This window comes from Chromobacterium sphagni, assembly GCF_001855575.1.
In the GTDB taxonomy this organism is placed as follows: domain Bacteria; phylum Pseudomonadota; class Gammaproteobacteria; order Burkholderiales; family Chromobacteriaceae; genus Chromobacterium; species Chromobacterium sphagni.
The window spans coordinates 386,571-498,175 of record NZ_MKCS01000001.1; the positions used below are offsets into that span (position 1 = coordinate 386,571).

The following is a 111,605-nucleotide window of genomic DNA, read 5'->3' on the forward strand; positions in this document are numbered from 1 at the left end:
CGGCATTGGCTGGCCTTGCCGTCGCCCTCCGCCTCTGGCGAAGCGTCCGGCTGGCTGGAGGTCGAGCCGGACCTGCCGCGGATGGCCGAGCAGGCGCGGCTCAATGCCTGGCATGCGGGACTGTTGCTGGCGGGGCAGGCGCTGATCGTCGCGCTCACGGTCTACCTGGCGGCCAGTGGCCTGGTAAGCCGTCCATTGGCGGGCTTGTCCTCCCGATTGCATCGCATCCTGCCCGGTTCATCGGAGCGGCTGTCCTTGCGCGCGCGCTTGCGCGGCAGCGAACTGGAGCGGCTGACCGACGACATCAACGGCCTGCTCAACACCGTGCAGATGGTGGTGAATATCGAGAGAGGCCTGCGAGAGCATCTGCGCTTGCTGGAAAAGCGCTTTCGCGGCGTGTTCGAGCATGCCGGCGTCGCCATCCTGCTGATGGACGGCAATGGCAAGCTGCTGTTGTCCAATCCGGCGTTCCGGCTATTGCTGGGGCGGGAGGTGGCGCCGGATGAGCAGGGAGAGTGGATTCCCGAGTTGCTGCTGCAGCCGCAGCGGCTGTGGCTGCGCGCCGACGAGAGCCGCCGCAGCGGCGCGCCGATGGCGGAGGATCTGCAAACCGGCCGCGGCTGGCTGCATGCGATCGTGAGCGCCTGCCTGGATGACGATGGCCGCCAGCTGTACCAGTGCCTGTTCTACGATATCAGCGAACGCAAGGCCTCGGAGGAGGTGATGCGGCGGATGGCGGACTACGATCACCTGACCGGGGTCTACAGCCGCCTGGCCGGCGAGCAGTTGCTGACGCGGCGCGTGGCGCAGGCGGCCGCCTCCCATCACTCGCTGGCGGTGATGATGCTGGATCTCGACCATTTCAAGCTGATCAACGACAGCTACGGCCATGAGGCGGGCGATGCGGTGCTGAAAGAGGTGGCGCGCCGCCTGCGCGCCCTGCTGGTCCAGGACGAATTGCTGGTGCGGCTGGGCGGCGACGAGTTCATGGTGGTGTTGAGCGGCGGCGAGGCGGTTCCGCGCGCGGTGGCGCTGGCCGGGCAGATGCTGGAGGCCGCCGCCGCGCCGATTGCGCTGGGGCGGGAGCGGCAGGCGCGGGTGGGCGCCAGCATCGGCATCGCCTTCTACCCCGAGCACGGCGACACCGCCAGCGATCTGCGCTGCAACGCCGACCGCGGGATGTACGAGGTGAAGCGGCGCGGCCGCAACGATTACGCGATCTTCAGCGGCAAGCGCCAGGATGTGCCGCCCAAGGTCGACGCCGACGACTGAGCGCCGCCTCAGGCCAGATGCGGCGCGGCGCGGCACAATAGCAAGCCCAGCAGCGCGATCTCGCACACCTCCACGCCCGCGCCCAGGCAGTCGCCGGTCATGCCGCCCAGTTTGCGCTGCAGATACGCGCGCCAAGCCAGGCCCGCCAGCGGCGCCAGCAGCAGCGCCGGCGCCAGCCAGGCCGACAGCGCCATGAGGGCGGCGCCATTGAGGGCCATGCCGGCCCAATCCTTGCGCCAAGCGAAACGTTCGCCGCTGCCCGGCGCCAGCGCCGGCAGCGTGGCCGACCAGAACACCGCGAAGGCGCGCGCCCAGGCTGGAACCAAGAGCAGGCCCCAGGCGGGAGAGCCGCCGCGGGCGATCAGCATCAGCAGCACCAGCTTGGCTATCACCGCCAGCAACAGCGACAGCACGCCGAAGCTGCCCAGATGCGGGTCTTTCAGCACCTCGAAAAAGCGCTCGCGCGAGCGGTGCGCCGCGCCTAGCGCGTCGGAGAGGTCGGCCAGGCCGTCCAGGTGCAGGCCGCCGGTGACGGCGACCCAGGCGAGCAAGGCCAGCAGCGCCGCCAGCCAGGGGTCGACCTGGGCGCCAAGCCGCATTGCTGCCAGCAGCAGCGCGCCTATGATCAGGCCCACTGCCGGAAACCAGCGCGCGCTGGCGGCCAGCCATTCCGGGCGGAAATCCGCCAGCTGCGGGGTGGGCAGCCGGGTGAGGAACTGCACCGCCAGGATCAGTCCACGCATGAGGACTCCAGCCGCAGCAGATAGGCTGGATGGTCTTCCAGCATCGACAGCTGAACGAAGCCGCCGCGCTGCACCGTCATCAGCTTGGCGACGGAGAAGTTGGTGCCCAGCAGCTCCGCCATCAGCACCGTGATCACGCCGCCGTGGGTCACCAGCAGGCGGTGGCTGCCGCGCGCGGTGGTCATCCATTCGGACAGGCCGGCCAGCACCCGGGTGCGGAACTGCTCGTAGCTTTCGCCACCGGGCGGGGTGAAGCCGCCGTCGGCCAGTTGCTGCCTCCAGTCGGGATGCTGGTGTTCCAGCTCTGCCAGCGGCTGGCCGTCCCAGTCGCCAAAGTCGATTTCGGCGAAGCGCGGGTCCACTTTAAGGGCCAGCGAGCCGGAGAGCGCCTGGCGCACCGCGAATTCGCGGCAGCGCTGCAACGGCGAGCTGGCGATGGCGGTCACCGGCGCCAGGCTGCTGATGCGCTGCCAGCTGCGCGCCAGCTGCTGTTGGCCGTGTTCGGTCAGCGGCAGGTCGGTCAGGCCGATCAGGCGGCCGTCGTGGTCGATCTCGCCATGGCGCAGCAGGGTGAGGGTGTACGGATTCATGCCGATTGGCCGCTGATGCCCGCCTCGGCGAAGGTGGCCATCTCGTTGTGCAGTCTCACCGCCATTTGCAGCAGCGGCACGCACAGCGCGGCGCCGGAGCCCTCGCCCAGCCGCAGCCCCAGATCCAGCAGCGGATGCAGCTGCAGCGCCGCCAGCGCCAGATCGTGGCCGGACTCCGCCGAGCGGTGGCTGGCCAGCAGCCAGTCGTGCAGCGACGGCTCCATCGACTTGGCGCACAGCGCGGCGGCGCTGGCGATGAAGCCGTCCACCAGCGAGGGCACGCCCAGGCGGGCGCCTTCCAGATAGAAGCCGGCCATCGCGGCGATTTCCAGTCCGCCCAGCTCAGCCAGCGTGTCCTGGCCGCTGAGGTTTTCCCAGGCGACCCGCGCCAGCGCGGTCTTCACCACCCGGCGCTTGTTGGCCAGGCCGGCATCGTCCACGCCGGTGCCGCGGCCCACCACCAGTTCCGGCGCGGCGCCGGTGAGGCGGCAGATCAGCGCGGCGGAGGCGGTGGTGTTGCCTATGCCCATGTCGCCGGCGATCAGCAGGTTGGCGCCGGCCTCCACCGCGCGGCGGGCGGCGGCGCGGCCGGCCTCCAGCGCGGCCAGGGTGTCCTCGGCGCTAAGCGCCGACTGCTTGGCCAGATTGTGGCTGCCGGCGCGCACCTTGGCGTGGACGATGGGCAAGGCGGCCACGTCGCCGGCCACGCCCACGTCGACGACTTCCAGCCTGGCGTCCAGCGCGCGGGCCAGCACGCAAATGGCCGCGCCGCCATTGGCGAAGTTGCGCACCATCGCGGCGGTGACTTCGGCCGGAAAGGCGGATACGCCTTCGACGGTGACGCCGTGGTCGCCGGCGAACACGGTGATGGCGGGTCGCAGCGGCTCGGGGCAGGCGCGGCCTTGCCAGGCGGCGAAGCGGCAGGCCAGCTCCTCCAGTTGGCCCAGGCTGCCGGGCGGTTTGGTGAGTATGGCCTGGCGGCTACGGGCGGCGTTGCGGGCGGAGAAGTCCAGGGGTTTGCTGCTGTTCATGGTCGAGCCTGCTGGAAGACGGGGCCGAGAGGCCCGGTGATCGATGAAATATGCCTGCCGCCGGCACCGGCGGTTTGGACTCTAAGCATATTACCGCTTGAGCGATGCCGCCATAAGCCCGGCAAGGTATAATCCGCCGCTTGCAGGTGCCCGCAGCCGCCAAATCAGGCGCGCGGGTGAAACGGGAAGCCGGTGGACAATCCGGCGCTGCCCCCGCAACGGTAAGGTCTGGCGCCACGCGCCCAGGCGGCATTCACACGCCACTGTCGGTTTCGACGGGAAGGCATGCCGCTGGCAGGACCAAGCCCGGAGACCGGCCTGCAGCAACGTCCGGATGGAAGCCGGACGGCTACTGGAGTATCGCGGGGAGGCGATCCGACAGACGGTCCGGCATCGCCGCGGCGCGCTCTCAAGTCATATCCTCTTCGCACTCGCGATTTCCCGCCAGGCGGGACACTGTTCAAACCGTGGAGTGTGTTTCATGTTCAAGCCTCAAACCTGCGCCGCCCTGGTGGCGATGGCCTGCGCCGGCCTTGCCCAGGCCGCCGATCTGCCCGAATTCGCCGGCGATCCGGTGATCGTCACCGCCAGCCGCGCTCCCCAGCCCTTATCCAAGACCCTAGCCGACGCCACCGTGATCACCCGCGAGGAAATCGAGGAGAGCGGCGCGCAGACTCTGCAGCAGGTGTTGTCGCGCCAGGCTGCGATAACAATCACTGGCAATGGCGGCCCAGGAACCCTCAGCAATATCTTCATGCGCGGGACCAACAGCAGCCATACGGTGGTGTTGGTGGATGGGGTGCGTATTTCTTCGGCTACTTCTGGTACGACGGCAATCCAGAGCATTCCGTTGGAGCAGATCGAACGCATTGAGATCCTGCGCGGCCCGGCTTCCAGCCTGTATGGCGCCGATGCGATAGGCGGCGTGATCCAGATCATTAGCCGCAGGGGCGAGGGCGAGCCGCATTTCAACGCGGGTCTTGAGGTAGGCAATCGCGGCACTGGCAAACTGACCGCCGGTGTTGCGGGGGTGCAAGGCAATACGGCTTATAGCCTGCAGTTGAGCCATGCGCAGTCGGATGGTTTCTCGGCTACCAATCCGAGCAATGCTTATTCTTATAATCCGGACAATGATGGCTACAACACGGATAGCTACAGCGCCAATCTGACCCAAACGCTTGCGCCGGGCCACGATCTGACGGTGCGGCTATTCCAGAGCTTTGCCAAGGCCGACTTTGATCAGAACCCCATTGGCCAGGATTGGACTAAGACCCGGCTGACTGGCCAGAGTCTAGAGTCGAAAAATCAGTTCACCGATATCTGGACCAGTACGCTGCGTTTCAGCCACAGCCAGGATAAGCAGGAAACCTTCAGCGACGTTACTGGTGGCCAGCGCAACAGCCTGTACCAGACCACACAGAACGAGTGGTTGTGGCAAAATGACCTGTCGACTGATTTCGGCAAGTTCATACTGGGAGCCACGCATGGCGATCAGAAAGTCGAAAGCGATAGCGTGTTTACCAAGAATACGCGCAGCACCAACGCCGGTTTCCTGACTTATCAGTTGGACCTGGATAAATACCTGCTGCAAGCCAGCGTGCGGCGCGATCATGATGACCAGTTTGGCGGCAAGACCACCGGCAAGGTCGATTATGGCTATCGTTTCGCCGAAGGCTGGCAGATTCGGGCCGGGTATGGTACGGCTTACAAGGCGCCGACCTTCAATGACCTCTACTACCCGCTGGCCTACGGTTATCAGGGCAACCCTAATCTGAAGCCGGAGAGTTCGATCAATACCGAGCTGGGGCTGGAATATCGGCATCAGGGTAGCTCCTTCCGTCTGACAGGTTTCCATAACCAGATCAGCAATCTGATCTCCTCTGGCTCGCTGGGCAATGGCATCAGCACTTCGTTGAATATCAAACACGCAACCATCCGTGGTTTGAGCTTGGAGGGGCAGACCAAGTTGGCGGATGTTGATCTGAGCGGCAACGTCACCCTGCTGGACGCCCGCGACGACTCGACTGGTCAATGGCTGGCTTTCCGGCCGCGCCAAAGCGCCAACTTCACCGCCAGCCGTGATTGGGGACGCTGGACGACCGGTGTGGAGCAGCAGATCGCCTCGGTTCGCTACGACAATTATTCCAATGTGACGTTGCATGGCTATGGCGTGACCAACGCCTATGTCGATTACCATTTCGCCAAGAGCTGGACCGCCACTGCTAGGGTGGAAAACCTGTTTGATCGCGAGTATCAAACTGTCTATGGCTACAACACCGGCGGCTTGGGGGCCTTCCTCGGTGTGCGTTACAGCCAGTAAAGGTATAAACCATGCCCCATCTGATCAGCGGCGGCGCCCGCAGCGGCAAGAGCGCTTATGCGGAAAGCCTGGCGCGCCGGCATCGCGGCCCGGTGCGCTATCTGGCCACCGCCGAGGTGCGCGACGCCGAATTCGCAGCCAGGGTGGAACGGCACCGCGCGCAACGGCCGGCGCACTGGCAGCTGGCCGAGGCCGGCCGCGGCCTGGCGGCCGTCATCGCCGCCCATGACCGCATCGACGGCTTGCTGCTGGTCGATTGCCTGGGCATGTGGCTGATGCGTTTCTTCGGCGCCGAAGGCTTCGATCAACCCGGCTATGATGCCGAGCGCGATGCGCTGCTGGCGGCGCTGGAGCAAGGGCGCGGCGAAATCCTGCTGGTCAGCAACGAGGTGGGCTGGGGCGTGGTGGCCGGGGATGCAGAAACCCGCCGCTTCGTCGACGAGCTGGGGCGGCTCAACCAGCAGGCGGCGGCGCGTTGCGACCGGGTGACGCTGATGGCCTGCGGCCTGCCGCTGGCCTTGAAGGGAAACGTGGAATGAAACATTGGCTGGGCCTGCTGGGCCTGTTGCTGGCGGGCATCGCGCAGGCCGCCATCAGCGTGACGGATGGCGCTGGAAACGTGGTGACGTTGCCGCAGCCGGCGCGGCGCATCGTCAGCCTGGCGCCGCATGCGACGGAGCTGCTGTTCGCGGCCGGCGCCGGAGATAGGGTCGTGGCCACCGTCGAATACAGCGACCACCCGGATGCAGCGAAAAAGCTGCCGCGGGTAGGCGGCTTCACCGGCTTCAGCCTGGAGGCGGTGTTGCGCCAGCGCCCGGACCTGGTGGTGGCCTGGCGGGACGGCGGCACGCCACGCGAACTGGAGCGCCTGCGGCGCATGGGCGTGCCGGTGTTCATCAGCCACCCGTTGCAGCCGGGCGATGTGGCGCTGGAAATCGGCGAGCTGGGCCGGCTGTCCGGCACCGAGGCGACCGCGGTGCGGGCCGCCGCCCAATACCGGCAGCGGCTGGCGGCGCTGCAGCAGCGCTACGGCGGCCGCGCGCCGGTGCGGGTGTTTTACCAGTTGAGCCAGACGCCGATTTTCACCATCAGCGGCAAGAGCTATATCGATGCGCTGATCCGCATCTGCGGCGGGGTCAATGTGTTTGCCGACCTGCCGCTGCCGGCGCCGCAAGTGTCCACCGCCTCGGTCGTGGCGGCGCAGCCACAGGCCATCCTGGCGGCCGACGAGGCGACGCTGGCGATGTGGCGGCGTTGGGGCGGCGTGCCGGCAGTGGCCCACGCGGCGCTGTTCGCGCTGCCGGGCGACGCCATCAGCATTCCCGGGCCGCGGTTGGTGGAGGGCGCAGCCGCCTTGTGCGAGCGGCTTGACGCCGCGCGCCAGCGGCTGGGTTTGACGCCCAACTAGCCGCCCGTTATCCTCGCCGGCATGGACAATGAACTGGAATATCTGGAATCCCGCGTCGCGGCGCTGATCGCCCGCATCCGGGAGTTGGAAACCCAGAACGGCCGCTTTGCCGAGGCGCTGTCCGAAGCGCTGAAGGAAAATGCCGAGCTGAATTTCCGCGTCAACGAAACCCGCAGCCGGGTGGCGGCCCTGGTGGCCCGCCTGCCGGGCGCGCCGGAGGATGAGCAATGAGCGACGTGGTTCAGGTCGAGATCGAACTGTTGGGCCGTCATTTCACCATCGGCACGCCGCAAGGCGAGCAGGAAACCCTGTTGGAGGCGGTGCGTCTGCTGGAGGGCAAGATCTCCACCATCCAGCAGCACGGCAAGGTGATGGACGCCGACAAGATCGCCATCATGGCCGCGCTCAACATCGCGCACGACCTGCTGAAAACAAAAGTGGGCGAGGGCTTGGAGATGGCGGCGTTTCAGCGTAAGATACGCGATATGGGCGAAGCGGCGGATGCCGCGCTTCGCCAGAGTCAGCAACCGCTGTTCTAGCGACAGCCGGTTTCAGGCTCGCACTACAGGTCAGTTTATCCCCTGCGGTGCTCGTGACGGCGCACAATTCCTTTGTACCAATGCGTTCGCTTCTGGTTGCCAGCGTGAGACATGGGCGTGCCGCGTTCCTTCGTGAACGCGCCCGAAATGTCTGGCAGGCGGCCCATCCTGGAAACAGGGTACAAGCGAATTTAGCCCGAACGGCACTCGCGGGGGTCTCCCCCCCATGACCGATATCTCCCAAAAAATCGATAAGCCGGCGCTGCGCCGTGAGCTCCGACGCGCCCGCATGGCCTTGACGCCGGCCTATCGCGCCGCCGCGACGCAGGCCATCGCCCGTCACGCCTCGCGCCTCTTGAGGCGCGGCAAGCGCATAGGCGGCTATCTGGCCGCCGGTTCCGAGCTGGATCTGGCCGCCTTGCTGAATGCCGCCTTGTGGCGCCGCGCGCGGGTCTATCTGCCGCAGATTCCGCGCCGCGGCCGCCGGCTGTGGTTCACCCGGCTGGGCGCGGCGGACCGCTGGTATCTGCATCCCCGCTACCGCATTCTGGAATACGCCGGCGCCCGCTTGCGCGCCGAACGGCTGGACGTGGTGTTCGTGCCCTTGCTGGGGATAGACGGCGATGGTTACCGGATAGGGCAGGGCGGCGGATTTTACGACAGCACGCTGGCCTTCCGCCGTCGCCACGCCCTGCACGGCAAGCCGCTGCTGGTGGGCGTGGCTTTCGATTGCCAGCGGGTGGCGGCGCTGCCGCGCGAACCCTGGGACATTCGTCTGGACTATCTTTTGACCGAGTCGGGCCTGCGGCGGCTGAGCGCGCGGGGAGAGGATTGATGCCGCTGCTATTGCTGCCGCTGCTGGCCGCCAGCCTGCTGGGCAAGCTCAGTTGGTGGTGGTGGCTGCCTTGCGCGCTGGCGGCGTTGCCGACATTCGCCGCCTACTGGTGGGACAAACGCGCCGCCTTGCGCGGCGCCTGGCGCATACCGGAGGCCAGGCTGCAGCTGTTGCATCTGGCCGGCGGCTGGCCGGCCGCTTTTCTGGCGCAGCGCTGTTTCCGCCACAAGACCCGCAAGCAGCCTTTCCTGCTGATCTACCGGCTGGCGGCGCTGGCCAATCTGGCGCTGCCCTATGCATGGTTATGGTTTTACCGGCCATCCTGACCCGGATGGGCGCGGCTCAGCGCCAGCCGTAGTGCGGGCCGTAATAATAGTAGGCCGGCGCCACCGGCACCACCACCGCGGGCCTCACCACGACGGGCGCGATGCCCACTCGCGGCGGCTCCACCACACAGCCGCTCAGGCTGCCGATCACGGCGACGGCCAGGATCCATTGTTTCATTTTCGTTCTCCCGATTCTGCTATGGGCCGGACCACGCGCGGATCCGGTTGAAATCAGCATACGCCGCAATCTTTCCAGTAAGATTGAGCAAGTCTTTCTCCTTTTGCTCAGCGATTAACAGATATTGCCCATGCGCTACTGGCTGATGAAGTCCGAACCGGACGAAACCTCGATCGACCACCTGGCCGCGGAACCGCTGCGGCTGTTCGAATGGACCGGCGTGCGCAATTACCAGGCGCGCAACTTCATGCGCGACGACATGCGGCCGGGCGACCTGCTGCTGTTCTGGCACTCGTCCTGCCCGGAGCCGGGCATCGCCGGCATCGCGGAGGTGGCGGCGGCCGCCCACCCCGATTCCAGCCAGTTCGACCCCGACAGCCCCTATCACGACCCCAAATCCGATCCGGCCAGCCCGCGCTGGCAGTGCGTGGACGTGCGCTTCGTGAAAAAGACGCGGCTGGTGCCGCCGGCTGAGCTGCGCGCGCATCCGGCGCTGGACGGCATGGCGGTGCTCAAGCGCGGCAACCGCTTGTCCATCACGCCGGTCAGCGCCGAGGAATGGGCCTATCTGACTGCGCAAGTGCTCGGATGTTGAGCCTGCCCTTGATCGCCGCGCTGCTGGCCTGCGGCGCCGTCGCCGGTTTCCTCGCCGGCTTGCTGGGCGTCGGCGGCGGGCTGGTCATCGTGCCGGTGCTGGCGGGCGTGTTGTCCGCCGCGGCGCTGGGCGGCGAGCATGCGCAGCACCTGGCGGTGGGGACTTCTCTGGCGGTGATGGTGTTCACCAGCGCGTCCAGCGTGCGCGCCCACCATCGCAAAGGCGCGGTGGATTGGCGCATCGTGCGCGGCATGGCCCCGGCTATGGTGCTGGGCACCTTTGCCGGCAGCCTGCTGGCGGGCTGGGTGCCCGGGCTGGCGCTGCGCTGGTTCTTCGTGGTCTATGCCTACGCGGTGGCGGCGCAGATGCTGATCGGCCGCCAGCCGGCCGCCGGGCGCGAGATGCCGGGCTGGGCCGGCCAAGGCGCGGCGGGAGGCGTCATCGGCATGGTTTCCAGCTGGGTGGGGATAGGCGGCGGCTCGATGAGCGTGCCTTTCATGAGCTGGTGCAATGTGCCGGTGCCCAGCGCCATCGGCACCAGCGCCGCGCTCGGCTACCTGATCAGCGGCTGGACGGCCACCGGCCTGCCCTGGGGCAGCGCGGGCTTCGTCTATCTGCCGGCCATGCCGGCGCTGATGGCGATGACGGTGCTGCTGGCGCCGTTCGGCGCCCGGATGGCGCACCGGCTGCCGGTGGCGCGGCTGAAGAAGGCGTTCGCGCTGCTGATGGCGGCGATGGCCAGCGAGATGCTATACCGCCTGCTATGAACGCCTTGTTTTTGTAAAGAAATCGGACATCCTGTCCATTTCATCCCGTCCCCTTTTTACCGCTTTTGCCGATATAATCGAGTCATTCTTCCCGAATTTCTGAATAAAAAAGACACCGGACATGCAAGAACACTACTCCCCGCGCGAGCTGGAAAGCGCCGCGCAGCAGAAATGGCAGAAAACCGCAGCCTTCAAGGCGGTGGAAGACGTTTCCCGTCCCAAGTACTACGCGCTGTCGATGTTCCCGTATCCGTCCGGCAAGCTGCACATGGGCCATGTGCGCAACTACACCATCACCGACGTGCTGGCGCGCTTCAAGCGCTTCCAGGGCTTCAACGTGCTGCAGCCTATGGGCTGGGATGCTTTCGGCCTGCCGGCCGAGAACGCGGCGATGAAGAACGGCGGCGCGCCGGCCGCTTGGACCTACGCCAACATCGAATACATGAAGACCCAGCTGGACAGCCTGGGTTTCGCGCTGGACTGGGAGCGCGAGCTGGCCACCTGCAAGCCCAACTACTACCGCTGGGAGCAGTGGCTGTTCACCCGTCTGTTTGAAAAGGGTGTGATCTACAAGAAGAACGGCATGGTCAACTGGGACCCGGTGGACCAGACCGTGCTGGCCAACGAGCAGGTGGTCGACGGCCGCGGCTGGCGCTCCGGCGCGCTGGTGGAAAAGCGCGAAATCCCGATGTACTACTTCGGCATCACCCAGTACGCCGAAGAATTGCTGAACGACCTGGACAAGCTGGAAGACTGGCCGGAACAGGTCAAGACCATGCAGCGCAACTGGATAGGCAAGAGCCATGGCTCCGACGTGTCCTTCGCCTACGACGTGGCGAGCGTCGGTCACGAAGGCGTGATGAAGGTCTACACCACCCGTCCGGACACGCTGATGGGCGCCACCTACGTCGCCGTCGCCGCCGAGCACGCGCTGGCGGCCCAGGCCGCAGCCGGCAAGCCGGAGCTGCAAGCCTTCATCGCCGAATGCAAGGCTGGCTCGGTGGCCGAGGCCGATGTGGCCAAGATGGAAAAGAAGGGCATGGACACCGGCCTGTTCGTCATCCATCCGCTGACTGGCGAAAAGCTGCCGGTATGGATTGCCAACTACGTCTTGTCCGGCTACGGCGAGGGCGCGGTGATGGCGGTGCCGGCGCACGACGAGCGCGACTTCGAGTTCGCCAACAAATACTCGCTGCCGATCAAGCAGGTGATCGCCAAGATCGCAGGCGACGGCGGCTACGACGCGACGCAATGGCAGGAGTGGTATGGCGCCAAGGACGACACCGTCCATACCGTCAATTCCGGCAAATACGACGGACTGGGCTACCAGGCGGCTTTCGACGCCATCATCGGCGACCTGCAGGCCAAGAACGCCGGCCAGAAAAAAACCCAATACCGCCTGCGCGACTGGGGCATCAGCCGGCAGCGCTACTGGGGCTGCCCGATTCCCATCATTCATTGCGCGGTTTGCGGCGACGTGCCGGTGCCGGCCGATCAGCTGCCGGTGGTGCTGCCGGAAAACGTCATCCCGGACGGCAGCGGCTCGCCGCTGGCCAAGATGCCGGAATTCTACGAGACCAGCTGCCCGAAATGCGGCGGCGCGGCCAAGCGCGAGACTGACACCATGGACACCTTCGTGGAGTCCAGCTGGTATTACGCGCGCTACGCCAGCCCCAATTGCGACACCGCGATGGTGGACAAGCAGGCCGCCGACTACTGGCTGCCGGTAGACCAGTACGTGGGCGGCATCGAACACGCCATCCTGCACCTGTTGTACGCGCGCTTCTTCAACAAGCTGATGCGCGATGAAGGCCTGGTCTCCACCGACGAGCCGTTCAAGAAGCTGTTGTGCCAGGGCATGGTGATCTGCGAAACCTTCTATCGCGACCTGCCCAACGGCAGCAAGGACTGGATCGCCCCGCAGGACGTGGTGCTGGAACGCGACGCCAAGGGCAAGATCGTCGGCGCCACGCACCGCGTCGACGGCCTGCCGGTGGTGGTGGGCGGGGTGGAGAAGATGTCCAAGTCCAAGAATAACGGCGTCGACCCGCAGGAATTCATCGAGAACTACGGCGCCGACACCGCGCGCCTGTTCATGATGTTCGCCGCGCCGCCGGAGCAAAGCCTGGAATGGTCCGACGCCGGGGTGGAGGGCTCGTTCCGCTTCCTCAAGCGGCTATGGAAAGTGGCGCGCGAGCATGTCGAGGCCGGCGTGGTCGCGCCGTACGCCGGCGGCGACTTGAACGCCAGCCAGAAAGAGCTGCGCTTCAAGCTGCACGCCACCATCCAGAAAGTGGCCGACGACTACGGCCGCCGCCAGCAATTCAACACCGCCATCGCCGCGGTGATGGAGCTGCTCAATACCTACGACAAGGCCGATACCCGCGGCGCGGCCGGCCGCGCGGTGGCGCAGGAAGTGCTGGAAGCCGTCGCCATCATGCTGTCGCCCATCGTGCCGCACATCACCGATGCCATCTGGAGCCAGCTCAAGCCTGGCACCGACATTCTGGCGCAGGCCTGGCCGGCGGTGGACGAGGCGGCATTGGTGAAGAGCGAGATCGAGCTGATGGTGCAGGTGTGCGGCAAGCTGCGCGGCAGCGTCACCGTGGCCGCCGACGCCGGCAAGGATGTCATCGAGGCCGCGGCGCTGGCGCACGACAACGTGCAGAAGTTCATGGAAGGCAAGCCGGCCAAGAAGATCATCGTGGTGCCGGGCCGCCTGGTGAACATCGTAGTCTGAAAACCGGCCGCGGCGCGGGGCAGCCTGCTCTGCCTTCGCCGCTTTGCCTGGCGGGCCTTCCGCCATCTGGGGAGTGATATGAAACAAAGCCTGAACTGCCTGTTGCTGGCCGGCCTGGTCGTGCTGCTGAGCGCCTGTGGCTTCCATCTGCGCGGCCTGGGCGGCACCATCAAGGAGTTGCCGTTCTCCACCCTGTATCTGGAGGCGGCCAATGTCAGCATCGGGAGCGATTTGCGCACCGTGCTGGCGCGCAACCCGAAGCTGACGCTGACTGCGGGTCCGAAGGAGGCGCAGGCGGTGGTCAGCGTGCTGAACGAGAACCAGTCCAAGGACATTCTCACCATCAACGCCGGCGGCAAGATCAACGAGTACCAGCTGACCTATACCGCCACGGTGCGGGTGGTGCTGGGCGGAGTGCCGATCGAGCCGGACATGGATGTGAGCGTGCGCCGCAGCATGAACTATTCGGATAACGCGGTGCTGGGCAAGGAGCAGGAGGAGAACCTGCTATGGGCCGACGCGCGCCGCGACGCCGCCGAGCAGATCGTGCGCCGCCTGGCCTATCTGAAAGTTCCGTCCGCCGCGCCGGCCGGACCGCAAAGCCTGAAGCCGGCCAATGCCGTCCCTCAGCCCTGACGCGCTGAACGCGGCGCTGGGCAAGGGACTGGCGCCGTTGTACCTGGTGCACGGCGAGGAGGCGCTGCTGGCGCTGGAGGCTGCCGATGCGGTTCGTCTGGCGGCGCGGCAGGCGGGCTATCTGGAGCGCGAGGTGCTGACGGTGGAGGCGGGTTTCGATTGGTCGCAGCTGGTCGACGCGATGAGCAGCGTGTCGCTGTTCGCCTCGCTGAAGCTGCTGGAGATCCGCATTCCCGGCGGCAAGCCCGGAACTGAGGGCAGCGAGGCGCTGCAGCGTTTGGCGGCGAATCCTCCCGAGGACACCATCGTCCTGATCACCCTGCCCAAGCTGGACAAGACCCAGCAGCAGGGCAAGTGGTTCGTCGCGCTGGAAAAGGCCGGCCTGGCGGTGGAGGCGCGGCCGGTGGGGCGCTCCGAACTGCCGGGCTGGATTGCCCGCCGGCTGAAGGCCCAGGGCCAGCAGTTGGGCAGCGAGGCGCTGGAGTTCTTCGTCGAGCGGGTGGAGGGCAATCTCTTGGCCGCGCGCCAGGAGGTGGACAAGCTGGCGTTGCTGTACCCCAAGGGCGAACTGAGCCTGGCGGATTTGCAGGTGGCGGTGGCCAATGTCGCGCGTTTCGACGTGTTCCAGCTGTCCGAGTCCTGGCTGGCGGGCGATACGCCGCGGCTGATGCGGATGCTGGATGGCCTGATGGCCGAAGGCGAGGCGCCGGTGCTGGTGTTGTGGTCGTTATCCGAGGACGTGCGCATGCTGCTCAGGCTGCGCCAGGGGCTGAAGGACGGCCGCCAGCTGCGCGACATGGCGCGCGAGCTCAGGCTGTGGGGCGACAAGCAGAAGCTGGCCGAACCGGCCTTGCGCCGCATCGGCCCGCGCAAGCTGATGCAGGCGTTGTCCGAGTGCGCGCGCATCGACCGCCAGATCAAAGGCGTGGAGCCGGGCGAGCCCTGGCAGACCATGCGGGCATTGGCGACCTTGCTGGCCGCCTGAGCCGATGTCTACTATCACGACGGGTCGCAAATGCGGCCTGTTTTTTTTATGCATTGGCGAAGCGTGCGCGCTGGGCAGCACTGCCATGCAATACGCCAAGCGTAGCGAGCAAGGTCAGGCCGGCCAGGCCCGCGGCGAGTAGGCTGAGTCGCTCTAATGATCCGCCTTGATCCAGCAGCCCACCGGCCAGCCAGGCTCCCAGCGCGTTACCCAGATTGAAGGCAGCGACATTGAACGTGGAGGCGCGAGCTGCGGCTTGCCCCGCCAGACGGATCACCAGTGCCTGCAACAGCATGCACAAGGCGAACGCCATGCTTCCCCACATCGTCATCAGCGTTAGCGCCAGGCTCAGCCGCGCGGCGAGCAGATAAAAGCAAATCAGACTGGCGCATAGCAGAAGCAATGTCAGCACCAGACCACGGCTCAGGTTCCAGTCCGTCAAGCGGCCGCCCAGCCACCCGCCTATCACCAAACCCATCCCGCACAGCAGCAAGACCGGGCTGGCGTATTCCAGCGGCAGGCCACTGATCTGGTTCAATAGCGGCAGCAGATAGGTGAAGAAAGCAAACATGCTGCTGGCAGCCAGCACGCTGCAGAGCAGCGCGCACCAGACCATGCCAGGTAGACGCGGTGGCTGGATGCCGGTCTGTTTGTCGCCGGTCCGGTCCGGGACCTGCCAGCGTATCAACAGCAAGGCGACTATGCCCAGCGTCATCACGACGGCGAAACTGGTCCGCCAGCCGCTCAGTTGGCCGATCAGCGTGCCCGCCGGCACGCCCAGCACATTGGCTAGCGTCATGCCAGAAAACATCAAGGCCATTGCGCGTCCCTCCATGCCCGGCGGCGCCAGCCGCGACGCCATGACCGCTGCGGCACCGATGAAGCTGGCGTGGCAAAGCGCGGTCAGCACGCGCGCAAGCAATAAAGGCATCAGTTTGGGTGCCAGCAGGCAGGCGAGGTTGCCAGCGATGAAAATCAGCATCAGCGCCATCAAGGCGCGTTTTTCCTCTAGGCGGGCAATGAGGCCGGCCAGCAAGGGGCCGCCGGCCACGACGCCCAGCGCATAGGCGGAAACCAGATAGCCGGCGCGGGGCAGGTCGATTCGTAAATCTGCAGCGATGATGGGCAGCAGGCCCATGATGACGAATTCGGCGGTGCCGATGGCGAAAGCGGCTACCACCAGCGTCAACAAGGCGGGGCTCAACAGGCGTGGAGAAGACATGGCGATACCTGGGTGCAAGAAAAGCTCCAGCCTAACCGCCTGCTCCGGCCGGAAACAGCCAGCGGCCGCTCCGCACTCTGCGGAGCTATTTGGCATGAATGGCGTTACACTTTCCGCTCCGGAAAGGAGGGAATGTGCTGGCTTCAATCAGTGATCTGGCGGTGTTCATCGCGGTGGCCGAACAGGGCAGCTTTGTCGGCGCCGGACGGGTGTTGGGCGTGTCGGCGTCGGCAGTGGGCAAGCGCGTCGGCCGCCTGGAGACGGCGCTGGGCGCGCGGCTCTTGCAGCGCAGTACCCGCGCGCTGGCGTTGACGGCGGAAGGCGCGACAGTGTTGAGTCGCGGCCGGCGCATGCTGGAGGAGGCCGCAGCCATGCGCGCGGAACTGGAGCGGGCGGGCCGCTTGCCCGACGGCCTGTTGCGGCTGAGCCTGCCGCCGATAGGCGGGGTGATGATGGCGGAGCTGGCGGCTTTCCAGCAGCGCTACCCCGAGGTGTCGCTGGAGCTGGACTACAGCGAGCGCAATGTGGACCTCATCGAGGAGGGCTTTGACGCCGCCATCCGTGTGGGCACGGGCGATGGGGGCAAGCTGCGCAGCCTGGCCTTGCCGGGTTTCCGCCGCCTCATCGTCGCCGCGCCGGACTATCTGGCCCGCCATGGCCAGCCGGACATCCCGGCGCAGCTGGCGGGCCACAGGCTGATCCATTACCGCTCGCCCAATAGCGGCAAGCTGGAGGCGTGGCCCTTGGCCGATGCCGTTCTGCCGCGCGCGCTGGTGTGCAACAGCGTGCATGCGCGGCTGGAGTTTGTGTTGCAGGGACAAGGCATTGCCTGTCTGCCGGACATCTCCATCCGCCGCGAACTGGAAGATGGCAGCTTGCGGCCGCTATTGAACAGCGAAAACGGAGAGGAGATAAGGCTTTGGCTGCTGTGGCCGTCGTCGCGCGGCATGTCTGCCCGGTTGGAGGCGTTTGTCGGCTGCATGCGCGAGTGGGCGGCCGCATGCTGTGGATAAAATCGTCATCGCGGGATAGTTGTTGATAAGTTGAATGGCTCGCCGGCGCGCAGCAATCGGAGGTGCGGAGCCCCATCCGACTGGCTAAGTTTAAAACGTTGATCTATTGGCGGAGGCGAAGGCATGAGCGGATTGCGCGACTGGACGGGCGGACGCTTCCACTATGCCTGGATTGCGATTGCCGTGACCTTCCTGGTGATGCTGATCACCGCCGCCATCCGCTCCGCTCCCGGGGTGATGATGGTGCCGCTGGAGCATGAGTTCGGCTGGAGCCGTTCCGCCATCTCCACCGCGCTGGCGATCAACCTGGCGCTGTTCGGCCTGATGGGGCCGTTCGCGGCGGCGGCGATGCTGCGTTTCGGCTTGCGCCGCACGGTGTTGGCGGCGCTGGCCATGCTGGCGGCCAGCGTGGCTTTGTCCAGCCTGATGCGCAGCAACTGGCAACTGCAATTGTTGTGGGGGCTGATGGTTGGCTGCGCCACCGGGGCGACCGCCATGACGCTGGGCGCATCGGTGGTCAGCCGCTGGTTCGTCCGCCATCGCGGTCTGGCGATGGGCATCCTCACCGCCAGCTCCGCCACCGGCCAGCTGGTGTTTCTGCCGCTGATGGCCTTTCTGACCGAACAGCATGGTTGGCGCAGCACGGTGTGGCTGCTGGCCATCGCTGCCGCCTGCATCATGCCGCTGGTTGTCTTGCTGTTGCCGGAGCGGCCGTCCAGCGTGGGTTTGCGCGCATTGGGCGAGCCGGAAGACGCTCCGCTCCAGCCGGCTCTGCACCACAACCCGGTGCGGATAGCCTTCGACGCGCTGGGCCGCGCGTCGAAGTCGCGCGACTTCTGGCTGCTGTTCGCCAGTTTCTTCGTCTGCGGCGCCAGCACCAATGGCTATATCGGCACCCATTTCATCGCGATGTGCGGCGATTACGGCCTGACGCCGGTGCGCGGTGCCAGCATGCTGGCTGCGATGGGCATGTTCGATCTGCTGGGCACCACGTTGTCGGGCTGGCTATCCGACCGCTTTCCTCCGCAAACCCTGCTATTTTGCTATTACGGCCTGCGCGGGCTGGCGCTGATCTACCTGCCGTATGCCTTCGGGCTGGAATATTTCTTTGGCCTGCCGCTATTCGCCATGTTTTACGGGCTGGATTGGGTGGCGACGGTGCCGCCTACCGTGAAGCTGACCACCAACAGTTTCGGCAGCCAGCAGGCGCCGGTGGTGTTTGGCTGGATCGTCGCCGGGCATCAGCTGGGGGCGGCTTTTGCGGCGCTCGGGGCCGGGATGCTGCGCAACAGCCTGGGCAGCTACACGCTGGCGACGATGATTTCAGGCGGACTTTGCCTGTTGACGGCGGTCTGGGTGCTGTTGATCAACCGGCGTCTGCGCGGCTGGCGGATGGCTTGAACCGTGAGTTTGTGGATAAGGCCGGGTTTTGTGGTTTGCTGTGGATAACTGAGGCGCGTTTTACCGTTCCCGGCGTCATTGCTGGATAAGGTGCGGGCAGCTTGCTGCCCATGCATTAAAAATAGGCACTGGCGTGCCGGTGCAGTGCGTCGTTTTGCGTTCAATACCTTAAAGGGGGCTATATGGGCACTTGGTATGTGAGAGCGTGGGCGTTTGCGGCTATCGTCAGCGCCATCGGCCATCTGACGGCGCCGCAATTCATGGCGGCGGGCACAGTCTGGGCGGTGTCGGAGGGCTGGCAGTGCGAGATCGCGATTTTCGATCTGGTATTGGCGACTTATCTATTGTGCCGGCTGCACGCCGAGCCGGAGTCCGAGCGCCAGTTGGTGGGGCTGCTGTGCGGGCTGTCCTTGCTGCTGGGGCTCAATCACCTGTATGGCGGGTTGCTGGGCCACTGGGGCTATCTGCATATTGCGGGCGTGCTGGCCAATGGCCTGGCGGTGCTGTTGGGCATCGGCCTGCTGTGGCCGCTGAGGAGGAGCCGGGTGAGCGCCGCGCTGAGCAAGCGCCCGCAAGGCTAGGCGCGGCGATGCGCGACGGGGCCACGCGTTCGGCGTGGCTTTGTCATTCGCGGTGGTAGGGATGGTTGTTGAGGATGGAGTAAGCGCGGTAGATCTGTTCGGCCAGCATCACCCGCACCATGCCATGCGGCAGCGTCATCGCCGACAGCTGCAGCAGCACCTCGGCGCGCTGCTTCAACTCCAACGACAGGCCGTCGGCGCCGCCGATGATGAACACCACGTCGTCGCCGCCGGCCATCCATTCCTTCAATCCCTCGGCCAGCTTGAGCGAGGTCCAGCTCTTGCCGCGCTCGTCCATCACCACCAGCCGCGAACGCGGCGGGATGGCGACGATCAGGCGTTCGTGCTCGGCGGCGATGCCCTTTTCCGCAGTGACGCCGCCGCCGCGTTTTTCCGGTTTGATCTCTTTCAGTTCCAGCGTGATGTCGCGGCCGAAGCGTTTGGCGTAATCGGAATAGGCTTCGTCCACCCAGCGCGGCATCTTGGTGCCGACGGCGAGAATGGTGATTTTCATCGGGAATGGGGCTTGCGGGATGAAACGGGAAAGAGGATGACGGGGAAGGGCCTCCCCGTCAGCGCGTCAGCGGTTTATACCGCCGACCACGGCTTGGCGGCGCCGATGGCGAAGCTGGGCTTCTGGCCGCCCCACAGCGCCTCGATGTCGTAGTAGTCGCGCACGGCCGGCAGCATTACGTGGATCACCACGTCGCCGGCGTCAACCAGCACCCATTCGCCGCTTTCGTGGCCTTCGCTGCCGACGATGTCCACGCCGGCTTCCTTCAGGGTGACCTGCACGTTGTTGGCCAGCGCCTTGACTTGGCGGTTGGAGTCGCCGGTGGCGACGATCATGCGCTGGAACAGCGAGGTGAGGTTGCTGGTGTCCAGCTCGATGATGTCCTTGCCCTTGATGTCTTCCAGGGCTTCCACTGCCAGTTTGCTGATTGCTTGAATATCCATGATTCCTTTTCCTGTGCCGGTACGTAGCAGGCACAGGCGCCGGCAAGAGGTACCACAAAGAGCGAGGGCGGCTGCGCCGCCGCCCGTTTATTGGTATAGCCGCTGCTGGCGAATGTAGGCCAGCACGGCCGGGTCGATCAGGCCATCCACCGGCTGCCCGGCGGTCAGCAACGCCCTCAGGCGGGTGGCGGACAGATCGAGCGGCGGCAGGGCCAGGGGGCGGATTGTACCGGAAGCCGTTCGATTTGAAAAATCAGATACTTGGCGGGCTTGCCACTGCTGTTGCACTTCCGTCGGCAGCGTCTGCCAATCGAAGCCGGGACGCATGGCGACGGCGAGGTTGGCGAGCTGGAACAACTGCCGCCATTCCTTCCAGCTGTCGAGGGCGGCCAGCGAGTCGCCGCCGATCAGAAACCACAACTCGGCGCCATCTCCCAGCTCGCCGCGCAGCTCGCGCAGTGTGTCCACGGTATAGGCCGGGCGGCGGCGGCGGATTTCGCGGTCATCGACTTGAAACCGGGCGTCGCCGCTTATCGCCAGCCTCACCATTTCCAGCCGCTGCTCGCCGCTGGCGCGCGCGCCGCGGGCGCGGTGGTAGGGCAGGCCGGCGGGGATCAGCAGCACCCGGTCCAGCGCCAGCTCTTCGGCGAAGGCGCGCGCCATGCGCAGATGGGCCAGATGGATCGGGTCGAAGGTGCCGCCGAACACCCCGATGCGCGCGCTCATGCGGCGGTGTGGCTCTCTTCGCCGTAGCCGTTGATGATTACTTCCAGCCGACCGGTGGACGGGTGGATCACCAGGCCGTGCACCGGAATGTCCTTGGGCATCAGCGGGTGGTTGCGTATGGTCTGCACCGAGTGGCGCACGCTGTCGGAGACGTTGTCGAAACCTTTCAGCCAGTTGTCCAGGTCGATGCCGGCATTGCGCAGAGTGGCGATGGTCTCTTCCGGGATGCCGCGCTCCACCGCGTGGTCGAGGATGTGCTTGGGGTCGATTGCGCGCATGCCGCAATCGCGGTGCGCCACCACGCAGATCTCGTCGGCGCGCAGCTCGTACACGGCGACGATCAGGCTGCGCATCACTGAGCCCCAGGGGTGGGTGATCAGCGCACCGGCGTTCTTGATCAGCTTGGCGTCGCCGTTCTTCAGGCCCATCGCCTTGGGCAGCAATTCCACCAAGCGGGCGTCCATGCAGGCCAGCACCGCCAAGCCCTTGCCGGGAAACTTGTCGGTCTTGTATTGCTCGTATTCGCGGCTTTCGACAAAGGCGCGGTTGTGGTCGAGCAGGGTATTCAGTCGGTCCATGCTTGTGGTTTTCCTGTGCAGATGACGGAAATGGAACGTATTCAGCTGTATTTTCCCGCATCGCCGCCATGACGGGTAGGAAAACGCAGCTCAATGCGCTCTAGAGGTTTTGCTCCAGTCCGCGCGGCATGCTATCACCAGTTGCCCCCGCCGGGGTGGAATTTGCGGCATTGGCGACGGAAATAACTGGAGTGGCGGCCGGCTCTTTTCAAGAGCGCCGCCGCCGGGGCGGCGCGCTGCCGGGCGCAAGGTTTGATCCAGGTGCTTGCCGGGGAGGGCGGGCTTGCCTAGAATCGCGCCTCCCTAATATTAATGACCGCTTATCTGGAGCGCTTTCGTGAACGAAAAACTGGCCAACCCGGCGCCGCTGGGCCTGATGGGCTTCGGCATGACCACCATACTCTTGAATATCCACAACGCCGGCTTTTTCCCGCTCAGCGCCATGGTGCTAGCGATGGGCCTGTGCTACGGCGGCCTGGCGCAACTCGCCGCCGGCGTCATGGAATTCCGCCGCGGCAACACCTTCGGCGTCACCGCCTTCCTGTCCTACGGCCTGTTCTGGCTGAGCCTGGTGCTGCTGCTGGTGCTGCCCAAGCTGGGCCTGGCCGACGCTACCCCGCCAGGCTATATGGCCTGGTATCTGCTGCTGTGGGGCGTGTTCACCTTGTTCATGCTGGCGGGCACCGTCAACTATCCGCGCATGAAGCAATTTGTTTTCGCCTCGCTGACCGTGCTGTTCTTCCTGCTGGCGGCGCGCGACTTCACCGGCAGCGCCGCCATCGGCGTCATCGCCGGCTTTGAGGGCATCGTGTGCGGCGCCAGCGCTGTGTATCTGGCGATGGCCACCGTGATCAACGAGCAATACGGTCGAAGCGTGCTGCCGATCGGCGCGCGCTGAACGCATCCGTCGGCGCCAAGCGCTGCCGTCCGCCTGTCGCAGGCGGGCGGCATTTTTCATTCCGGAGCGCCGAACGCCAAGCATGGCTTCAGTCATGGCGCCGGCGGCCGGGGGGCTAATGGCGATGCCGGCTGCGCCACAGCACCGCCGCCTGCACCAGAGCCGCCAGCAGCAAGGCGAATAGAAAGGCCGGTGCCAGCGCCATCCCGGGCAGCGCCCAGGCCAGGCTTAGGCAGAAGGCGACAAAGGCGTAGAAACCCTGCACCATGCCGCGCAGCAGCCGCACCGTGGCGGCGCTGCCGGCGCTCTGCTGGCTGAATACCGCCAGCACGCTGCCCAATACCGGAAACACCGCCAGCAGGCCGCTCAAGGCTGGACCCAGGCTGGCGGACACGCTGGTGATCAACAGCACCAGCGCCGCGCCGGCCAGCATCCGCGGCGCCATGCCGGCCTCGCGCAGCACGGCGCCGGGATCGGGAGGCGGCGGCTTGGGAAACAGATAGCCGGCGGCGGGCAGGAAAGCCAGGCCCAGCAGCGCGCCCTGCCCGGGCGACAGCCCGGCCAGCTGGCTCAGGCCGACGGCGGCGGCGTAGCCGGCCAAGCCCAAGGCCAGGCACGCCGGCCAGCGCCAGCGCAGCGCCGCCCAGCTGTAGGCGATGCCGAAGGCGATATTGGTGCTGGTGCCCAGCGCCGCGGCCAACGCGGCGCGCTGGGCGAAGGCCGGGCCGTGCTCCAGCGCCAGGATCAGCAGGATCGAGCCGGTGATCACCGGAAAGCCGGCCAGGGCGCCCGCCACCGCCGGACCCCATTTTTTGGCGGCGGCGCTGATCAGCCAGATCAGCGTCGGCACCAGCAGTAGTTTCAATAACAGCATCGAGTCTTTCTACCAGCGCGACAGGTGGTCTTCGGTGACGCCGGCCAGTTGCCGCACCGGATGGCGCTCGCCGCTGGCGGGATCGGTCAGGGTGCCGTCGAAGCGGCCTATCGGCTGCACGTACCGGCTGGCGGCGATGAGCAGGTTCTTGTCCTCGCGCCGCGCGCCTTCGGGCGTGAAGGCGAGATCCACCAGCCCGTCCTGGCTGCGGACGCGCCACGGCGCCAGCGGGTCGTCGGTCAGGTAGTCGAACTCCACCGCGCCGACGCGGAACAGCCGGCCGTCCAGCCACACCGCGTTTTCCGCGTTGCCCATATAGCCTTGTTGCAGATTGAACCCCATATGCCGGCCATGGGCGCTGGCCCAGCGCCAACGGGTTTCGCGCGCCAGCAGGCCGTTGGAGTAGTCCAGCGAGGCCGCCGCGCCTGACAGGGCGTAGCGGCCAGCCGGGCCGCGCGCCTCGCCTTCCACCGTCAGGCCGCCGCTTTTGTGGGTGCTGTGCGCCAGGTAGTTGGCCGGCGCGACCACCGCCAGCACCGGAGGCATGGCTGCCAGCGAGATGGCGGCGTTCAGCTGCAGTTCGCGGCTGTCCAGGCTCAATCGCAGCGTGTCGCCGTCGCGGGCGAAGCGCAGATCGACCCCGCCGAAGCGGAAATGGGCGTCGCCGAATGCGCGGTCGGCGACGCGGATGCCGACGCCGGGCAAGCCGTTGGCGCTGGCGGCGGCCGCCACCCGGCGGCTGCGGCGGTCGAACAGATAGGCGAAAGCGGTGCCGTTCCAGCCCACGTCCACCACCGCCGCGGCGATGAGGAAGTCGTCATGGGCGATGGCGGCGTATTGCCAGCGCTTGTGATGCAGGCGGCGGCCCAGCCGTTGCAGCGGCGACATCGCCAGGCCATTCCAGCTCAGGTCGGGAATGATGCCCTGATAGACGCCGAAGTCGGCCTGACCGGTTTCGGTGGCGAGCCTGGGCGGGGCAGGGGGGAGAATGGACATGGCGGCGGCTGCGGGAGTTCTGACTGCAGTCGAGTCTAGCTGGAATCCCCGTGTCATGACAGTCCGGCGGCCGGGCAACAATTGTTTAGCTTTGATCAAGGCGACAGGCATGCAACTTACGCGGCTTCGCGGCTATCATAAGCCCCATGATGAAACGCCGCCTGCTGTGCGCGCTGCTGGCCTCCGTGCTGGCGCAGCCGCTGATCGTCCGCGCCGATCTGCCCGACCTGGGCGAGATTTCCGACGCTTCCCTGTCCCTGACCGACGAGGCCCGCATCGGCCGCGACGCGCTGCGCGCGATGCGCGAGGCCGGCGACGTGCTGGACGATGCCGAGGTCAGTTCCTACCTTAACGATATCGGCGGCAAGCTGTCGGCGTCGGTGACGCTGCCCGGCGTGCATTTCACCTATTTCTGCGTCGCCGACACCGGCATCAACGCCTTCGCCATGCCCGGCGGCTACGTCGGCGTCAATATCGGCTTGATCCTGGCCACCCAGAGCGAGGGCGAGCTGGCGGCGGTGATGGGCCATGAAACCGCCCACGTCGCCCAGCGCCACATCGCGCGGATGCAGGCGGCCAGCAGCGCCACCAATCCGCTGTTGCTGTTGGGCACCATCGTCGCCGCCGCGCTGGCGGCCAAGGCCGGCAGCGGCGAGGGCGCGATGGGCGCGGTGTCGGCCGGCATGGGCCTGTCCATTTCGCGCCAACTGGCGTTCTCGCGCGATTTCGAGCGCGAGGCCGACCGCGTCGGCATGCAGTTCATGGGCAATGCCGGCTACGATGTGCGCTATATGGCGACCTTCTTCCAGCGCCTGGAGCAGGCCGGCCGCTACAGCGACACCATGGCCTACGCCTTCCTGCGCACCCACCCGGTGACGGTGGAGCGGATCAGCGAGGCGCAGAACCGCGCACTGGACTATCCGGTGCGGATGCGCGCCGACAGCATCGACTATCTGCTGGTGCGGGAAAAGCTGCGCACGCTTACCATGACGCCGGACGAGGCGCTGTTCTACTACAACAGCACCCTGCAGCGCGGCCTGTACTTGAACGAGGGCGCCAGCTGGTACGGTCTGGCGCGCGCCAAGCTGTTGCAGCACGACCGCGCCGGCGCCAGCGAAGCGCTGGCCAAGGCCCGCGCCAAGTTGCCGGACAATCCGATGTTGTATGGGCTGGAGGTGGAGATCGCCCGCGACGGCCGCGACTGGAGCGCGGCGGCGGCGGCGGCGCGCAACGGCCTCGCAGCCTTCCCGCGCAATACCGCGCTGCAGCTGTCGCAGATCGACGTCGCGCTGGACGGCGGCGACCGCGCCGGCGCGCAGAAGCTGCTGCGCCAGCAACTTAACGACCGCAGCGCCGATCCGGCGCTGTACCGGCTGCAGGCCAAGCTGTACGCCGACAAGGACCCGCTGCGCTACCACGAGGCGCTGGGCAACGCTTTTTATTACGAGCAGCGCTATTCATCGGCGCTGGAGCAGTACCAGCTGGCCAGCCAGGCCAAGGGCGATGACTTCTACCTGCGTTCGATGCTGGAGGCGCGCTTGCGCGAAGTGGAGCGGCTGGCCAAGGACGAGCGGAAGGCTGCGCGAAATTGAAACAATTGTTTCAAGTTCGCGCTTCTTATCGCAAAAAAACAACATGATGCGGCGCAGCATCGGTTTGTTTCGCGACTTCCCGCCGTCTTAGCCGCTGTCGGCTATTCCTTTGCGAATCCTTCCGGACGTACACTGGCTGGGTCGTAGCGAACACATTCGCAAATGAACATTTTTATTTGCGAATGTGTTCGTTTATAATCTCAAATCAAATAATTGGCTCGCTTTCGAGCCGATAGCATAATTGCGGGGCCGGCCGGTACTGACGCGGTCCCCGATGTCACCCGCTGTGAGGACCAGAGATGGCTGCAACTTTCCCTGACGATATCGATCCGTTGGAAACCCAGGAATGGACTGAAGCGCTTGAGTCGGTGCTGGATAACGAAGGCCCGGAACGCGCGCATTACCTGTTGGAAAAGCTGGTGGAGCGCACCCGCCGCCGCGGTGCCCACCTGCCGTTTGACGCGACCACCGCGTACCTGAACACCATCCCGGTCGGCAAGGAAATCAAGTCGCCCGGCAACCACGAGCTGGAACACCGCATCCGCTCGATCAACCGCTGGAACGCCGCCGCCATGGTGCTGCGCGCCGGCAAGAAGGATCTGGAGCTGGGCGGCCACATCGCATCGTTCCAATCCTCCGCCACCCTGTACGACGTCGGCTTCAACCATTTCTGGCGCGCCCAGAACGACGAGCAGGACGGCGATCTGATCTACTTCCAGGGCCATATCGCGCCCGGCGTCTACGCCCGCGCCTTCATGGAAGGCCGCCTCTCCGCCGCCCAGCTGGACAACTTCCGCCAGGAAGTGGACGGCCAGGGCCTGCCGTCCTACCCGCATCCGTGGCTGAAGGACGATTTCTGGCAGTTCCCCACCGTATCGATGGGCCTGGGCCCGCTGATGGCCATCTACCAGGCCCGCTTCCTGAAGTACCTGGAAAGCCGGGGCCTGGCCAAGACCCACGGCCGCAAGGTGTGGTGCTTCTGCGGCGACGGCGAGATGGACGAGCCGGAATCGCTGGGCGCCATCGCCATGGCAGCGCGCGAAGGCCTGGACAACCTAGTGTTCGTCATCAACTGCAACCTGCAGCGCCTGGACGGACCGGTGCGCGGTAACGGCAAGATCATCCAGGAACTGGAAGGCGACTTCCGCGGCTCCGGCTGGAACGTGCTGAAAGTCATCTGGGGCTCGCGTTGGGACCCGCTGCTGGCGATGGACACCAAGGGCCTGCTCAAGAAGCGCATGGACGAGTGCGTCGACGGCGACTACCAGACCTTCAAGTCCAAGGACGGCGCCTACGTTCGCGAACACTTCTTCGGCAAATACCCGGAGCTGCGCGAAATGGTGGCCAATATGTCGGACGAGGAAATCTGGAACCTCAACCGCGGCGGCCACGACCCGCACAAGGTGTACGCGGCTTACCATGAGGCCACCCACAATGCCAACGGCCGCCCGACCGTGATTCTGGCCAAGACCATCAAGGGCTACGGCATGGGCGCCTCCGGCGAGGCGATGAACATCGCCCACCAGGCCAAGAAAATGGATCTGGAAAGCCTGCGCAAATTCCGCGACCGCTTCGGCATCCAGGTTTCCGATGAAGATCTGGCCAAGGTGCCGTACTACCTGCCGGCGGAAGACAGCCCGGAAATGAAGTACATGCGCGAACGCCGCGCGGCCCTGGGCGGCTACCTGCCGGCCCGCAAGCCGGTGAAGACCGTGCTGGAAGTGCCGCAGCTGTCGGCATTCGACGGCCAGCTGCAATCGTCCGGCGAGCGCGAGTATTCCACCACCATGGCCTTCGTGCGCATGCTGGGCACCCTGCTGAAGGACAAGAACATCGGCAAGCGCGTGGTGCCGATCGTGCCGGACGAGTCCCGCACCTTCGGCATGGAAGGCATGTTCCGCCAGTACGGCATCTGGTCCACCCAGGGCCAGAACTATGTGCCGCAGGACGCCGATCAACTGATGTTCTACAAGGAATCCAAGGACGGCCAGATCCTGCAGGAAGGCATCAACGAGCCGGGCGCGATGGCCGACTGGATCGCCGCGGCGACCAGCTACGCCAACAGCAGCCAGCCGATGATTCCGTTCTACATCTACTACTCGATGTTTGGCTTCCAGCGCATCGGCGATCTGGCCTGGGCTGCCGGCGACATGCGCGCCCGCGGCTTCCTCTTGGGCGGCACCGCCGGCCGCACCACGCTGAACGGCGAAGGCCTGCAGCACGAAGACGGCCACAGCCACATCCAGGCCGGCCTGATTCCGAACTGCATCAGCTACGATCCGACCTATGCCTATGAGCTGGCTGTGATCATCCAGGACGGCCTGCGCCGCATGTACGTGGAACAGCAGGACGTGTTCTACTACCTGACGCTGATGAACGAGAACTACGCCCACCCGGCGATGCCGGCGGGCGCGGAAGCCGGCATCCTGAAGGGCATGTACCTGCTGCAGGACGGCGGCGACGCCAAGGCCAAGGTGCAGCTGATGGGCTCCGGCACCATCCTGCGCGAAGTGCTGGCCGCGGCGGATCTGTTGAAGAACGACTTCGGCGTGGCCGCCGACGTCTGGAGCGTGACCTCGTTCAACGAACTGCGCCGCGACGGCATGGACGTGGCCCGCCACAACCTGCTGAACCCGGTGGGCGAACAGCGCGTGTCCTACGTCGAGCAGCAACTGGCCAGCCGTCAGGGTCCGGTGGTTGCCGCAACCGATTACATCCGCAACTACGCCGACCAGATCCGCGAATACGTGCCTGGCCGCTACGTGGTGCTGGGCACCGACGGCTTCGGCCGCTCCGACAGCCGCGCCAACCTGCGCTCGTTCTTCGAGGTGGACCGTCACTACGTGGCGGTGGCAGCGCTGTCCGCCCTGGCGCGCGACGGCAAGATCGAAGCGGCCAAGGTGGCCGAGGCGATCGCCAAGTACGGCATCAAGGCCGACAAGCTGGCGAGCTGGAAGGTTTAAGCCGCCGACCGGGTAGGTCGCAGGCTCCGGCAGCCGGGCGGGAACGCCGGGAAGCGCCGGAGCTTGCGCCGTAACGAAGCCGAATATCGACGGGCCGCCAGCCTGCGCAGACCAAACGCTGCGCAGACCAGGGGGACCGCTCCACGGATGGAAAGCTCATGAGCAATCTGATCGAACTGAAAGTGCCCGACATCGGCGGGCACAGCAATGTAGACATCATCGAAGTATTCATCTCCGCCGGCCAGACCGTGTCGGTGGATGACTCCCTGATCACCCTGGAAACCGACAAGGCGACCATGGAAGTGCCGGCCGAAGCCGCCGGCGTGGTCAAGGAAGTGAAGGCCGTCGTAGGCGGCAAGATTTCCGAAGGCGACGTGATCGCCATCATCGAAGTGGGCGCGTCCGCCGCCGCGCCGGCTCCGGCCGCTGCGGCCCCGGCGCCCGTCGCCGCTCCTGCCGCGGCCCCGGCAGCCGCGCCTGCGCCAGCGGCCGCGTCCGCCGCCCCGGCCGCCAGCGGCCGCAGCGAAATCCGCGTGCCCGACATCGGCGGCCACAGCGGCGTCGACGTGATCGAAGTGTCGGTGAAGGTGGGCGATCAAATCGCCGTCGACGACAGCCTGATCACGCTGGAAACCGACAAGGCCACCATGGAAGTGCCGGCCACCGCCGCCGGCAAGGTGGTGGAAGTCAAGGTCAAGGTCGGCGACAAGGTCGGCGAAGGCGATCTGATCGTGGTGGTTGAGGGCGCTGTCGCCGCTTCGGCACCTGCCGCAGCCCCAGCGCCGGCTGCTGCCCCGGCTGTTCCGGCTCCGGCGGCCGTTGCGCCCGCAGCCGCGCCGGCCGTGGCGCCGGTTGCAGCCGCGGTGTCCGCCGCCATCGACGAAATCGCCTTCTCCAAGGCCCATGCCGGTCCGTCGGTGCGCCGCCTGGCGCGCGAACTGGGCGTGGATCTGGGCAAGGTCAAGGGCAACGGCCGCAAGGGCCGCGTCACCGAAGACGACGTCAAGGCCTTCGTCAAGGGCATCATGCAGAACCCGGCCGCGCTGGCTCCCGCCGCGCCGGCAGGCTCCGGCTCGGGCCTTGACCTGTTGCCGTGGCCCAAGGTGGACTTCGCCAAGTTCGGCCCGATCGAAACCAAGCCGCTGTCCCGCATCCAGAAGATCTCCGGCGCCAATCTGTCGCGCAACTGGGTGATGATCCCGCACGTCACGTTCAACGACGAGTGCGACATCACCGAGCTGGAAGACTTCCGCAAGACCGTGGGCAAGGAATGGGAAAAGTCCGGCCTGAAGATCAGCCCGCTGGCCTTCATCATCAAGGCCGCCGCCGAAGCGCTGAAGGCCTTCCCCAATTTCAATTCCTCGCTGGACGGCGACAACCTGGTGCTGAAGCAGTACTACCACATCGGCTTCGCCGCCGACACGCCGAACGGCCTGGTGGTGCCGGTGATCAAGGACGCCGACAAGAAGGGTCTGCGCCAGATCGCGCAGGAGCTGACCGACCTGTCCAAGCTGGCCCGCGAAGGCAAGCTGAAGCCGACCGACATGCAGGGCGCCACCTTCACCATCTCCAGCTTGGGCGGCATCGGCGGCACCAGCTTCACGCCTATCGTCAACGCGCCGGAAGTGGCCATCCTGGGCGTCTGCAAGTCGCAGATCAAGCCGGTGTGGAACGGCAAGGAATTCGAGCCGCGCCTGATGTGCCCGCTGAGCCTGTCCTTCGATCACCGCGTGATCGACGGCGCCGCAGCCGCGCGCTTCACCGTGCACCTGGGCAAGCTGTTGACCGACGTGCGCCGCCTGATCCTGTAATGGTAGGGCGGACGCCCCGCCGGGGCGCTCCGCCTTCTCCTTGCCGCTTGGAATACGGCGGAACGCCCGCGCCGCGGGCTTCCGCCCTAAGGATGGAAAGCCATGAGCAATCTGATTGAATTGAAAGTCCCGGACATCGGCGGCCACAGCAACGTGGACGTGATCGAAGTCTTCGTCAAGCCGGGCGACGTGATCGCCAAAGACGACAGCCTGATCACGCTGGAAACCGACAAGGCCACCATGGAAGTGCCGGCTGAAGCCGCCGGCACCGTCAAGGAAGTGAAAGTCGCCGTCGGCGGCAAAGCGTCCGAAGGCGACGTGATCGTCATCATCGAAGCCGCCGGCGCAGCCGCGGCTCCGGCAGCGCCCAAGCCGGTGGAAACCGTGGGCGTCGCCTCCGCCACCACCCAGGCCGGCTTCGCGCCGCAAGCCGCTCCGGTAGCCGCCTCGCACAGCGGCGGCGCCGATGTGGAATGCGACGTGATGGTGCTGGGCGGCGGCCCCGGCGGTTACTCCGCCGCCTTCCGCGCGGCCGACCTCGGCCTCAAGGTCGTCATCGTCGAGCGCTACTCCACGCTGGGCGGCGTCTGCCTGAACGTGGGCTGCATCCCGTCCAAGGCGCTGCTGCACAACGCGGCGGTGATAGACGAAGTGAGCCACCTGGCCGCCAACGGCATCAAGTTCGGCAAGCCGGAAGTGGACATCGACATGCTGCGCGGCTACAAGGAAAAGGTCATCGCCAAGCTGACCGGCGGCCTGGCCGGCATGGCCAAGGCGCGCAAGGTGGAAGTGGTGCGCGGCGTCGGCCATTTCCTCGACCCGCACCATATCGAAGTGTCGGTCACCACCGGCAGCGGCAGCGAAACCACCGGCGACAAGAAGGTGGTCAAGTTCAACAACGCCATCATCGCCGCCGGTTCGCGCGTGGTGAAGCTGCCCTTCATCCCGAACGACCCGCGCGTGGTGGACTCCACCGGCGCGCTGGAGCTGAAGTCCGTGCCGGGCAAGATGCTGATCGTCGGCGGCGGCATCATCGGCCTGGAAATGGGCACCGTCTACTCCACGCTGGGCGCGCGCCTGGACGTGGTGGAAATGATGGACGGCCTGATGCAGGGCGCCGACCGCGACCTGGTGAAGGTATGGCAGAAGTGGAACGCCCACCGTTTCGACAACATCATGCTGAACACCAAGACCGTGGGCATCGAGCCCAAGGAAGACGGGGTTTGGGTGACGTTTGAAGGCGCCAGCGCGCCGAAAGAGCCGCAGCGCTACGACATGGTGCTGTACGCCACCGGCCGCGCGCCCAACGGCAAGCTGCTGGGCGCGGAAAACGCCGGCGTGGCGGTCACCGACCGCGGCTTCATCCCGGTGGACAAGCAGCAGCGCACCAATGTGCCGCACATCTACGCCATCGGCGACATCGTCGGCCAGCCGATGCTGGCGCACAAGGGCGTGCACGAGGGCCACGTGGCGGCGGAAAATTGCGCCGGCCAGAAGGCCTACTTCGACGCCCGCGTGATTCCGGGCGTGGCTTACACTGATCCGGAAGTGGCTTGGGTCGGCGTGACGGAAGACGATGCCAAGAAGCAGGGCCTGAAGATCGAGAAGGGCGTGTTCCCATGGGCCGCTTCCGGCCGCGCCATCGCCAACGGCCGCGACGAAGGCTTCACCAAACTGATCTTCGACGCCGAAACCCACCAGATCATCGGCGGCGGCATCGTCGGCCCGCACGCGGGCGACATGATAGGCGAGGTGTGCCTGGCGATCGAGATGGGTTGCGACGCGACCGACATCGGCAAGACCATCCACCCGCACCCGACGATGGGCGAGTCCATCGGCATGGCGGCGGAAGTGGCGCACGGCACCTGCACGGACCTGCCGCCGCAGCGCAAGAAGTAAGGTTGGATCGGCGGTCATTTGATCGCCGTCGGATGAAGAAAGGGCAAGCCTGGGGGCTTGCCCTTTTGTTTTGATTGGATTGCATGATGATTGGGTTTTGTGGCGGAAGGCTGCCAAGCAGGTGGTTCGCCTCCACGGGTAGGGTGCGTCACCCCGCAGGGGCGACGCACCGGTTGTTGTGTCGCGGTTTTGTGTCCGCTTTGCGGACGATGGATTTTGATGGTGGGGCTGCCCGCCGGGCAGGTCAGGGCGCTGTGCGGGTAGGGTGTGTCACCCCGCAGGGGCGACGCACCGATTGTGGTGTTGTGGTTTTGTGTCCGCTTTGCGGACGATGATTTTGGTGCCGGTTCCGCCCGGCGAACGGGCCAGGGGCTGTGCGGCCAGCCCCTTGGCAATCCCAGGCTGCCCCAGCAGCGCGGCGAAACCCCGTCTCCAAAGCCATTCCCAAGGAGCCGCCGGAACTAGCGGGGCGCTAACGTCGCCCCGCGTCGAACAACCGGCGGCTTAAAACCTTGGAAATGGCTTCGGAGCCGGCTTGCGCCGATGGGGAATTAGGTGCATCGATATAGTCTTATCTTAATGTCAAGCAAAAAGACATAAAGAGCAATAATCGAATGGAAAATCTAGGTTACTAGTAAATATAAAAATGCCGCCCAAGGGCAATATTTATATTCAAATTAATATGTCGATCAACTCAATTAGATTTAGCATTCAATAAAATTCTATGATAAATCTCAACAAGCTTATTTTTTTCGCCCGCGATAGTCTTTGCCTCTTTAAAAGAGCAAAAAGAAACAACATTGTTTAACTGTTTCTCTTTCAACACTACTTCATCTATTTCAAAAAGAGATAATTGCTTTGGATTATTTTTCATTTTTTAGCTCCTCAATTAAGCTCTTACTATTTAAATTATCTGTAACAAAAGCCTCTAAACTTTTCAAGGCTGCTAAAGACTTTTCATGCCTAGGTATCGCTTCCTGCGGCTTAATCTTTATTATTTTACCATCTTTTTTCCTGCCAGGCAAGGGGAAGGAAAATAAGTCTAGATATCTACGAGGTGATACACCCTCATAAGCAAGCAACCTAAGCTTTGAATCATCCTTTTCATTCTCGGTTATCGAATCATGATGCAGAGAAGTTGCCAAACTTTTTCTATATGGCTCAATATAGTAAACTTCCTCAATTCCAGCAGCAACAATATGCCTTGCACATGAATGACATGGATAGGTAGTACAATATAGTTTAGCTTGACTTAAAGGTCTACCTGCAGAAACAATTGCATGCATTTCTGCATGAACTGCCCTAGAAAACTCTATTAATCCCTTTAACTTATAATTACGCTGAAGGCTAGATATTGCTTCTTGCTTCTTATTCTTATGCAACAGACCCGCAGAAATTAGTTCATCTGCAATCAATCTAGCTAGTTTACTTTTTTCATTATCATTGTAGCACTTCCCACCTTTATTCCAGCATCGATTATCTACATTGCGGCCATTAGAGTACAAGCCACCGCCAAAACGTGGTACATCGTTCCATCCAACGGAAATTATAACTCCATTTTGATCCGTGATAGATGCACCAACTTGCCGAGATAAACATGCAGAATTATTAGCTGCAGCAGCTGCTGCATACATAGCAGCTTCTGCTTGAGATGGTGTAATAACTTTTGTTCCAAAAATTAGATCTAAATATCTTCTTACTTTCTCTTCTATAACTGAGTTAGTTTGCTCTTCAACTCTAATGAAGATATCTGAAAGTGGAAACGTTTCAGACACCCTCTGGCCAAAGTTCATTTCCTCCCCAGAATCACGATCCATTAACTGATAAATTTTATCACTCGACACTCCTCTATTCTCTAAGTTCTTAACTCTTTCTTCCACCGGAGAAAATACTCCTATAGAAAAAAGTATTTCACCGTAAATATGGCGTAAGATATCTAGCTCCGCCTCATGCTTAATCGAGTTTATTATGTAGCAAGACCGCTTATTTTCTTGATTAAATCGTTCTCTATCAACAGCTATTTGATTAATTGCAAGTTCAGCAAGAATAGCATTCCCATGTTTATTACGTAGCGCATCCCCCTCAGCTATCGATTCGCTTATTCTAGTGTATTCATCTACTTCATCTTCAAATAGATCACTCCCTTCTTTTGCCTTATGTTTTTTAATAAAATCACTTAACCTTATTACCTCACATTCATACCCATATTCTTTATCAAGAACATCAAAAATAATCTGGCATACTTCATGAATCGGGGAGCCAATTGGACCACATAGTGCTATTACCAGCTCATGTGTATATGTTTTCCTCACTCTCTCCCTAGAATCATTCGAACCATCAGTATTGATTTGATCATTTGCAGCCAGATTTAGTTTTGGTGCTTCTTTAGGGAGTGCGGACATTTTAATTCCTAGTTATTAATAGAACTAATTCCTGACATAAATCTATATGACAAAGTATTTATTTGCAAGATTTTTATTACATCGCGGCAAATAACATAATAACGTTATACACACTCATCTTATTTTCAAAATCACATCTATAAATGCGACATCATCACTCAATACCGTGTTAGGAAAACAGAACCAACGTACCATTATCCCCATCAGCGCAAGCCGGCTCCGAAGCCATTCCCAAGGTCTTAAGCCGCCACTTGTTTGAGCGGGGCGACGTTAGCGCCCCGCGAGTTGGGCGGCGCCTTGGGAATGGCTTTGGAGACGGGGTTTCGCCGCGCTGTTGGGGCGGCTTGGGGGTGCCGGGGGGCTGGCCGCGCAGCCCCCTGGCCCGCCCTCTGGGCGGAACCCAAACGTGATAAAACGACATGTTCCGATCAGAGATGAACTGCGGTATCACGTAGTACAAGCTGCTGATTACGCACTAATGCTTAATGCATTGACATGGACTGGGCGGAGACTTACTTTGATGCTTCTCTCAAAGCATAAGCTGCACCCGCCCAGTTCTGGCGGTATCATTACGCCTTCTTTCTAGGCGTGCGTTCGCACGTCGCAAGAGATCAAGGGGGGTGTCGGGTATCCGCAAGGACCCGGACGACTTATGCCGTTGAGAGCGCCCCCACCCCGATACGGTGGACTTCTCATCTCAAAGCATAAGGAGGCCATCATGGCCATGATCAATCGTATTGCTGAGGCGCTTCTTGTCCTCGGTCGCTACCCGCTACATATCGCTAGTTCCCAAGCATCCAGCCTGCTTGAGGAGACTCAGCCATGAACCACCACCTCGACCTCTCCGTAAACCTCCCCCTCCGCCTCGACTACGCCAAAAACTTCCCGCTGCGCGTCATCCGCCGCGAGGAGGGTTTCTGGTTCGTCGCCGCCGAAATCGCCGCTTCGATGAAGCAGGAAGTGGAGGACCTGCTGCACACGCTGGAACAACCCGCCGGCCGCTTGCTGTTGCTGGCAGGCGAGGACGAGCCGGTGCTGTGCCTGTCGGAAGGCGAGCTGGACGAGGTGGTCAGAAGAATCAAGAAGCCGGGCGCGCGGCGTTTGCGGCGCTGGTGGCAGGAACAGACGCGGCCGGCGCTGCTGCATGAGGGCGGGCCGGCCACCACGGCGGAGAGTCTGCATCTGGCGCTGGCCTTGGCTGCCGAGGCGGCGCAGCAGGTGGGCAGGGCGGTGATGGAGGCGGTGCTGCGCGGCCCCGGGCCTTGGCAGCATTCGCGCTGGGTGGTGGCCTTGGATTACGAGCGCCACAACAAGCAGCGCTGGCCGCATGGCAAGCTGATCGGCCTCACCAGCTCCGTCGCCACGCTGGAGGGCTTGGCGGAGCTGATTGCCGAACCGGGCAGGATACCGGTGAACAATACCGATCTGGTCAAACTGGCTTCCGCCTGCCACTTGCGGCTGGCGGAGCGGATGGGGCGGATGGCCGGTTGATCGTACAGAGGGTTCATGATGCGGGGCAGGCTGGTGGCTGCCCTGTTTTCTGCGGCTGAGCGGCTGGTTTGGCTAAGCAGCCTAGCGCCCTTCGCCCTTTCCCGCAGGCGGCTCCACCCCCACTACCCGGTCGCGGCCGCCGTCCTTGGCCTGGTACAGCGCCTTGTCCGCCCGCGCCAGGGTGTTGTGGATGCGCTCGCCTTCCGCCCACAGCGTGACGCCGACCGAGAAGGTCTGGTTGTCAGGCAGGTTTCGCCGCAGCGAGTCAATGCGGGTCATCGCTTGCGGCAAGTCGCAGTCCATCAGCGCCAGCACGAACTCCTCGCCGCCGAAGCGGGCGAACAGGTCCGATTGCCGCATCCGCGACTTGATCAAAATGGATACTTCCCGCAGCAGGCGGTCGCCTTCCGGGTGGCCGTGGCTGTCGTTGAATTGCTTGAAATGATCCAGATCGAACAGCGCCACCGCGATCGGCTGGCGGTAGCGCTTGGCTGCGGCCAGCATCATTTCTATCTGGATGTCCCAGGTGCGGCGGTTGGGCAGCTGGGTCAACTCGTCGGTGCCGGCCAGCGACTCCAGCTTCTGCATCAGGCCGCGCATCTGGCCCAGCCATTTGTGCAGCAGCCGGACCAGCAGGATGCCCATGGCGCTGGCGATGATCCACATTACCAGCATCATCCAGCGGGCGACGATGCCGTAGGAGTTGGATTGCGCCACTTTCTTCATCAGGTCCAGCGTGATGGATACCGCCAGCGCGTTGGTGTTTTGCGAGATGTGGTTGAAGATCTGGATCTCCTCGCCCATCACCAGATTGGACGCCTTGTCGCGGGCGGCGGGCGCGCCGCTGCGGTACATGGCGATGATCTGGGCGTCCAGCGCCATGAAGCTGTCGAAATCCTGTTGCACGCTGTCCAGCAGGTTGCGCTGGTCGCCGGCCAGCGGCATCGTGCGCAGAACGTGAATGTCGCGGCGGAAATTGCTGGCGGAGCGCAGGAATTCGGCGCGGGATACGGCGTCGTTGCCGGCGGCGCCATCGACGTGGCGGATGATGTCGAAGGCGTAGCCGGTCTGCCAACCGTTGAGGTCGGCGGCGTCGAACTTTACCGCCATCGCCGCCTGGGCGATGGAGATGTAGTCGACGATCTCCGACCGGCCGTTTTCCTCCAGCTTTTCGATGTAAAACGACAGCACTGGCAACAGGCCCATGCAGATCAGGATGGGAGCGGCCACCATAATGGTCTTCAGGATGATGCCCTTGTCGCTTTTGTCGAACATGGCGGCCTCGCCGAAGTTTTAACGGACATTCACAAGCTTTGCGCGCAAGACGAGGCGGTGCCGATGTTTGCCCGGCCGCAGCGGCCGGCCGCAAGGCGGATGGCGGCGGGCTGGAGCCTGCCTGATTCACGATAGATGGTTTTGCCGCGGTCGCGGGCCGGGACGCGGAAATGTCCCGTTTTTGCTAAACCATCGACGCCAAGCATGCCGTATGGCCATGGCTTCGGCATGACGACGCGGTTTGCCGCGTGATGGCCGTTGCGAGCGACGATGCGGGCAAGACGGTTGTTGCGGGCCATGGGACTGGGCGCCGCCGGTGCAAGTGAACGGTTGCGGTTGGGTCCGCATGGACGAGGCGCGGATTTTCATGGTTTCATCATATTGTCCGCCATTGAACTACCTGATGCGCGCGGCTGTCTGACACCCCTTGTTCGACAATCGTTTGCCGTCGCCAGCCCGACCGACTTCCGTTACCATGCAGCATTCCCCAATGAACCGGACCATGCCAAGCGCTTCCCTCGTTTTCGACCGCCCGCATCCCCTCCGCCGCTGCGTCCGCAACGGGCGGCTGCTGGCGTTGGCGGCCTACCTGCTGGCCGCCCAGGCGCAGGCCAAACTCGACTACACGGTGGAGATAGACGCGCCGTCCAATCTGGCGCAGTTGTTGCGCGACAATCTGGAGCTGGTGGAAAACCAGCAGGATCCGGATATCGACCAGAGCTGGCTGGAGGCGCTGGTGAAGAGCACGCCCGACGACGCGAAGAAACTGCTGGAGACCGAAGGCTATTTCGGCGCCAACGTGGATGTGGCGCTGCAGAGCGGCAACCGGGTTAAGGTGAGGGTCGTGCCGGGCGAGCCGGTGCTGATCGACGATGTCACCATCCGCCTGGATGGCCCGATCCGCCAGGAGAGCGACTATCAGCAGCGCTTCGCCCAAGTGCTGGAGGCCTGGTCCTTGCCGATGGCCGCGCCGTACCGGCAGACCGATTGGGACGTCAGCAAGCGCGCGGTATTGCGCAAGGTGCAGGCCGACCGTTTTCCCAAGGCGCGCATCGTCAGCAGCGAAGCCAGGATAGATCCGTCCACGCGCCGAGCCGTGCTGGAGGTGGTGGTGGACAGCGGTCCGCTGATTCGCTTCGGCGCGATCAAGGTCAACGGCCTGAAGCGCTATCCGGAAAAACTGGCCACCGGCATGGCCGATTTCAATTCCGGCTCGCCCTACCAGCAGGACAAGCTGCTGGCTTTCCAGTCGGCGCTGGAGCAGTCGCCGCAGTTCTCGTCGGTGATCGTCAGCGCCGATTTCGACCACATCGCCGACAACCGCGTGCCGGTGACGGTGGATGTGGTGGAGCTGCCGAAGAAAAAGCTGGAACTGGGTCTGACCTATGATTCCGACGTCGGACCCGGCGTGCGGGTGGGCTACGACCACTACAATCTGTTCCAGCAGGGCTGGACCGGCTCGGCCTTGATCGACTGGAAGCGCGAGCAGCAGTCGCTGAGTTTCGGCCTGGGCTTCCCGCGCGAGTCGGACGGCTATTCCCATTCCCTCACCAGCTCGTTCAAGTCGGAAGACGTGCAGGGCGTGAAGACCAAGACCATAGACGCCGGCGCCTGGCGCCTGCGCAGCCGCGGCAATATCGAGGCGCGGATGGGGGTGGAGTTCCTCAAGGAAAGCGCGGAGGCCGGTGGCGTCACCTCCAGCGACACCCACGTCACCCAGCTGGTGTACGGCTGGACCCAGCGCGCGGTGGACGATCTGATGCGGCCGCGCAACGGCTATCTGCTGGATGGCCAGTTGTCCGGCTCGCTGGGCGCGCTGGCCTCTTCCACTTCCATGGTGCGCGCCTATGGCCGCGCGGTCGGCTACTGGTCGCCCTTCCCCAAGTACGGCACCTTCGTCGCCCGGCTGGAGCTGGGTCAGGTATGGGCCAAGGAGGGCGCGCAAGTACCTTCGGCGCTGCTGTTCCGCGCCGGCGGCGCCAATAGCGTGCGCGGCTACGATTACCAGAGCCTGGGCTTGCCCGGTCCCAATGGCTCGGTGCTGGGCGGCCGGGTGGTGGCTACCGGCAGCGTGGAGTACCAGATCCCGGTAAAGCCGGACTGGTATCTGGCGCTGTTCTCCGATGCCGGCAATGCCGCCGACAGCTGGAAGGGCTTCCAGACCATGCGCGCCAACGGCGTGGGCGTGCGTTGGATGAGCCCGGTGGCGCCGCTGTCTTTCGATATCGCCAAGGCGGAGGGGGACGGCAAGATACGCTGGAACCTCAGCCTGGGCCTGGCTTTCTAGACCGCTGCAATCATGAGCGAAAATCAAAACCATACCCCCGAAACGCCGGAAACCGCGCCCGCCGCGCCGGTCCGGCCGCGCCGCTGGCGCATGGCGTTCTCTTGCCTGGCGCTGCTGCTGGCGCTCTTTCTGGCCGCGCTGGGCTGGCTCAGCGCCAGTCCGGCCGGTTTCGCCTGGGCGCTGGGCCAGCTGGGCAAGCTCACCGGCCAGCAACTGAGCGTGGGCTCGGCGCAGGGTACGCTGTGGCAGGGCTTCACCCTGCGCGACATCCGTCTGCGCAGCGCCGCCGACGACGTAGACATCGAATCGCTGCGGCTGGACTGGCTGCCGGCGGCGCTGTGGCGCGGCGAAGTGCACGTCCGCCGGCTGGCGCTCGGTCATGTGCGGGTGCTCAGCCGGCCGGCGCCGGAGCAGAAGAGCGCGCCGTTTGAAGTGCCGCGTTCGCTGGCGCTGCCGTTCCGGCTGAAGGTGGACCAACTGAGCTTGGCCAGCCTGACGCTGGAGCCGGCGCATTTCAGCCTGTACCGGCTGCAGGCGGCATACGATTACGACGGCGCGCGCCACCGGCTGCAATTGCAGCGGCTGGACTCGCCCTGGGGCGAGGCGCGCGCCGGCCTGACCCTGGCCGCCGCATCGCCGTTCGCCTTGTCCGGCCAATTGGCCGCCAGCGGCGAGCTGGAGCAGGTGCCGGTCAAGGCCAGGCTGGACCTGTCCGGCAATCTGCTCAAGCCGTCCTTCTCCGGCGAGATGGACGGCAAGGGCGTCAGCGTGGACCTGAGCGGCGCGCTGCGGCCCTTCGACGCCAATCCCTTCAACCGCCTGGTGCGGCTGGACGCCCGCGTCGGTAACATCAATCCGCAAGCGATACTGCCCAGCTGGCCCAAGGCGCGGCTCAGCTTCGCGGTGTTCGCCGAGCCGGACGCCGGCCAGCGGGTGAAGGGCGGGCTGACGCTGGTCAACACCGATCCCGGCCCGCTGTCGGCGCAGCGTCTGCCCTTGTCGCTGCTGGTGGGCGAATTCCGCGCCGACGAGCAGGCGCTGGAGCTCTACAACAGCCATGCCGAGCTGGCCGGCGGCCGGCTGGGCCTGTCCGGCGAGATCAGGCCGGACCGGCTGAAGCTGGCGCTGGATCTGGACCGGCTGGCCTTGCGCCAGCTGCACGCCTCGGCGCCGGACGATGCGATCAGCGGCCGCGTGACCGCCGAAGGCGAGTTCAGCGCTCCGCGCTTCGACGCGCAGCTGAAAGGCAAGTGGCTGCAGGCCAGCGCGCTGGCCGAGCTGAGTGGTGGCAAGCAGCCGGCGCTGCTGTTGAAGAAGCTGGAGCTGGGCGCCGGCAGCGGCGTGGTCAGCGCCAACGGCAAGCTGAGCCTGTCCGGCAAGCGGCTGTTCGAACTGAACGGCAAGCTGGGCCACGCCGACCCGTCGCGGCTGCTGGACAGCCTGCCCAAGGGCGACCTCAACGCCACGCTGAAAATGGCCGGCCAACTGGCCGAGCCGATGGAGGTGGGCGCCAAGCTGCAGTTCGCCCCCAGCCGGCTTTCCGGCGCGCCGCTGTCCGGCAGCGCCAGCGTGCTGCTGGGCGAGACGCGGCTGAAACAGCTGCTGCTGGACCTGAAGCTGGCCGACAACCGGCTGCAGGCCAGCGGCAGCTACGGCGTGGCAGGCGACAAGCTCAAGCTGGCGGTCAACGCGCCGAATCTGTCGCTGCTGGGGCCGGGTTTCGCCGGCACCGTGCAGGGACAGGGCGAGCTGGGCGGCGTGCCCAAGGCGCCGCTGCTTAACGCCAAGCTGCAGGCCGAACGCTTGCGGCTGCCCGGCGGAGTCACGCTACAATCCATGCAGTTCGCCGGCAACATCAAGGCCGACCAGGCCAGCCCTTTCCAGCTGAGCCTGGACGTGGCCGCGTTGCAGGTCGGCGATTTGCGCGCCGAACAGCTGCATGCCCGCTCGGCCGGCACCCGCGCCCGCCACAGCCTGCAACTGGACGGCCGCTTCCATCTGGAGCAGCAGAATTACGCGTTGCAGCTGGCGGCGGCGGGCGGACTCAGCCTGGACAACCGCTGGCAGGGCAGCCTGCAGAAGCTGGAGTTGGCTGGCAAGCCAAGTCTCAGCCTGCAGGCCCCGGCTGATCTGGCGCTGGGCGCCGACGGCCAAGTCAAGCTGGGCGCCGCTCGCCTGGCGCTGCTGGGCGGCAATCTGAACCTCGCCGAGCTGACGCGCCAGGCGGGCGGCGCGCTCAGCAGCCATGGCAGCGCGCGCGGCCTGCGCCTGAGCGAGCTGGGTCCGTGGCTTAAGCTGCCGGTGGAGCAGAACCTGCAATTCGACGCCGACTGGAGCCTCAATCCTGCCGGGATCGGCCAACTGGCGCTGTGGCGCAGCGGCGGCGACGTGCAGTTGCCGCTGGAAAAGGGCAGGCATGTCGCGCTGGGCCTGAAGACCGCGCGGGCGGAACTGAAGCTGGACGGCAGGCAGCTGGCCTTCACTGTCAGCCTGGACAGTCGCTTCGCCCAGGCCCAGGGCCAGGGCAGCCTGCCATGGAACGGCGGCCGCATCGACGGCCATACGCCGTTGTCCGGCACGCTGCGCGCCAGCCTGCCGTCGCTGGCGGCGCTGGCGGAGCTGACCGGCCCGGGGCTGGAGCTGGCCGGGCAATTGTCGGCCAACCTGGAGCTGAGCGGCCCGCTGCAGATGCCGCAGGCGCAAGGCCAGATACGCGGCGACAAGCTGAAGCTGGCCGACCGCCGCACCGGGGTGTCGTTGGCTGACGGCAGCCTGCTGGCGCGGATGGACGGCCGCCGGCTCACGCTGCAGCAGCTGCGTTTCATCAGCGGCAAGGGCGAGGTGAACGCCAGCGGTTCGCTGGATTTCAGCGATGCCCAGCCCGACGCCCGGGTGAAGGTGACGCTGCAGAAATTCAGCGTGTTCGACCGGCCCAACCGCCGGCTGGTGGTGTCCGGGGAGAGCGAGCTGGCCTTCGTCGGCGGCAAGTTGTCGCTGACCGGCCGCATTCGCGCCGACCAGGGCCGGGTGGGGCTGCCCAAGCTGGGCGCGCCTGATCTCGGGGCCGATGTGGTGGTGCTGGGGCGGCCGGCGGCCGAGCCTTCGGCCTTCGCCGCCATGCCGCTGACGGTGGCGCTGGACCTGGACCTGGGCGAGCGCTTCCGTTTCTCCGGCCAGGGGCTAGACGTCGAGCTGTCCGGCCTGGTGCACGTCAGCGCCAATCCGGGCGAGGCGCCGGCGGCCAGGGGCCAGGTCAAGGTGGACAAGGGCCGTTACAAGGCCTACGGCCAGGATCTGGACATCACGTTCGGGGCCATCACCTTCAACGGCCCGCTGGACAACCCGCTGCTCAATGTCCAGGCCAAACGCCGGCTGTCGCCGGTGGGGGCGGGGGTGGAGGTCAGCGGTTCGGTGGCGGCGCCCAAGGTGCGGCTGATCACCGACGACCCGATGACCGACAAGGACAAGCTGGCCTGGCTGGTGCTGGGTCGCGCCGCCAGCGGCGACCGCGACAACAACGATCTGGCGGCCTCGGCCGGCATGATGCTGGCCGGCTCGATCAACGATCACATCGGCCTGTTCGACGACCTGGGTGTGTCCAGCCGCAAGGAGAAGACGCTGGCCAACGGCACGGTGAGTCCGGCGGAGCAGGTGGTGACGGTGGGCCGCCAGCTGACGCGCGAGCTTTACCTGGGCTACGAATACGGCATCAGCAGCGCCGACCAGGCGGTGAAGCTCGCCTACCAGCTGTCCAAGGGCTGGTCGGTGGTGTTGCGCGCCGGCACCGCGATGTCGGCCGAATCGCGCTATACGCTTCGTTTTGATTAGTAATGTCTAGTTATTTGACCTTGTTGCTGTTGGCAGATGCTAAAATGGCCAGATAGTACAAGGTAGCAGGCCGCAGTCGGCTGGCGCCGATTGCAGCCGGAATGGGAGGCTGCCGGCGAACCGCCGGCGGCCTTTTGTTTTGCGTATGGTTATTGGTGCGATAGATGCAGCGGCTCAATTCGGTAGTGATTGCAGGTTTGGCCTTGTTGGCGGCGGCTTGCGCCGATCCGGGCGCGCAGAGGCCGCAGTCGCGGCTGCTGGATCCCAACAGCTTGGACGCCGGCAGACTGATACAGCAGGCGGCGGCCAAGGCGGCTTGGCCGCAGGCCGACTGGTGGCGCGGGCTGCACGACGAGCAGCTGAACCGGCTGATCGCCGCCGCGCTGGCGGACAATCCCAGCCTGCATGCCGCCGAGGCGCGGCTGCGCCAGGCGCAGGCGATGTCAGGCGTGGCCGAGGCCGTCACCCGGCCACAAGTGGGCGGCGAAGCGTCGTTCACCCGCCAGCGCTATTCCGAACAGGATTTCATCCCGCCGCCGGAAGCCGGCAATTATTCCTGGTACAACCACGCCGCCCTCAACGCCAGCTACGACCTGGACCTGTGGGGCCGGCAGCGCGCCGCGCTGTCCGCATCGCTGGACGAGGCGCAGGTGCTCGCGGCCGAAGCGCAGTTGGCGCGGCTGAATCTCACCGCCGCGGTGGTGCGCAGCTATGTGCAGCTGGCTTTGCAATACGCCGAGAAAGACCTGCTGCAGGACAATCTGACGCAGCGCGAGCGCAGCTGGCAGCTGGCGAAAAAGCGCAAGGCGGCCGGTCTCGCCACCGAGGCCGAGGTGCTGCTGCTGGAGGCGCGGCTGCCGGCCGCGCGTAACCAGATCGAGCAGGTGGATGAAGCCATCACTCTGCTGCGCAACCAGCTGGCCGCGCTGTGCGGCCAGGGGCCGGCGGCGGGGGAGGGCCTGCTGCGGCCGACGCTGCGGCTGGACGAGGCGGCGCCGCGCCTGCCCAGCGCGCTGCCGGCCGAGCTGGTGGGCCGCCGGCCCGATGTCTCCGCCCAGCGCTGGAAGGTGGAGGCCGAAGCCAGGAAGATAGACGCGGCCAAGGCGGCCTTCTATCCCAATATCAATCTGTTGGCCTTCGCCGGCTTCCAGTCGATAGGCTTCGACAACTTCCCGTCCGCCGCCACCGCGGTGCGCGGCATCGGCCCGGCGGTCAGCCTGCCGATCTTCGAGGGCGGCCGGCTGCGCAGCGCGCTTTCCGCGCAGACCGCGGCCTATGACGCTGCGGTGGACAGCTACAACGCCAGCGTGGTGCGCGCGCTGAACGAGGTGGCCGGCGCCATCGCCAAGGTGGAGTCGCAGGCCGGGCAGCAAAAACAGACCGAACAGGCGCTGGCTTCGGCGCAGAAGGCGTTCAAGCTGGCGTTGCAAGGCTACCGCGCCGGCCTGTCCGACCAGGATAACGTGATCGCCGCGCGCTTGGCTTGGCTTGCCGCCCAGCAGCAACTGGTGCGGATACGCAGCGAGCGGCTGGACAGTTTCGCCGCGCTGATGAGCGCGCTGGGCGGCGGCGCGGCGGTGCACCAGCCTGCTGAGGAACAGCCGCAATGAGCGGCGGCCTGCTGGCGGCCGGCCGGCGCGTCGGCCGCGACTGGCTGGCCACCGAGGGCGAGAACTGGAGCTTCGTCGCCAAGACGCTGCTGGCGGCCTTCGCCTCGCTGTGGATCGCTTTCCGCCTGGGTTTCGATTCGCCCAGCTCGGCGATGACCACGGTGTTCATCGTCACCTTCCCGCGCAGCGGCGCGGTGCTGGAGAAGAGCGCCTACCGGATTCTGGGCACGCTGGTGGGCAGCGCGGCGGCGCTGGGCTTCGTCGGCCTGTTCGACGGCCAGGCGGCGCTGCTGCTGATCAGCCTGGCGCTGTGGGTGGGCGTGTGCACCGGCGGCGCCACCCTGTACCGCGACTCGCGCTCCTACGCCTTCGTGTTGTCCGGCTACACCGCCTGCATCATCGCGCTACCGGCGCTGAACCATCCGATGGCGGTGTTCAATCTGGCGGTGACGCGGGTGTCGGAGATCTCGCTGGGCATCCTGTGCTGCGCCATCGTCAACGACTTCATCTTTCCGCGCCACCAGGGCGATCTGGTGGTGAGCACCGTGCGCGGCCGCTACCACGGCTTCGCGCTGCTGTGCCAGCAGGCGCTGGCGCAAAGACTGGACGCGGCCACGCTGGAGGCCACCCAGCTGCGCTTCGCCTCCGACATCGCCGCGCTGGAGGCCGGCCGCGCCGCGGCCTTCTTCGAGGCCGGCAATGTGCGCGCCCGCAGCGATCAGCTGCACGCCTTCAACGCCACTTTCATGGCGGCGCTGACCACCTTCCATACCCTGCACCGGCAGATGGAGCGGCTGCGCCGCGACGCCGCCTCGCCGCTGCCGGAGCTGTTCTATCCGCTGTTCCTGCAGGCCTCCGCCGCCTTGAGCAACGAGGACGGCCCGGCCCGTACCGCGTTGGAGGCCGGGCCGACGCTGGCGCGGCTGGACGCGTTGCGTCCGGTGTTGCGTCGGGAACTGGGCGACGCGCGCGCGAGCCTGCTGGCGCAGCCGCACGACGAGGGCCTGCGCATAGAGTTCGATACCGCCAGCGAGCTGCTGACCCGCTTCGTCGAGGAGATGCATACCTTTACCGCGGTCTATCACGGCTTCCGGCAGCGCAATCCGCTGCAGGTGGACGCGCTGGCCTATTCGCCGCGCACGCCCGGCGCCATAGCGCTGGCCAGCGGCGCGCGCGCGGCGCTGACCCTGCTGACGCTGTCCATCGCCTGGTACTGGCTGGCCTGGCCCAGCGCGCTGGGCGCGGTGCTGCTGGCCACTATCTTCTGCGGCCTGGCGTCGTCGTCGCCGCGGCCGCTGCTGATGGTGAAGCAAATCCTGATCGGCTTCGCGCTGGCCACGCCGCTGGCCTATGTTTCCACCTTCCATATGCTGAACCAGGCCGACAGCTTCCCGCAACTGGCACTGGCGCTGACGCCCTTCCTGGTGCTGGGCTGTTATCTGAAATGCCTGCCCAAGGCCGCAGGCATGGGCACCGGCATCACGCTGCTGATGGCGCAGGCGGTGAATCCGGAAAACATGATGAATTACGACGTGGTGGCCTTCTTCAACGACGGCATCGCCCGCCTGCTGGGCCTGGCGCTGGCCGGGGTGTTCTTCGTGCTGGTGTTGCCCGAGCACACCATGGGCTCGCGCCGCCATATCGCCGCCGCCTTGTGGCGCGAGGCGCTGAACGCCTGCCGCGCCGCGCTGCCGCACCTGAAGCAGCGTTACGGCAACCGCGTGCGCGACCTGCTCAACCAGTTGAACGCCGCGCCGGGATCGGCCGACGATCCGGCGCGCCAGGCCACCATCAGCCAGGCGATCACCCTGCTGGAATTGGGGCTGGCCATCATAGACTTGCGCACGCTGGCCGGCGACGCCGCGCAGAAGCCGGTTCGGCGCGCGCTGGACGACAGCGTCGCGGCGCTGGCCGCCTATTTCGCCGCACCGCAGGCATCGCGGCGACAGCAGGCGATGATGGCGCTGCTGGCGGCCGGGCCGCCGATACGCGCGGAGCTGGAGATCGCGCTGCCGGAGGCCGCGCAGAGCCTGAACCGGGCGCTGGCCACGCTGCACCTGATCCATACCTCGCTGCTGGACGCTATGCCGCAGCCCGATGCCGGCGAGCCGGCGGGAGACGCCCATGCCACATGAAATCGCCGTGTTCGGCATCCTGATGCCGACCTTGCTGCCGCTGTTCGTGCTCAGCATGCTGTTGCAGATCGGCCTGGACTGGGCGCTGGGGCGGCTGGGGGTGTACGAAAAGGTATGGCACCCGGCACTGTTCCGCTGGTGCCTATTGATCGTGATCTTCAGCGGCCTGTCGCTGCCGCTTTACCGTTGACAACGCATACTGGATTCCTCGCAATGGTCGCAAAATCGATTACCCGTTACCTGATCACCCTATTGCTGCTTGCCGCCGCCGTCTGGGCCGGCAAGGCGCTGTGGGACCACTACATGCTGTCGCCGTGGACCCGCGACGGCCGGGTGAAGGCCGACGTCGTCACCATCGCCGCCGACGTGTCCGGCATCGTCACCCAGGTGGCGGTGAAGGACAACCAGCCGGTGCGCCGCGGCGACGCGCTGTTCGTCATCGACTCCAGCCGCTACCAGGCGGCGCTGGCCCAGGCCGAGGCGACGCTGGCCGGCCACAAGGCCGACAAGAACCGCCGTGGTAAGGAGGCATCGCGCCGCGCCAGCCTGGACAGCGCCATCGTCTCCACCGAAAGCCGCGAGAGCGCCGACTTCGCCGCCGCTGCCGCCGCGTCGCAGTACCAGGCCGCCGTCGCCGCTCGCGATCTGGCCGCGCTCAACCTGCAGCGCACGGTGGTGCGCGCGCCGACTGACGGCTATGTCACCAACCTCAATGTGCATGTCGGCGATTTCGCCGCCACCGGCGCCCCGAGGCTGGCGCTGATAGACAGCGGCTCTTTCTACGTGGATGGCTATTTCGAGGAAACCAAGCTGCCGATGCTGAAAGTGGGGGCCAAGGCCGAAGTCACGCTGCTGAGCAGCGGCCAGCGCTTGCGCGGCCATATCGCCAGCATCGCCCGCGGCATCACCGACCGCGACGCCGGCACCGGCCGCGAATTGCTGGCCGACGTCAACCCCACCTTCAACTGGGTGCGGCTGGCGCAGCGGGTCCCGGTGCGCATCCAGCTGGACGAGCAGCCCAAAGGCCAGCCGCTGATCGCAGGCCAGACCTGCACGGTGGTGGTCAGCGGAAAATAGTCTATTTGCATTGCCAATGCGCTTGCGATTGGCCGTCTTTTATCCTTTATGGATTTTCTGCGCCTGCCGGTGATGGTAGGCTTGGCGATTTGCGGCGCTCCGCTGGCATGGGGCGCCTGACGGGATAAAGAGCAGAGAGGCAGGCGGCAAGATGAAGGAGATTGCAAAACTATTGTTCGGCGGGCTGGCGCTGGCCTTGTGCGCCACCGCGCAGGCGGCGGCCGATCCGATCCTGATAGTCAAAGGGAAGATCGGCGTATTCAACAATGCCAGCCGTACCGAGTACCGCTTCGATGAAGGCAGCCTATTGCGGCTGCCGCAGCGCACCATCAGCACCAAGACTACCTGGACTGCCAAATCCGCTTTTTCCGGCCCGGCCATCAGCGATATTCTGCGCGTGGTTGCGGCTGGAGGCTCGCAGATAGATGTGGTGACTTACGACGAGTACAAGGTGACGCTGCCCTTGAGCGATCTGGAGCGGTACCACCCTATCATGGCCAGGTTCATCAACGGCAAGCCGCTGCAGCGGCGCGATTTCGGCCCCTTGTGGGTGATGTACCCGGTCAGCGATTTCGCTGAACTGCAGAAGGTGAAGTCGGACGCCAAGCTGGCTTGGCAGGTCAAGTACATCGTGGTGCGCTGATGAGGATTCTCCCCGTGCACCAGGGGCGGCAGTGGCTGGTCTTTTTCTTCCTGGCCGTTTTGTTGCCGATGCTGTGTTTCTTCTATGTGCAGAGCACGCTGTTCTCCAAGCAGGCGCTGGAGCAGGCGGCGGGGCCGGGAGAGGGGTATTACTGGGCGGCGTCGCAGTACCGCTATGCGGTGCAGCGGCTGTATGGCGAAGCCAATGCCTACGCTCTGCGGATCGAGTCCTTCGACGATTTGCAGATCGCCTACGATGTGCTGGAATCGAAATATCTGGTCTTGAACCGCTCGGTCTCGCCGCAGCTGCGAAAAAATGCCGGGTATGCGGCGCTGCTGGAGCAAATCGCCGGTTTCATGCAGCGCGGCAAAACCTTGTTCCCGGCGATACGCCATGACGCGCATGCGATGACGGCGTTGCAGCAAGAGCTGAATGCCATGTCGCCGGTGATTGCGGAACTGGTGATGGCGGCCCATCTGGAGGAGGTCAGGCTGCGGGATTTGTCGATAGAGCAGACCCTGAGACTGCGCAATTTCGCCTTGGTCAGCCTGATCGTCTGGGTGGTGCTGGTGGTGTTTCTGGCGCGGGAGCTGCTGAAGGCGATACGGCGGCAGGAAATCATAGAATTGCAGCAGGGGGTGATCGCAGCGGCCAGGCAGGCGCAGGAGGAGGCGGTGCAAACCGCGCTAGCGCGCTCCACCATGCTGTCCACCGTCAGCCATGAGATATTGACGCCGCTGCACACGATACAGGGCGGCGTGGAGCTGCTGGCCGACATGGCGGCGGAGCCGCGAACGCTAAGGACGATAGCCAATGTCAGGACCGCGGCGGATTATCTGTCCAAATTGATGCAGGATCTGTTGGATATGGGGAGGCTGGACGCCGGCCGCATGATCCTGCGGCCGACGACCTTCGATGCGAGCCAGTTGATCGCGAGCGTGGTGGGTGAGTTTCAGCAGGCGGCCATGGCCAAGGGCGTCGCTTTGGCATTTGTGGCGGAGGAGGAGATGGCGCAAGCCGTCCATGCCGACATGACGCGGGTCCGGCAGGTGGCCAGCAATCTGATTTCCAACGCCCTGCGCTACACCGATAGCGGGGAAGTCCGCGTGGAGCTGGGGCTGGAGCCGACGTCCTCCCGGCCTTGCCTGGTGTTGACGGTCTGCGATACCGGCATCGGCATCCCTGAAAGCGAACAAGCGGCCTTGTTCGACGCGTTTATCCAGGCGAAGGGCTCCAATCGCGGCGGCGCGGGAATGGGGTTGGCGATTGTGAAGAAAATCGCGGCGTTGATGCAGGGGGAGGTTCGCTTGGCCGGCAGCGAGGTGGGCAAAGGCTCGGTGTTTGTCGTCCGGCTGCCGGTGGAGCTGGTTTGAGCCTGGCTTAGGCCTGCTCCCTTAAATCCTTTTTCAGCTGCGCGATGATGGGTTTGAACAGGCCGGTTTTCTGGAAATAGCGGACGCCGTGGCGATCGATGGCGCGTTCGATTTCCAGTTCGCTGGCTTCTCCGGTCATCAACATGATGGGGGTGCCGGTGGCGTGGCTTTGCCTGATTTCCTCCATCAGCGCTTCGGTGGTCTCGCCGCGTCCCATCGACCAGTCCAGAACGAAGGCATCGTAGCGCACCTGTCGCAATGCTTGGCTCAAGTCGGCGGTGCGGGTGAAGGTGTCCGCTATGTAGCCGGCGTGCTCAAGAAAGCCCTGCATCACTTCCGCAGTCTCGGCCCTGTCGTCCAGCACTGCAACCCGGTATGCGCTTATCGATGCATCGAGGAGCAGGTGGGCGTATACGCGGTGCAGAGCGGCGCCGACGGGCGCCTCGTCGAGCGCGCCTATCCACCAGTTATTGTTCTCGTCGCGCCATCCGACAATTCGTGCGTTTAATGCACGATCATTGCGAGATATCCATGCGATCAGCGCACTTCCACTGTCATTCGGCCCCGGCATCCTGGCGGCGACGGCGATGGCTTCCTGCTCGGGGAGCCGGTCGCAGAGCAAGGTGGCATGGACGCCCAGGCCCTGAAAGGACGGTCCCGGCAGATGATGGGCGCAATGTTCGTCTTTCAAGCCCAGTAGGTAGTCGCTCGAACAGCCCATCGTTTTGGCGACCTTGGCCACTTCTTCGATATTAAAGGCTATTCCGCCTTTCAGTTTGCGGTTCGCGCTGGAGAGATCGATATCGAGCAGGGTGCGGAGCCATACCGTGCGTTCGCGCTCGGCGATGCCGCGAGATTCCAGCAGTTGAACAAGCCGGGCTAGGAAGTACGACTTGAAGTCGTCGATCATATCGGCGCTTTCATCTGCATTGACGGGGGCGAAAATGCTATCAGCAATTGGCAGGACTGACAAACCCGCGTATTTTTTCTAGCGATGGTTAATTGCGTAATTCGCACACTTTTATTATTAAGAGTGCGATAAATGCAAATTTTATGGCATTGGGAAATCGAGTGCTGGTAAGGTGTCGCTGTTGCGCGGCGTGGTTGGCTGGTTTTTATAGTCGGGGCCGATCCGTTGCCGATGCTGCAATTCGCCGTAGTGGCTTGTTTGGATATTGGAAGGGTGAGTTGCGCTAAATAAACTTGTTAAAAATGTCTAAATAAAAATAGTTTTGTGAGTGATTTGATCGGCTATGACCTGTTTTTAAATGCCGATTGAAAAATGCGTGAGTATAGATAGAGGGCAGGCGTCGTAAATGGTTTCGCTGCGGTTGCCATGAATTTGATGGGCGGCGGCAGATTTTCCGCGGCGCTTGCCCTGGTCGGCATCAATTTAGGAGTCGAGGTGTAAACAATGGCATCAACACATCTGGTTCAGAGAATAGAAGACGACGACTTTGCCCTGGATACGATTAATGGCAGGCGCGTCATCGTGACTTGCCCATCGATCCTGGGCGGCAAGGGCTCGGATTGGGAGGGGGCGATGATTTTTGGCCGGGAGTATCTGGTCGATTTGCTCGCGCTCGGCCTGGCGCATCGGGTGTTGAATTTTGCCGATGTGAAGATGGCGATGCTGAAGGCCGGGGAGCATATCGCGGCGCAGAAGGTTTGATGGTGCCCGGCCCGCCTGCCTTGCGCGGCGGTTCGGACGGTTTGCATGCGGTGGGCGTCTGGAGCCTGTAGCGATTGACGGGCGCGCTGCGGCAATATTGCTATGTATATATAGCTATGAGATAGTAGCAATATGAAAACACCAGAGCTGATGCCCACTGTCGAGGCCACCCGGTTGCGTATGCAGCTGATGGCCATGGTGCGCCGGCTGCGCCGACAGGCCAGCCAGGACGTGCTGCCATTCGGTCTGCTGACCGTGCTGGGCGCGATAGACCGCGCCGGCGACGATATCACCCCTACCGAACTGGCGCGGCAGGAGAGCATGCGCTCGTCCAATCTGGCCAGCGCCTTGCGCGAGCTGGAGGCCGGCGGGCTGATCTTGCGCCAGTCCGATCCGGAAGACGGCCGCCGCGTGCGGGTGCGTCTGTCCACGGTCGGAGCGGCGGCATTGCGGCGCAACCGCCAGTTGCGCGACGGTTGGCTGCAGGCGCAACTGGCCGGATTGGCTGAGGACGACAGGACGCTGTTGTTGCGCGCGGGCGAGCTGCTGGAGCGGCTGGCCGCCGCCGAATGATGGCCGCGGCGGCATCCCGCCGCCGCGGATGGAGTGTTCTTGAAAGGATGAGCGCATGAAAACCGCATTGCTGACGCTGGACTACATCATCGACATCATGCATCCGCAGGGCAAGACCGCGCGTTGCGCCGGCCACGCGACCGAGCGCGGCGTGATCGCCGTGGCCAACCAGGCCATCGCGCTGGCGCGCCGGCAGCAATGGCCGGTCATCCACGTCAAGGTGGGTTTCTCGCCTAATTATGCCGAAATGCCGCAGGGATCGCCGATTTTCAGCCGCGCCCGCGAACTGCAGGCGCTGAACTTGGAAGATGCGGGCACGGCGTTTCATCCCGATCTGGATGTGCGACCGCAAGACGCCATTGTCGTCAAGCACCGCATCAGCCCGTTCTACGCCACCGGCCTGGAGGCGGTGCTGCGCGCGCAGCGCATCGAGCGGCTGGTGGTGGCCGGCGTCAGCAGCACCTGGGCGGTGCAGGCGGCGGCGCGCGACGCGCACGACCGCGACTACCGGGTGCTGGTGCTGGAGCCGGCTTGCGCGGCGGCCAATGAGGAAGAGCACCAGATGTCTATGAAGCAGCTGGCGGCCATCGCCGGCATCTTGGATCTGGAGCAGTTGGAAGCGCTGTGATGGCAAGCTGGAGCCGGCAATTGGCGGCGCGCTGCGACGGCTATCTGGCCGCGCGGGTGGCGGCGCTGATCCTGCCGGCCCTGCTGTTGGGGCTGGCCAGCGGCGACGAGCGTTGGCTGAAGGCCGGCATGATGGCGGTGTGCTGCCTGATCGCCGCCGAGCGGTCGCTGCTGGGGTGGCGCGCCGCCGCCGGCCAGGCGTTGTCGGCGGCGGCGGGTTATCTGCTGCTGGCTACGCTCTGGCGCTGGCCTTGGGCGTTCGCGCTGGCATGCGCCGCCATGGCCGAACTGGGCTGCCGGCTGGGCGCGCGTCAGGCGCGCTGGCGCTCGGCGGCCAATTTCACTTTTATCGCCGCCCTCTACCTGGGCTGCGAGGCGGCTGCGGCGCCAGGGATGGACCCGCTGGCGGCGTTGCCTTATCTCGCGCTGGGCGGCGCCGCGGCCGTGCTGTTGCGCGGCATCGGCGGCCGGCCCGGTCCGCTGCCCGGTTCCGCTTCGGCGCCGGGCGTCTCGCCGACCCTGGGTCTTGCGGCCTTGTGCGTGGGGCCGCTGGCCTGGCTGGCGGCGCATTACCGGCTGCCGCACAGCCAGTGGCTGGTGTGGTCGGCGGCCAGCGTCTGCGTCGGCGGCCTGGCCGCCATCCGCGCCAAATGCTGGCAACGCGCCAGCGGCGCGATGTTGGGGGTGCCCTGCGGGGTGCTGCTGGGAGCGCTGCTGCCCGCTTCGGCAGCCTCGCTGATGCTGCTGGGGGCCGGCGCGCTGCTGAGCCTGGCGTTGTTCCGCGATTACCGGCCGGCCTTCGCCGCCCGCAGCGCGCTTGCCGCCGCGCAATTGACGCTGATCGGCGGCGCGGCCGCGTTACGCTTGCTGGACGTGGGCCTGGCCGGCGCGCTGGTGTGCCTGATGCTGGCGCTGGGTCAGTGGCTGGCCGGCCGGACTTAGGCCGGTAGCAGCGGTTGCTGCGCCTCCAGCCGCCGCGTCATCATTTCCTCCGCCAGCGGCGTGCCTAGCAGATAGCCCTGCATAGCCTCGCAGCCCAGTTTTTCCAGGAAGTGCTGCTGGGTCTCGTTTTCCACGCCTTCCGCCAGTGTCTCCATGCCCAGCGCGCCGGCCAGATGGATGATGGCGCTGACGATGGCGGCGTTCTCCTCGTCGCCGGGCAGGTCGGTGATGAAGGATCGGTCTATCTTCACCGTGTCCGGCGCGAAGCGCTTCAGATAGGCCAGGCTGGAATAGCCGGTGCCGAAATCGTCCACCGACAGCCTGACGCCCATCGCCTTGATCACCGCCAGCTGGCGCGAGGCCAGGTCGGCGTCGGTCATCAGCGTGCTCTCGGTCACCTCCAGTTCCAGGCAGTGGCCGGGCAGGCGGTTCTTTTGCAGCGCGTCGCAAACGTCGTCGATGAAGTCGTGGCGCATCAGCTGGTGGGCGGAAACGTTGACCGCCACCCGGATCGGTCCCAGGCCGTCGCTTAGCCACTGGCTGGCCTGGCGGCAGGCCTCGTTCAGCACCCAGCGTCCCAGCGGCACGATCAGGCCGGTGTCTTCCGCCACCGGGATGAAGCGGGCCGGCATGATCAGGCCCTCGTCCGGGTCGCGCCAGCGCAGCAGCGCCTCGCAGCCCAGCAGGCGGTTGCCGGCCATGTCATATTGTGGCTGATACACCAGATACAGCTGCTGCTGCTCCATCGCCCTGCGGAGGCGGTTTTCCATCAGCAGCCGCTCCGCCACCTGGGTGTTCATCTCGCGGGCGTAGAAGCGGAAGGTGTTGCGGCCGTGCGCCTTGGCGTGGTACATCGCCAGATCGGCGTTCATCAGCAGGTTCTGGATGTCGCTGCCATCGTCCGGCATCAGGCTGATGCCTATGCTGCAGCTGACCACCAGCGAGTGCTCGCCGATCTGGAACGGCTGCTGCATGGTGCGCAGGATGCGCTCCGCGATCTGCGCCGCCTCGCTGGGCTGGTTGATCGCCGGCAGGATCAGCACGAATTCGTCGCCGCCAGTGCGGCCGACCGTGTCCAGGCCGCGCACCGACGAGGCCAGCCGCCGCGCCACTTCTTTCAGCAACTCGTCGCCGGCGTTGTGGCCCAGGGTGTCGTTGATGTTCTTGAAGTGGTCGAGGTCGACGAACAGCACCGCCAGCTGGTTGTGCTGCAGCTCGGCCTGGCGTATCGCCTGGTGCAGGCGGTCGTTGACCAGTACTCGGTTGGGCAGGTCGGTCAGCGCGTCGTATTCGGCCATGTGCTGCACCCGCGCCTCCTGCTCCTTGCGTTCGGAGATGTCGGTGAACAGCGCGACGAAGTGGCTGATCGCGCTCTGGGCGTCCTGCAGCACGCTGATGTTGACCCAGCAGGGGAAGTGCTCGCCGTTTTTGCGCTGGTTCCAGATCTCGCCGGCCCACTGGCCGCGCTGGCGCAACGTCTGCCACAACTGCTGGAAGAAGGCCGGATCGTGGCGGCCGGAGAACAGCAGCGAAGGCTTGCGGCCCAGCACCTCGTCCTCGCTGTAGCCGGTGATGTGGCAGAAGGCGCGGTTGACAGTGAGGATGCGGTTGTCCGGGTCGGAAATCAGGATGGCCTCGTTGCTGGATTCGAACACCTGGGCGGCCAGCCTGAGCTGGCGCTCGGTCTGGCGGCGGCCGCTGATGTCGCGCGCGGTGGCGCACAGATAGCTGTCGCCCTCGTATCGCAACTGGTTGACGGTGATTTCCAGGTACCGCTCGGCGTCGCCTTCGCCGTGGCGGGTTTCGAAGGTCAGCGGGAAGGCGCCGGGTGGGTGGCGGAACAGCTGCTCCACCAGCTGCGGCTGCCGGCGCAGCGCCAGGTTGCAGTACACCACCTCGCCGCGGCTGCTTTGCAGCGCCACCAGGTCGGTGGCGTTGTCGATCATGAAATGGCTGAGCCGCAGTTCGCGCGCCTGCTCCTTCAGCGACAGGTGGCTCTGCGCCAGGTCGTGCTGGTAGCGCCGCACCAGCGCGCCCACCCAGCGCACGAAATACCAGCAGAACAATCCGGCGCACAGCATCGCCACCAGGGTCATGCCCAAGGTGGTGACGATGCGTTCGGCCAGGCGGCTTTTCAGCCGCTGGGCGGCGCGCAGGCCGTCGTCCTGTATCGTCTGCACCTTGAGGCTGGTGACCAGGGTCCAATCCCAGCCCGGCAGCTGCCGGGTGTAGGCGAGATAGGATTCGGCCGCGACGCCGGCCTCGTCCTGGCGGCTGTACTCCAGGAAGCCGCCGCGCTTGCCTAGCTGGATCAGCTGCTGCGCGCGGTTGCTTTCGGCCGCTGGCAACGCCCGGTAGGACTTGCCCACCAGCGACGGCCGGGTGGGGTAGAGCCGGATGATGCCCTGGCTGTCGATGATCATCAGCTCGCCGCCGTCCTGGCCGAAACGCATCCTGGCAAGCGTGTCCAGGCCCTGCTGCTGCAGCGCGGCCTCGACATTGCTGATGTATTCGCCGCTGCCCAGCAGCCAGTTGTAGGGCAGGAAGCGGCGGGCGTAGGTGATCTTGTCGTCCATGCGGCGGCTGCCGGGGAGGTACCAGCGGTAGGCGGAGAAGCCGCGCCCTTCCGGTTTGGCCACCGAGTCGATCAGGCTCTTCATGATGTAGCGGCCGCGGTCGTCGCGGCTGTCCAGCAGCGAGCGGCCCTCGCGCTCCGGCGCGGTGGGCAGCAGCACGCAGCGGCCGTCCAGGGTGTCGATGAAGAAATAGCCGCGGCCGTCGAAATAGCGCAGCGGCCGCAGCGCCTCGACGATCAGCTGGCGGACGCGCGCCGGGTTCTGCCGCGCGTGTTCGCGGCGCCAGATGGCGTCGGCCAGGCTCCAGGCCTGGTCCACTTGTTCCTGCAGCTGGTGTTTGACGGTGTCGTTGGTGCGCTCGCGCAAGGCCGACAGCAATAGCGCGGCGTGGTCGGTGTAGGCCTGCAGGTTGTCGCGCGCGCGCGCGGCGGCTTCCTGTTCGATATTCTGTCGCCCGGACTGGAAGTCGTGCCAGCTCATCATCAAGAAATAGCTGGTCAGGGTGAGGGCCAGCGCAAACACGATGGCCAGGGTGCCGAACAGTTGCAAGCGCGATAGCCTGGCTTGGTTCAACTCCATCACGGTCTCGGGACTTCAAAGGGATGATCAGTATACGGGATTATCCTGAATGTCATGAAAGATTGTCGGGCGGCGCGGACGGTTTTCCGTTAGAATCGCGACCGGAAGTCAGTCAGACAGTCGCCGCGCCCGCAAGGGCGGGGAGGAAAGTCCGGGCTCCATAGAGCAGGATGCCGGTTAACGACCGGGCGCCGCGAGGCGACGGAAAGTGGAACAGAGAGCTGAACCGCCGATGGCCGGACTTGTCGTCCGCAAGGACGACAAAGTCTTTTCCAGCAGGGCTTGCCCCGCTGGAATATCCGCAAGGGAGGCACAGGCAAGGGTGAAAAGGTGTACCGGGCTGGTCAAAGCCAGCCGGGACAGGCGGGGCGACCCGCTTGCGGTAAGAGCGCACCGCGGACGTGGCGACACGGACGGCAGGCTAAACCCCATCCGGAGCAAGACCAAATAGGGGGGCGCTAACGCGGCTCGCGTTGTCCCCGGGTAGGTTGCTTGAACCTGTCGGCAACGGCAGGTCTAGAGGAATGACTGTCCAACGACAGAACCCGGCTTATCGACTGACTTCCACCCCATCCTGAATGGCCGATTACCCCCGGCTATCGATCCTGCCTAAAAAATAAGCAAATACTTTTCCCGCTTCAGGGGAAACGCTATACAATACCGACCCTTCCCGGCCATTACCCATATCGAACTTGTCATGCAGATAGGACCGTACCAACTGAAAAACCGGCTGATCGTGGCGCCGATGGCCGGGGTGACGGACAGGCCGTTCCGCATGTTGTGCAAGTCTTTGGGCGCGGGCATGGCGGTGTCGGAGATGATCACCTCCAACAAGGCCTTGTGGACCACCAAGAAGACGTTGCGCCGCGCCGACCACAGCGGCGAGGTGGAACCGATCTCGGTGCAGATCGCCGGTTCCGATCCGGCGCAGATGGCGGAGGCGGCGCGCATCAATGTGGAGCAGGGCGCGCAGATCATCGACATCAATATGGGTTGTCCCGCCAAGAAAGTGTGCAATGTGGCGGCCGGTTCGGCCTTGCTGCGCGACGAGGCGCTGGTGGCGCGCATCCTGGACGCGGTGGTGAAGGCGGTGGACGTGCCGGTGACGCTGAAGACCCGCACCGGCTGGAGCCCCGAGCACCGCAACGCGCTGCGGGTGGCGAAGATGGCGGAAGACTGCGGCATCGCCGCGCTGGCGCTGCATGGCCGCACCCGCGAGGACATGTACCGCGGAGACGCCGAGTACGACACCATCCGCGCGGTGAAGCAGGCGATCCGCATTCCGCTGATCGCCAACGGCGACATCGATACGCCGGCCAAGGCGCGCCGCGTGCTGGACTACACCGGCGCCGACGCCATCATGATAGGGCGCGCCGCGCAGGGCCGGCCGTGGATTTTCCGCGAGATCCAGCATTATTTGGACACCGGTGCCGAATTGCCGGCGCCGGAAGTGGGCGAAATCCGCCAGTTGCTGCTGGGCCATTTGGACGAGTTGTACCAGTTTTACGGCGAATACTCGGGCTGCCGCATCGCCCGCAAGCACATCGCCTGGTACACCAAGGGCCTGTCCGGCAGCAACGAGTTCCGCCAGCAGATGTACCGGCTGGAAAGCACCGAAACGCAGCGCCAGGCTGTGAACGAGTATTTTGGGCGGTTGGCCGATGTGTCCGATCGTCTAATCTACGTAGTCGAAGATGAGAACAGGATGGACCACGACCGGCAAGCCGGCGTGGAGGGAGAGGCCTGCGACCATGCCAGCTGATACCGCGGCGTTGGCGAACCGGCTTCCTGGGGACTCCGAAATCTGGGCACCAATAATAAACATGCAAAACAACGAACATATCGCGCAGTCGGTACGGATTGCGATGGAGCAGTACTTTCGCGATCTTGACGGCGAGGCGCCGTCGGCGATCTACGACATGGTATTGGCCTGTGTCGAGAAGCCGCTGTTGGAGGTGGTGCTGATACACACCCAGGGCAACCAGACGCGGGCGGCGGAGTTGCTGGGCTTGAACCGCAACACGCTGCGCAAGAAGATGAAGTCGTATGATTTGATTTGAAGATAAACCGGCCAGACTGCTGACACAGGATGGCCGGTTTTTTTGTGTGTATCCTGTTAACGCGGTAGAGAATCATGACCAAAATCGAACGTGCGCTGATCAGCGTGTCCGACAAGAGCGGTGTGCTGGAATTTGCCCGTGAGCTGGCCAGCCTGGGCGTGCATATCCTGTCCACCGGCGGCACCGCCAAGCTGCTTCTGGACGCCGGCCTGCCGGTGACTGAAGTGTCCGACTACACCGGCTTTCCGGAAATGCTGGACGGCCGGGTGAAGACGCTGCATCCCAAGGTGCACGGCGGCATCCTGGGCCGCCGCGATCTGCCCGAGCACGTGGCCACCATGGCCGAGCACGATATCGGCAACATCGACCTGGTGTGCGTCAACCTCTACCCGTTCGAGGCCACCATCGCCAATCCGGACTGCGCGCTGGAAGACGCGATCGAGAACATCGACATCGGCGGCCCGACCATGGTGCGCTCCGCCGCCAAAAACTGGGCGCATGTCGCCATCGTCACCGACAGCGCCGACTACGCCGCGCTGACGGCCGAACTGAAAGCCAACGCCGGCCAACTGTCCAAAGCCACCCGCTTCGAGCTGGCCAAGAAGGCCTTCACCCATACCGCCGCCTACGACGGCGCCATCTCCAACTACCTGACCAGCCTGGCCGACGGCGTGGTGGCGGGCAAGCCGGAGCGGGTGGCCTTCCCCAACCGCCTCAACGCCCAGTTCATCAAGATGCAGGACATGCGCTACGGCGAAAACCCGCACCAGGCCGCAGCCTTCTACCGCGACCTGGACCCTGCCGCCGGCAGCATCGCTCATTACAAGCAACTGCAGGGCAAGGAGCTGTCCTACAACAATATCGCCGACGCCGATGCCGCCTGGGAGGCGGTGAAGACCTTCGACGACACCGCCTGCGTCATCGTCAAGCACGCCAACCCTTGCGGCGTGGCCGTCGCCGCCGACACGCTTTCCGCCTATAAGCTGGCTTTCGCCACCGACACCACCAGCGCCTTCGGCGGCATCATCGCCTTCAACCGCCTGGTGGACGCCGCCACGGTGGAGGCCGTCACCGGCCAGTTCCTGGAAGTGCTGATCGCGCCGGCCTTCACCGACGAGGCCAAGTCCATCATCGCCGCCAAGAAGAACGTGCGCGTGCTGGAAATCCCGCTGCAAACCGGCGCCAATCGCTTCGAGCTGAAGCGCGTAGGCGGCGGCGTGCTGGTGCAGACGCCGGACATCCGCAACGTGACGCCGGAAGAGCTGCGGGTGGCCAGCAAGCGCCAGCCGACCCCGCAGGAACTGTCCGACCTGCTGTTCGCCTGGCGCGTGGCCAAGTACGTCAAGTCCAACGCGATCGTGTTCTGCAAAGGCGGCCAGACCGCCGGCATCGGCGCCGGCCAGATGAGCCGCGTCGACTCCACCCGCATCGCCGCGCGCAAGGCGCAGGACGCCGGGCTGAGCCTGGCCGGCGCGGTGGCGGCGTCGGACGCCTTCTTCCCGTTCCGCGACGGCATCGACGTCATCGCCGAACAAGGCATCAAGGCCATCATCCAGCCGGGCGGCTCGATGCGCGACGAAGAGGTGTTCGCCGCCGCCGACGAGCACGGCATCGCGCTGGTGTTGACCGGCGTGCGCCATTTCCGCCACTGAGCATCGCCGCAGGCCGCCGTGGCCATGACGGAAACGGCGGCAATGAAACAGACTTGGCGTTATGCTATTCAGGTAGTCGCCGAGTGACGACGGCGACGGCCGGCCAGAGAGCCGCCGTCGTCCGCCCAAAATAGGATCTCACCCATGAAAGTTCTCGTGATCGGTTCCGGCGGCCGCGAACACGCGCTGGCCTGGCGCATCGCCAAGTCCAGGCGCGTGTCCAAGGTGTTTGTCGCGCCGGGCAACGCCGGAACCGCGCTGGACCCCAATTTGACCAATGTCGACCTCAACGGCGTCGACGCCTGGTTGGCCTTCGCCAAGCAGGAAAAAGTGGATCTCACCGTGGTGGGGCCGGAAGCGCCGCTGGCCGCCGGTGTGGTGGACGCCTTCCGCAGCGAGGGGCTGAAGATCTTCGGCCCCAGCCAGTATTGCGCGCAGCTGGAAAGCTCCAAGGATTTCGCCAAAGCCTTCATGCAGCGCCACGGCATTCCCACCGCCGCCTACCAGACCTTCCGCAGCGCCACCGAGGCGCATGCCTATGTGAACGAGCGCGGCGCGCCCATCGTGATCAAGGCCGACGGCCTGGCCGCCGGCAAGGGCGTGGTGGTGGCGATGACGCTGGACGAGGCGCATGCCGCCATCGACGACATGCTGTTGGGCAACAAGATGGGCGATGCTGGCAGCCGGGTGGTGATAGAGGATTTCCTGCAGGGCGAGGAGGCCAGCTTCATCGTGATGGTGGACGGCGAGCACGTGTTGCCGATGGCCACCAGCCAGGACCACAAACGCCTGCTGGACAACGACATGGGGCCGAACACCGGCGGCATGGGCGCCTACAGCCCGGCGCCGGTGGTGACACCGGCGGTGCACAACCGGGTGATGCGCGAAATCATCAACCCCACTGTGCTGGGGATGAAGAAGGACGGCCATCCGTACACCGGCTTCTTGTACGCCGGCCTGATGATAGACGCCGACGGCAAGCCGCATACCATCGAGTTCAACTGCCGCTTCGGCGATCCGGAAACTCAGCCCATCATGGCGCGGTTGAAAACCGACTTCACCATGCTGCTGGAGGCCGGCATCAACGGCAAACTGGACAAGGTGGAAGCAGAGTGGGACCGCCGGGTGGCGTTGGGGGTGGTGCTGGCCGCCGCCGGCTACCCGGACGCGCCGCGCAAGGGCGACGCCATCCACGGCATTCCGCATGAAAGCGACGACGGCGTGGTGTTCCATGCCGGCACCGCGCTGGACGGCGAGCGCCAGCTGCGCAGCCACGGCGGCCGCGTGCTGTGCGCGGTGGGTCTGGGCGACAGTGTCAAGATGGCGCAGGGCAAGGCCTATGCGTTGGCGGATGCGATAGACTTCGCCGGCAAGCAGTACCGCCGCGACATTGGCGCAAGGGCGATAGGCCGCAAGGTCTGAGCGCTGCGTCGCCAGCAGAACAGCGCCGCCGGGCGCTGTTTTTTTGCGGGCCGGCGGCTCTTTATCATATTTTGATGCGCCGGCCAGGGATTTAGATGAAGGCTTGATACCTGGAGACATACATTAACAGCATGCCCATCCGGCATTTCGAAAGGGGTGTCGCCATGTATGTTCCCGACAATGAAGCCAGCCTGCCGGCAGAACCGGAGCCCGGAAGTCGCAGCCGGCTGATGCATTTTCTGACGCACGAACGCCGCTGCTGGTGCCGTCTGGCGTACTGGTTGAAGCAGTTCAACGCCGAGGCCGGGCCGCCGCCGCGCTGTTACGCCTGGCGCGCCGCGCCGGAAGATGTGCCTGAAGATCACGAGGATTTGCTGTTGCATTGAGGTATCGGTCCGTCGCCGGAGTCGACCGATATCCCGCTAGTCGATTCCGGCGTCTCTCATCGCCATTTCCCCGCCTGTGTTTTTCCCCGGTTGCCGGTACAATGGCGGCTTCCTGTTTTTGTCTGGCCTGATCAATCATGAAGTCCGGTAGTCCGTTGCCGCGCCTGCCCGGCAGACGCCTGCAGCAGCGAGCACGCGCTCAGTTGCGCGATGGCGGCGTGATCGCCTATTCCACCGAATCCTGCTACGGCCTGGGTTGCCATCCGCTGGACGTCCGCGCGATACGCCAGGTGCTGGCGATCAAGGCGCGGCCCAATCACAAGGGCCTGATTGTCATTGCCGCCGACTTCGCGCAGATCCGCCATCTGGTGAAACCGCTGAATGCCGCAGAGCGCGCGGAACTGGAGCGCCATTGGCCGGGTCCATATACCTTTTTGCTGCCGGCGTCGCGGCGGGTGCCGCCCGCGCTGCGCGGCCGGCACGACAAGATCGCGGTGCGGGTGAGCGCCCACGGCGAGGCGGCGGCGTTGTGCCGCAGCCTGGGGACGGCGCTGGTGTCGACCTCGGCCAACCGCGCCGGGCAGAAGTCGCTGAAGACGGCGCAGGCCTGCCGCAAGGCGTTCGGGCGCAAGGTGCTGACCTTGCCCGGCCGCATCGGCAAACGGCGCAAGCCGTCCACCATCATCGATCTGGAAAGCGGCCGCGTGTTACGCTAGGCCATATGTGAATTGAGGAAAACGCTGTGCAACAGATTTCATTTATTAGCCTGATCCTGAACGCCAGCCTGATGGTGCAACTGGTGATGGCGGGGCTGGCGCTGACCTCCCTGCTGTCGTGGGCGCTGATTTTCAACAAGATCTCGGTGCTGCGCGCGGCCAAGCGCCACAGCGAGGAATTCGAGCGCAATTTCTGGAGCGGGGCGGATCTGAACCGCCTGTACGAGGATGTCTGCCGCCGCAGCGACACGGTGGGCATGGAGCGCATCTTCCAGTCGGGCTTCGCCGAATTTCTCAAGCAGCGCGGCCGCAGCGGCGCCGAGCTGTCTGACATCATGGACGGTTCGCGCCGGGCGATGCGCGCGGCGGCGCAGCGCGAGCTGGATACGCTGGACAGCCACACCTCCTTCCTGGCGACGGTGGGCTCGGTCAGTCCGTATGTCGGCCTGTTCGGCACGGTGTGGGGCATCATGCATGCCTTCATTGGCCTGGGCAACGCCGGCCAGGCCACGCTGAGCACGGTGGCGCCGGGTATCGCCGAGGCGCTGGTGGCCACCGCCATCGGCCTGTTCGCCGCCATTCCGGCGGTGGTGGCCTACAACCGCTTCGCCACCGACGTCGACCGCCTGGCCACCCGCTTCGACACCTATATGGAAGAGTTTTCCAACATCCTGCAGCGGCTGGCCACGCGATAGGGCTTGCCGCCGCCGCTTGCATACGGCATGGTCTGGGTTCGAACCAATCGGACCCTGCCATGCCTTTTTCACGCCTCGCGCCGCTGACCCTGGCGGCTTTTTTCGCCCTCTACCTGATCTGGGGCTCCACCTATCTGGCGATACGGATAGGCGTGGAGTCGTGGCCGCCCTTGCTGATGGCCGGCATCCGTTTCCTGCTGGCCGGCAGTCTGATGCTGGCCTTTTTGCGCTGGCGCGGCCAGCCGTGGCCGACGGCGGCGCAGTTGCGCGGCGCCATGCTGCTGGGCGTGTTGATGCCGGCGATAGGCAATGGCCTGGTGACGGTGGCCGAGCGCGAGGTGTCGTCCGGCGTGGCGGCGCTGGTGATCGCGACGGTGCCGCTGTTCACCCTGTTGTTCGCCGGTCTGTTCGGCCACAAGGCGCGCAAGATGGAGTGGGCCGGCATGTTGCTGGGTGTGGCCGGCATCGTGCTGCTCAACCTGGGCTCCAGCCTGCGGGCCAGTCCCCAGGGCGCTTTGTTGCTGCTGTTGGCCTCCGCCGGCTGGGCGCTGGGTTCGGCCTGCAGCCGCAAAGTGCCGCAGCCGGCGGGAGCGATGGGCAGCGCCTGGACCATGATCTTCGGCGGCCTGGCGCTGCTGCTGTCCAGCGTCGCCGTCGGCGAGCGGTTGCAGGCCTGGCCAGGCGCGGCGGGCTGGTCGGCCTTGCTGTACCTGACGGTATTCGGCTCCATGCTCGGCTACAGCGCCTACCTCTATCTGCTGAAAACAGTCTCCGCCGCGGCCGCCACCAGCTACGCCTACGTCAATCCGGTGATCGCGGTGCTGCTGGGAGCGGTTTTCCTCGGCGAACAGGTTGGAGGGCAGGAAATGCTGGCGATGGCGGTGATCGTGGCGGCGGTGGTGCTGATCAGCTGGCGGCGCTAGCCGCAACGCAAAACGCCGCCCGGTTTGGGCGGCGTGGCGGTTTCAAGCCGGGGCGCTGATCAGATGGCCTGCCACAGCGAAGGTTGGCTGGCCGGCGTCCAGCCGGCGCCGGCCCAAGCGGTGTGCGGCTGCAGGCAGCGGTACTTCTTGCCTTGGTAGCCCACTATCTGGCCCGCCTTGTAGGCCGCGCCCTCCACCCAGGCATCCCCCACCGGCGGCGTAACGCCGGTGTTGCCTTTCTTCAGGTCGATGTTGTAGGCGTAGCCCTTATAGCTGTCGTTGAGGTAGACGCGGTTGGCGGTGGCGTCCTTGACCGGGGTGATGGTCACGTTGCGTTGCTTCTGGTTCATCACGCCGATGCGGATGGACTGGGAAGCGGCGTTGACCTTGACCGCCAGCTCGTACGGCCAGTTGGCCGCCTGGCCGCTGGCGGCGGTCAGGTTGACGGCGTGGCTTTCGGCATCGCGGCCATGGCTGTCGAACACGCGCAGCGTGGCGCTGCTGCCTGCCGGCAGGTTTTCATGCGCGGCGACATTGCCGATTTCCTTCCAGGGATTGGCTGCCGGAGGCGGTTCCGGAGTGGTGGCGCCGCCGGAGAACTTCACGTCCGAGCAAGAGTAGAACGCCTCTTCGCTGTCGGCGCGCTTCCATACGTTGAAGATGATGTGCTGGCCGGTTTTGCCCTGCGGCAGCTTCATCGTCATCTTGTAGCGCTTGTTGGCGTCCAGCGGCGGATTGCCGTTGAAGGTGCCAAACAGCTCCAGGTCCGACCATTTCAGCGGCAGATCCGGGTTCCAGCCGTTCTTGGTGACGTAGAACTTGAAGTACTTGGTGGAGTGCGGCGCGCTGGCCTTGTAGACGAATTCGAAGTTGCCGTTGGCGTCCGGCACGATGGCGGAACTGGGCCAGTCGCGGCGCGCCAGGTTGAAGCCCTTGAACTCCGCCTTGCCGCCGCCGCACAGCGTGCCATCCGGCACCACCGCCTGGTGGTTGTCGCCTTGCGGATTCTGGTTGATGCCGTTCCAGTCATACATCGCCTGCGTGCCGCCCACCTGCCTGGCGGCTTGGCAGGCGGCGGTTTTCGGCGATTCCGGGCCTTCCAGGAAGCAGCTGTAGGTGCGGTTGACCGGAACCTCCATGGTCCCATGCGCCCACAATGGGGCGCTGAGGCAGCTTAGCGTCATCACGGCGGGGAGATGCCAATGCGTTTTCATGCGAACTCCTTGTTATGAGTGGTATGCAAGTGCCAAGTCAGCAACAGGACTGGCGGGGCTCATCAAAGTGGTTGATGATTTAAAATTCGATACAAATTTTAAACATTAGTTTACTAACTGGTATTAGTGCCAGCTTCCGCCCGCGCGCTCGTCCTGGCCTGATTCTTGCAGGGATCGCCATTCGCTTGACCTGTTCTCTCGGGCTGTTCCAGCCCAATCCCCACTTTTTGCCAATACAAATCAGCGTGCTGTCGTTTTGTTGCCATGCGGCGAATGTGAACAGGGGATGTCCTGAAAAATGGTATTGACGTGGTATTAATGTGGTATTAACGTTCGCAGTGTAGAGCCGGCATGATGGCGGCTTCGGGATACCGGCGACCGGAGACTAGGCTTACACTGCAATTTTCAGACCACTTGCAGACGACTATGGAAAACCGCTGGCTTGCATTGAAACCGGACGAAAACCTGAGTACCCCGCTGTATCTGCAGCTGTCGCGCAAGCTGGCCGACGCGATCAACGCCGGCTGGTGGCAGGCGGACGAGGCGCTGCCGTCGGAGCGGACCTTCTCGGAAGAGTTGGGCATCTCGCGCGTCACGGCGCGCAAGGCGATGGACGTGTTGCTGGAGCAGGGCATGATCCGTCGGCGCCAGGGCTCTGGCACCTTCATCACCCCCAGGCTGGAGCAGCCGCTGTCGCGGTTGACCGGCTTCACCGAGCAGCTGCGGCTGCGCGGCTTCGTGCCCTCGTCGGTGTGGCTGGAGCGCGGAGTGTTCGCTCCCAGCAACGAGGAGCTGATCCGATTGGGCCTGTCGCCGACCTCGATGGTGGCGCGGCTGAAGCGCCAGCGCTTGGCCGACGGGGTGGTGATGGCGATTGAAATGAGCACGATGCCGGTGGCGTATCTGCCGGATCCGCAGGCGGTGGGCACCTCGCTGTACGCCCATCTGGACGCGGCGGGACACTCGGTGGTGCGCGCGCTGCAGCATATCCGGGCGGTGAACGCCTCCGGCGATGTCGCCCACCTGGCCGGCATCCGGCCGGGCGAGGCGATGCTCTTGATCACCCGGATAGGCTTCAATGCCGACAACGTGGCGATCGAGCTCACCGACACTTACTGCCGCAACGATTATTACGATTTTGTAGCCGAACTGAAACGATGACCCAGAACCTGACCTTGCAGGGCCGCATCCTCACAGCCTCCGGCTGGATGGATGGCCGCGTGCACCTGGCCGACGGCCGCATCGCCGCGATAGACGCCGGCCTGGCTTCGGGCCGGCAGCCGGAACGCTACATCCTGCCCGGCTTCATCGACCTGCATGTGCACGGCGGCGGCGGCGTCGACATCATGGAAGGCGGCAACGCCATTTCCCATGTCGCCCGGCTGCATGCCCGCTTCGGCACCACCTCGCTCTTGGCCACCACCATGACCGCGCCGCCGGCCGAAATCAGCCGGGTATTGGCCGATCTGGGCCGCAACTGCAAGGAAAGGGCGCCCGCCGGCGCGCGGGTTCTGGGCGTGCACCTGGAAGGCCCGTACATCAATCCCGGCAAGCTGGGCGCGCAGCCGGACGACGCCTGTCAGGCGGCGATGGCGCAGATCGACGCCTACCGCGCGCTGGCGCCGGTCGCGCTGATCACGCTGGCGCCGGAAATCCCCGGCCATCTGGACATCATCCGCACGCTGAGCGCGCAGGGCGTCAGGATGCAGATGGGCCATACGCTGGGCAGTTACGAACAGGCCGTGGAGGCGCTGCAGCACGGCGCCTCCGGCTTCACCCATCTTTTCAACGCCATGACCGGCCTGCACCACCGCGAGCCGGGCGTGGTGGGCGCGGCGCTGGCGCATGCCGAATACGCCGAGCTGATTCCCGATTTGCTGCACGTGCATCCGGGCGCTATCCGCACCGCGCTGCGCGCCATTCCGCGCCTGTACTGCGTCACCGACTCCACCGCCGCCGCCGGCATGCCCGACGGCGAGTACAAGCTGGGTTCGCACTCGGTGACCAAGTGCATGGGCGGCGTGAGGCTGGCCGACGGCACGCTGGCCGGCAGCACGCTGACCATGGACCAGGCGTTGCGCAATCTGGTGCAGATCGGCCTGCCGCTGGCCGACGCTTCGCACCGGCTGTCGCTGTATCCGGCCGACTATCTCGGCCAGTCCGAGCGCGGCCGCATCGCCACCGGAGCATGGGCCGACATCGTGGTGATGGACGCCGATCTGAATTTGCAGCACGTCTACGTAGAGGGAGAAGAGATTGGCCTCGTTGATGCTTGAAGAAGCGCTGTACGCCGCCGAGGCGGTCGCCGCGCAACATATGTACGCCGATGAAGGCCTGGCCGCGCTGGGGCGCGAGCTGGCCCGCATCGCTCCCAAGCTGGCGCTGACGGTGGCGCGCGGGAGTTCCGATCACGCCGCCAATTACTTCGCCTATCTGGTGATGCAGCGCCTCGGCATACCGGTGGTGTCGCTGCCGATGTCGCTGGTGACGTTGCATCGCGCGCCGCTGGCGGTGGACGGCCAGCTGGCGCTGGCGGTGTCGCAGTCGGGCCAGAGCCCGGACCTGGTGGACACCATGAAGGCGCTGTCGGCCGGCGGCGCGCATACTGTGGCGCTGGTCAACAAGCAGCAGTCGCCGCTGGCCGCTGCCTGCGACTGGGCGGTGCCCTTGTGCGCCGGCGAGGAAAAGAGCGTGGCCGCCACCAAGAGCTATATCACCGCCTTGTCGGCGGTGGCGCGGCTGGTGGCGCACTGGCAGGCCGACGAGGCGCTGCTGGCGGCGCTGGCCAATCTGCCGCAGCGGCTGAGCGAAGCGGCCACCCACGACTGGTCGCGCGCGGTGGAAGTGCTGGCGCCGGTTGAACGCATCATGGTGGTGGGGCGCGGCCTCGGCTTCGCGGTGGCGCTGGAGGCGGCGCTGAAATTCAAGGAAACCTGCGCGATCCAGGCCGAGGCCTTCTCCGGCGCCGAGATCAAGCACGGCCCGATGGCGCTGATAGACGACGGCTACCCGCTGTTGATCTTCGCGCCGCGCGGGCCGGAACAGCTGGGGCTGATCGCCTTGGCCGAGGAAATGCGCGGCCGCGGCGCCCAGGTATTGCTGGCCGCGCCGGAAGACGTGGCCAGCCGCGACCTGACGCTGGCTGTGGCCGACGACGAGGCGCTGGACCCGCTGCTGGCGATCCAGAGCTTCTACCTGATGGCGGCGCGGCTGTCCGAGGCGCGCGGGCTGAATCCCGACCTGCCGCGCCATCTGTCCAAAGTCACCTGCACCCGCTGAGGACGCAGGCTTTCCACCGGGGACGCCGCGGCCTGAGTACGGCGCGGCCCCGAAATAAAAAGAATTGAATAAGGCATTCCGATGACCACGACGCTCGAATTGCTGGCCCCGTTTTCCGGTCCGGCGGTCCCGCTGGAGCAGGTGCCCGATCCGGTGTTCGCCGGCCTGATGATGGGCGACGGCCTGGCGATCGAGCCTTTGTCGTCCACCTTGCTGGCGCCCTGTAGCGGCGTGGTCAGCCAGTTGGCCCGCACCAGCCACGCGCTGACGCTGACCGCCGACAATGGCGCCGAGGTGCTGATCCACATCGGCATCGACACGGTCAAACTGGAGGGCCGCGGCTTCACGCCGCTGGTCAGGCAGGGCGACCGCGTGGCGCAAGGCCAGCCCTTGATCGAGGTGGATCTGGACGCGGTGGCGCGCCAGGTGCCATCGCTGCAGACCATGTTGGTCATCGCCAATTCCGAACAGTTTGCTTTCCCCCGCCGTGCCGAAGGCCTGCTCGCAGCGGGTCGTTCGCACTTCCTGACCCTGGCGGCTCGCGGGGATGTCTCCCTCCGCGAGTCCGCCGGCGGCCCGGAATGCCGCGGCGAAGCGGTGGTCCGCCACGAGGGCGGGCTGCACGCGCGGCCGTCGGCGCTGGTGCAGCAGGCGGCCAAGGCGTTTGCCGCCGAAGTCGCCATTGAATTTGGCGGCCAGCGCGCCAACGCCAGGAGCGTGGTGGCGCTGATGGGCCTGGGCGTGGCCGAGAGCGACCGCGTGGCGGTGATCGCCGGCGGCGCGGATGCCGCCGCGGCGCTGGAGGCGGTGTCGCAAGCGCTGCAAACCTATAGCGCCGCCGGCCATGCTCCCGCCGCGGCCATGGCGGCCGTAGTCGAGGTGGAAGGACGCATCGCCGGCGTCGCCGCCGCTCCGGGGCTGGCCATCGGCCAGGCGGTGCGGCTGGACGCCTTCGACATGCCGCTGCCCGAGCGCGGCCAGGACGCAGAGGCGGAACGCTCGCTCTTGGCTGCCGCCCAGCTGCAGGTGCGCGGCGCCATCCAGCGCGGCATAGATGCGGCGCTGCGCCGCGGCGCCACCGCCGAGAGCGACATTTTCGCCGCCCACCTGGCGCTGCTGGACGATCCCGAATTGCAGGCCGCGGCCGAACGCGGCATCGATGCCGGCCTGAGCGCCGGCTTGGCCATCCGCCAGTCCATCCGCGCGCAGTGCGCGGTGCTGTCGGGGCTGGGCAACCAGCTGTTGGCCGAACGGGTGGCCGACCTCAAGGATATCGAACGGCAGCTGCTGCGCGCCTTGTACGGCGACGCCGGCGCCGCGCCGGAGCTGTTCGCCGCCTCCATCCTGGTCGCCGATGACCTGGCACCGTCGGAACTGACCCGGCTGCCGCGCGAGCGCGTGGCCGGCATCCTGACCGCCGCCGGCGGCGCCAGCGGCCACGTCGCCATCCTGGCGCGGGCGATGGGCATTCCGGCGCTGGTGGCCTGCGGTCCGGCGGCGCTGGCGCTGCGGCATGGCCAGCAATTGATTCTGGACGCGAGCGCCGGCCTGGCCAATCCGCAGCCGGACGCGGCCGAACTGGCGGCGGCGCGCGCAGAAATCGAGCAACTGGCGGCGCGCCAGCGCGCGATGCAGGCCTCGGCCAACGCTCCGGCCATCACCCGGGACGGCGTGGCGATCGAGGTGGCGGTCAACATCGCCAACGCCGACGACGCGCGCGAGGGCGTGGCGCACGGCGCCGACGCGGTGGGCCTGCTGCGCACCGAATTCCTGTTCATCGACCGCCGTCAGGCGCCGACCGAAAGCGAGCAGACCGAAGCCTACCAGGCGGTGCTGGACGCGCTGGACGGCCGCAACGCCATCATCCGCACGCTGGACGTCGGCGGCGACAAGGATGTGCCCTATCTGCAGCTGCCGCCGGAGCCGAACCCGGCTTTGGGTCTGAGGGGCATCCGCACCGGCTTCGCCTATCCGGAGATGCTGGACACCCAGCTGCGCGCGCTGCTGGCGGTGAAGCCGCTGTCGCGGCTGCGCATCCTGGTGCCGATGATCGCCGACGTCGGCGAGCTGATCCGCCTGCGCGAGCGCATCGAGCAATTGGCCGCGGGGATGGGCGTCGCCGAATTGCCGCAACTGGGCGTGATGGTGGAGGTGCCGTCGGCGGCGCTGCTGGCCGACCAGTTGGCCAGGCACGCCGATTTCCTGTCGATAGGCAGCAACGACCTGACCCAATACACGCTGGCGATGGACCGCTGCAACGCCACGCTGGCGGCGCGCATCGACTCGCTGCACCCGGGCCTGCTGCGGCTGATCGCCATCACGGTGGAGGGCGCGAGGAAGCACGGCAAGTGGGTGGGGGTATGCGGCGCGATGGCGTCCGACCCGCAGGCGGTGCCGGTACTGCTGGGCTTGGGCGTGGCCGAGCTGTCGGTCAGTCCGCGGCTGGTGCCGGAGGTGAAGAACCAGCTGCGCGGCCTGTCGCAGCAACAATGCAAAATCGAAGCGGAACGCCTGCTGAGCCTGAGCTCGGCGCAGGCGGTGCGCGGCAGGGTAGTGGAGTTGTGGCCCGCCGCCTGAGGCGGGCATGAGGAGCGTTGGCGTGATGTGCTGGTGAGCCGCCGCGAGACAAGACGGCGCCAGATTAACCTGGGAGATATATGGTGAGTACTCTGAACAAGTTTGCCGGCATCCAGCAATTGGGGCGCGCCCTGATGCTGCCGATCGCCGTGTTGCCGGTGGCCGGCCTGCTGCTGCGGCTGGGCCAGCCCGACCTGCTCGACATCAAGATGATGGCGCAGGCTGGCGACGCCATTTTCAGCAACCTGGCGCTGATCTTCGCCATCGGCGTGGCGGTGGGCTTCGCCAAGGACAACAACGGCACTTCAGGCCTCGCCGGCGCCATCGGCTATCTGGTGATCACCGCGGTGCTCAAGACCATAGACGCCAAGATCAATATGGGCGTGCTGTCCGGCATCCTGTCCGGCCTGGTGGCCGGCGCGCTCTACAACCGCTACAAGGACATCGCGCTGCCCAGCTACCTGGCCTTCTTCGGCGGCAAGCGCTTCGTGCCCATCGCCACCGGCTTCGCCGCGCTGATCCTGGGCGCGGCGCTGGGCTATGTCTGGATGCCGGTGCAGAACGCCATCGACAGCACCGGCCACTGGATGATAGGCCTGGGCGAAGTCGGCGCCTTCGTGTTCGGCGTGCTCAACCGCCTGCTGATCGTCACCGGCCTGCACCATATCCTCAACAATATCTTCTGGTTCCAGCTGGGCGACTTCACCGACGCCGCCGGCAAGGTGGTGCACGGCGACCTGACCCGCTTCTTCGCCGGCGACAAGACGGCCGGCATGTTCATGGCCGGCTTCTTCCCGGTGATGATGTTCGGCCTGCCGGCGGCGTGCCTGGCGATGTACCGCACCGCCAAGCCAGAAAACAAGGCGGCGGTCGGCGGCCTGCTGTTTTCGCTGGCGCTGACCGCGATGCTGACCGGCGTGACCGAGCCGGTGGAGTTCGCCTTCATGTTCCTGGCGCCGGCTCTGTACGCGATCCACGCGCTGTTGACCGGTTTGTCGATGGCCATCATGCATGCCCTCAATGTCAAGCTGGGCTTCGGTTTCTCCGCCGGCCTGTTCGACTACGTGCTGGGTTTCGGCATTTCGACCCACCCCTGGTATCTGCTGCCGGTGGGCGCCGCCTACTTCGCGGTGTACTACGGCCTGTTCGTGTTCTTCATCCGCAAGTTCGACCTGAAAACCCCGGGCCGTGAGGACGGCGCGATGTCGGCCGCCGTCAGCGTCAAGGGAACCGAGCGCGCGCGCGGCTTCATCGCCGCGCTGGGCGGCGCCGCCAATCTGAAGAACGTCGACGCCTGCACCACCCGCTTGCGGCTGCAGGTGGCCAGCAACGACAAGGTGAACGAAGCGGCGCTGAAGGCGCTGGGCTCGCGCGGCCTGATCCGGCCCGCCGCCGGCAGCGTGCAGGTGGTGCTGGGGCCGGAGGCCGACCTGATCGCCGACGAGATCCGCAATGCGCTGGGCTCGGCCGCCGCGCCGCAGGCCGCGGCCGAGACGCTGGTTTCCGCCGCCGCCGCCAGCGGCGCCAGCATAGACAAGGGGCGCTGGGTCGCCGCGCTGGGTGGCGCCGACAATGTGCGCAAGGTGGAGGCCGTCGCCGGCAGTCGTTTGCGGGTGGAAGTGGCTGACAGCGCGCGCGTTGATCAGGCCGCCTTGCAGCAGCTGGGAGCCAGCGGCGTCACCGCGGTTTCCGCCACGCTGCTGCACATCGTCCTGCAGGGTGACGCAAGCCCCTACGCCGCTGTTTTGCAAGGGTGAAGGCGTAATTTCACCAACTCTTGATGTAGCGAGTTGATTACAGCGTCAAATCGGTGGAAAGTGACAGCGCAGGGCGGGAAACGGCCTGCGCTGTTTTGTTTTGCGCCCGCCCGTGGAATTTGCTTTTTCGGTGGCGAGGTTCAGACCATCGAATCGTTCATTGAGCTGTCACAAGCTGACAAGGAGACTTCATCATGGCAATCAAAGTGGGTATCAACGGTTTTGGTCGCATCGGCCGCATGGCGTTCCGCGCCATCGCCAAGGACTTCCCTGAAATCGAAGTGGTCGGCATCAACGATCTGCTCGACCCGGAATACCTGGCCTACATGCTGAAGTACGACTCGGTGCACGGCCGCTTCAACGGCGAGGTCAAGGTGGAGGGCAACAGCCTGATCGTCAATGGCAAAACCATCCGCCTGACCGCAGAGAAAGACCCTGCCAACCTGAAATGGAACGAGATCGGCGCCGACATCGTCATCGAGTGCACCGGCTTCTTCCTGACCCAGGAAAGCTGCCAGAAGCATATCGAGGCCGGCGCCAGGAAAGTGGTGCAGTCGGCGCCGTCCAAGGACGACACCCCGATGTTCGTCTACGGCGTCAACCATCAGAAATACGCCGGCGAGGCCATCGTCTCCGCCGCTTCCTGCACCACCAACTGTCTGGCGCCGGTTGCCAAGGTGCTGCACGACAACTGGGGCATCAAGCGCGGCCTGATGAGCACCGTGCATGCCGCCACCGCCACCCAGAAGACCGTCGACGGCCCGTCGTCCAAGGACTGGCGCGGCGGCCGCGGCATCCTGGAAAACATCATCCCGTCATCCACCGGCGCCGCCAAGGCGGTGGGCAAGGTGATCCCGGAACTGAACAAGAAGCTGACCGGCATGGCTTTCCGCGTGCCAACCTCCGATGTGTCGGTGGTGGATCTGACGGTGGAGCTGGAAAAGGAAGCCGACTACGCCGACATCTGCAAGGCGATGAAGGAGGCTTCCCAGGGCGAGCTGAAGGGCGTGCTGGGCTACACCGACGAGAAGGTGGTGTCCACCGACTTCGTCGGCAACACCGCGCCGTCCACTTTCGACGCCGACGCCGGTATCGCGCTGGACAAGACTTTCATCAAGGTGGTGGCCTGGTACGACAACGAATACGGCTATACCTGCAATATGCTGCGTTTCGTCAGGCACGTCGCGGGTTGAGCAGTATGTAAGGGAGAGTTGTTCTCTGTTCCGGCCGGCGCCCGCAAGGGCCCTGGCCGTTTTTTGCGCCTACTCGTCCTGCTGCAGCGCCGGCATCCTGGGCGAGACCGGCATGTCGATGATGATGGAGGTCTTGGTGTCGCCAAACTGCATCAGCCGGGCGATCAAGGCCTGCAGCGAAGGCATGGTGTCCACCGCCACCTTGATCATCAGTCCGCTGGTGCCGGTGATCGATGCGCATTCGATCACCTCCGGCGTATTGCGGATCTGCTCGATCACCAGGTAGTACTCCAGATGCTTGACTGTCAATTCGATCAGGCAGGAGATGGGCAGGCCCACCCGGCTGGGATCGATCTGAGCGCGGTAGCCGGTGATCACGCCGGCCTGCTCCAGCTTGGCCACCCGGTCGGCCACCGCCGGGGCGGAAAGGTTCACCCGCCGCGCCAATTCGGCGAAGCTGATCCTGGCATTTTCGTGCAGCGCAGCGAGGATTTTTCGATCAAATCTGTCCATGTTTCGATTCTAAGTAAATATGACGAAATAAACATCAAAAAAAAGGCAAAAAAAGAAAAAAACCAATGATTGAATGAGGATTGGCCGGCATTTGCTACGTAGAATGCAGCCCGTATCAAGGAGAAAGCGGCACGTCCCGCCGCGGTCTCCGTCCAAGATTGGTTGCGGATGAGCGAGTCGCTCGACCCCCTCATTTGAGACTGTCCTGGTGATCTCTTTGTCCCTGGTCTCTTGTCAGATCAAACGTTTTTGACGACGACCATTCCGGGTCTGCCCATTCGGCAGGCCCGTTTTTTTTTGTCTGGCGGTGGCGGGCCGGATGGAAGACAATCCGGGCGCGGGAACTTTCCAAGACATGTCATATTACTGTCATCAAGCGTTTGTATCCTTGCCACACAATCAAACGAGGATAGCCGAACCATGGCCGCCAATATCTTGCTTGTCGAAGACGAACCGGCGATTCAGGAGCTGATCGCCTTCAACCTGGCCCAGGCTGGCCACCATGTGTTGCGCGCCGGCACCGCCGAGGCTGCGCTCACGCTGGTGCGCAACGCGTTGCCGGACCTGGTGCTGCTGGACTGGATGCTGCCGGGCGCCAGCGGCGTCGATGTGGCCAAGCGCCTGCGCGCCGACGAGCGCACCCGCCATATACCCATCATCATGCTGACCGCCCGTTCCGACGAGCAGGACAAGATAGTCGGTCTGGAAACCGGCGCCGACGACTACATCACCAAGCCGTTCTCGCCGCGCGAGCTGCTGGCCCGCATCAAGGCGGTGCTGCGCCGCCGCGCGCCGCAAATGACCGACGACGCGGTGGACGTGCAGGGCCTGCGGCTGGACCCGGTCACCCACCGCGTCACCGGCAACGGCAACGTGATCGATCTGGGGCCGACTGAATTCCGCTTGCTGCACTTCTTCATGACCCATCCGGAACGGGTGCATTCGCGCGCCCAGCTGCTGGACCAGGTGTGGGGCGACCACGTCTTCGTCGAAGAGCGCACCGTCGACGTGCATATCCGCCGGCTGCGCAGCGCGCTGGAGAATACCCGGCACGATGGCCTGATCCAGACCGTGCGCGGCACCGGCTATCGTTTCTCCGTGCAACAGTGAGGCTTGATGCGCGAATTTCTGCAACGAACCCTGCTGTGGCTGGTGACCATCGTCATCATCAGCGGCGGTTTCTGGGCGCTGTCCTCGGCCACTGACGCGCTGCTGGCGCTGGCCATCGCGCTGGGCGCCTGGCTGGCCTTCAACCTCTACCACATCGCGCTGCTACTGCGCTGGCTGCGCCACCCGGTGCCGGAGCGGGTGCCGGATGGCTTCGGCGTCTGGCATTCGGTGTTCATGACGCTGTACCGCACCATGCGCAACCAGAGTCAGAGCAAGAAGAAGCTGACCCATGTGCTGGAGCGCTTCATCAATGCCGGCGAGGCGATGCCTGACGGCGTGGTGGTGCTGGACGAGCACGACCGCATCGAATGGGTGAACCCGATGGCGGTGGAGCATCTGGGGCTGGACCGCAAGCGCGACGTCGGCAACCAGATTCTCAACCTGATCCGCCAGCCGGCCTTCCACGGCTATATGAAGACCGCCAGCTTCAGCCAGCCGCTGGTGCTCAGCTTCTCCCAGCCGCGCGAACTGGTGATTTCGCTGCAACTGGTGCCGTTCGACTCCACCCGCAAGCTGTTGCTGACCCGCGACATCACCCAGCTGGAGCGGGTGCAAACAGTGCACCGCGATTTCGTCGCCAATGTTTCGCACGAATTGCGCACGCCGCTGACGGTGGTGGGCGGTTTTCTGGAAACGCTGGGCGACATGCCGGAAGTGGACGACCGCACCTTCCGCCAGTTCCTGCCGATGATGATGGAGCAATCGCGACGGATGCAGAGCCTGGTGGAGGATTTGCTGGCGCTGTCGCGGCTGGAGAACAGCCCCAAGACGGCGAGCTCGGAAAAGGTGGACATGCGCGACATGCTGGACACGCTGATGGTGGAGGCCGAAGGTCTGTCCCAGGGCCGCCATCAGGTGAAGCTGGCGGGCTGTTGCGACGCCGGCTTGTGGGGCAGCGGCCAGGAGCTGCACTCCGCCTTCGGCAACCTGGTGTCCAACGCGGTGCGCTACACGCCGGAGGGCGGCAGCATCACGCTGGCCTGGCTGGAGGAGGGCGAGCAGTTGCGCTTCTCGGTCAGCGACACCGGCATCGGCATTCCGCGCGAGCACATCCCGCGGCTGACCGAGCGCTTTTACCGGGTTGACCGCGGCCGCTCGCGCGGCAGCGGCGGCACCGGCCTGGGCCTCGCCATCGTCAAGCACGTGCTGGCGCGCCATCACGCCCGGCTGGAAATCAAGAGCGAGCCGGAGCGCGGCAGCACCTTCAGCGTGGTGTTCCCGCGCGAGCGCCGCAACGACAGCCAGGCGGCCTGAGCCATCTTCGATCCAGCGCAAGCCGCCGCGACAATTTCCTTGGCGCGGCGGTGTCGGCGCGCTACGATGTGGAACCCTTTACGTTAAGCAATCGCCTGGACCGCATCACCATGAACCGACTTCAAGCCATCCGTCCGTTCGGCCAACGCATCTGGCTGGACAACCTTTCCCGAGAACTGATCGCCTCCGGCGAACTGGCGCGCCTGCTGGCAGATGACGGCATCGCCGGCGTCACTTCCAATCCGGCCATCTTCTACAAGGCCATCAGCAGCGACGCGAGCTATCAGGGTGAGCTGGAGGTTCTGAAGCAGAATGCCGCGCTGTCGGCCGAGGCGCGCTACGAAACCCTGGTGGTGGCCGACATCCGCGCGGCCTGCGACCTGCTGCTGCCGCAGTATGAGTCCAGCCAAGGCAACGACGGTTACGTCAGCCTGGAGGTGTCGCCGGAGCTGTCCAACGACGAAGCCGGCACCCTGGCCGCCGCCCGCCGATTGTGGGCCGAGATCGGCCGCGCCAACGCTATGATCAAGATTCCCGCCACCGCCGCCGGCATCCGCGCTTTCCAGCAGCTGACCCGCGAAGGCGTCAACGTCAACATCACGCTGCTGTTCTCGCTGCCGCAAGTGGAGGCGGTGTGGGACGCCTACATTGCCGGCTTGTCGGCGCGCCTGGCCGACGGCCAGGCGGTGTCCGGCATCAAGGCGGTGGCCAGCTTCTTCCTGTCGCGCGTCGACAGCCTGCTGGACCCGCAGGTGGCCGAGCGGCATAAAGGCAAGGTGGCGATCGCGCTGTCCAAAGCGGCCTACGCCCGCTATCAGCAGCGCTTCCACGGCGCGGAGTTCACCAAGTTGCGCGCCGCCGGCGCCCGTCCGCAATTCCTGCTGTGGGCGTCCACCGGCACCAAGAACCCGGCCTACCGCGACGTGTTGTATGTCGAGAGCCTGATCGGCGACGAGACCGTCAATACGGTGCCGGACGCCACCCTGGCCGCTTTCCGCAACCATGGCGACGCGGAGCTGACGCTGCCGCTGGCCATGGACGAGGCGCAGGCGCTGCTGGCCGAGGTGGAGGCCGCCGGCATCGACCTGGCCGCCGTGGGCGAGAAGCTGCAGAAGGACGGCCTGAAGCTGTTTGAGGACGCGTTCACCCAATTGCTGAAGCTGACCGCCTGAGCCGGGCTGCGCGCAATGAAAAAGGGTTGCCGGCGCAAGCGGGCAACCCTTTTTTCGCAGCCGGACCGGATCAGTCGGCCAGATGGCGGCGCTCGGCCATGCGGGTGCCGGCTGCGCGCAGCTCCTGCTCGCTCAGCGCCTTGGCCGCGGTGGGAAACAGCCAGGCCTCCTCGGCGGCGGCGTGCTCGCGGTATTGGCGGGCGAATTCCTGCAATTCGTTCCTGCTGATCTGTTTGATGCGGCCGTCGCGCAGCGACATCAGATCGTCGCGGATGGCGTTCCAGCACGAGTGCAGGTAGCCGTGCTCGGCTGTCAGCTGTTCCAGCCGCGAGGCGGCGGTGGGAACGCGCTCTTCTATCAGCGGGAACAGCTCCTCCTCCTCGTCGGTGTGGTGGGCGGGGCCGGCGATGTCGAAATAGCGCACCACGCTGTCTATCGCGTTGCGGGCGGCTTCGTCCACGCCGTGCTCCTCGATGTACGGTGGCAGCTTGTCCAGCTGGTCGCAGAAGCGGCGGATCTTGTCGTGACAGGCCTGCAGCATTTCCAGCGGTTGTTCGAAGCTGGGCGCTGCCGCGTCCCCAAGGGTGTCGAGCGTGAGCATGAGGGTGGTCTCCTGCGTTGGTTCTGGCATGATTGTGGCTCAATGCCGAACCCATGGACATGACGCGCCTCAAGCATAAGTTCGATGTGGCTGAACGATCTGCCGCTGACGGAATGCGTGGCGCAAGTTCTTGATACTGCTTTGCGCGATGGAACACAAGCCGGATTTGTACGGGGCAGTCCGGAACCTAGATGACCGAGGACGAGTATGGATTTGCCGTTTGAAGTGAGGGCGCTGGACCGGGACGACGCGGAGCTGGCGCAGCGGGCCTTGCAGCTGCAATTCGCCGCCCACCGGGTGGAGGTGGCGTGGCTGGATTACCCGGCGCTGCCGCTGTTGTGGACCGATCTGGCGGCGTTGCGTTCTTGCCGCGACCGCATCCTGGCGGCCTTCGAAGGCGGGGCCCTGCGTGGCCTGCTGGTGGTGTCGCGCCGGCTGGACGGCGGCCTGCACATCGAGCGCACGGTGGTGGACCCGGAGCATTTCGGCGCCGGCTGGGGCTACCGGCTGCTCAACCACGCGCTGCATGGCGAAGCGCACGCCAGCGTCGACACCGCGGAAGTCAACCAGGCGGCGATCGCGCTCTATCACAAGGCCGGCTTCGTGCTGGAGCGGCGCTGGAACGTGCCGGACGGGCTGGTGCTGTGGCGGATGGACTACCGGCCCGCCACGCCGCCAGCCTTGGCGCTGGGGGCGGACGGCTGGATGCGCGGCGCCCTGCAGCAGGCATCGCCCAATTGCGACGAGCGCAGCCCCGGCTGCGTCCCCGAGCTGCTGGTGATCCACAACATCAGCCTGCCGCCTTGCCGCTATGGCGGCCCCGGAGTGCAGCAGCTGTTCGGCAACAGCCTGAATCCGGACGACGATCCCTACTACCAGAGCATTCACCAGTTGCGGGTGTCGTCGCACTTCTTCATCCGCCGCGACGGCCGGCTGCTGCAGTTCGTGCCGGTGGGGCAGCGGGCCTGGCATGCCGGGGTGTCCAGCTGGCGCGGGCGCGAGAAGTGCAATGACTTCTCGATTGGCGTGGAGCTGGAGGGCTGCGATTTCGAGCCGTTCAGCGAGGCGCAGTACCGGATGCTGGCGGCGCTGAGCGCCGAACTGCGCCGCCATCTGCCCTTGTCGGCGCTGGCCGGCCATGAGCACATCGCCCCGGGGCGCAAGACCGATCCCGGTCCCTGGTTCGACTGGGCGCGCGCGCAGGCGGAGTGCGGCCTGGCGTTGTAGCGCCGTCACTTCAGCGTCAGATAGGGGCGGGGGTGGTCCTGGAAGGTCAGTTCTGCGTCCGGGAGGATGAAGGCGGCGTAGAGGAAGCCGATGTAGAACGCCAGCTCGTCGGACAGCTTGCCGATGACGTCCAGATTGCTGAGCAGGTCTCGGCATGGGATGCTGACCCTGGCGCTTTCGTCGGCGACGAAGGACACGTTCTTGTCGAAGGCGATGCTCTTCAGCCGGAAGTCGCCGCCTATCGCGATCTGGCTGAAGTCGTATTGGGCCAGCAACGGCGGATGGCGGCGGGCCACCTTGCCGGCCACCACCCCCGCCAGCAGGATCTCGTCCTTGTCCAGCCCCTGGATGTCCTGCAGCTTCACCATCTTGTCCAGCGCGATCCGGTAGGTCTTGGCGGTATTCACCAGCCGGATGGTGATGGCGTCGCCGTCGATGTCTTCTATGGTCAGCGGTTTCATAGCACGCCCAGGATCAGCGCCGCCTTGGCTTCCAGTTCCTGCTGCTCCAGCTGCGCGCTTGAGTGGCGGGTGAGGGTGCTGCCGACGCGGGTGGTGGCGACGCCGTCCCGGATCAGCGCGGTGCGGATGATGGTGCCCAGGTTCACTTCGCCGGCGGCGGTGAGGTAGCCGAACGCTCCGCCATACCAGTGGCGGCTTTCCTGCCCGGCCAGCAGCCGCGCGGCGTCGGCGGCGGGGGTGCCGATGATGGTGGCCGGCCACAGGTGGTCGGCGATCGCGTCGCCCGGCGTGCATCCCGCCTTCAGCGTGGCGCCGACATGGGCAGAGGTGTGGAAGACATTGGCGAACTTCTCGATCTCCTTGGCGGCCAGCAATTCGACATCCTGGCAACTGGCCTCCTTGGCCGCGATGTCCGCCCGTATGCACTCGGCCAGTTCGAAGCCGTCTTTTTCCGATGCCAGCAGCGTCTCCATCCGCAGGCGATCCTCCTCTTCGCTTCTGCCCCTTGCCGCGGTGCCGCAGATCGGGCTGGTTTCCACCCGTCCGCCGTGGATGCGCAGGAACATCGCCGGCGACGCGCCCGCCAGCTGAAAGGCTCCGGCGTCGAAGAACAGGTTGTACGGCGCCAGGTTGTTCTCCTGCAAGGCCCGGTAGATCTGGTAGGCGCTGCGGGTGGTCGGGCGGCGGATGACGAAGCTGGGGTTGACCGAACGCAGCGCGCCATCGGCTATCCGCAGGCTGACTGCACGGTATATCTGCTCGTAAGGCTGGCAACGTCCGGCGGCGAAGCGGTCGATGTCGATGAAGCGCGCGAGGTCGGGCGGCGGCGGCGCCTGGCCGTCGTCTGCCGCCGGGCCGATGAAATAGCCGCGCGCCTGGCCATCCGCCAGCAGCCGCTCCGGCAGATGGAAGATGCCCAGCAAGTCGCAGGGCAGGCCCAGTTGGGCGTGGATCAGCTCGTAAGCGAAAAATCCGTACAGGCCGAAGCCGGCGTCGGCCTGGAAATGCGCGGGCAGTTGGCGCAGTTGCTCCAGCCTGTGCCTGAGCGGCGCGGCCGCATCCAGCGCCAGGCTGCGGGCTTGCTCGTCGCGCGCGTCGCGCCGCAGCGGCAGGCGCGCTTCCAGCGCCTCGAGCATGCGCCGGCCATTGCCGCTGCGCGGCAGCAGCACGATGCTGTCGGCGAAGAACAGCAAGGTCAGCGACGCCTGTTCCACCCGCCGCGACTGGCGGCGGTACTTGCTGGTGTAGTCGTAATTGCTTTCCAGCGCGAACAGCGGCGGGGCGGCGGCTTGGTCGGAGGGAGGGCGGTCATGCAGGAGGATGGGATTCATACTTGCAGATACCGTGAGGAAAATTTGACTTTCTTGCTGGACGGCGCGGGTTCCAGCCAGGCCTGGTAGCGGTACAGCAGTTGGACGATGTATTGCGAAATCCAGGACAGGATCACGGTGGACGAGAATTTGAACACCAGGCTGAAGGCGAAAATCTTCACTATCGTCGCAAACGGAAACACGCCGTAGAACGCGATCATGAAGCAGATGGCGGTGTACACCACTTCGCCGACGATGGAGGAGAAGATGTCGCGGATGAAATAGAAGCGGCTAGACCACAGGGTCTTCAGATAAAGCAGGAAGCGGGTGTTGAACTGGCTGCCAATCAGGCAGCCCAGCGCGAAGGAGACGGAGCCTCTGACGATGTGTTCGCTGATCAGGATGTAGCTGCTGTTCAGCGCCTCGCAATGGCTGCGTTCGCCGGCCAGCGCCATCAGGCTGCAATCGCGTTGCGACTGGCTGAGCGCGGAGAAGGAGACGGCGAAGATGATTTCCGCCAGGCAGGTGGCGAACAGGATCTGGTTGGAGCGGTTCTTGCCGTAGACCTCGGCGATCGGGTTGAGCAGCATCAGGATGATGGGCATGGTGAACGTGCCTAGGCTGGCTTCCGTGCCGAAGATCTGGATCACCTTGTAGGAAGTCAGATTGGAGGCGATGGCGGAAACTAGTATCAAGAAGGACAAGATGACGATGGGGTCTATGGCGGTCATGGTTTTCGCCGCCAGTTCTCTGACTATTTTCATTTGTTTTTCCTGAATGTGATGCCGATAATTTTTCCAAGCGGCGGGTGGCCGATATTGCTCAGCGCAAGATAGGAATGATTGAGGTAGGCCAGATTGACGCCATGTTTTATTTCTGTCTGGATCAACAGCACGGAACGGTCTGGAAAAATCGCAGGCCGGAATAGGGACTGATCGATGGCCAGAATATTTTCTTCCGCCATTTGTTCCAGCAGCACATATTCATCCCATACCGGCTGTGAGGCGTGATGAAGCGAATCCAGTTGAGCCAAGCTGGTAATGACGGGCGCCATCCGATTATTGGTTGGCGGATTGTTTCCGGCCAGACTGATATCCAGCGCATTGCTAATTGCGCTAGCGTTGCTGAATGTCAGCTCGCGCGCGTCGAACAGTCCCTTGTGCAAGGTGGATTGTTTGATGCCGGTGATTCTTGCCAATTCGCTGATGGATAACTTTCGGTCGCGGATTTTCCTGATGGCCGCTTGTTTGAATTCATTCAGGAAGTGATTTTTTTTGGCGGGGTCCTCTGCATGCACTGTGCGATTTCTCCTATCGAGTCAGTCTTGTTTTTGATTGTATGGCGCATGTATGTACATGCCGATCTGAAAATTCGGTGCAGGATCAAGGTATTGGGTACTGGCAACGGGATTTCACTTCATGCTACATTGGCATGGTTAATGACATATGTCATATAAAGTTCTTGTTTGGTTTATTTTTGATGCGACTGTTCGATATGTGATTTTTTTCTTTGAATGATTGACAGCCATCCGAATGACCAGGCAGCAAGAAAGTGAGTGGGTCGTGTGGAGTGCGAGTCGATACCAACACAGGCAGAGCATTCAATTCAGTGGGTATTAAAGAATGAAATTCTATGCTTTTGGAATTGATGATTTCAATACTTCAGGTGAAATAAATTTCAACTTGATGCGGGGCAGGACCCGGATGGGATTGGCCGTGGAGCGTGTTTCATGCGCTTATCGGCGGCTAGCGGCGCGGCGGAATTCGGGCTGGCGGGCTTTTTCCAGGCGCGGCGCGCATCTGTGGCGCGGTGGATGGGGTGGACGTGCCGGTATTTTGATCGTTCAGGAGAACGTTTGATGGTGAACGCATTTATCCAGACTGTGTCCGGCCGCTATCTCAATGTGCTGGACCCCAAGCCGGACGACATCGACATCGCCGATATCGCCCATCATCTGGCGCACATCTGCCGTTTCGGCGGCGCCTGCCGCCAGTTTTACAGCGAGGCCGAACATGCGATCCGGATGGCGGAGATATTGCCGCCGCGGCTGCAGTTGGCCGGCCTGCTGTATGGCGCGGCCAAGGCGTATGGCGGCGAGGTGGTGCGGGCCGACTCTTACGACAGGCCGATGTCGTGCCGGGTGACGGAGGTGGTGGAGGCCCGCTTCCGCCTTGACCTGTCCGGCGAGGACCGGGCGATGCTGGCGATGGCGGATACCCGCCTGCTGGCAACCGAGCGCCGTGACCTGATGCCGCCGGACAATGTGGAATGGCCTATCCTGATGGGCGTGCCGCCGCTACCCGACCGAATTTGGCCGATGACCATTTCCCAGGTGCTGGCGACGTTTTGCACGGTTTACGAGCAGTATTTGTGCTGGGGGGACAAGAGGGACGCGCCCCTGCGCAGACTGAGGGGCAGAGGCTGAGAGCCGGATTGCCGGATAAACCAAGGCGCGCCGTCGCGGCGCGCCTGGTGTTTTGCGGAGCGCCGCCGTCGCGCTTACAGTTCCACCTGGGCGCCCAGCTCCACCACCCGGTTGGTGGGCACTTGGAAAAAGTCGGTGGCGCGCATCGCGTTCTTGCTCATCCAGACAAACAGCTTCTCGCGCCAGCGCGCCATGCCGGGGCGCTCGGTGGGAACAATGGTTTCGCGCGACAGGAAGAACGAGGTGTCCATCAGCTCCAGATCGAAACCTTCCCGCTTGCACATTTCCATCACTTCCAGCACGTTCGGGTCCTCCTTGAAGCCGTAGCGCGCCATCACGCGCCAGAACGAGGCCGACATCTGCACCACTTCCAGCCGCTCGTCGTCCGCCACGTAGGGCACATCCTCGGTGCGCACCGTCATCAGCACCACCCTTTCGTGCAGTACCTTGTTGTGCTTTAGATTGTGCAGCAGCGCGTGCGGCACGCCGTGCAGCGTGCTGGTGAGGAACACCGCGGTGCCCTCCACCCGCGCCGGCGGATAGGCTTCCAGGTTCTGGATGAAATCGTCCAGCGGCAGCGCTTGTTCGCGCAGGCGCTTGAACAGCAGTTCGCGGCCCAGCTTCCAGGTGCTCATCAAGGTGAAGATCACCATCCCCATCACCAGCGGCAGCCAGCCGCCGTCGGCCACCTTGTGGACGTTGGCGGCGAAGAAGGCGGTGTCGATCACGCCGAACAGCACGGTGATGCCCAGCGCCAGCGGCAGCGGCCAGCGCCAGTTGACGCGCGCCACCACGAAAAACAGCAGGGTGGTGATCAGCATGGTGCCGGTGACGGCGATGCCGTAGGCGGCGGCCAGGCTGGACGAGGTTTTGAAAGTCAGCACCACCACCAGCACCGCGATCAGCAGCGCCCAGTTGATGAAGGGCATGTAGATCTGGCCGATTTCCTTTTCCGAGGTGTGGTTCACCTCCAGCCGCGGGCAGTAGCCCAGCAGAATGGCCTGGCGGGTCAGCGAATAGGCGCCGGAAATCACCGCCTGCGAGGCGATCACCGTCGCCAGCGTGGCCAGCACAATCATCGGCAGCAGCGCCCAGTCAGGCGCCAGCAGGAAGAATGGGTTCTTGATGGCGGCCGGATTGTGCATCAGCAGCGCGCCCTGGCCGAAATAGTTGAGCGCCAGGCCGGGCAGCACCAGCGCGAACCAGGCGCGGCGGATCGGCGTCTTGCCGAAGTGGCCCATGTCGGCGTACAGCGCCTCGGCGCCGGTCAGCGCCAGCACCACCGAACCCAGCGTCAGGAAGGCGTGGAAGCCGTGCTTGTGCAGGAAGACGAAGGCGTGCCAGGGGTTGAGCGCCTGCAGCACCGCCGGCTGCTGCAGGATCTGGTTCAGGCCCAGAATGCCCAGGATGGCGAACCAAACCATCATCACCGGGCCGAACAGCAGGCCGACGCTGGCGGTGCCGTGGCGCTGCAGCAGGAACAGACCCACCAGCACGCCCACCGCCACCGGCAGCACGTAGGCCTCCATGCCGGAGGAGATGACTTCCATGCCCTCGGCGGCGGACAGCACCGACACCGCCGGGGTGATGATTGCGTCGCCGTAGAACAGCGCGGCGCCGAACAGGCCGAGCATCACGATCTTCCAGCGCGCGGCGTGGGTGGTGTAGTGGCGGGCCAGCGCCATCAGCGCCATGATGCCGCCTTCGCCGCGGTTGTCGGCGCGCAGCACGAAGGCCACGTACTTGATCGACACCACGAAGATCAGCGACCAGAAGATCAGCGACAGAATGCCGAATATGTTGTCAGGAGTGGTGGGGATGTTCTGGCTGACGAAACACTCGCGCAAGGTATAGAGCGGGCTGGTGCCGATGTCGCCGTAGACGACGCCGAGCGCGGCCAGCGTCAGGCCAGCCATCGCCTGTTTGTTGTGATCCTGCATAAGTTTCCATAACGGTTGTGCATCGCTGTCCGCATTGCCGCAGCGACGTGGGGGCCCGGAGGCATTCATGGCAGCCGCCATTACCCTCATTGTTGATGATGGTGGCGGAATAAAAAAGCCATAAAAACTCCGGCTGCGCGCAGGTTACTCCAGACGCGGGGTCGAGCCAAGTACAGGCTAGGACGGTGTGCACACGGTTGTTGTACTGCAGCAACTGGAAAAAAGCGCCGGCCTCGGCGATGGCGCCGGCGCCGGCGCTTGGCCGCCAGCCCCGGTCAACGCTACAATCGAAGCCATTTAGCCGAATTCCAAGGACGCACCATGCGCGCATCGCAGTTTTTCATTTCCACTCTGAAGGAAGCTCCCGCCGACGCCGACATCACCAGCCAGAAACTGATGATCCGCGCCGGCTTCATCCGCAAGCACGCCGCCGGCATCTATTCCTGGATGCCGATGGGCCTGCGGGTGGTGCGCAAGGTCGAGAACATCATTCGCGAGGAAATGAACCGCGCCGGCGCGCTTGAACTGTCGCTGCCGGTGGTGCAGCCGGCCGAGCTGTGGCAGGAAACCGGCCGCTGGGACGCGATGGGCGCCGAGCTGCTGCGCTTCAAGGACCGCCACGAGCGCGATTTCGCGCTGCAGCCGACCGCCGAGGAGGTGATCACCGACATCGCCCGCCGCGAGCTGCGCAGCTACCGCGCGCTGCCGAAGAGCTTCTACCAGATCCAGACCAAGTTCCGCGACGAACGCCGTCCGCGCTTCGGCGTGATGCGCGGCCGCGAGTTCACCATGAAGGACGCCTACTCCTTCGACCGCAGCGCCGACGATGCCGGCAAGAGCTACGAGAACATGTACGCGGCCTACCGCCGCATTTTCGACCGCATGGGCCTGACCTACCGCGCGGTGGCGGCCGACACCGGCGCCATCGGCGGCGACCGCTCGCATGAGTTCCAGGTGATCGCCGACACCGGCGAGGACGCCATCATCTACTGTCCGACTTCGGAATACGCCGCCAACATCGAGCTGGCCGAAGCGCTGGCCCCGGTCGGTGAGCGCCCGGCCGCGTCGGCCGCGCTCTCCAAGGTGCATACCCCCAAGGTCAAGACCATCGCCGAGCTGGTGGACTTCCTCAAGATCGACATCAAGCAGACCGTCAAGGCGGTGGTGGTGGAGGGCGAGCAGGGCGACGCGGTGCTGATGCTGGTGCGCGGCGACCACGAGCTGAACGAGGTGAAGGCGCAGAAAGTGGCCGGCATCAAGAACCCGCTGACCTTCGCCAGCCCGGCCGCCATCCGCGCCGCTTTCGGCGCCAACCCCGGCTCGCTGGGCCCGGTGGGCTTCCAGGGCCGCGTGATCGCCGACCGCACCGTGGCCAAGATGGCCGATTTCGTCATCGGCGCCAACGAGGACGACCAACACTATACGGGCGCCAACTTCGGCCGCGATTGCGCCGAGCCGGAAGTGCTGGACATTCGCAACGTGGTGGCAGGCGATCTGTCGCCGGACGGCAAGGGCGTGCTGGCGATCCAGCGCGGCATCGAAGTGGGCCACGTGTTCTATCTCGGCACCAAGTATTCGGCAGCGATGAACGCCACCTTCCTCGACGAGGACGGCAAACCCAAGCCGTTCGAGATGGGCTGCTACGGCATCGGCGTCACCCGCATCCTGGGCGCCGCCATCGAGCAGAACTACGACGACAAGGGCATGATCTGGCCGGACGCCATCGCGCCGTTCTCCGTGGTGATCTGCCCGGTGGGCTATGACCGCTCCGAGGCGGTGAGGGAAGCCGCCGACAAGCTGTATGCCGAACTGGCGGCCCGCGGCGCGGACGTGATCCTGGACGATCGCGGCGAGCGCCCGGGCGCGATGTTCGCCGACTGGGAGCTGATCGGCGCGCCGCACCGCGTCACCATCGGCGACCGCGGCCTGAAGGAAGGCAAGGTCGAGTATCAGCAGCGCCGCGACGCCGAGGCGACCGCGGTGGCCGCCGATGCTATTCTGGAGCATATCGTCGGCAAACTGGCCTGATGAAGACACGCCTGCTGTTTCTGCCCCTCTGCCTCGTGCTGGCGCATGCGCCGGCATGGGCCGGCGCGCAGAAGGAGGAGGCGCTGTCGGCCAATGTGGCGTCGGCGATGAGCCGCTCGGTGTCCGACGTCAACGCGCCCCGGCTGGTGTTCGACGATGCCCGCCAGGGCCGGGCCTGGCTGGCCGAGATGTCTGCCCGGCTGCAGAAGCGCATCCCCGATCCGTGGGTGCGTGAACGCCTCCTTACCGCCATCCAGTACGAGTCCACCCGCGCCGGGCTGGACCCGCAGCTGGTGCTGGGGCTGATCCAGGTGGAAAGCGGTTTCAACAAGTACGCGATCTCCGGCGCCGGCGCGCGCGGCCTGATGCAGGTGATGCCGTTCTGGACCCGCCATATCGGCACGCCGCAGCACAATCTGTTCGACCTCAGCACCAATCTGCGCTACGGCTGCACCATCCTGCGCCATTACCTCGATGTCGAGCACGGCAACCTCTATCGCGCGCTGGGCCGCTACAACGGCAGCCTGGGCAAGCCGGAATATCCCAATCTGGTGATGGGCGCCTGGAAGGCTCGCTGGCATTGGGAAATGCCAGCCGCGTTGCGGACGGCGTCGCTGCCATGAAAAAACCGGCCTGTCGGCCGGTTTTTTTCGCGCTTCAGTCTTCCTGCGCCTGTAACATCTTCTTCAGCAGCCGCGCCAGCGTGGCGCGCTCTTCCGCGTCCAGCATGTCCATCAGTTCGGCCTCGGCCGCCAGGTGGTGGCCGGCGGCGTCCTCTATCACCTGGAAACCCTTGGCGGTGAGGGTGACGATCACGCCGCGGCGGTCGTCCGGGTCGGGCGAGCGGCTGACCAGCGCGGCCTCTTCCAGCCGGTTGATGCGGTTGGTCAGCGCGCCGGACGAGATCAGCACCATGCCTTGCAGCTGGTTGGGCGAAAGCTGGTAGGGTTCGCCGCCGCGGCGCAGCGCCGCCAGCACGTCGAATTCGCCTACATTTAAATTGTGCCGGGACAGATCTTGCAGCACCCGGCGGGTGATGAAGTATTCCATCCGCACGATGCGGCCGATGATCTGGGTGGAGGAGGTATCGAGGTCGGGACGGACTTCGTTCCACAGGGCGACGATACGGTCAATCTGGTCTGGTACTTGCTGCATGCTGCTGGTTCCTGATCCAAAGGTAAACGCGGCAAACGGGACGGGCGCAAGAGTATCACGACTTGAAAATATACTATCTTCATTTAAAGACAAGTTGTTGAGGGCGGCTAGCTCGGCTTGCGGCGGGATCGAGATTTGCCTGGGCAGGCAAACGGGGTTATATTTGCAAGTGAAGATTCTTTATATGAAGATAATTGCCGGAGGTGGAACGCCGCCGGCGCGATACAGCCGCGGCATGCGGCGGGAGTGAAGCTTGAAGACAGCGGTGCGCGGCGATGTGCTGACTTTCCGGGGCAACCCGTTCCGGGAGGCCGAACAGGACAGCCTGGTGTTCCAGCGCGATGCGCTGGTGGTAATGGAAAACGGCCGCATCGCGGCATGCGGGCCGGCGGCGCAGCTGTTGCCGACGCTCGGCGCCGACGCGGTCTTGGCGCATTATCCCGACCATCTGATCCTGCCGGGCTTCATCGACTGCCATGTCCATTATCCGCAGACCGAGATGATGGCCGCCTATGGCGAGCAGCTGCTGGACTGGCTGCAGCATTACACCTTCATCACCGAGCAGGGTTTCGCCGACGAGGCCCACGCCCGCGAAGTGGCGCGGGTATTCCTCTCCGAGCAGCTGCGCAACGGCGTCACTACCAGCTGCGTGTTCGGCACCGTGCATGCCGGCTCGGTGGATGTGCTGTTCGAAGAGGCGGCGCGCATCGATCTGCGCATCCTGGCCGGCAAGGTGTGCATGGATCGCCATGCGCCGGACGCGCTGCTGGACACGCCCTTGACCGCCTACGAGGAATCGCGCGCGCTGATCCGGCGCTGGCATGGCCAGGGCCGCGCCGAATACGTGATCACCCCGCGTTTCGCTCCCACCTCCAGCCATGGCCAGCTGGAAATGCTGGGCGCGCTGGCGGCGGAGTTTCCCGACGTGCCGATCCAGTCGCACATCGCGGAAAACCTGGACGAAATCGCCTGGGTAAAGCAGCTGTTCCCCGATTGCCGCGATTACGCCGGCGTCTATCAGCGCTACGGCCTCTTGCGGCCGCGCGCGATCTACGGCCATGGCATCCACCTGTCCGACACCGAGCTGGAGATGTTCCACGCCAGCGGCGCCGTGCTGGCGCATTGCCCGACCTCCAATTTCTTCCTGGGCTCCGGCAGCCTGGACCTGCGCCGCTGCGTGCTGGGCGATCGCCCGGTGAAAGTGGGCCTGGGCAGCGATCTGGGCGCCGGCACCAGCTTCTCCATGCTGCAGACCATGAACGGGGCCTATATGGCGGCGCAGAGCCACGGCAAGCCCTTGTCCGCCGCGCAGGCCTTCTATCTGGCCACCCGCGGCGGCGCCGAGGCGCTGGGCATAGCCGACCGCGTTGGCAGCGTGGAGGCAGGTATGGAGGCTGATCTGGCGGTGCTGGACTTGCGCTCCACGCCGCTGCTGGATTTCCGCATGCGCTACGCGAGGGATCTGGGCGAGGCGATGTTTGTGCAGATGATGCTGGGAGACGACCGCGCGGTGGCGGCGACCTATGTGGCGGGAAAACGAGTTTACCAGCGGCAGCCAAACTGATTGTCTGCGGCGGCATGCCTCCCCATGGAGTGGGCGCGCGGCGCGGCAGCGCTATGGATTGTGGATAATTTCCATTTTTCCCGATGTTTGTGGATAAGCCCACAGCGTGGCGCGGATGGCTATGATTTTGCGAGAAAGGTCAGAATGACCGACAGTGCCGAGTCGCTGGCCTCATTCAATACGTCGTGGCCGGCGAATTAAGCAAGTGCGCATGTTTCGCGCGAGCCTGAAACTGGCTCATCTCGTCCAGTTCTAACAGGAAATCGCGACTCCCACCCGAATCAACAAAGTAGGGATGGAGATCTGGCTAATGCTCTCATTGGGCTAGTCTTGGCCTGATTCATCTAGCCAGAGAGCTTTGCCTTCTTGAACCAGCCGGTCGAAACCTGGCTCGGGATTGACCCGCTCATAGTGATCGACCGCGTCAGGAAACTGTAGCCGCCATGAGCGACTATCGATACGGGCATAACGATGCCGAGCCGGTGCCCCGGCAAGCAAGCGCCGGTGCGCGCCGGCAGCGATCAAATGGCTGATGCGCGGATGCCGGGCGGCTGCCAGTCTAAATGCCGCAATGCCGAGAACGATGGCGTCGGGCAAATCAGCTGTTCGCATAGCGCCGCTACATCCGCTTGGTAGCGCCGTTAGCTGAGCGCATCGCTGCCCAATGTGGAACGCCCTTGGCCTCGCAAATCCATTCCGACCAAGCGCAAGCTCGATGGCAAGCGTTCCAGCAAGGCATTGCAGTCCGTCAAACATCCAAGCCCGCCGTGCAGAAACAGCAAAGGCTGGCTCGCAGGGTTGCCGCACTCTTCATAATAAATTTGCGCATGGTCTACTGACAAATGGCCGCCATTTTCATGGGTAAAAGGAATAAATAATCTCTGAATGTTTTGCATTTGAATTTTATGCCTTTGGCTTGACAGATTTTGTCAGCAGCGGCGCGGAACCCCCTTACTGCCTCATCGCCACCGCAATCCGGGTGAAGGCGTTCATCAGCGCGATGGCGAAGGTCAGGTCGGAGATTTCCGCGTCGTTGAAGTGTTCGCGCAGCGGTTGATAGACGCTGTCCGGCGCGCGGCTGTTGGCCACGCCGGTGACGGCTTCAGTCCAGGAGATGGCGGCCGCCTCCCGCGGAGAGAGAACTTCCGCTACGTCCCAGCCGGCCAGCGCGTCCAGCTTTTCCTGGCTTGCGCCGCGGCCGCGCAGCGCCTTGCTGTGCAGTTGCAGGCAGAAGGCGCAGCCGTTGAGCTGGGCCACCCTCAGGTAGACCAGCTCCACCAGCGACAGCCCCAGGCTGCTCTCCGACAGCGCGTTCTTGCAGGCGATCAGCCCTTGATAGGCCTTGGGCGATAGCTTGGCATAGTCGATTCTCATCATGTCATCCTTTCTGGTTGAGCGCCTGTTGAAGCGGCGGCGCAGGCGCGCCGCCGCTTCAACAGGCGCTGGGTGAGTTTGCGCCCGGCCGCGCCAGCAGCTCCGCGCCGGGAGCGACCCGCTGGGCCGACAGCAAGGCGCGCTGCCAACGGGAAACGAATCCGGCTTGCAGGTCCGGGCTTAGCCTGCGGACCCAGGCGGTCATCCGCAGCGAGAGCAGCAGGCGTTGGCGTAGGGTTTGGCTCAATGACGGCGATCTGCATTGGTTTCGATGAGCGGAGTCTAGTAAAAAGATGATTGTGAAAATAGAATCAAAAAATCAATTTCAAATTCCATTTTTGCAATCATGCTGGATGATCTGGATCTGTTTGTGGCGATTGTGGATGCCGGCAGCTTAAGCGCGGCCGCCAAGCGGCATGGCATGCCGGCGCCGACGCTGACCCGGCGCCTGCAGGCGCTGGAAGCGAGGCTGGGCTGCAAACTGCTGAACCGCAGCGCGCGGCGCATGGTGCCGAGCAACGAGGGTTGGCAATATTACGAGCAGTGCAAGCCGCTACTGAGCGCGCTGCGCCAGGCTACCGATTCGCTTGATGCGACGCTGAACCGGGTGGAAGGGCTGGTCAAGGTGATGGCGCCGGTCAGCATGGCCAACGGCCTGCTGCTGCCGGTGTGGCAGCGTCTGCTGCAGCGCCATCCGCAGGTGAGGCTGGAGCTGCTGCTGAACAACGGCATCGGCGACGTGCTGGAGGCGGGCGCCGATCTGGCGATCCGGGTGGGGCCGCAACCGGATTCGCAATTGAACCAGCGCCGGCTGGGGCAGGTCAGCGCGGTGCTGGCCGCCGCGCCGTCGTATCTGGCGGCGCGCAGCTGGCCGCAGTCGCCGGGGCAACTGGCCGGGCACGACCTGTTGCTGACCACGCCGCTGCAAAACTGGAAGCTGCATCATGTCGACACCGACGAGCCGCAGCCGTTGCCGGACGGCGCGCGGCTGTTGGTCAACGATATGTTGCTGGGGGTGAGCCTGGCGGAGGCTGGCTGCGGCATCGTGTTGTGTCCGCTTAGTCAGTGCCGTCGCCAGTTGGCGTGCGGCAGCCTGCTGCGGGTGATGCCGGATTGGCGGATTCCGCCGCGGCCGGTCTATGCGCTGTGGCCGCAACGGCTGGCACTGCCGGCGCGGGTGCGGGCGTTGCTGGACATCCTGCTGGAGTTCGCGGCTGAGGAGCCGCTGTTGCAAGCGTGAGCCGGTTCAGGCCTTGCCGCCGCGCGTCGGTTTGGGCAGCAGCACCAGGCGGGTGCCGGCCAGACGGTCGTGCAGGTGGCGCTTGTCCTTGTCGTAGTAGCGGGCGAGGAAGGGCAGCAACCACCAGATCAGCGCCAGCCATTTGACGGCGGGATGGTCGCCGTAGCTGCGCTGCCAACCGAGGTAGGAAACCACCGGCAGGCCGATGAACAGCATGGCGGCGATCAGGAAGCGCGCCAGCGCCTGCTGCCAGCGCAGCAATTGGCCGTCGGCGGACACCAGGCGGATGTACCAGGTCTTCATCGCCACCGTCTGGCCGCTCCTGGTCCAGCAATAGCCGAAGTAGGCGAACAGCGCGGCGGCCACCGCCAGCTGGATCAGCGTGTGCAGCAGAACCGAGTCCCGGCCCAAAACCAGCTGCAGCGGGGTGAGAGCGGCGCTGACCACCAGCATGATGGCGACCAGCAGCAGCGATTCGTAGAACAGGCTGGCCAGGCAGCGGGACAGGCTGGGGACGGTGGATGGGTTCATTTGGTTTGCGAGGCTTCCGGTATGGCGCTGCGTTCGCGCAGGCGCCGCATCACCAGTTCGCGCTGTTCCGGCGGCAGCTGCTGCAGCTTTTTCCAGTTGGCGCGGATCTGGTCGCGCTGCGGCTGGCTCAGCTCGGACCAGGTTTTCAGTTTCTGTCGCACCCGCTGCTGCTGCTGGGGCGGCAGGCCGATGAAGCGGGGAACGATGGCCAGCAGGTTGCGTTTCTTGTCTGGCGCGTAGCGGTTCCATTCCGCCGCCAGCGGCGACAGGACTTGCTGCTGTTCGCTGTTCAGTTGGTCCCAGAGCGGGTCGGCGGGAGGGGAGGCGTGCGATGACTGCGGGACGAGCAGGCTGGACAGGGAGAGCAGGGCGCAGGCCAGGCGTCTGGCCTTATTCATGCAGCCCCCGGCTGAAATTGGGCTCCAGCAGGGAGTTCAGCGGCAGGTCCTGCGACAGCACCGCGGCGTCCACCGCCTCGCTTTCCACCAGCAGGCCGTCCAGCAGCATCAGGCCGGCGCCGGTGACCACGGCGAAGCCCAGCGCCGCGCCGCCGCGCTTGATCAGCACGGTATGGCGCTGCGCCCATAGCGCCAGCCTTTCCTGCAGGCTGATGTTCTCGGCGGCGCGCTGATCGAAGCGCTGCATCGCCCGGACGCGGGCCAGTTTCAGGCGCTCCAGCTGCTCATGGGTGGGTTCGGCGGTGGGGGTGTCCAGAATACGGGTGATGCGGGCTGGCAAATGGTCGCCCTGGCTATCGTTGGCATGATTCATAGCAGTACTCCCTTTTGCGCAAGAATGGCGGCCAGGGTGTGGTTGGCGCGCGAGCAGTGCGTCTTGACGCTTCCCTCGGAACACCCCATCACCTGGGCGGTTTCGGCAACATCCAGTCCCTCCCAGTAACGCAGCAGGAAGGCCTCGCGTTGACGGGCCGGCAGGAGCTGCAGCGACGCGTCTATCATCAGCGCCACTTCCTTGCGCTGGTACCATTGCTCCGGATTGGTGTGCGCCTCGTCGGCGGCCACATCCAGGGTTTCCAGCGGATCAAGGCTGTCATCCTCGGCATGGGTGGGGATCAGCGAGGACAGCAGGGTGCTGACGAAGCTGCGTACCTTGCTGCGTCGGTAGTGATCGCGGATGGTGTTCTGCAGGATGCGCTGGAAGATGAGCGGCAATTCCGCGGCCGGCGCGTGGGCGTAGCGGTCGGCCAGTTTCATCATCGAGTCTTGCACGATGTCCAGCGCATTGTCTTCCTGGCGCACCGCGTACAGCGCTTGCTTGAAGGCGCGTTTTTCTACCGACTGCAGAAAGTCGGCCATTTCCTTGCGGCTTGCCATCTGTGCGTTTCAGGTTGATGCCAACCTGGGATGTTAACAGAGCAGGAATCACTAGGCTAGCACGAGTTTTTCTCCTGAAATAACCGTGATTTAGCGCTTTTTTGCACCTGCACAAAAGCACTTGACCATGCTTTGAGCAATACGATAAGGTCTTTGAGCAAACGGGATGAAATCAACATGAAATAGAGGCGATATGCAGATATCGGGCGCCGAAATAGTAGTCCGCTGCCTGCAGGAAGAGGGGGCCGAGTTCGTATTCGGCTATCCGGGCGGCGCGGTACTGGAAATCTACGATGCCATCTTCCGGCAAGACAAGTTCAAACACGTGCTGGTCAGGCACGAACAGGCGGCGGTGCATGCCGCCGACGCCTATTCGCGCTCCAGCGACAAGGTGGGCGTGGCGCTGGTGACCTCTGGTCCCGGCGCGACCAATGCCGTCACCGGCATCGCCACCGCCTATATGGACTCCATCCCGCTGGTGGTGATCTCCGGCCAGGTGCCTTCGCCTGCCATCGGCCTGGATGCGTTCCAGGAGGTGGACATGGTGGGCATCACCCGTCCCTGCGTGAAGCACAACTTTCTGGTTAAGGACGTGGGCGAGATCGCCTCCACCATCAAGAAGGCGTTCTACATCGCCAAGAGCGGCAGGCCCGGTCCGGTGGTGGTGGACATTCCCAAGGACATCACCCAGCAGCGCGCGGAATTCCATTACCCGGAAAGCGTGCACATCCGCTCCTACGTGCCGGCCACCCGCGGGCACAGCGGACAGATCAAGAAGGCGGTGAACCTGCTGCTGGACGCCAAGCGTCCCTTCATCTATGTCGGCGGCGGCGCGGTGCAGGGCCGCGCCGAAGCCGAAGTGACCGAGCTGGTGCGCTCGCTCAATCTGCCGTGCACCAACACGCTGATGGGCCTGGGCGCCTATCCGGGCTCAGACCGCCAGTTCCTCGGCATGCTGGGCATGCACGGCACCTATGAAGCCAATATGGCGATGCAGCACTGCGATGTGCTGGTGGCCATAGGCGCGCGCTTCGACGACCGCGTGATCAGCGTGCCGTCGCATTTTCTCGGCCGGGCCAAGAAGATCATCCACATCGACGTCGACCCGTCGTCGATCTCCAAGCGCGTGCGCGCCGACATACCCATCGTCGGCGACGTCAAGCTGGTGTTGAAGGAGATGCTGGAGCAACTGCGGCAGTCCGGCCAGAAGCCGGACGGCTCGGCGCTCAACCAGTGGTGGCGGCAGATCGAGGAATGGCGCGGCCACAACTGTCTGCTGTACGCCCCGTCCAGCGAGCTGATCAAGCCGCAGTACGTGGTGGAGCAGCTGTACCAGATCACCGGCGGCCAGGCCATCGTCACCTCCGACGTCGGCCAGCACCAGATGTGGGCGGCGCAGTACTACAAGTTTGACCGTCCCAAGCAGTGGCTGAACTCCGGCGGCCTGGGCACCATGGGCTTCGGCCTGCCGGCGGCGATAGGCGCGCAGCTGGCCAACCCCGGCGCGCAGGTGGCCTGCATCACCGGCGAGGGCTCGATCCAGATGAACATCCAGGAGCTGTCCACCGCCAAGCAGTACCACACTCCGGTGAAGGTGCTGGCGCTGAACAACCGTTACCTGGGCATGGTGCGGCAGTGGCAGGAGTTCTTCTACGGCACCCGTTACTCGGAGTCGTACATGGACGCGCTGCCGGACTTCGTCAAGATCGCCGAGGCCTACGGCCACGTCGGCTTCCTGGTGGAGAATCCGTCCGATGTGGAGCCGGTGCTGCGCGAGGCCTTCAGCGACAAGCTGAAGGAGCGCCTGGTGTTCATCGACTTCCGCACCGACCAGTCGGAGAACGTGTTCCCGATGATCCAGAACGGCAAGGGCCTGGATGAGATGGACCTGCCGCCGCACATGCGCGACATCCAGCAGGTGCCTTTCGAGAACAACCGTGACTACGGCAATATGTGCTAAGGCGGGCGGCATGCGACATATTTTATCCATACTTCTGGAAAACGAAGCGGGGGCCCTGTCCCGCGTGGTGGGGCTGTTTTCGGCTCGCGCCTACAACATCGATTCGCTGACAGTGTCCACCACCGAGGACCCGACGCTGTCGCGGATGACCATCGTCACCCACGGTTCCGACGAAGTCATCGAGCAGATCACCAAGCAGCTCAACAAGCTGATCGAGGTGGTCAAGGTGATAGACCTCAACGAATCCGAACACATCGAACGCGAGATGATGCTGATCAAGGTCCGCGCCGTAGGCAAGGACCGCGAGGAGATGAAGCGGATGGCCGACATCTTCCGTGGCCGCATCATCGACGTGACGGAAAAGACTTACACCATCGAGCTGACCGGTACGAGCGAAAAGCTCGGCGCCTTTATCGAGGCGGTGGACCGCACAGTGATCCTGGAAACGGTCCGTACCGGCGCATCCGGCATTGGTCGAGGCGAGCGGGTTCTGAAAATCTGAGCGGGGCTTTGCAGTCCCTTAGCAAACAAATACCAAGGACATTAGAGAATGAAAGTTTATTACGACAAGGACGCCGATCTCTCCATCATCAAGGGCAAGAAAGTGGCCATCATCGGCTACGGCTCGCAAGGTCATGCCCATGCGCAGAACCTGAAGGAATCGGGCGTCGACATCGTGGTCGGCCTGCGCAAGGACGGCGCGTCGTGGAAGAAGGCCGAAGCGGCCGGCCACAAGGTGAAGGAAGTGGCCGAGGCGGTGAAGAAGGCCGACGTGGTGATGATCCTGCTGCCGGACGAGTCGCAGCCCGACGTCTACCACAAGGACATCGCCCCGAATCTGAAGAAGGGCGCGGCGCTGGCCTTCGCCCACGGCTTCAACATCCATTACAACCAGATCGTGCCGCCGGCCGACGTCGACGTGATCATGGTGGCGCCCAAGGGCCCAGGCCACACCGTGCGCTCCGAATACCTGAAGGGCGGCGGCGTGCCGACCCTGATCGCCGTATACCAGGATAAATCCGGCAAGGCGCGCGACGTGGCCCTGTCCTACGCCGCGGCCAACGGCGGCACCAAGGGCGGCGTGATCGAGACCAACTTCCGCGAGGAGACCGAGACCGACCTGTTCGGCGAACAGGCGGTGCTGTGCGGCGGCGCGGTGGAGCTGGTGAAGGCTGGTTTCGAGACGCTGGTGGAAGCTGGCTACGCGCCGGAAATGGCCTACTTCGAGTGCCTGCACGAACTGAAGCTGATTGTCGACCTGATGTACGAAGGCGGCATCGCCAACATGAACTACTCGATCTCCAACAACGCGGAGTACGGCGAGTATGTGACCGGCCCGGAAGTGGTGACCTCGGCCACCAAGGAAGCGATGAAGAAGGCGCTGTACCGCATCCAGAGCGGCGAATACGCGAAGATGTTCATCCTGGAAGGCAAGACCAACTACCCGAGCATGACCGCCCGCCGCCGCCTGACCGCCGCGCATCCGATCGAGAAGGTCGGCGCCGAGCTGCGCGCGATGATGCCGTGGATCGCCAAGAACAAGCTGGTGGACCAGTCGAAGAACTGAGCTGTCGGTTTGAACTGCTGTTGTGAGAAAGCCGGGCGCGATGCCCGGCTTTTTCATGCGCTCGGTTGGATCACTCGGTCGGGAAGGCCGGCACCGCTCCGCTTTGCCAGACGGCGGTGATCAGGTTTTGCAGATTGAACATGCTGTCGTAGAAGCTGTTCGGCATCATGTTTTTCGGTTGCGCGGTGTTGAAGCCGGTTTGCAGCTCGGAGATGAAGCCGCGGAAGCCGCTGCTCAGCTGGTTTTGCGCCGTCGCCTGCACCGCCAGTTGCTGCTTGTCGGGATGGGGGATCAGCGGATAGGTGGCGGGAGTCCATGGCGACAAGCCGCCCTGGAGAATATCCAGGATCAGATTGAATTTCAGGAAATGGCTCTGCGCCGGATCGAAATCGCTGGGGTCGTAATTGGCCGGTTTTTCCTTCGGCGGCTGGTCCTTGGGCGGAATCTCCTCGGTGGAGCGGTTGCCTTCGCCCTGTTTGACGATTGCCTGCATCGCTGCCAACGCCTCGTCCAGGCTGTTGATGATCTGGCTGAAACCGACGCTCGTGTGATTCTTCTGGCTGTAATCGGTGAAGTTGGCTTGTTGCTTGTCATTCTTGGTGGCGCCGATGTATAGCGTCTTCCATTGCTGGCTGATGGCGATTTCCAATGCCTGGTACAGCTCGCCTATCGAGTTGTAGCGGGTCTGCTTGTTCCAGTCCGGCTTGCCGGGCGGTTCCGGCAACTCGATCACACAGAACAGCTTCAGCTGGTTGACGTCCAGCGCGCCCAGCTTGACCTGGTAGCCGGCGTATTTGGGCGGCACATCCGGCTTGAGGAAGGGAATGCCTGCCGTTTCCTTGTAGGTGGGGAAGGGATAGCGGGGCGCATAGCCCAGCGCGTTGCACAGGTTGGAGACCAGTTCCAGGTGCAGCATCTCCTGGATCACCACGCTTTCGATCAGCTTGGCCGCGGCGGGGTAGGCTTTTTGATTGCCGGCATCCAATCCCTGCACCGAGTAGAGGGCGGTCAGGTACAGCGGAATGGTCCACAGTTCGACATCTACCGCGGCCTGCAGGTTGTCGTACAGTTCCTGTTTGCTCCAGGTGGCGGGATTGCTGATCCTCATGTTCAGTATGTCGGCGATGTGCATGGCTGGAATCTCCGGTTCGGCATCAAATGAAAGGCGCTCGCGGCTACCGGGCGTCGGCCAACGCCATGGCGCGGCAGCGGGAACGCCTAATCATTTTTGGATAGCCAGCCATGCATTCCAATCGAATAGTTATTTCTACCTAGTAGCAAATTGTCTGCAGATTTCGAACCGCATGGCTTGCCGGACAAGAAAAAACGCGGCTGCAAGCCGCGTTTGTCCGATTGAGACCGCGCAGGCGAACACTCAGTCCGCCATCGCCTCGCCCAGCCTTACCGGGCTGGCGGCGCGCCACTGCCGGTTGAAGGCCAGCGGTCCTTGCGGGAACAGCAGCACCACGGTGGAGCCCAGCAAGAAGCGGCCCATCTCCTCGCCCTTGGCAAGGCGGATGTCCTGAGCGCGGTAATCCCACTTATGCACATCCGGCCGGCGCGGCGGGTTGACCACGCCGTGCCAGACGGTGGCCATGCTGCCGACGATGGTGGCGCCCACCAGCACTATCACGAAAGGTAGACCCTGATTGTCCTCGAACAGGCACACCACCCGCTCGTTGCGGGCGAACAGCCGGTCCACGCCGCGCGCGGTGGCCGGGTTGACCGAGTACAGATCGCCAGGCACGTAAGTCATCTCCAGCAAGCGTCCATCGCAGGGCATATGGATGCGGTGGTAGTCGCGCGGGCTGAGATAGATGGTGGCGAAGCGGCCGTCGGCGAAACAGGCGGCCAGCTCGGCGTCGCCGGCCAGCAGCGCCGTCGCGCTGTAGTCGCGGCCCTTGGCCTGGAAGATGCGGCCGCTGTCTATCGGCCCCAGCTGGCTGACCGCGCCGTCCACCGGACAAACCAGGCGCGCGTCGGCCAGCGGCCGCGCGCCGGGCTTGAGCGCGCGGGTGAAGAAGTCGTTGAAGCTGGCGTAGGACGCCGGGTCGCTGTTTTGCGCTTCGCTCATGTCCACGTTGTAACGGGCGATGAAGCGGCGGATGGCGGCCGTGGTGAAGCCGCCGCCTTTCCAACTGGCGAAGCAGCCGGCGAGCCGGGTCAGCACCAGCTTGGGCATCACGTGCTGCAGCAGCACGAACAGGCGTTCGGACACGGGCATTTCCTGATGATGGGTTAACCGCCCATTATATCGCAGCTAAGCACGGCTGGCCCGCCGTCAGCCGATGACGCGGCGCTTTCGCGCGGGCTATGCCGATTTCCCCTAATGGCCGAGCGCGCGACAGGAGGCGCCGCAGCCATCTGGCGCTGCGCTGAATAGCGGGCCGCCAGCGTGCGCCTTGGCGACGATGGCCGCGCGTTTCGACTGGATCAAAAATGGTAGCCCAGGCCGATGGACACCTCTCGGATATGCGCGTTGAAATAAGCAAGGTCCGAGTTGAAGCGGCCATAGTTGCCGCTGAGAAAGGCGGACCAGGCCTTGGCGCCGAGCAGGTTTTTCCGGGTCAGGCCCAGGCTGAGCAAAGCGTCGCGGCTATCGGCTTTCTGGCCGGCGAAAACCGGATTACCGGCTTGATAGCGGGTGCGAAGCGCGACGAGGGAAACCGTGGCATCCCAGTCCGCGCCTTGGTAGGCGTAAGCCAATTGCATCCCGTAGCGTCGGGTGCTCATGGCCTTGCCATCCAGATCTGCGCGCGCGTATATCATGCCGGGGGTCAGCGTATGCGCGCCCTGGCTGTCCAATTTCCAGGCATAAGAGGCTTGGACGCCGTAGTTGTTGCCATTGCGCTGCAGCAGGGCTTGATCTGCCAGCGTCAAGCCTTGCGCCTGTCCGCTCCGCTCATTGCCCAGCTTTTGCCTGGCGTAGCTGAAGTTGGCGCTGAACGGCGTATTCAGGATGTTCGACCAGCCCAGCGCCAGACCCGCGTTTTTCAGCTTGCCGTCCTGGCGGGCGACATTCAAAGCATAAGGGTCCAGCCAGACTTCGCTCTCGCCATAAGTCAGCGCTGCCGATACCGCGCCGACTTGCGGCAGTTGCTGGCGCACGCCCAACTGCAGGCCGCCTCCCGCAGCGAAGGTGCTGGTATTGGAGGGCGAGATGAAGAGCCGGGTGCCTGTGCCGGCGAAGCCATAGCTCCATTCGCCTTCGACCAGGGGGGCAGTACCGGATTGCGAGGCCGGCGCTTGCGTCAAGCTGGCGGCGCTGGGGCGACCGTCGTTTGGCGCCTTGAGGAAATTGCTGGCCAGTTGATAGTGGCTGACGCCTAGCTGTAAGGCCCCGGAGAAACCGTCTTGTTCATTCTCTGCGGCGACTGCCAGCAAAGGTGCGCTCAGCAGTATCAATACGGCATGATGTTTCATCGGATATTCCTTTGGATGGAGTTAAAAGAGCGGGTCGCCGGGCGGGCAATTCATCCTGGCGTTGGATGGCCAAGCCGATTGTCTGTCTTGAGTGCGCGACCATATACTCCATGGCCAGCGCAAAGAGAGGGCATCCCGTTTGCATGGCGCAAGTATGCGTATGCCAACCTTTTGCTAAGCCAAAGATTGTCGCGGTGAAAACGAAAATGCATCTATTGATTGTTGAGGATGACTTGGACCTGGGGCGGGCTTTACAGGCCGCGTTGAAAGCCGAAGCGGTGACGACCGAGTGGGTGCGGAAGCTGGCGGATGCGGATGCCTTGTTCGAGCCGGACCGGTTCGATTGCGTATTGCTGGACTTGGGCCTGCCGGACGGCAGCGGCTTGGCATTGTTGCGCGCCTGGCGGGCCAGGCAGATCGCCGTGCCGGTGATCATGATCACGGCCAGCGCCGATTTGAACGATAAATTGGCGGGTTTGGACGATGGCGCCGATGATTATCTGTGCAAGCCGTTCGCGGTGTCGGAAATGGTGTCGAGAGTGCGGGCGGTATGCCGCCGCAGCGCCCGCCAGGCCAGCGAAGTCTGGAGCCTGGGCGCGCTGAGCCTCAAACCCCGCGTGCACTTGGCTTGGCTGGACGGCCTGGCGTTGGACTTGTCGCCTCGCGAATTCCGTTTGCTGGTGGAACTGGCGCGCGACCCTGGCCGCATCGTGTCGAAAACGGTGCTGGGGCAACGCCTGGAGCCGCTTGGCGATATTGTCGATGGCGCGACGATAGAGGTGCACTTGTCCAATCTGCGCCGCAAGATAGGCGCCGAACGCATCCGCACCGTGCGCGGCGTGGGCTATCAATATGTGGTTTAAGCGGCTGGCGGATGGTTTGGCGCCGTCGTTGACGAGGCGGGTCTTGCTGGCTTTGTTGCTGGCTTTCGCCTTGATATGGCTGGTGCTGGTCGGGCGGGAATACCATGAGTCGCGGTCATCGGAATCCCGCCGCCAAGTTTTGTGGAAAGTGGCCGATCTGCTTTCCGTGGTGCTGTCGCCCGGCGGAATGGAGCGCAATCGGCAAGCCTTGGAGACGGCGGATCGTTTGTTCAACGCATCGCGGCGCATCAACGTGGCTGCCAAGGTCGAGGTCGATTACCCGGGCGATTTATTGATTTCCGCGCGCACGCGGCAAGGCAAGCGGATCTACGCTTCGCCGGGCATCCCGGCCATCGCGCTGCCGGCGCGCGATTTGAATAAGGGCGTGGTGCAGCTGCAAGGAAAAGCGTATCGGGTGGCGGAGCGTCTCTATCCCGCTGGATATTTGACTGTGTTCGAACCGCTGATTCCAGACGAGGAAGTACTGCCTTTCATCACTAAGCAATATATCGCGCCCCTGGCCATCTCCTTTTCGTTGATCCTGCTGCCGCTGTGGCTCGCCATTTCGCGCGGCTTGCTGCCGCTGAGGCGTTTGGCCGATTATCTGAACCGTCGCGCCTCCGATGATTTTTCTCCTTTGTCCATGCGCTTGCCCTACCGTGAGTTGAAGCCGATTGTCGAGGCGCTGGATCAGTTGCTGAGGCGCAGCCGCGACAGCATCGCTCGCGAACGCGCCATCGTGCAGGATGCCGCCCATGAGATGCGCACGCCATTGGCCGTGATTTCCACGCAGGCGCATGCTTTGGCCCGCGAGGAGGATGCCGAAGCCAGGCAGCAAAACCTGGCCGCTTTGGAGCAGGCGGTGGCACGCCATTCCCATTTGGTGCAGCAGCTGTTGCGGCTGGCGGCGCTGGAAGGCGTGGAGAGCGAGCGCCGGCAACAGGTCGATCTGGTCGAGGTGACGCGCAATGCCTTGATCGGCTTGTCGCCGCGGGCGGAAGAAAAGGGCATGGAGCTGGAGCTGGACTCGCCAGATGGCTTGCTGGCCAGCCTGGCCTTGGTTTCCTTCCTCTCGATTGTGGACAATTTATTGTCCAATGCGGTGGCGTATGGCCGCGCCGGCGGTCGCGTCCAGGTGCGCCTTGCCGCCGCTGATGGATGGATAGAGTTGGCGGTGGCGGATGACGGGCCTGGCATCGCCGTCGACGACAAACCGCATCTGTTCGAGCGCTTTTACCGGGGCAAGACGGCATCTGCGCCAGGTTCCGGCCTGGGGCTCGCCATTGTTTGGCAGGCGGTGCGGGCGCAGGGTGGCCGCATCCGGATCACGGAGGGGCTGGAAGGCCGGGGCGTGGCGTTTCATGTCAGCCTGCCCTGGTTGTCGCCAAGTTAGATGCTTTGCCACGGTTGTGCGGGCGCCAGAGGGCCCTTTTTTTTACGATTAAATTCTACAATTTGTCTAAAAAATAAAGTTAGACATATCTTGTGACGAATTTGACACAGATTTTTCCTGTCAAATTTGACCTTGTGTCTCATGTTTGAGTAGTCTGGTTCAAAACATGCTGCAGGAGCACATTGATGCAAGTGGATATTGAACGACTGGTCGCGGACTTCGGCGGGCCGAGCCATCTGGCCGACGAACTGAACCGTCTGTTCCCCGACGAGCCGGTGAGCCGCGCAGCGATATACAAATGGAGGGAACGCGGCAGCCTGCCGCTGGTGCAGCTCAGCCGCCTGGCGCAGCTGGCCGCAGGACAGGGCAGGCGCTTTGATTTCAACGACTATCTGGTCGGCGAGCCGGCACAGGGAGCTGGGAGAACTATCAGCATGGGTGACCGTCTTTACATCTTCGACACCACCTTGCGCGACGGCGAGCAATCGCCGGGCGCCTCGATGACCAAGGAAGAAAAGATCCGCATCGCGCGCCAGCTGGAGCGGCTGGGCGTGGACATCATCGAGGCCGGCTTTGCCGCCGCCAGCCCCGGCGACTTCGACGCCATCCGTTCGATTGCCGAAACGATCAAGGAATCCACCGTCTGTAGCCTGGCCCGCGCCAACGAGCGCGACGTGCGGGCCGCCGGCGAGGCGATCAAGCCGGCGGTCCGCGGCCGCATCCACACTTTCATCGCCACCAGCCCGATCCACATGGAGAAGAAGCTGCGGATGAGCCCGGACGAGGTGGTGGAGGCGGCGGTGAAGGCGGTGAAGATCGCCCGCGAATACACCGACGACGTCGAGTTCTCCGCCGAGGACGCGCTGCGTTCCGACATCGATTTCCTCGCCCGCATCTTCGGCGCGGTGATCGAGGCCGGCGCCACCACCTTGAATGTGCCCGACACCGTGGGCTACGCGGTGCCGCGTCTGACCGAGGCCTTCTTCCGCGAGTTGATCGCCCGCACACCCGGCGGCGACAAGGTGGTGTGGTCCGCCCACTGCCACAACGATCTGGGCATGGCGGTGGCCAACAGCCTGGCGGCGGTGCTGGGCGGCGCGCGCCAGGTGGAGTGCACCATCAACGGCTTGGGCGAACGCGCCGGCAACGCCAGCCTGGAAGAGATCGTGATGGCGGTGAAGACCCGTCGCGACGTGTTCGGCGTCGACAGCATGGTCGACGCCACCCAGATCGTGCCGGCGTCCAAGCTGGTGTCCACCGTCACCGGCTACCCGGTGCAGCCCAACAAGGCCATCGTCGGCGCCAACGCCTTCGCCCACGAATCCGGCATCCATCAGGACGGCGTGCTCAAGCACCGCGAAACCTACGAAATCATGTCGGCCGAGTCGGTGGGCTGGAGCGCCAACCGGCTGACGCTGGGCAAGTTGTCCGGCCGCAACGCGTTCAAGACCAAATTGGCCGAACTGGGCATCGTGCTGGACAGCGAGGAGGCGCTCAACGCCGCCTTCGCCCGCTTCAAGGAGCTGGCCGACAAGAAGCGCGAAATCTTCGACGAAGACCTGCACGCGCTGGTGTCTGACGAGATGGTAGCCGACCACGAGGCCTATAAGCTGGTGTCGTTGCAAGTGGCCACCGAAACCGGCGAGCCGCCGCTGGCGCGCATCGTGTTCGCCGAGCGCGGCCATGAGGTGAGGGCCGAATCCAGCGGTTCCGGCCCGGTGGACGCGGCGTTCAAGGCGATAGAGAGCGTGGCGAACAGCGGCGCCGAGCTGCAGTTGTACTCGGTCAACGCCATCACCAAGGGCACTGAGTCCCAAGGCGAAGTCACCGTGCGCTTGGAGTTGGACGGCCGCATCGTCAATGGCCAGGGCGCCGACACCGACATCATCGTCGCCAGCGCCAAGGCCTATTTGTCGGCGCTGAACAAGCTCAGCAGCGAGGTGAAGGTGCACGCCCAGGCCATCGTCTGATTTTTCGATTTCCCGGCGCGGCGGCGCGGTCCGGGGGAGGCGGCAAGGTTTTCCATCCCGTTCTTGTCGTTGCGCCCACCGGCCCGCCCGCCTAACCGAAAGGCTTTCACTCCATCCCGCGTGAAATCCGCAGGCCCATCCGGCCAAACCATTGCGCCCACGCTCACAAGGCAGACGGCACAACGCCGACCCACGAGGTCGGCGTTGCCACGTCGCGGCGCTGCGGCTTCAGGTTGCCAACACGGGCTGGGCCGTCTGCAGCAGCTTGCGGTAGCCGGCCATCTTCACCCAATGCATCAGCCACAACACGAGGGCGGGGATGAAAGCAATCAGATTGGCGTAAGGCACGAAACACAACGCCAGCAGGATCACCAGCGCCAGGCTGATGCCGGCGGCGCCGTCGCCCGCTAGCCCGCGTTGCGCCAGCTCCCGCTTCAGCGCGCGGGACAGCAGGATGATGTAGACCATGTACCAGATCGCGCCGACGAAGGGAATCAGCGCCAGCCAGATCAGGCCGCCGGCCAGCGGCCGGTTGATCTCGCTCACCGAGTCCATAGTCTGGTGCAGGGTCAGGTAATAGAAGATGCCGACTGCCAGCGCCAGCGCGCCGATCACCACCAGCACCATGATGCCCATGCCGCCCAGCGCGGCGGCGGCTTCGCTTTCACTCATGGTTTGCTCCTCCTCGGGGTTGGGAGCTTGATTCTGGCATGGCGGTTGCGTTGTTTCTTGTGGCCAACCCCAGCATTTATGCCACTTCACAGCCGTTATTTCACCATTCTCCACGATGCGCCGCGGATGCCGGCGCTCGTGACAGCATGCGCGCTCTGGTGTAGAACTGCGGCTGTTTGGCCATTTTCACTCCGGCATGTCGATGCCGGCGTTTTTGCACAGGAAGCCACCGCCATGAAGCAGGGATTTTTCATTACCGGCACCGACACCGAGATCGGCAAGACTCACGCCGCGGTCGCCTTGATCCATCACCACCGCCAGCAAGGCCGCGGGGTGCTGGCGATGAAGCCGGTGGCGTCCGGCTGCGAAATCCTGGCCGACGGCAGCTGGCTCAACGACGATGTGGCCCGGCTCGCCGCCGCCAGCGGTCAGACCGATCTGGAGCTGATGAACCCCTACCGCTTCCTGCCACCGGTGTCGCCGCACATCGCGGCGCGCCAGGCCGGGGTGGAGATCGACCTGAAAGTGATCCAAGAACATTGCGACCGCTTGCAGGCACAGGCCGACGTTCTGCTGGTGGAGGGAGCGGGAGGCTGGCTGGCGCCGCTGTCGGACAGCCTGTTCATGGCCGATCTGGCGCAGGCGCTGGCCTTGCCGGTGATCCTGGTGGTGGGCATGCGGCTGGGTTGCATCAATCACGCGCTGCTCACGGCGCGGGCGGTGCTTGACAGCGGCTTGCCGCTGGCCGGCTGGGTGGCCAACTGCGCGCAGCCGCCGCAGGCGGCCTATGCGGAGAATCTGGCTACGCTGCAACGCCACATCCCGGCGCCGCTGCTGCTGGAGATTCCCCACCAGCCTTGAGTCTGTGCGGTGCCGGGAACATCCGCGCCGTTTGCCTGACAGATGCTGGGGGGGCATCCGTTGCCCCGCATCCGATCATCCAGTCAGGGAAAGATATGAAAAAACTGTCATGCGCGGCGGCCGGTTTGCTGGCCGCCGTTTGCGTCGCCGGGCCGGTGCAGGCCAAAACCATCTGTACGGCGCTGGCCGACGCCGATACCGGCGACATCCTGCTGCGGCAGGGCAATTGCAGCGAGCGCGTCACGCCGGCCTCCACTTTCAAGATTCCGCTGGCGGTGATGGGCTACGATTCGGGCTTCCTCAAGGACGCGCACGCGCCGGCGCTGCCGTTCCGCCAGGGCTATGTGGACTGGGGCGGCGACAACTGGCGCCAGAGCACCGATCCGACGCGCTGGCTGAAATATTCGGTGGTGTGGTATTCGCAGCAGATCGCCCATCAGCTCGGCGCTGACACGCTGAGCCGCTATGCCCGGGCCTTCGGCTACGGCAACGCCGATTTCGCCGGCGACCCTGGCAAGAATAACGGTTTGGAGCGGGCCTGGATCGGCTCCTCGCTGAAGGTTTCACCGCTTGAGCAGTTGGCCTTCCTGGGCAAGTTGCTGAAGGACCGGCTGCCGGCATCGCCGCAGGCGCAGCAAATGACGCGCCGCATTGTCGAACAGACCGCCTTGCCCGGCGGCTGGACGGTGCACGGCAAGACTGGCATGGCCTACCCGCTGCTGCGCGACGGCGCGCAGGACCAAGAGCATCCCTATGGCTGGTTCGTCGGCTGGGCGGAGCGGGGCGAGCGCCGGCTGGTGTTCGCCCGTTTGATCCAGGACGACAGGAAAGAGCCCGGCACCGCCGGCGTGCGCTCGCGCGAGGCCTTTCTGAAGGAGCTGCCGGCGCTGGCGGCCGGTTTGCCGCGCTGAACGCTCAATGCTCCATCAGGGCGTTGGCCAGCGCCATGAACGGCACTTGTTCGTGAGGATGCAGCTTGTCGATGCGCAGGGCGATCTGGCGCGCCAGGTTGCGCAGCCGCCAGCGGGTTTCGCCGATGACGCACCAGAGCTCGCGCTGCAGCTCGTCGTCTTTCTGGTCGTGCGGCAGCTCCCCGGCTCCGGTACTGGAAATGGCACGCTGTATGGTGTTGAAGCGCTGCATGCTGCCATCCAGCAGCTTGCGCGCCGGCGGGGACTGGCCGATGTCCAGTTCCGCCATCGCCCAGAAGCGCTGGGTCAGCCGGCCTATCTGCTGCAACAGTCGCTGCACTTGCTTGGACAGGTCGGGTACGTTCACCGGCGGCGGCGGCAGGTGCTTGCTGCTGAGCCGGTTGATCCGGCATAGCGTGGACACGATGTCGTAATCGAATTCGCCCGGCAGGATTTTCAGCGCGATGTCTATCCGCTGCGGGAAGAACGGCTGGCGGCCGAGCAACTGGCAGATGGTGTCGGCCAGCATCAGGACCTGGCCGCCCGGGTTCAGCTTGTCGCCCTGCGCGCTCAGCGGGTAGCCGCTGCCGTCCAGCCGTTCGTGGTGCTGCAGCACCGCCAGCGCTACCGGCCGCGGCTGTTCCAGCTCGCCCAGCGCCAGCAGCAGCTGGCAGCCCAGCACCGGGTGGTTGACGACGTGGCGCCACTCCTCCGGTTGCAAGGTGTGCTCGGCGGCCAGGTAGGCCGGGTCGATGTAAAGCTCGCCTATGTCGTGCAGCAGCGCGGCCAGCGCGACCTGCTGCTGCTCCTGCGGCGACAGGTTGAGATGGCGTGCCAGTCCAATGGACAGCAGGCAGACGCGCAGCGCGTGGTCCAGTTCGCCGCGTTGGTGCATGATGGCCAGCCAGATGGCGATGGCGCCCTTCAGCGGCAGCAGCTTCAGAATGGCGATGCTGAGGCCGCACTCGTCGGCTTGGCCGAGCAGCGCCTGCAGGAAGCGCGACTCCTGCAGCAGCAGCCGGCTGCGCTGCGGCAGCAGCAGGCGCGGTTCGAACGCGTCTATCCGCAGCAGCTTTTCCAACGGCTGCTTCAGCCGGCGCTGTGCCAGCATTGTTTTCCAGCTGGCATCAGGCATGTCGCCGGCAGGCAGCAGTACGCGTCCTTCCTGATCCAGCGCGTCCTCGATCAGAACCGGCCGATAATCGTCCCGCAGCGCCAGCAAGTGGTCGAGCCAGTGGGGGTTGAC

At 64.6% G+C, this 111,605-nt stretch carries 105 protein-coding genes, 2 other RNA genes, 1 pseudogene and 1 riboswitch (2 of these 109 cut by a window edge); of the genes and pseudogenes, 69 read left to right on the top strand and 39 right to left on the bottom strand.

All coding sequences use genetic code 11. The annotated features are described in order from the left end of the window. Window positions 1-1,272, top strand: partial view of a diguanylate cyclase domain-containing protein gene (locus BI347_RS01910; protein WP_158020700.1) — the 3' portion only. The gene continues 312 nt to the left of window position 1, outside the view; the window shows 1,272 of its 1,584 coding nt (coding positions 313-1,584); the start codon falls outside the window, past its left edge; its stop codon occupies window positions 1,270-1,272. Window positions 1,273-1,280: 8 nt separating this feature from the next. Here the strand turns inward: BI347_RS01910 and cobS are convergent, their stop codons facing one another. The 3 genes from cobS to cobT are packed head-to-tail and all read right to left on the bottom strand — an operon-like array spanning window position 1,281 to window position 3,636. Then, window positions 1,281-2,015: an adenosylcobinamide-GDP ribazoletransferase gene (gene cobS, locus BI347_RS01915; RefSeq protein ID WP_071115184.1), complete on the bottom strand. Its 735-nt coding sequence runs from the start codon at window positions 2,013-2,015 to the stop codon at window positions 1,281-1,283. Then, on the bottom strand, window positions 2,003-2,605 hold the full coding sequence (locus BI347_RS01920) for a histidine phosphatase family protein (RefSeq protein WP_071115185.1): 603 nt from the start codon (window positions 2,603-2,605) through the stop codon (window positions 2,003-2,005). Before BI347_RS01920 ends, cobS begins: the two co-directional genes overlap by 13 nt. Next, window positions 2,602-3,636: a nicotinate-nucleotide--dimethylbenzimidazole phosphoribosyltransferase gene (cobT, locus tag BI347_RS01925; protein ID WP_071115186.1), complete on the bottom strand. Its 1,035-nt coding sequence runs from the start codon at window positions 3,634-3,636 to the stop codon at window positions 2,602-2,604. Before cobT ends, BI347_RS01920 begins: the two co-directional genes overlap by 4 nt. Before the next feature lie 127 nt (window positions 3,637-3,763). Next, window positions 3,764-3,972, top strand: a riboswitch (cobalamin riboswitch). Window positions 3,973-4,117: 145 nt separating this feature from the next. Here cobT and BI347_RS01930 point away from each other — a divergent pair. From BI347_RS01930 to BI347_RS01965, 8 genes are all read left to right on the top strand, one after another. After that, window positions 4,118-5,956 carry a TonB-dependent receptor domain-containing protein gene (locus BI347_RS01930; protein WP_071111481.1) on the top strand — a complete coding sequence of 613 codons (1,839 nt, stop codon included), beginning with the start codon at window positions 4,118-4,120 and terminating at the stop codon, window positions 5,954-5,956. An 11-nt stretch (window positions 5,957-5,967) separates the two neighbouring features. Then, window positions 5,968-6,495 (top strand): bifunctional adenosylcobinamide kinase/adenosylcobinamide-phosphate guanylyltransferase, encoded by a 528-nt coding sequence (gene cobU, locus BI347_RS01935; RefSeq protein WP_071115187.1) that lies wholly within the window; start codon window positions 5,968-5,970, stop codon window positions 6,493-6,495. After that, on the top strand, window positions 6,492-7,364 hold the full coding sequence (locus tag BI347_RS01940; RefSeq protein WP_071111479.1) for a cobalamin-binding protein: 873 nt from the start codon (window positions 6,492-6,494) through the stop codon (window positions 7,362-7,364). Before cobU ends, BI347_RS01940 begins: the two co-directional genes overlap by 4 nt. A gap of 21 nt (window positions 7,365-7,385) precedes the next feature. Further along, a complete protein-coding gene (locus BI347_RS01945; protein WP_043578911.1) occupies window positions 7,386-7,595 on the top strand; it encodes a hypothetical protein in 210 nt (69 codons plus the stop codon). After that, the gene (locus BI347_RS01950) at window positions 7,592-7,903 is read left to right on the top strand and encodes a cell division protein ZapA (protein WP_071111478.1); all 312 of its coding nucleotides are present in this window, start codon (window positions 7,592-7,594) and stop codon (window positions 7,901-7,903) included. Before BI347_RS01945 ends, BI347_RS01950 begins: the two co-directional genes overlap by 4 nt. Window positions 7,904-7,939: 36 nt before the next feature. Then, a non-coding RNA gene (gene ssrS / locus BI347_RS01955) (6S RNA) lies at window positions 7,940-8,123 on the top strand. Between the two features lie 6 nt (window positions 8,124-8,129). Beyond that, window positions 8,130-8,738 (top strand): 5-formyltetrahydrofolate cyclo-ligase, encoded by a 609-nt coding sequence (locus BI347_RS01960; RefSeq protein WP_071111477.1) that lies wholly within the window; start codon window positions 8,130-8,132, stop codon window positions 8,736-8,738. Beyond that, window positions 8,738-9,064, top strand: a complete 327-nt coding sequence (locus BI347_RS01965) for a DUF1294 domain-containing protein (protein WP_239690803.1) — start codon at window positions 8,738-8,740, stop codon at window positions 9,062-9,064. Before BI347_RS01960 ends, BI347_RS01965 begins: the two co-directional genes overlap by 1 nt. Before the next feature lie 16 nt (window positions 9,065-9,080). On the opposite strand, the gene BI347_RS23915 is transcribed toward BI347_RS01965, so the two are convergent. Beyond that, window positions 9,081-9,242 carry a hypothetical protein gene (locus BI347_RS23915; RefSeq protein ID WP_158020702.1) on the bottom strand — a complete coding sequence of 54 codons (162 nt, stop codon included), beginning with the start codon at window positions 9,240-9,242 and terminating at the stop codon, window positions 9,081-9,083. Between the two features lie 130 nt (window positions 9,243-9,372). On the opposite strand from BI347_RS23915, the gene BI347_RS01970 reads away from it, so the two are divergent. The 5 genes from BI347_RS01970 (at window position 9,373) to holA (ending at window position 14,965) form a co-directional block, all read left to right on the top strand. Continuing rightward, window positions 9,373-9,837 carry an EVE domain-containing protein gene (locus tag BI347_RS01970; RefSeq protein WP_071111475.1) on the top strand — a complete coding sequence of 155 codons (465 nt, stop codon included), beginning with the start codon at window positions 9,373-9,375 and terminating at the stop codon, window positions 9,835-9,837. Then, window positions 9,831-10,604 (top strand): sulfite exporter TauE/SafE family protein, encoded by a 774-nt coding sequence (locus BI347_RS01975; RefSeq protein WP_071115188.1) that lies wholly within the window; start codon window positions 9,831-9,833, stop codon window positions 10,602-10,604. The genes BI347_RS01970 and BI347_RS01975 overlap by 7 nt, the downstream gene beginning before the upstream one ends. 121 nt (window positions 10,605-10,725) lie before the next feature. Continuing rightward, the gene (gene leuS / locus BI347_RS01980) at window positions 10,726-13,344 is read left to right on the top strand and encodes a leucine--tRNA ligase (RefSeq protein ID WP_071115189.1); all 2,619 of its coding nucleotides are present in this window, start codon (window positions 10,726-10,728) and stop codon (window positions 13,342-13,344) included. 78 nt (window positions 13,345-13,422) lie between these two features. Then, on the top strand, window positions 13,423-13,980 hold the full coding sequence (locus BI347_RS01985) for an LPS-assembly lipoprotein LptE (protein WP_071111472.1): 558 nt from the start codon (window positions 13,423-13,425) through the stop codon (window positions 13,978-13,980). Then, window positions 13,961-14,965, top strand: a complete 1,005-nt coding sequence (gene holA, locus BI347_RS01990; protein ID WP_071111471.1) for a DNA polymerase III subunit delta — start codon at window positions 13,961-13,963, stop codon at window positions 14,963-14,965. The genes BI347_RS01985 and holA overlap by 20 nt, the downstream gene beginning before the upstream one ends. Window positions 14,966-15,011: 46 nt before the next feature. Here holA and BI347_RS01995 read toward each other — a convergent pair whose 3' ends face one another. Next, complete coding sequence (locus BI347_RS01995) at window positions 15,012-16,283, bottom strand: MFS transporter (RefSeq protein WP_083338637.1); 1,272 nt, start codon at window positions 16,281-16,283, stop codon at window positions 15,012-15,014. A 38-nt stretch (window positions 16,284-16,321) separates the two neighbouring features. Here BI347_RS01995 and BI347_RS02000 point away from each other — a divergent pair, with 38 nt between their 5' ends. The 3 genes from BI347_RS02000 to BI347_RS02010 all read left to right on the top strand — a co-directional run bounded on the left by BI347_RS02000 (window position 16,322) and on the right by BI347_RS02010 (window position 19,182). Further along, entirely contained in the window at window positions 16,322-17,200 is an 879-nt protein-coding gene (locus tag BI347_RS02000) for a LysR family transcriptional regulator (RefSeq protein WP_204377987.1), read from the top strand. A gap of 123 nt (window positions 17,201-17,323) precedes the next feature. Beyond that, on the top strand, window positions 17,324-18,601 hold the full coding sequence (locus BI347_RS02005; RefSeq protein ID WP_071115190.1) for an MFS transporter: 1,278 nt from the start codon (window positions 17,324-17,326) through the stop codon (window positions 18,599-18,601). Between the two features lie 182 nt (window positions 18,602-18,783). Next, window positions 18,784-19,182: a hypothetical protein gene (locus BI347_RS02010; protein ID WP_071111467.1), complete on the top strand. Its 399-nt coding sequence runs from the start codon at window positions 18,784-18,786 to the stop codon at window positions 19,180-19,182. 43 nt (window positions 19,183-19,225) lie between these two features. Here the strand turns inward: BI347_RS02010 and rlmH are convergent, their stop codons facing one another. From rlmH to BI347_RS02030, 4 genes are all read right to left on the bottom strand, one after another. After that, on the bottom strand, window positions 19,226-19,696 hold the full coding sequence (rlmH, locus tag BI347_RS02015) for a 23S rRNA (pseudouridine(1915)-N(3))-methyltransferase RlmH (RefSeq protein WP_071115191.1): 471 nt from the start codon (window positions 19,694-19,696) through the stop codon (window positions 19,226-19,228). Between the two features lie 74 nt (window positions 19,697-19,770). Then, entirely contained in the window at window positions 19,771-20,139 is a 369-nt protein-coding gene (rsfS, locus tag BI347_RS02020; protein WP_071111465.1) for a ribosome silencing factor, read from the bottom strand. An 87-nt stretch (window positions 20,140-20,226) separates the two neighbouring features. Next, a complete protein-coding gene (nadD, locus tag BI347_RS02025) occupies window positions 20,227-20,865 on the bottom strand; it encodes a nicotinate-nucleotide adenylyltransferase (protein WP_071115192.1) in 639 nt (212 codons plus the stop codon). Continuing rightward, entirely contained in the window at window positions 20,862-21,443 is a 582-nt protein-coding gene (locus BI347_RS02030) for a beta-class carbonic anhydrase (RefSeq protein WP_071111463.1), read from the bottom strand. Before BI347_RS02030 ends, nadD begins: the two co-directional genes overlap by 4 nt. 337 nt (window positions 21,444-21,780) lie before the next feature. On the opposite strand from BI347_RS02030, the gene BI347_RS02035 reads away from it, so the two are divergent. Then, the gene (locus BI347_RS02035) at window positions 21,781-22,341 is read left to right on the top strand and encodes an acetate uptake transporter (protein ID WP_071115193.1); all 561 of its coding nucleotides are present in this window, start codon (window positions 21,781-21,783) and stop codon (window positions 22,339-22,341) included. 115 nt (window positions 22,342-22,456) lie between these two features. On the opposite strand, the gene BI347_RS02040 is transcribed toward BI347_RS02035, so the two are convergent. Both BI347_RS02040 and BI347_RS02045 read right to left on the bottom strand, forming a co-directional pair. Further along, entirely contained in the window at window positions 22,457-23,215 is a 759-nt protein-coding gene (locus BI347_RS02040; RefSeq protein WP_071111461.1) for a hypothetical protein, read from the bottom strand. Window positions 23,216-23,224: 9 nt separating this feature from the next. Continuing rightward, a complete protein-coding gene (locus tag BI347_RS02045) occupies window positions 23,225-24,211 on the bottom strand; it encodes a DUF2804 domain-containing protein (RefSeq protein WP_071115194.1) in 987 nt (328 codons plus the stop codon). Between the two features lie 146 nt (window positions 24,212-24,357). Here BI347_RS02045 and BI347_RS02050 point away from each other — a divergent pair, with 146 nt between their 5' ends. The 4 genes from BI347_RS02050 (at window position 24,358) to lpdA (ending at window position 32,476) form a co-directional block, all read left to right on the top strand. Next, window positions 24,358-25,803 (top strand): M48 family metalloprotease, encoded by a 1,446-nt coding sequence (locus tag BI347_RS02050; protein WP_239690804.1) that lies wholly within the window; start codon window positions 24,358-24,360, stop codon window positions 25,801-25,803. 299 nt (window positions 25,804-26,102) lie between these two features. Continuing rightward, window positions 26,103-28,766, top strand: coding sequence for a pyruvate dehydrogenase (acetyl-transferring), homodimeric type (gene aceE / locus BI347_RS02055; RefSeq protein WP_071111459.1), 2,664 nt, complete (start codon window positions 26,103-26,105; stop codon window positions 28,764-28,766). 158 nt (window positions 28,767-28,924) lie between these two features. Further along, window positions 28,925-30,577, top strand: coding sequence for a dihydrolipoyllysine-residue acetyltransferase (gene aceF / locus BI347_RS02060; protein WP_071115195.1), 1,653 nt, complete (start codon window positions 28,925-28,927; stop codon window positions 30,575-30,577). A 102-nt stretch (window positions 30,578-30,679) separates the two neighbouring features. Further along, the gene (gene lpdA / locus BI347_RS02065; RefSeq protein ID WP_071115196.1) at window positions 30,680-32,476 is read left to right on the top strand and encodes a dihydrolipoyl dehydrogenase; all 1,797 of its coding nucleotides are present in this window, start codon (window positions 30,680-30,682) and stop codon (window positions 32,474-32,476) included. 694 nt (window positions 32,477-33,170) lie between these two features. On the opposite strand, the gene BI347_RS23380 is transcribed toward lpdA, so the two are convergent. Both BI347_RS23380 and BI347_RS22430 read right to left on the bottom strand, forming a co-directional pair. After that, window positions 33,171-33,350, bottom strand: coding sequence for a hypothetical protein (locus tag BI347_RS23380; protein WP_139167159.1), 180 nt, complete (start codon window positions 33,348-33,350; stop codon window positions 33,171-33,173). Beyond that, entirely contained in the window at window positions 33,340-34,878 is a 1,539-nt protein-coding gene (locus BI347_RS22430) for an anti-phage dCTP deaminase (protein WP_083338639.1), read from the bottom strand. Before BI347_RS22430 ends, BI347_RS23380 begins: the two co-directional genes overlap by 11 nt. Before the next feature lie 822 nt (window positions 34,879-35,700). On the opposite strand from BI347_RS22430, the gene BI347_RS02070 reads away from it, so the two are divergent. Continuing rightward, window positions 35,701-36,369, top strand: coding sequence for a BRO-N domain-containing protein (locus BI347_RS02070; protein ID WP_071115197.1), 669 nt, complete (start codon window positions 35,701-35,703; stop codon window positions 36,367-36,369). An 81-nt stretch (window positions 36,370-36,450) separates the two neighbouring features. On the opposite strand, the gene BI347_RS02075 is transcribed toward BI347_RS02070, so the two are convergent. Together BI347_RS02075 and BI347_RS23385 are read right to left on the bottom strand one after the other, a co-directional pair. Further along, a complete protein-coding gene (locus tag BI347_RS02075; RefSeq protein ID WP_071115198.1) occupies window positions 36,451-37,644 on the bottom strand; it encodes a GGDEF domain-containing protein in 1,194 nt (397 codons plus the stop codon). 29 nt (window positions 37,645-37,673) lie between these two features. Beyond that, the gene (locus BI347_RS23385) at window positions 37,674-37,943 is read right to left on the bottom strand and encodes a hypothetical protein (RefSeq protein WP_139167160.1); all 270 of its coding nucleotides are present in this window, start codon (window positions 37,941-37,943) and stop codon (window positions 37,674-37,676) included. 203 nt (window positions 37,944-38,146) lie between these two features. Here BI347_RS23385 and BI347_RS02080 point away from each other — a divergent pair, with 203 nt between their 5' ends. The 8 genes from BI347_RS02080 to BI347_RS02115 all read left to right on the top strand — a co-directional run bounded on the left by BI347_RS02080 (window position 38,147) and on the right by BI347_RS02115 (window position 50,597). Beyond that, entirely contained in the window at window positions 38,147-39,931 is a 1,785-nt protein-coding gene (locus tag BI347_RS02080) for an autotransporter assembly complex protein TamA (protein WP_239690805.1), read from the top strand. 12 nt (window positions 39,932-39,943) lie between these two features. Beyond that, window positions 39,944-43,759, top strand: a complete 3,816-nt coding sequence (locus BI347_RS02085; RefSeq protein WP_071115199.1) for a translocation/assembly module TamB domain-containing protein — start codon at window positions 39,944-39,946, stop codon at window positions 43,757-43,759. 164 nt (window positions 43,760-43,923) lie between these two features. After that, complete coding sequence (locus BI347_RS02090) at window positions 43,924-45,369, top strand: efflux transporter outer membrane subunit (protein WP_071115200.1); 1,446 nt, start codon at window positions 43,924-43,926, stop codon at window positions 45,367-45,369. Next, window positions 45,366-47,504: an FUSC family protein gene (locus tag BI347_RS02095; protein ID WP_071115201.1), complete on the top strand. Its 2,139-nt coding sequence runs from the start codon at window positions 45,366-45,368 to the stop codon at window positions 47,502-47,504. The genes BI347_RS02090 and BI347_RS02095 overlap by 4 nt, the downstream gene beginning before the upstream one ends. Further along, window positions 47,494-47,694 carry a DUF1656 domain-containing protein gene (locus BI347_RS02100; RefSeq protein ID WP_071111450.1) on the top strand — a complete coding sequence of 67 codons (201 nt, stop codon included), beginning with the start codon at window positions 47,494-47,496 and terminating at the stop codon, window positions 47,692-47,694. The genes BI347_RS02095 and BI347_RS02100 overlap by 11 nt, the downstream gene beginning before the upstream one ends. A gap of 23 nt (window positions 47,695-47,717) precedes the next feature. Continuing rightward, the gene (locus BI347_RS02105; RefSeq protein ID WP_071111449.1) at window positions 47,718-48,581 is read left to right on the top strand and encodes an efflux RND transporter periplasmic adaptor subunit; all 864 of its coding nucleotides are present in this window, start codon (window positions 47,718-47,720) and stop codon (window positions 48,579-48,581) included. A 151-nt stretch (window positions 48,582-48,732) separates the two neighbouring features. Beyond that, entirely contained in the window at window positions 48,733-49,224 is a 492-nt protein-coding gene (locus BI347_RS02110; RefSeq protein WP_071111448.1) for a putative pterin-binding protein, read from the top strand. After that, on the top strand, window positions 49,224-50,597 hold the full coding sequence (locus BI347_RS02115; RefSeq protein ID WP_083338641.1) for a sensor histidine kinase: 1,374 nt from the start codon (window positions 49,224-49,226) through the stop codon (window positions 50,595-50,597). Before BI347_RS02110 ends, BI347_RS02115 begins: the two co-directional genes overlap by 1 nt. Before the next feature lie 7 nt (window positions 50,598-50,604). On the opposite strand, the gene BI347_RS02120 is transcribed toward BI347_RS02115, so the two are convergent. Beyond that, on the bottom strand, window positions 50,605-51,507 hold the full coding sequence (locus BI347_RS02120) for a helix-turn-helix domain-containing protein (protein ID WP_071115202.1): 903 nt from the start codon (window positions 51,505-51,507) through the stop codon (window positions 50,605-50,607). A gap of 504 nt (window positions 51,508-52,011) precedes the next feature. Between BI347_RS02120 and BI347_RS02125 the strand changes: the two genes are divergently transcribed. The 4 genes from BI347_RS02125 (at window position 52,012) to BI347_RS02140 (ending at window position 54,411) form a co-directional block, all read left to right on the top strand. Next, window positions 52,012-52,269, top strand: a complete 258-nt coding sequence (locus tag BI347_RS02125; RefSeq protein WP_071111445.1) for a hypothetical protein — start codon at window positions 52,012-52,014, stop codon at window positions 52,267-52,269. Window positions 52,270-52,401: 132 nt separating this feature from the next. Continuing rightward, window positions 52,402-52,842: a MarR family winged helix-turn-helix transcriptional regulator gene (locus BI347_RS02130; RefSeq protein ID WP_071111444.1), complete on the top strand. Its 441-nt coding sequence runs from the start codon at window positions 52,402-52,404 to the stop codon at window positions 52,840-52,842. 55 nt (window positions 52,843-52,897) lie between these two features. Beyond that, a complete protein-coding gene (locus tag BI347_RS02135; protein WP_071111443.1) occupies window positions 52,898-53,470 on the top strand; it encodes a cysteine hydrolase family protein in 573 nt (190 codons plus the stop codon). Then, the gene (locus BI347_RS02140; protein ID WP_071111442.1) at window positions 53,470-54,411 is read left to right on the top strand and encodes an FUSC family protein; all 942 of its coding nucleotides are present in this window, start codon (window positions 53,470-53,472) and stop codon (window positions 54,409-54,411) included. The genes BI347_RS02135 and BI347_RS02140 overlap by 1 nt, the downstream gene beginning before the upstream one ends. On the opposite strand, the gene BI347_RS02145 is transcribed toward BI347_RS02140, so the two are convergent. Next, window positions 54,408-57,566, bottom strand: a complete 3,159-nt coding sequence (locus BI347_RS02145; RefSeq protein ID WP_071111441.1) for a bifunctional diguanylate cyclase/phosphodiesterase — start codon at window positions 57,564-57,566, stop codon at window positions 54,408-54,410. The genes BI347_RS02140 and BI347_RS02145 overlap by 4 nt on opposite strands. Window positions 57,567-57,670: 104 nt before the next feature. Between BI347_RS02145 and rnpB the strand changes: the two genes are divergently transcribed. The 9 genes from rnpB (at window position 57,671) to yedA (ending at window position 65,420) form a co-directional block, all read left to right on the top strand. Then, an RNA gene (rnpB, locus tag BI347_RS02150) (RNase P RNA component class A) lies at window positions 57,671-58,135 on the top strand. Between the two features lie 128 nt (window positions 58,136-58,263). Beyond that, complete coding sequence (gene dusB / locus BI347_RS02155) at window positions 58,264-59,328, top strand: tRNA dihydrouridine synthase DusB (protein WP_071111440.1); 1,065 nt, start codon at window positions 58,264-58,266, stop codon at window positions 59,326-59,328. 61 nt (window positions 59,329-59,389) lie between these two features. After that, window positions 59,390-59,626, top strand: coding sequence for a helix-turn-helix domain-containing protein (locus BI347_RS02160; protein ID WP_043578218.1), 237 nt, complete (start codon window positions 59,390-59,392; stop codon window positions 59,624-59,626). Between the two features lie 74 nt (window positions 59,627-59,700). Beyond that, window positions 59,701-61,278 carry a bifunctional phosphoribosylaminoimidazolecarboxamide formyltransferase/IMP cyclohydrolase gene (purH, locus tag BI347_RS02165; RefSeq protein ID WP_071115203.1) on the top strand — a complete coding sequence of 526 codons (1,578 nt, stop codon included), beginning with the start codon at window positions 59,701-59,703 and terminating at the stop codon, window positions 61,276-61,278. A gap of 144 nt (window positions 61,279-61,422) precedes the next feature. Beyond that, entirely contained in the window at window positions 61,423-62,700 is a 1,278-nt protein-coding gene (purD, locus tag BI347_RS02170) for a phosphoribosylamine--glycine ligase (protein WP_071115204.1), read from the top strand. Window positions 62,701-62,831: 131 nt separating this feature from the next. After that, complete coding sequence (locus BI347_RS02175) at window positions 62,832-63,086, top strand: hypothetical protein (RefSeq protein WP_071111437.1); 255 nt, start codon at window positions 62,832-62,834, stop codon at window positions 63,084-63,086. Between the two features lie 137 nt (window positions 63,087-63,223). Next, window positions 63,224-63,802, top strand: a complete 579-nt coding sequence (gene tsaC, locus BI347_RS02180) for an L-threonylcarbamoyladenylate synthase type 1 TsaC (protein ID WP_193431041.1) — start codon at window positions 63,224-63,226, stop codon at window positions 63,800-63,802. Window positions 63,803-63,828: 26 nt separating this feature from the next. Beyond that, complete coding sequence (gene tolQ, locus BI347_RS02185) at window positions 63,829-64,497, top strand: protein TolQ (protein ID WP_083338642.1); 669 nt, start codon at window positions 63,829-63,831, stop codon at window positions 64,495-64,497. A 59-nt stretch (window positions 64,498-64,556) separates the two neighbouring features. Continuing rightward, entirely contained in the window at window positions 64,557-65,420 is an 864-nt protein-coding gene (gene yedA / locus BI347_RS02190) for a drug/metabolite exporter YedA (RefSeq protein ID WP_071111436.1), read from the top strand. 59 nt (window positions 65,421-65,479) lie between these two features. Here the strand turns inward: yedA and BI347_RS02195 are convergent, their stop codons facing one another. Beyond that, on the bottom strand, window positions 65,480-66,634 hold the full coding sequence (locus tag BI347_RS02195) for a lytic polysaccharide monooxygenase (RefSeq protein ID WP_071111435.1): 1,155 nt from the start codon (window positions 66,632-66,634) through the stop codon (window positions 65,480-65,482). A gap of 426 nt (window positions 66,635-67,060) precedes the next feature. Between BI347_RS02195 and BI347_RS02200 the strand changes: the two genes are divergently transcribed. The 6 genes from BI347_RS02200 to gap all read left to right on the top strand — a co-directional run bounded on the left by BI347_RS02200 (window position 67,061) and on the right by gap (window position 75,440). After that, entirely contained in the window at window positions 67,061-67,795 is a 735-nt protein-coding gene (locus tag BI347_RS02200; RefSeq protein ID WP_071111434.1) for a GntR family transcriptional regulator, read from the top strand. Further along, entirely contained in the window at window positions 67,792-68,910 is a 1,119-nt protein-coding gene (nagA, locus tag BI347_RS02205) for an N-acetylglucosamine-6-phosphate deacetylase (RefSeq protein ID WP_071111433.1), read from the top strand. Before BI347_RS02200 ends, nagA begins: the two co-directional genes overlap by 4 nt. Further along, a complete protein-coding gene (locus tag BI347_RS02210) occupies window positions 68,903-69,913 on the top strand; it encodes an SIS domain-containing protein (RefSeq protein WP_071111432.1) in 1,011 nt (336 codons plus the stop codon). The genes nagA and BI347_RS02210 overlap by 8 nt, the downstream gene beginning before the upstream one ends. Before the next feature lie 81 nt (window positions 69,914-69,994). Further along, window positions 69,995-72,490, top strand: a complete 2,496-nt coding sequence (ptsP, locus tag BI347_RS02215) for a phosphoenolpyruvate--protein phosphotransferase (protein ID WP_071115205.1) — start codon at window positions 69,995-69,997, stop codon at window positions 72,488-72,490. A gap of 80 nt (window positions 72,491-72,570) precedes the next feature. Then, window positions 72,571-74,247 carry an N-acetylglucosamine-specific PTS transporter subunit IIBC gene (gene nagE / locus BI347_RS02220; RefSeq protein ID WP_071111431.1) on the top strand — a complete coding sequence of 559 codons (1,677 nt, stop codon included), beginning with the start codon at window positions 72,571-72,573 and terminating at the stop codon, window positions 74,245-74,247. A gap of 194 nt (window positions 74,248-74,441) precedes the next feature. Further along, the gene (gene gap / locus BI347_RS02225; RefSeq protein WP_071111430.1) at window positions 74,442-75,440 is read left to right on the top strand and encodes a type I glyceraldehyde-3-phosphate dehydrogenase; all 999 of its coding nucleotides are present in this window, start codon (window positions 74,442-74,444) and stop codon (window positions 75,438-75,440) included. A 69-nt stretch (window positions 75,441-75,509) separates the two neighbouring features. Here gap and BI347_RS02230 read toward each other — a convergent pair whose 3' ends face one another. After that, window positions 75,510-75,953, bottom strand: coding sequence for an Lrp/AsnC family transcriptional regulator (locus BI347_RS02230; protein WP_071111429.1), 444 nt, complete (start codon window positions 75,951-75,953; stop codon window positions 75,510-75,512). 420 nt (window positions 75,954-76,373) lie between these two features. On the opposite strand from BI347_RS02230, the gene phoB reads away from it, so the two are divergent. The 3 genes from phoB to tal all read left to right on the top strand — a co-directional run bounded on the left by phoB (window position 76,374) and on the right by tal (window position 79,549). Next, window positions 76,374-77,063 (top strand): phosphate regulon transcriptional regulator PhoB, encoded by a 690-nt coding sequence (gene phoB, locus BI347_RS02235; protein WP_071111428.1) that lies wholly within the window; start codon window positions 76,374-76,376, stop codon window positions 77,061-77,063. A 6-nt stretch (window positions 77,064-77,069) separates the two neighbouring features. Continuing rightward, entirely contained in the window at window positions 77,070-78,377 is a 1,308-nt protein-coding gene (phoR, locus tag BI347_RS02240; protein WP_071111427.1) for a phosphate regulon sensor histidine kinase PhoR, read from the top strand. A 110-nt stretch (window positions 78,378-78,487) separates the two neighbouring features. Next, window positions 78,488-79,549: a transaldolase gene (tal, locus tag BI347_RS02245; RefSeq protein ID WP_071115206.1), complete on the top strand. Its 1,062-nt coding sequence runs from the start codon at window positions 78,488-78,490 to the stop codon at window positions 79,547-79,549. 70 nt (window positions 79,550-79,619) lie between these two features. On the opposite strand, the gene BI347_RS02250 is transcribed toward tal, so the two are convergent. Next, complete coding sequence (locus BI347_RS02250; protein WP_071111425.1) at window positions 79,620-80,150, bottom strand: hemerythrin domain-containing protein; 531 nt, start codon at window positions 80,148-80,150, stop codon at window positions 79,620-79,622. A gap of 207 nt (window positions 80,151-80,357) precedes the next feature. On the opposite strand from BI347_RS02250, the pseudogene BI347_RS25085 reads away from it, so the two are divergent. Both BI347_RS25085 and ampD read left to right on the top strand, forming a co-directional pair. After that, window positions 80,358-80,798, top strand: a pseudogene (locus tag BI347_RS25085) (GNAT family N-acetyltransferase); the annotation flags it as partial. Window positions 80,799-80,801: 3 nt separating this feature from the next. Further along, the gene (gene ampD / locus BI347_RS25090) at window positions 80,802-81,377 is read left to right on the top strand and encodes a 1,6-anhydro-N-acetylmuramyl-L-alanine amidase AmpD (RefSeq protein ID WP_476727295.1); all 576 of its coding nucleotides are present in this window, start codon (window positions 80,802-80,804) and stop codon (window positions 81,375-81,377) included. Window positions 81,378-81,382: 5 nt separating this feature from the next. Here ampD and BI347_RS02260 read toward each other — a convergent pair whose 3' ends face one another. Genes BI347_RS02260 through BI347_RS02275 form a run of 4 tightly spaced genes read right to left on the bottom strand, consistent with a single transcriptional unit; the run spans window position 81,383 to window position 84,445 of the window. Further along, window positions 81,383-81,838 carry a hypothetical protein gene (locus BI347_RS02260; RefSeq protein WP_071111423.1) on the bottom strand — a complete coding sequence of 152 codons (456 nt, stop codon included), beginning with the start codon at window positions 81,836-81,838 and terminating at the stop codon, window positions 81,383-81,385. Continuing rightward, window positions 81,835-83,169, bottom strand: a complete 1,335-nt coding sequence (locus BI347_RS02265) for a chorismate-binding protein (protein WP_071111422.1) — start codon at window positions 83,167-83,169, stop codon at window positions 81,835-81,837. Before BI347_RS02265 ends, BI347_RS02260 begins: the two co-directional genes overlap by 4 nt. Continuing rightward, window positions 83,166-83,912, bottom strand: coding sequence for a queuosine precursor transporter (locus tag BI347_RS02270; RefSeq protein WP_071111421.1), 747 nt, complete (start codon window positions 83,910-83,912; stop codon window positions 83,166-83,168). Before BI347_RS02270 ends, BI347_RS02265 begins: the two co-directional genes overlap by 4 nt. Beyond that, on the bottom strand, window positions 83,909-84,445 hold the full coding sequence (locus BI347_RS02275) for a helix-turn-helix domain-containing protein (RefSeq protein ID WP_071115208.1): 537 nt from the start codon (window positions 84,443-84,445) through the stop codon (window positions 83,909-83,911). The genes BI347_RS02270 and BI347_RS02275 overlap by 4 nt, the downstream gene beginning before the upstream one ends. Before the next feature lie 325 nt (window positions 84,446-84,770). Between BI347_RS02275 and BI347_RS23390 the strand changes: the two genes are divergently transcribed. Both BI347_RS23390 and BI347_RS02280 read left to right on the top strand, forming a co-directional pair. Beyond that, a complete protein-coding gene (locus BI347_RS23390; protein ID WP_139167161.1) occupies window positions 84,771-85,007 on the top strand; it encodes a hypothetical protein in 237 nt (78 codons plus the stop codon). Beyond that, window positions 85,007-85,573, top strand: a complete 567-nt coding sequence (locus BI347_RS02280) for a phosphohydrolase (RefSeq protein WP_071111419.1) — start codon at window positions 85,007-85,009, stop codon at window positions 85,571-85,573. Before BI347_RS23390 ends, BI347_RS02280 begins: the two co-directional genes overlap by 1 nt. Before the next feature lie 74 nt (window positions 85,574-85,647). Here BI347_RS02280 and kup read toward each other — a convergent pair whose 3' ends face one another. Next, window positions 85,648-87,513 carry a low affinity potassium transporter Kup gene (gene kup, locus BI347_RS02285; RefSeq protein ID WP_071111418.1) on the bottom strand — a complete coding sequence of 622 codons (1,866 nt, stop codon included), beginning with the start codon at window positions 87,511-87,513 and terminating at the stop codon, window positions 85,648-85,650. Between the two features lie 321 nt (window positions 87,514-87,834). Between kup and BI347_RS02290 the strand changes: the two genes are divergently transcribed. After that, on the top strand, window positions 87,835-89,541 hold the full coding sequence (locus BI347_RS02290; RefSeq protein WP_071115209.1) for a proline--tRNA ligase: 1,707 nt from the start codon (window positions 87,835-87,837) through the stop codon (window positions 89,539-89,541). Continuing rightward, window positions 89,541-90,164, top strand: coding sequence for a lytic transglycosylase domain-containing protein (locus BI347_RS02295; RefSeq protein WP_071111416.1), 624 nt, complete (start codon window positions 89,541-89,543; stop codon window positions 90,162-90,164). Before BI347_RS02290 ends, BI347_RS02295 begins: the two co-directional genes overlap by 1 nt. Before the next feature lie 34 nt (window positions 90,165-90,198). Here BI347_RS02295 and BI347_RS02300 read toward each other — a convergent pair whose 3' ends face one another. Continuing rightward, complete coding sequence (locus BI347_RS02300) at window positions 90,199-90,696, bottom strand: MarR family winged helix-turn-helix transcriptional regulator (protein ID WP_071111415.1); 498 nt, start codon at window positions 90,694-90,696, stop codon at window positions 90,199-90,201. A 253-nt stretch (window positions 90,697-90,949) separates the two neighbouring features. Between BI347_RS02300 and guaD the strand changes: the two genes are divergently transcribed. Further along, complete coding sequence (gene guaD, locus BI347_RS02305; protein WP_071111414.1) at window positions 90,950-92,260, top strand: guanine deaminase; 1,311 nt, start codon at window positions 90,950-90,952, stop codon at window positions 92,258-92,260. A 324-nt stretch (window positions 92,261-92,584) separates the two neighbouring features. Here the strand turns inward: guaD and BI347_RS23395 are convergent, their stop codons facing one another. From BI347_RS23395 to BI347_RS23405, 4 genes are read right to left on the bottom strand one after another with little or no spacing between them, the layout of a single operon-like run. Beyond that, a complete protein-coding gene (locus BI347_RS23395; RefSeq protein WP_139167162.1) occupies window positions 92,585-92,872 on the bottom strand; it encodes a hypothetical protein in 288 nt (95 codons plus the stop codon). Window positions 92,873-92,901: 29 nt separating this feature from the next. Continuing rightward, window positions 92,902-93,156: an alpha/beta hydrolase family protein gene (locus tag BI347_RS23400; RefSeq protein ID WP_139167163.1), complete on the bottom strand. Its 255-nt coding sequence runs from the start codon at window positions 93,154-93,156 to the stop codon at window positions 92,902-92,904. 55 nt (window positions 93,157-93,211) lie between these two features. Next, on the bottom strand, window positions 93,212-93,637 hold the full coding sequence (locus tag BI347_RS02310) for a carboxymuconolactone decarboxylase family protein (protein ID WP_239690806.1): 426 nt from the start codon (window positions 93,635-93,637) through the stop codon (window positions 93,212-93,214). 55 nt (window positions 93,638-93,692) lie between these two features. Beyond that, window positions 93,693-93,881 carry a hypothetical protein gene (locus tag BI347_RS23405; protein WP_139166861.1) on the bottom strand — a complete coding sequence of 63 codons (189 nt, stop codon included), beginning with the start codon at window positions 93,879-93,881 and terminating at the stop codon, window positions 93,693-93,695. 99 nt (window positions 93,882-93,980) lie between these two features. Between BI347_RS23405 and BI347_RS02315 the strand changes: the two genes are divergently transcribed. After that, the gene (locus BI347_RS02315) at window positions 93,981-94,874 is read left to right on the top strand and encodes a LysR family transcriptional regulator (protein ID WP_071115210.1); all 894 of its coding nucleotides are present in this window, start codon (window positions 93,981-93,983) and stop codon (window positions 94,872-94,874) included. 6 nt (window positions 94,875-94,880) lie between these two features. Here the strand turns inward: BI347_RS02315 and BI347_RS02320 are convergent, their stop codons facing one another. Genes BI347_RS02320 through BI347_RS02335 form a run of 4 tightly spaced genes read right to left on the bottom strand, consistent with a single transcriptional unit; the run spans window position 94,881 to window position 96,739 of the window. After that, complete coding sequence (locus BI347_RS02320; RefSeq protein ID WP_071115211.1) at window positions 94,881-95,405, bottom strand: RDD family protein; 525 nt, start codon at window positions 95,403-95,405, stop codon at window positions 94,881-94,883. Further along, window positions 95,402-95,803: a DUF3106 domain-containing protein gene (locus BI347_RS02325; protein WP_071111410.1), complete on the bottom strand. Its 402-nt coding sequence runs from the start codon at window positions 95,801-95,803 to the stop codon at window positions 95,402-95,404. Before BI347_RS02325 ends, BI347_RS02320 begins: the two co-directional genes overlap by 4 nt. Next, a complete protein-coding gene (locus BI347_RS02330; protein WP_071111409.1) occupies window positions 95,796-96,176 on the bottom strand; it encodes a DUF3619 family protein in 381 nt (126 codons plus the stop codon). The genes BI347_RS02325 and BI347_RS02330 overlap by 8 nt, the downstream gene beginning before the upstream one ends. After that, window positions 96,173-96,739, bottom strand: coding sequence for an RNA polymerase sigma factor (locus BI347_RS02335; RefSeq protein WP_071111408.1), 567 nt, complete (start codon window positions 96,737-96,739; stop codon window positions 96,173-96,175). The genes BI347_RS02330 and BI347_RS02335 overlap by 4 nt, the downstream gene beginning before the upstream one ends. Before the next feature lie 193 nt (window positions 96,740-96,932). Here BI347_RS02335 and ilvB point away from each other — a divergent pair, with 193 nt between their 5' ends. From ilvB to ilvC, 3 genes are read left to right on the top strand one after another with little or no spacing between them, the layout of a single operon-like run. Beyond that, window positions 96,933-98,699, top strand: coding sequence for a biosynthetic-type acetolactate synthase large subunit (gene ilvB, locus BI347_RS02340; protein ID WP_071111407.1), 1,767 nt, complete (start codon window positions 96,933-96,935; stop codon window positions 98,697-98,699). A gap of 10 nt (window positions 98,700-98,709) precedes the next feature. Beyond that, the gene (gene ilvN / locus BI347_RS02345; RefSeq protein WP_071111406.1) at window positions 98,710-99,201 is read left to right on the top strand and encodes an acetolactate synthase small subunit; all 492 of its coding nucleotides are present in this window, start codon (window positions 98,710-98,712) and stop codon (window positions 99,199-99,201) included. Window positions 99,202-99,249: 48 nt separating this feature from the next. Then, window positions 99,250-100,266, top strand: a complete 1,017-nt coding sequence (ilvC, locus tag BI347_RS02350) for a ketol-acid reductoisomerase (RefSeq protein WP_021478383.1) — start codon at window positions 99,250-99,252, stop codon at window positions 100,264-100,266. 70 nt (window positions 100,267-100,336) lie between these two features. Here ilvC and BI347_RS02355 read toward each other — a convergent pair whose 3' ends face one another. From BI347_RS02355 to BI347_RS02365, 3 genes are all read right to left on the bottom strand, one after another. Continuing rightward, window positions 100,337-101,398, bottom strand: coding sequence for a ferritin-like domain-containing protein (locus tag BI347_RS02355; RefSeq protein WP_071111405.1), 1,062 nt, complete (start codon window positions 101,396-101,398; stop codon window positions 100,337-100,339). Between the two features lie 243 nt (window positions 101,399-101,641). Beyond that, window positions 101,642-102,490, bottom strand: a complete 849-nt coding sequence (gene asd, locus BI347_RS02360; protein WP_420837161.1) for an archaetidylserine decarboxylase — start codon at window positions 102,488-102,490, stop codon at window positions 101,642-101,644. Window positions 102,491-102,699: 209 nt separating this feature from the next. Continuing rightward, window positions 102,700-103,689, bottom strand: coding sequence for a DUF2860 domain-containing protein (locus BI347_RS02365; RefSeq protein WP_071111403.1), 990 nt, complete (start codon window positions 103,687-103,689; stop codon window positions 102,700-102,702). Window positions 103,690-103,895: 206 nt separating this feature from the next. Here BI347_RS02365 and BI347_RS02370 point away from each other — a divergent pair, with 206 nt between their 5' ends. From BI347_RS02370 to BI347_RS02380, 3 genes are all read left to right on the top strand, one after another. After that, window positions 103,896-104,552, top strand: a complete 657-nt coding sequence (locus tag BI347_RS02370) for a response regulator (protein WP_071111402.1) — start codon at window positions 103,896-103,898, stop codon at window positions 104,550-104,552. After that, window positions 104,542-105,945 (top strand): HAMP domain-containing sensor histidine kinase, encoded by a 1,404-nt coding sequence (locus BI347_RS02375; protein WP_071115213.1) that lies wholly within the window; start codon window positions 104,542-104,544, stop codon window positions 105,943-105,945. Before BI347_RS02370 ends, BI347_RS02375 begins: the two co-directional genes overlap by 11 nt. 185 nt (window positions 105,946-106,130) lie before the next feature. Next, window positions 106,131-107,915: a 2-isopropylmalate synthase gene (locus BI347_RS02380; protein WP_071115214.1), complete on the top strand. Its 1,785-nt coding sequence runs from the start codon at window positions 106,131-106,133 to the stop codon at window positions 107,913-107,915. A 228-nt stretch (window positions 107,916-108,143) separates the two neighbouring features. On the opposite strand, the gene BI347_RS02385 is transcribed toward BI347_RS02380, so the two are convergent. After that, window positions 108,144-108,587: a hypothetical protein gene (locus BI347_RS02385; protein ID WP_071111399.1), complete on the bottom strand. Its 444-nt coding sequence runs from the start codon at window positions 108,585-108,587 to the stop codon at window positions 108,144-108,146. 234 nt (window positions 108,588-108,821) lie between these two features. Between BI347_RS02385 and bioD the strand changes: the two genes are divergently transcribed. Continuing rightward, the gene (gene bioD, locus BI347_RS02390) at window positions 108,822-109,448 is read left to right on the top strand and encodes a dethiobiotin synthase (protein WP_071111398.1); all 627 of its coding nucleotides are present in this window, start codon (window positions 108,822-108,824) and stop codon (window positions 109,446-109,448) included. Window positions 109,449-109,543: 95 nt separating this feature from the next. After that, window positions 109,544-110,359: a class D beta-lactamase gene (gene blaOXA, locus BI347_RS02395; protein WP_071111397.1), complete on the top strand. Its 816-nt coding sequence runs from the start codon at window positions 109,544-109,546 to the stop codon at window positions 110,357-110,359. Window positions 110,360-110,363: 4 nt separating this feature from the next. Here blaOXA and BI347_RS02400 read toward each other — a convergent pair whose 3' ends face one another. Then, window positions 110,364-111,605, bottom strand: partial view of an HD-GYP domain-containing protein gene (locus BI347_RS02400; protein WP_071115215.1) — the 3' portion only. It continues 24 nt past the right edge of the window; the window shows 1,242 of its 1,266 coding nt (coding positions 25-1,266); its start codon lies beyond the right edge, outside the window — the gene reads right to left on this strand; it ends in the stop codon at window positions 110,364-110,366.

Excerpts from the sequence above, each read along its gene's own strand:
- cobS (WP_071115184.1), bottom strand. The coding sequence starts at position 2,015 with ATGCGTGGACTGATCCTGGCGGTGCAGTTCCTCACCCGGCTGCCCACC.
- BI347_RS01920 (WP_071115185.1), bottom strand. The coding sequence starts at position 2,605 with ATGAATCCGTACACCCTCACCCTGCTGCGCCATGGCGAGATCGACCAC.
- cobT (WP_071115186.1), bottom strand. The coding sequence starts at position 3,636 with ATGAACAGCAGCAAACCCCTGGACTTCTCCGCCCGCAACGCCGCCCGT.
- BI347_RS01930 (WP_071111481.1), top strand. The coding sequence starts at position 4,118 with ATGTTCAAGCCTCAAACCTGCGCCGCCCTGGTGGCGATGGCCTGCGCC.
- cobU (WP_071115187.1), top strand. The coding sequence starts at position 5,968 with ATGCCCCATCTGATCAGCGGCGGCGCCCGCAGCGGCAAGAGCGCTTAT.
- BI347_RS01940 (WP_071111479.1), top strand. The coding sequence starts at position 6,492 with ATGAAACATTGGCTGGGCCTGCTGGGCCTGTTGCTGGCGGGCATCGCG.
- BI347_RS01945 (WP_043578911.1), top strand. The coding sequence starts at position 7,386 with ATGGACAATGAACTGGAATATCTGGAATCCCGCGTCGCGGCGCTGATC.
- BI347_RS01950 (WP_071111478.1), top strand. The coding sequence starts at position 7,592 with ATGAGCGACGTGGTTCAGGTCGAGATCGAACTGTTGGGCCGTCATTTC.
- BI347_RS01960 (WP_071111477.1), top strand. The coding sequence starts at position 8,130 with ATGACCGATATCTCCCAAAAAATCGATAAGCCGGCGCTGCGCCGTGAG.
- BI347_RS01965 (WP_239690803.1), top strand. The coding sequence starts at position 8,738 with ATGCCGCTGCTATTGCTGCCGCTGCTGGCCGCCAGCCTGCTGGGCAAG.
- BI347_RS23915 (WP_158020702.1), bottom strand. The coding sequence starts at position 9,242 with ATGAAACAATGGATCCTGGCCGTCGCCGTGATCGGCAGCCTGAGCGGC.
- BI347_RS01970 (WP_071111475.1), top strand. The coding sequence starts at position 9,373 with ATGCGCTACTGGCTGATGAAGTCCGAACCGGACGAAACCTCGATCGAC.
- BI347_RS01975 (WP_071115188.1), top strand. The coding sequence starts at position 9,831 with ATGTTGAGCCTGCCCTTGATCGCCGCGCTGCTGGCCTGCGGCGCCGTC.
- leuS (WP_071115189.1), top strand. The coding sequence starts at position 10,726 with ATGCAAGAACACTACTCCCCGCGCGAGCTGGAAAGCGCCGCGCAGCAG.
- BI347_RS01985 (WP_071111472.1), top strand. The coding sequence starts at position 13,423 with ATGAAACAAAGCCTGAACTGCCTGTTGCTGGCCGGCCTGGTCGTGCTG.
- holA (WP_071111471.1), top strand. The coding sequence starts at position 13,961 with ATGCCGTCCCTCAGCCCTGACGCGCTGAACGCGGCGCTGGGCAAGGGA.
- BI347_RS01995 (WP_083338637.1), bottom strand. The coding sequence starts at position 16,283 with ATGCCAAATAGCTCCGCAGAGTGCGGAGCGGCCGCTGGCTGTTTCCGG.
- BI347_RS02005 (WP_071115190.1), top strand. The coding sequence starts at position 17,324 with ATGAGCGGATTGCGCGACTGGACGGGCGGACGCTTCCACTATGCCTGG.
- BI347_RS02010 (WP_071111467.1), top strand. The coding sequence starts at position 18,784 with ATGGGCACTTGGTATGTGAGAGCGTGGGCGTTTGCGGCTATCGTCAGC.
- rlmH (WP_071115191.1), bottom strand. The coding sequence starts at position 19,696 with ATGAAAATCACCATTCTCGCCGTCGGCACCAAGATGCCGCGCTGGGTG.
- rsfS (WP_071111465.1), bottom strand. The coding sequence starts at position 20,139 with ATGGATATTCAAGCAATCAGCAAACTGGCAGTGGAAGCCCTGGAAGAC.
- nadD (WP_071115192.1), bottom strand. The coding sequence starts at position 20,865 with ATGAGCGCGCGCATCGGGGTGTTCGGCGGCACCTTCGACCCGATCCAT.
- BI347_RS02030 (WP_071111463.1), bottom strand. The coding sequence starts at position 21,443 with ATGGACCGACTGAATACCCTGCTCGACCACAACCGCGCCTTTGTCGAA.
- BI347_RS02040 (WP_071111461.1), bottom strand. The coding sequence starts at position 23,215 with ATGCTGTTATTGAAACTACTGCTGGTGCCGACGCTGATCTGGCTGATC.
- BI347_RS02045 (WP_071115194.1), bottom strand. The coding sequence starts at position 24,211 with ATGTCCATTCTCCCCCCTGCCCCGCCCAGGCTCGCCACCGAAACCGGT.
- BI347_RS02050 (WP_239690804.1), top strand. The coding sequence starts at position 24,358 with ATGATGAAACGCCGCCTGCTGTGCGCGCTGCTGGCCTCCGTGCTGGCG.
- aceE (WP_071111459.1), top strand. The coding sequence starts at position 26,103 with ATGGCTGCAACTTTCCCTGACGATATCGATCCGTTGGAAACCCAGGAA.
- aceF (WP_071115195.1), top strand. The coding sequence starts at position 28,925 with ATGAGCAATCTGATCGAACTGAAAGTGCCCGACATCGGCGGGCACAGC.
- lpdA (WP_071115196.1), top strand. The coding sequence starts at position 30,680 with ATGAGCAATCTGATTGAATTGAAAGTCCCGGACATCGGCGGCCACAGC.
- BI347_RS23380 (WP_139167159.1), bottom strand. The coding sequence starts at position 33,350 with ATGAAAAATAATCCAAAGCAATTATCTCTTTTTGAAATAGATGAAGTA.
- BI347_RS22430 (WP_083338639.1), bottom strand. The coding sequence starts at position 34,878 with ATGTCCGCACTCCCTAAAGAAGCACCAAAACTAAATCTGGCTGCAAAT.
- BI347_RS02070 (WP_071115197.1), top strand. The coding sequence starts at position 35,701 with ATGAACCACCACCTCGACCTCTCCGTAAACCTCCCCCTCCGCCTCGAC.
- BI347_RS02075 (WP_071115198.1), bottom strand. The coding sequence starts at position 37,644 with ATGTTCGACAAAAGCGACAAGGGCATCATCCTGAAGACCATTATGGTG.
- BI347_RS23385 (WP_139167160.1), bottom strand. The coding sequence starts at position 37,943 with ATGGCCCGCAACAACCGTCTTGCCCGCATCGTCGCTCGCAACGGCCAT.
- BI347_RS02080 (WP_239690805.1), top strand. The coding sequence starts at position 38,147 with ATGCCAAGCGCTTCCCTCGTTTTCGACCGCCCGCATCCCCTCCGCCGC.
- BI347_RS02085 (WP_071115199.1), top strand. The coding sequence starts at position 39,944 with ATGAGCGAAAATCAAAACCATACCCCCGAAACGCCGGAAACCGCGCCC.
- BI347_RS02090 (WP_071115200.1), top strand. The coding sequence starts at position 43,924 with ATGCAGCGGCTCAATTCGGTAGTGATTGCAGGTTTGGCCTTGTTGGCG.
- BI347_RS02095 (WP_071115201.1), top strand. The coding sequence starts at position 45,366 with ATGAGCGGCGGCCTGCTGGCGGCCGGCCGGCGCGTCGGCCGCGACTGG.
- BI347_RS02100 (WP_071111450.1), top strand. The coding sequence starts at position 47,494 with ATGCCACATGAAATCGCCGTGTTCGGCATCCTGATGCCGACCTTGCTG.
- BI347_RS02105 (WP_071111449.1), top strand. The coding sequence starts at position 47,718 with ATGGTCGCAAAATCGATTACCCGTTACCTGATCACCCTATTGCTGCTT.
- BI347_RS02110 (WP_071111448.1), top strand. The coding sequence starts at position 48,733 with ATGAAGGAGATTGCAAAACTATTGTTCGGCGGGCTGGCGCTGGCCTTG.
- BI347_RS02115 (WP_083338641.1), top strand. The coding sequence starts at position 49,224 with ATGAGGATTCTCCCCGTGCACCAGGGGCGGCAGTGGCTGGTCTTTTTC.
- BI347_RS02120 (WP_071115202.1), bottom strand. The coding sequence starts at position 51,507 with ATGATCGACGACTTCAAGTCGTACTTCCTAGCCCGGCTTGTTCAACTG.
- BI347_RS02125 (WP_071111445.1), top strand. The coding sequence starts at position 52,012 with ATGGCATCAACACATCTGGTTCAGAGAATAGAAGACGACGACTTTGCC.
- BI347_RS02130 (WP_071111444.1), top strand. The coding sequence starts at position 52,402 with ATGAAAACACCAGAGCTGATGCCCACTGTCGAGGCCACCCGGTTGCGT.
- BI347_RS02135 (WP_071111443.1), top strand. The coding sequence starts at position 52,898 with ATGAAAACCGCATTGCTGACGCTGGACTACATCATCGACATCATGCAT.
- BI347_RS02140 (WP_071111442.1), top strand. The coding sequence starts at position 53,470 with ATGGCAAGCTGGAGCCGGCAATTGGCGGCGCGCTGCGACGGCTATCTG.
- BI347_RS02145 (WP_071111441.1), bottom strand. The coding sequence starts at position 57,566 with ATGGAGTTGAACCAAGCCAGGCTATCGCGCTTGCAACTGTTCGGCACC.
- dusB (WP_071111440.1), top strand. The coding sequence starts at position 58,264 with ATGCAGATAGGACCGTACCAACTGAAAAACCGGCTGATCGTGGCGCCG.
- BI347_RS02160 (WP_043578218.1), top strand. The coding sequence starts at position 59,390 with ATGCAAAACAACGAACATATCGCGCAGTCGGTACGGATTGCGATGGAG.
- purH (WP_071115203.1), top strand. The coding sequence starts at position 59,701 with ATGACCAAAATCGAACGTGCGCTGATCAGCGTGTCCGACAAGAGCGGT.
- purD (WP_071115204.1), top strand. The coding sequence starts at position 61,423 with ATGAAAGTTCTCGTGATCGGTTCCGGCGGCCGCGAACACGCGCTGGCC.
- BI347_RS02175 (WP_071111437.1), top strand. The coding sequence starts at position 62,832 with ATGCCCATCCGGCATTTCGAAAGGGGTGTCGCCATGTATGTTCCCGAC.
- tsaC (WP_193431041.1), top strand. The coding sequence starts at position 63,224 with ATGAAGTCCGGTAGTCCGTTGCCGCGCCTGCCCGGCAGACGCCTGCAG.
- yedA (WP_071111436.1), top strand. The coding sequence starts at position 64,557 with ATGCCTTTTTCACGCCTCGCGCCGCTGACCCTGGCGGCTTTTTTCGCC.
- BI347_RS02195 (WP_071111435.1), bottom strand. The coding sequence starts at position 66,634 with ATGAAAACGCATTGGCATCTCCCCGCCGTGATGACGCTAAGCTGCCTC.
- BI347_RS02200 (WP_071111434.1), top strand. The coding sequence starts at position 67,061 with ATGGAAAACCGCTGGCTTGCATTGAAACCGGACGAAAACCTGAGTACC.
- nagA (WP_071111433.1), top strand. The coding sequence starts at position 67,792 with ATGACCCAGAACCTGACCTTGCAGGGCCGCATCCTCACAGCCTCCGGC.
- BI347_RS02210 (WP_071111432.1), top strand. The coding sequence starts at position 68,903 with ATGCTTGAAGAAGCGCTGTACGCCGCCGAGGCGGTCGCCGCGCAACAT.
- ptsP (WP_071115205.1), top strand. The coding sequence starts at position 69,995 with ATGACCACGACGCTCGAATTGCTGGCCCCGTTTTCCGGTCCGGCGGTC.
- nagE (WP_071111431.1), top strand. The coding sequence starts at position 72,571 with ATGGTGAGTACTCTGAACAAGTTTGCCGGCATCCAGCAATTGGGGCGC.
- gap (WP_071111430.1), top strand. The coding sequence starts at position 74,442 with ATGGCAATCAAAGTGGGTATCAACGGTTTTGGTCGCATCGGCCGCATG.
- BI347_RS02230 (WP_071111429.1), bottom strand. The coding sequence starts at position 75,953 with ATGGACAGATTTGATCGAAAAATCCTCGCTGCGCTGCACGAAAATGCC.
- phoB (WP_071111428.1), top strand. The coding sequence starts at position 76,374 with ATGGCCGCCAATATCTTGCTTGTCGAAGACGAACCGGCGATTCAGGAG.
- phoR (WP_071111427.1), top strand. The coding sequence starts at position 77,070 with ATGCGCGAATTTCTGCAACGAACCCTGCTGTGGCTGGTGACCATCGTC.
- tal (WP_071115206.1), top strand. The coding sequence starts at position 78,488 with ATGAACCGACTTCAAGCCATCCGTCCGTTCGGCCAACGCATCTGGCTG.
- BI347_RS02250 (WP_071111425.1), bottom strand. The coding sequence starts at position 80,150 with ATGCTCACGCTCGACACCCTTGGGGACGCGGCAGCGCCCAGCTTCGAA.
- ampD (WP_476727295.1), top strand. The coding sequence starts at position 80,802 with ATGGACTACCGGCCCGCCACGCCGCCAGCCTTGGCGCTGGGGGCGGAC.
- BI347_RS02260 (WP_071111423.1), bottom strand. The coding sequence starts at position 81,838 with ATGAAACCGCTGACCATAGAAGACATCGACGGCGACGCCATCACCATC.
- BI347_RS02265 (WP_071111422.1), bottom strand. The coding sequence starts at position 83,169 with ATGAATCCCATCCTCCTGCATGACCGCCCTCCCTCCGACCAAGCCGCC.
- BI347_RS02270 (WP_071111421.1), bottom strand. The coding sequence starts at position 83,912 with ATGAAAATAGTCAGAGAACTGGCGGCGAAAACCATGACCGCCATAGAC.
- BI347_RS23390 (WP_139167161.1), top strand. The coding sequence starts at position 84,771 with ATGAAATTCTATGCTTTTGGAATTGATGATTTCAATACTTCAGGTGAA.
- BI347_RS02280 (WP_071111419.1), top strand. The coding sequence starts at position 85,007 with ATGGTGAACGCATTTATCCAGACTGTGTCCGGCCGCTATCTCAATGTG.
- kup (WP_071111418.1), bottom strand. The coding sequence starts at position 87,513 with ATGCAGGATCACAACAAACAGGCGATGGCTGGCCTGACGCTGGCCGCG.
- BI347_RS02290 (WP_071115209.1), top strand. The coding sequence starts at position 87,835 with ATGCGCGCATCGCAGTTTTTCATTTCCACTCTGAAGGAAGCTCCCGCC.
- BI347_RS02295 (WP_071111416.1), top strand. The coding sequence starts at position 89,541 with ATGAAGACACGCCTGCTGTTTCTGCCCCTCTGCCTCGTGCTGGCGCAT.
- BI347_RS02300 (WP_071111415.1), bottom strand. The coding sequence starts at position 90,696 with ATGCAGCAAGTACCAGACCAGATTGACCGTATCGTCGCCCTGTGGAAC.
- BI347_RS23395 (WP_139167162.1), bottom strand. The coding sequence starts at position 92,872 with ATGCGAACAGCTGATTTGCCCGACGCCATCGTTCTCGGCATTGCGGCA.
- BI347_RS23400 (WP_139167163.1), bottom strand. The coding sequence starts at position 93,156 with ATGCAAAACATTCAGAGATTATTTATTCCTTTTACCCATGAAAATGGC.
- BI347_RS02310 (WP_239690806.1), bottom strand. The coding sequence starts at position 93,637 with ATGATGAGAATCGACTATGCCAAGCTATCGCCCAAGGCCTATCAAGGG.
- BI347_RS02315 (WP_071115210.1), top strand. The coding sequence starts at position 93,981 with ATGCTGGATGATCTGGATCTGTTTGTGGCGATTGTGGATGCCGGCAGC.
- BI347_RS02320 (WP_071115211.1), bottom strand. The coding sequence starts at position 95,405 with ATGAACCCATCCACCGTCCCCAGCCTGTCCCGCTGCCTGGCCAGCCTG.
- BI347_RS02325 (WP_071111410.1), bottom strand. The coding sequence starts at position 95,803 with ATGAATAAGGCCAGACGCCTGGCCTGCGCCCTGCTCTCCCTGTCCAGC.
- BI347_RS02330 (WP_071111409.1), bottom strand. The coding sequence starts at position 96,176 with ATGAATCATGCCAACGATAGCCAGGGCGACCATTTGCCAGCCCGCATC.
- BI347_RS02335 (WP_071111408.1), bottom strand. The coding sequence starts at position 96,739 with ATGGCAAGCCGCAAGGAAATGGCCGACTTTCTGCAGTCGGTAGAAAAA.
- ilvB (WP_071111407.1), top strand. The coding sequence starts at position 96,933 with ATGCAGATATCGGGCGCCGAAATAGTAGTCCGCTGCCTGCAGGAAGAG.
- ilvN (WP_071111406.1), top strand. The coding sequence starts at position 98,710 with ATGCGACATATTTTATCCATACTTCTGGAAAACGAAGCGGGGGCCCTG.
- ilvC (WP_021478383.1), top strand. The coding sequence starts at position 99,250 with ATGAAAGTTTATTACGACAAGGACGCCGATCTCTCCATCATCAAGGGC.
- BI347_RS02355 (WP_071111405.1), bottom strand. The coding sequence starts at position 101,398 with ATGCACATCGCCGACATACTGAACATGAGGATCAGCAATCCCGCCACC.
- asd (WP_420837161.1), bottom strand. The coding sequence starts at position 102,490 with ATGCCCGTGTCCGAACGCCTGTTCGTGCTGCTGCAGCACGTGATGCCC.
- BI347_RS02365 (WP_071111403.1), bottom strand. The coding sequence starts at position 103,689 with ATGAAACATCATGCCGTATTGATACTGCTGAGCGCACCTTTGCTGGCA.
- BI347_RS02370 (WP_071111402.1), top strand. The coding sequence starts at position 103,896 with ATGCATCTATTGATTGTTGAGGATGACTTGGACCTGGGGCGGGCTTTA.
- BI347_RS02375 (WP_071115213.1), top strand. The coding sequence starts at position 104,542 with ATGTGGTTTAAGCGGCTGGCGGATGGTTTGGCGCCGTCGTTGACGAGG.
- BI347_RS02380 (WP_071115214.1), top strand. The coding sequence starts at position 106,131 with ATGCAAGTGGATATTGAACGACTGGTCGCGGACTTCGGCGGGCCGAGC.
- BI347_RS02385 (WP_071111399.1), bottom strand. The coding sequence starts at position 108,587 with ATGAGTGAAAGCGAAGCCGCCGCCGCGCTGGGCGGCATGGGCATCATG.
- bioD (WP_071111398.1), top strand. The coding sequence starts at position 108,822 with ATGAAGCAGGGATTTTTCATTACCGGCACCGACACCGAGATCGGCAAG.
- blaOXA (WP_071111397.1), top strand. The coding sequence starts at position 109,544 with ATGAAAAAACTGTCATGCGCGGCGGCCGGTTTGCTGGCCGCCGTTTGC.